The organism is Aliisedimentitalea scapharcae (assembly GCF_045277565.1).
GTDB lineage: Bacteria > Pseudomonadota > Alphaproteobacteria > Rhodobacterales > Rhodobacteraceae > Aliisedimentitalea > Aliisedimentitalea scapharcae.
Map to the genome: position 1 here is coordinate 4117672 of NZ_CP123584.1, position 115343 is coordinate 4233014.

General features: G+C 58.1%; 102 protein-coding genes (2 of these 102 only partly in view). 59 read left to right on the forward strand and 43 right to left on the reverse strand.

All coding sequences use genetic code 11. The features are described 5' to 3' along the window. From QEZ52_RS19140 to QEZ52_RS19170, 7 genes are all read right to left on the reverse strand, one after another. Positions 1–504, reverse strand: the 5' portion of a protein-coding gene (locus QEZ52_RS19140; RefSeq protein WP_406646175.1) for an XRE family transcriptional regulator. It extends 153 nt beyond the left edge of the window; the window shows 504 of its 657 coding nt (coding positions 1–504); it begins with the start codon at positions 502–504; its stop codon lies off the left edge, out of view. Positions 505–742: 238 nt separating this feature from the next. Then, a complete protein-coding gene (locus tag QEZ52_RS19145; RefSeq protein ID WP_406646176.1) occupies positions 743–1363 on the reverse strand; it encodes a tetratricopeptide repeat protein in 621 nt (206 codons plus the stop codon). Further along, positions 1314–2021 (reverse strand): ABC transporter ATP-binding protein, encoded by a 708-nt coding sequence (locus QEZ52_RS19150; protein WP_406646177.1) that lies wholly within the window; start codon positions 2019–2021, stop codon positions 1314–1316. Before QEZ52_RS19150 ends, QEZ52_RS19145 begins: the two co-directional genes overlap by 50 nt. Next, the gene (locus QEZ52_RS19155) at positions 2011–2778 is read right to left on the reverse strand and encodes an ABC transporter ATP-binding protein (RefSeq protein ID WP_406646178.1); all 768 of its coding nucleotides are present in this window, start codon (positions 2776–2778) and stop codon (positions 2011–2013) included. The genes QEZ52_RS19150 and QEZ52_RS19155 overlap by 11 nt, the downstream gene beginning before the upstream one ends. Continuing rightward, on the reverse strand, positions 2775–3755 hold the full coding sequence (locus tag QEZ52_RS19160) for a branched-chain amino acid ABC transporter permease (protein ID WP_406646179.1): 981 nt from the start codon (positions 3753–3755) through the stop codon (positions 2775–2777). The genes QEZ52_RS19155 and QEZ52_RS19160 overlap by 4 nt, the downstream gene beginning before the upstream one ends. Further along, positions 3748–4617, reverse strand: a complete 870-nt coding sequence (locus QEZ52_RS19165; protein WP_406646180.1) for a branched-chain amino acid ABC transporter permease — start codon at positions 4615–4617, stop codon at positions 3748–3750. The genes QEZ52_RS19160 and QEZ52_RS19165 overlap by 8 nt, the downstream gene beginning before the upstream one ends. 74 nt (positions 4618–4691) lie before the next feature. Next, positions 4692–5984, reverse strand: a complete 1293-nt coding sequence (locus tag QEZ52_RS19170; protein ID WP_406646181.1) for an ABC transporter substrate-binding protein — start codon at positions 5982–5984, stop codon at positions 4692–4694. A 495-nt stretch (positions 5985–6479) separates the two neighbouring features. On the opposite strand from QEZ52_RS19170, the gene QEZ52_RS19175 reads away from it, so the two are divergent. Next, positions 6480–7208, forward strand: coding sequence for a FadR/GntR family transcriptional regulator (locus QEZ52_RS19175; protein WP_406646182.1), 729 nt, complete (start codon positions 6480–6482; stop codon positions 7206–7208). On the opposite strand, the gene QEZ52_RS19180 is transcribed toward QEZ52_RS19175, so the two are convergent. Continuing rightward, positions 7196–8506 (reverse strand): ABC transporter substrate-binding protein, encoded by a 1311-nt coding sequence (locus QEZ52_RS19180; protein ID WP_406646183.1) that lies wholly within the window; start codon positions 8504–8506, stop codon positions 7196–7198. The two genes, QEZ52_RS19175 and QEZ52_RS19180, sit on opposite strands and share 13 nt — an antisense overlap. Before the next feature lie 163 nt (positions 8507–8669). Here QEZ52_RS19180 and QEZ52_RS19185 point away from each other — a divergent pair, with 163 nt between their 5' ends. The 3 genes from QEZ52_RS19185 to QEZ52_RS19195 all read left to right on the forward strand — a co-directional run bounded on the left by QEZ52_RS19185 (position 8670) and on the right by QEZ52_RS19195 (position 11746). Next, positions 8670–10016, forward strand: a complete 1347-nt coding sequence (locus QEZ52_RS19185) for an NAD(P)-binding domain-containing protein (protein WP_406646185.1) — start codon at positions 8670–8672, stop codon at positions 10014–10016. Between the two features lie 89 nt (positions 10017–10105). Then, positions 10106–11110, forward strand: a complete 1005-nt coding sequence (locus tag QEZ52_RS19190) for a GlxA family transcriptional regulator (protein ID WP_406646187.1) — start codon at positions 10106–10108, stop codon at positions 11108–11110. Positions 11111–11212: 102 nt separating this feature from the next. Next, positions 11213–11746 (forward strand): hypothetical protein, encoded by a 534-nt coding sequence (locus tag QEZ52_RS19195; protein WP_406646189.1) that lies wholly within the window; start codon positions 11213–11215, stop codon positions 11744–11746. A 9-nt stretch (positions 11747–11755) separates the two neighbouring features. Here QEZ52_RS19195 and QEZ52_RS19200 read toward each other — a convergent pair whose 3' ends face one another. Beyond that, complete coding sequence (locus QEZ52_RS19200; protein WP_406646191.1) at positions 11756–12736, reverse strand: sterol desaturase family protein; 981 nt, start codon at positions 12734–12736, stop codon at positions 11756–11758. Positions 12737–12834: 98 nt separating this feature from the next. On the opposite strand from QEZ52_RS19200, the gene QEZ52_RS19205 reads away from it, so the two are divergent. Then, positions 12835–13758, forward strand: coding sequence for a LysR family transcriptional regulator (locus tag QEZ52_RS19205; protein WP_406646194.1), 924 nt, complete (start codon positions 12835–12837; stop codon positions 13756–13758). Positions 13759–13820: 62 nt separating this feature from the next. On the opposite strand, the gene QEZ52_RS19210 is transcribed toward QEZ52_RS19205, so the two are convergent. The 5 genes from QEZ52_RS19210 to hpaR all read right to left on the reverse strand — a co-directional run bounded on the left by QEZ52_RS19210 (position 13821) and on the right by hpaR (position 19654). After that, positions 13821–14399, reverse strand: coding sequence for a sarcosine oxidase subunit gamma (locus QEZ52_RS19210; protein ID WP_406646196.1), 579 nt, complete (start codon positions 14397–14399; stop codon positions 13821–13823). Next, positions 14392–17349 (reverse strand): sarcosine oxidase subunit alpha family protein, encoded by a 2958-nt coding sequence (locus QEZ52_RS19215; RefSeq protein ID WP_406646198.1) that lies wholly within the window; start codon positions 17347–17349, stop codon positions 14392–14394. Before QEZ52_RS19215 ends, QEZ52_RS19210 begins: the two co-directional genes overlap by 8 nt. After that, positions 17346–17633 carry a sarcosine oxidase subunit delta gene (locus tag QEZ52_RS19220; protein WP_406646200.1) on the reverse strand — a complete coding sequence of 96 codons (288 nt, stop codon included), beginning with the start codon at positions 17631–17633 and terminating at the stop codon, positions 17346–17348. The genes QEZ52_RS19215 and QEZ52_RS19220 overlap by 4 nt, the downstream gene beginning before the upstream one ends. A gap of 14 nt (positions 17634–17647) precedes the next feature. Further along, a complete protein-coding gene (locus tag QEZ52_RS19225) occupies positions 17648–18898 on the reverse strand; it encodes a sarcosine oxidase subunit beta family protein (RefSeq protein ID WP_406646202.1) in 1251 nt (416 codons plus the stop codon). A gap of 312 nt (positions 18899–19210) precedes the next feature. After that, positions 19211–19654, reverse strand: coding sequence for a homoprotocatechuate degradation operon regulator HpaR (hpaR, locus tag QEZ52_RS19230; RefSeq protein ID WP_406646204.1), 444 nt, complete (start codon positions 19652–19654; stop codon positions 19211–19213). A gap of 117 nt (positions 19655–19771) precedes the next feature. Between hpaR and QEZ52_RS19235 the strand changes: the two genes are divergently transcribed. From QEZ52_RS19235 to QEZ52_RS19300, 14 genes are all read left to right on the forward strand, one after another. Then, positions 19772–20167 carry a 5-carboxymethyl-2-hydroxymuconate Delta-isomerase gene (locus QEZ52_RS19235; protein ID WP_406646206.1) on the forward strand — a complete coding sequence of 132 codons (396 nt, stop codon included), beginning with the start codon at positions 19772–19774 and terminating at the stop codon, positions 20165–20167. Then, the gene (gene hpaE, locus QEZ52_RS19240; protein WP_406646208.1) at positions 20164–21675 is read left to right on the forward strand and encodes a 5-carboxymethyl-2-hydroxymuconate semialdehyde dehydrogenase; all 1512 of its coding nucleotides are present in this window, start codon (positions 20164–20166) and stop codon (positions 21673–21675) included. Before QEZ52_RS19235 ends, hpaE begins: the two co-directional genes overlap by 4 nt. Positions 21676–21759: 84 nt before the next feature. Continuing rightward, positions 21760–22614, forward strand: coding sequence for a 3,4-dihydroxyphenylacetate 2,3-dioxygenase (gene hpaD, locus QEZ52_RS19245; protein WP_406646210.1), 855 nt, complete (start codon positions 21760–21762; stop codon positions 22612–22614). Positions 22615–22665: 51 nt separating this feature from the next. After that, positions 22666–23499 (forward strand): GNAT family N-acetyltransferase, encoded by an 834-nt coding sequence (locus QEZ52_RS19250; RefSeq protein ID WP_406646212.1) that lies wholly within the window; start codon positions 22666–22668, stop codon positions 23497–23499. An 18-nt stretch (positions 23500–23517) separates the two neighbouring features. Further along, complete coding sequence (gene hpaD / locus QEZ52_RS19255; RefSeq protein WP_406646214.1) at positions 23518–24498, forward strand: 3,4-dihydroxyphenylacetate 2,3-dioxygenase; 981 nt, start codon at positions 23518–23520, stop codon at positions 24496–24498. 35 nt (positions 24499–24533) lie between these two features. After that, positions 24534–25943, forward strand: a complete 1410-nt coding sequence (locus tag QEZ52_RS19260) for a pyridoxal phosphate-dependent decarboxylase family protein (protein WP_406646216.1) — start codon at positions 24534–24536, stop codon at positions 25941–25943. Further along, positions 25943–26815, forward strand: a complete 873-nt coding sequence (locus tag QEZ52_RS19265; protein ID WP_406646219.1) for a fumarylacetoacetate hydrolase family protein — start codon at positions 25943–25945, stop codon at positions 26813–26815. Before QEZ52_RS19260 ends, QEZ52_RS19265 begins: the two co-directional genes overlap by 1 nt. Continuing rightward, the gene (gene hpaH / locus QEZ52_RS19270; protein WP_406646221.1) at positions 26812–27612 is read left to right on the forward strand and encodes a 2-oxo-hept-4-ene-1,7-dioate hydratase; all 801 of its coding nucleotides are present in this window, start codon (positions 26812–26814) and stop codon (positions 27610–27612) included. The genes QEZ52_RS19265 and hpaH overlap by 4 nt, the downstream gene beginning before the upstream one ends. 11 nt (positions 27613–27623) lie before the next feature. Further along, positions 27624–28394 (forward strand): HpcH/HpaI aldolase family protein, encoded by a 771-nt coding sequence (locus tag QEZ52_RS19275; RefSeq protein ID WP_406646224.1) that lies wholly within the window; start codon positions 27624–27626, stop codon positions 28392–28394. Between the two features lie 148 nt (positions 28395–28542). Next, positions 28543–29718 (forward strand): substrate-binding domain-containing protein, encoded by a 1176-nt coding sequence (locus tag QEZ52_RS19280; RefSeq protein WP_406646226.1) that lies wholly within the window; start codon positions 28543–28545, stop codon positions 29716–29718. Positions 29719–29807: 89 nt separating this feature from the next. Beyond that, positions 29808–30584: an ABC transporter ATP-binding protein gene (locus QEZ52_RS19285; protein ID WP_406646228.1), complete on the forward strand. Its 777-nt coding sequence runs from the start codon at positions 29808–29810 to the stop codon at positions 30582–30584. Further along, the gene (locus QEZ52_RS19290) at positions 30577–31299 is read left to right on the forward strand and encodes an ABC transporter ATP-binding protein (protein WP_406646230.1); all 723 of its coding nucleotides are present in this window, start codon (positions 30577–30579) and stop codon (positions 31297–31299) included. Before QEZ52_RS19285 ends, QEZ52_RS19290 begins: the two co-directional genes overlap by 8 nt. Before the next feature lie 61 nt (positions 31300–31360). Continuing rightward, positions 31361–32392: a branched-chain amino acid ABC transporter permease gene (locus tag QEZ52_RS19295; protein WP_406646233.1), complete on the forward strand. Its 1032-nt coding sequence runs from the start codon at positions 31361–31363 to the stop codon at positions 32390–32392. Continuing rightward, the gene (locus tag QEZ52_RS19300; RefSeq protein WP_406646235.1) at positions 32389–33459 is read left to right on the forward strand and encodes a branched-chain amino acid ABC transporter permease; all 1071 of its coding nucleotides are present in this window, start codon (positions 32389–32391) and stop codon (positions 33457–33459) included. Before QEZ52_RS19295 ends, QEZ52_RS19300 begins: the two co-directional genes overlap by 4 nt. Positions 33460–33471: 12 nt before the next feature. On the opposite strand, the gene QEZ52_RS19305 is transcribed toward QEZ52_RS19300, so the two are convergent. Beyond that, a complete protein-coding gene (locus QEZ52_RS19305) occupies positions 33472–34602 on the reverse strand; it encodes a DUF3095 domain-containing protein (RefSeq protein ID WP_406646238.1) in 1131 nt (376 codons plus the stop codon). A gap of 136 nt (positions 34603–34738) precedes the next feature. Here QEZ52_RS19305 and QEZ52_RS19310 point away from each other — a divergent pair, with 136 nt between their 5' ends. From QEZ52_RS19310 to QEZ52_RS19320, 3 genes are all read left to right on the forward strand, one after another. Continuing rightward, the gene (locus tag QEZ52_RS19310; protein ID WP_406646240.1) at positions 34739–35911 is read left to right on the forward strand and encodes an MFS transporter; all 1173 of its coding nucleotides are present in this window, start codon (positions 34739–34741) and stop codon (positions 35909–35911) included. A gap of 82 nt (positions 35912–35993) precedes the next feature. Then, entirely contained in the window at positions 35994–37016 is a 1023-nt protein-coding gene (locus tag QEZ52_RS19315) for an aspartate-semialdehyde dehydrogenase (protein WP_406646242.1), read from the forward strand. A 118-nt stretch (positions 37017–37134) separates the two neighbouring features. Continuing rightward, complete coding sequence (locus QEZ52_RS19320; protein WP_406646244.1) at positions 37135–38778, forward strand: mucoidy inhibitor MuiA family protein; 1644 nt, start codon at positions 37135–37137, stop codon at positions 38776–38778. Positions 38779–38843: 65 nt separating this feature from the next. Here QEZ52_RS19320 and QEZ52_RS19325 read toward each other — a convergent pair whose 3' ends face one another. Further along, positions 38844–39494 (reverse strand): carbonic anhydrase, encoded by a 651-nt coding sequence (locus QEZ52_RS19325; RefSeq protein WP_406646247.1) that lies wholly within the window; start codon positions 39492–39494, stop codon positions 38844–38846. Between the two features lie 142 nt (positions 39495–39636). Between QEZ52_RS19325 and QEZ52_RS19330 the strand changes: the two genes are divergently transcribed. The 3 genes from QEZ52_RS19330 to QEZ52_RS19340 all read left to right on the forward strand — a co-directional run bounded on the left by QEZ52_RS19330 (position 39637) and on the right by QEZ52_RS19340 (position 42321). Further along, positions 39637–40026 (forward strand): hypothetical protein, encoded by a 390-nt coding sequence (locus tag QEZ52_RS19330; RefSeq protein ID WP_406646249.1) that lies wholly within the window; start codon positions 39637–39639, stop codon positions 40024–40026. Between the two features lie 85 nt (positions 40027–40111). Continuing rightward, on the forward strand, positions 40112–41494 hold the full coding sequence (locus QEZ52_RS19335; protein ID WP_406650571.1) for a leucyl aminopeptidase family protein: 1383 nt from the start codon (positions 40112–40114) through the stop codon (positions 41492–41494). Continuing rightward, the gene (locus QEZ52_RS19340) at positions 41491–42321 is read left to right on the forward strand and encodes a C40 family peptidase (RefSeq protein WP_406646251.1); all 831 of its coding nucleotides are present in this window, start codon (positions 41491–41493) and stop codon (positions 42319–42321) included. The genes QEZ52_RS19335 and QEZ52_RS19340 overlap by 4 nt, the downstream gene beginning before the upstream one ends. Positions 42322–42419: 98 nt before the next feature. On the opposite strand, the gene QEZ52_RS19345 is transcribed toward QEZ52_RS19340, so the two are convergent. The 4 genes from QEZ52_RS19345 to QEZ52_RS19360 all read right to left on the reverse strand — a co-directional run bounded on the left by QEZ52_RS19345 (position 42420) and on the right by QEZ52_RS19360 (position 45679). Continuing rightward, positions 42420–42764: a DUF2794 domain-containing protein gene (locus QEZ52_RS19345; RefSeq protein ID WP_406646254.1), complete on the reverse strand. Its 345-nt coding sequence runs from the start codon at positions 42762–42764 to the stop codon at positions 42420–42422. Positions 42765–42819: 55 nt separating this feature from the next. Continuing rightward, positions 42820–43263, reverse strand: a complete 444-nt coding sequence (locus QEZ52_RS19350; protein ID WP_406646256.1) for a hypothetical protein — start codon at positions 43261–43263, stop codon at positions 42820–42822. Beyond that, a complete protein-coding gene (locus QEZ52_RS19355) occupies positions 43251–43958 on the reverse strand; it encodes an ArsR/SmtB family transcription factor (protein WP_406646258.1) in 708 nt (235 codons plus the stop codon). The genes QEZ52_RS19350 and QEZ52_RS19355 overlap by 13 nt, the downstream gene beginning before the upstream one ends. Before the next feature lie 65 nt (positions 43959–44023). After that, on the reverse strand, positions 44024–45679 hold the full coding sequence (locus QEZ52_RS19360; RefSeq protein WP_406650574.1) for a Y-family DNA polymerase: 1656 nt from the start codon (positions 45677–45679) through the stop codon (positions 44024–44026). Positions 45680–45770: 91 nt separating this feature from the next. On the opposite strand from QEZ52_RS19360, the gene QEZ52_RS19365 reads away from it, so the two are divergent. Next, positions 45771–46229: a c-type cytochrome gene (locus QEZ52_RS19365; protein ID WP_406646260.1), complete on the forward strand. Its 459-nt coding sequence runs from the start codon at positions 45771–45773 to the stop codon at positions 46227–46229. A 205-nt stretch (positions 46230–46434) separates the two neighbouring features. After that, positions 46435–47112 carry a hypothetical protein gene (locus QEZ52_RS19370; protein WP_406646264.1) on the forward strand — a complete coding sequence of 226 codons (678 nt, stop codon included), beginning with the start codon at positions 46435–46437 and terminating at the stop codon, positions 47110–47112. Positions 47113–47157: 45 nt separating this feature from the next. Here the strand turns inward: QEZ52_RS19370 and QEZ52_RS19375 are convergent, their stop codons facing one another. Beyond that, a complete protein-coding gene (locus QEZ52_RS19375; RefSeq protein ID WP_406646266.1) occupies positions 47158–47775 on the reverse strand; it encodes a TetR/AcrR family transcriptional regulator in 618 nt (205 codons plus the stop codon). A 129-nt stretch (positions 47776–47904) separates the two neighbouring features. Between QEZ52_RS19375 and mbfA the strand changes: the two genes are divergently transcribed. The 8 genes from mbfA (at position 47905) to QEZ52_RS19415 (ending at position 56428) form a co-directional block, all read left to right on the forward strand. After that, positions 47905–48879, forward strand: a complete 975-nt coding sequence (gene mbfA / locus QEZ52_RS19380) for an iron exporter MbfA (RefSeq protein ID WP_406646269.1) — start codon at positions 47905–47907, stop codon at positions 48877–48879. Between the two features lie 1056 nt (positions 48880–49935). After that, positions 49936–50865 carry an AEC family transporter gene (locus tag QEZ52_RS19385; RefSeq protein ID WP_406646271.1) on the forward strand — a complete coding sequence of 310 codons (930 nt, stop codon included), beginning with the start codon at positions 49936–49938 and terminating at the stop codon, positions 50863–50865. A gap of 112 nt (positions 50866–50977) precedes the next feature. After that, positions 50978–51811 (forward strand): S-formylglutathione hydrolase, encoded by an 834-nt coding sequence (gene fghA / locus QEZ52_RS19390; protein WP_406646274.1) that lies wholly within the window; start codon positions 50978–50980, stop codon positions 51809–51811. 3 nt (positions 51812–51814) lie between these two features. Then, positions 51815–53296, forward strand: coding sequence for a Si-specific NAD(P)(+) transhydrogenase (gene sthA, locus QEZ52_RS19395; RefSeq protein ID WP_406646276.1), 1482 nt, complete (start codon positions 51815–51817; stop codon positions 53294–53296). After that, positions 53293–53751, forward strand: coding sequence for a YaiI/YqxD family protein (locus QEZ52_RS19400; protein ID WP_406650576.1), 459 nt, complete (start codon positions 53293–53295; stop codon positions 53749–53751). Before sthA ends, QEZ52_RS19400 begins: the two co-directional genes overlap by 4 nt. A gap of 219 nt (positions 53752–53970) precedes the next feature. Next, a complete protein-coding gene (locus QEZ52_RS19405; RefSeq protein WP_406646278.1) occupies positions 53971–54591 on the forward strand; it encodes an HAD family hydrolase in 621 nt (206 codons plus the stop codon). Further along, positions 54588–55505, forward strand: a complete 918-nt coding sequence (locus QEZ52_RS19410) for an ornithine cyclodeaminase family protein (RefSeq protein ID WP_406646280.1) — start codon at positions 54588–54590, stop codon at positions 55503–55505. The genes QEZ52_RS19405 and QEZ52_RS19410 overlap by 4 nt, the downstream gene beginning before the upstream one ends. Further along, complete coding sequence (locus tag QEZ52_RS19415) at positions 55502–56428, forward strand: alpha/beta fold hydrolase (protein WP_406646282.1); 927 nt, start codon at positions 55502–55504, stop codon at positions 56426–56428. Before QEZ52_RS19410 ends, QEZ52_RS19415 begins: the two co-directional genes overlap by 4 nt. Positions 56429–56455: 27 nt before the next feature. Here QEZ52_RS19415 and QEZ52_RS19420 read toward each other — a convergent pair whose 3' ends face one another. Beyond that, positions 56456–57700, reverse strand: coding sequence for an MFS transporter (locus QEZ52_RS19420; protein WP_406646285.1), 1245 nt, complete (start codon positions 57698–57700; stop codon positions 56456–56458). 161 nt (positions 57701–57861) lie between these two features. On the opposite strand from QEZ52_RS19420, the gene zapE reads away from it, so the two are divergent. Continuing rightward, a complete protein-coding gene (zapE, locus tag QEZ52_RS19425; RefSeq protein ID WP_406646288.1) occupies positions 57862–58938 on the forward strand; it encodes a cell division protein ZapE in 1077 nt (358 codons plus the stop codon). A 77-nt stretch (positions 58939–59015) separates the two neighbouring features. On the opposite strand, the gene QEZ52_RS19430 is transcribed toward zapE, so the two are convergent. The 4 genes from QEZ52_RS19430 to QEZ52_RS19445 are packed head-to-tail and all read right to left on the reverse strand — an operon-like array spanning position 59016 to position 65299. Beyond that, on the reverse strand, positions 59016–60290 hold the full coding sequence (locus tag QEZ52_RS19430) for a bifunctional folylpolyglutamate synthase/dihydrofolate synthase (protein ID WP_406646291.1): 1275 nt from the start codon (positions 60288–60290) through the stop codon (positions 59016–59018). Then, a complete protein-coding gene (accD, locus tag QEZ52_RS19435) occupies positions 60287–61231 on the reverse strand; it encodes an acetyl-CoA carboxylase carboxyltransferase subunit beta (protein ID WP_406646293.1) in 945 nt (314 codons plus the stop codon). Before accD ends, QEZ52_RS19430 begins: the two co-directional genes overlap by 4 nt. 59 nt (positions 61232–61290) lie before the next feature. After that, the gene (locus QEZ52_RS19440; RefSeq protein WP_406646295.1) at positions 61291–62181 is read right to left on the reverse strand and encodes a lysostaphin resistance A-like protein; all 891 of its coding nucleotides are present in this window, start codon (positions 62179–62181) and stop codon (positions 61291–61293) included. Then, the gene (locus QEZ52_RS19445; protein WP_406646297.1) at positions 62168–65299 is read right to left on the reverse strand and encodes an ABC transporter transmembrane domain-containing protein; all 3132 of its coding nucleotides are present in this window, start codon (positions 65297–65299) and stop codon (positions 62168–62170) included. The genes QEZ52_RS19440 and QEZ52_RS19445 overlap by 14 nt, the downstream gene beginning before the upstream one ends. A gap of 230 nt (positions 65300–65529) precedes the next feature. Between QEZ52_RS19445 and QEZ52_RS19450 the strand changes: the two genes are divergently transcribed. The 3 genes from QEZ52_RS19450 (at position 65530) to QEZ52_RS19460 (ending at position 67498) form a co-directional block, all read left to right on the forward strand. Continuing rightward, complete coding sequence (locus tag QEZ52_RS19450; protein WP_406646299.1) at positions 65530–66264, forward strand: hypothetical protein; 735 nt, start codon at positions 65530–65532, stop codon at positions 66262–66264. Positions 66265–66348: 84 nt separating this feature from the next. Then, entirely contained in the window at positions 66349–67110 is a 762-nt protein-coding gene (locus QEZ52_RS19455) for a DUF6478 family protein (protein WP_406646302.1), read from the forward strand. A gap of 10 nt (positions 67111–67120) precedes the next feature. Continuing rightward, on the forward strand, positions 67121–67498 hold the full coding sequence (locus QEZ52_RS19460; RefSeq protein ID WP_406646304.1) for a hypothetical protein: 378 nt from the start codon (positions 67121–67123) through the stop codon (positions 67496–67498). Positions 67499–67506: 8 nt separating this feature from the next. On the opposite strand, the gene QEZ52_RS19465 is transcribed toward QEZ52_RS19460, so the two are convergent. From QEZ52_RS19465 to QEZ52_RS19485, 5 genes are all read right to left on the reverse strand, one after another. Then, on the reverse strand, positions 67507–68571 hold the full coding sequence (locus QEZ52_RS19465; RefSeq protein ID WP_406646306.1) for a bifunctional transcriptional activator/DNA repair enzyme AdaA: 1065 nt from the start codon (positions 68569–68571) through the stop codon (positions 67507–67509). A 136-nt stretch (positions 68572–68707) separates the two neighbouring features. Then, positions 68708–70048, reverse strand: coding sequence for a S41 family peptidase (locus QEZ52_RS19470; RefSeq protein WP_406646308.1), 1341 nt, complete (start codon positions 70046–70048; stop codon positions 68708–68710). A gap of 6 nt (positions 70049–70054) precedes the next feature. Further along, positions 70055–71185, reverse strand: a complete 1131-nt coding sequence (locus QEZ52_RS19475) for a murein hydrolase activator EnvC (RefSeq protein ID WP_406646310.1) — start codon at positions 71183–71185, stop codon at positions 70055–70057. Further along, positions 71182–72699: a 2,3-bisphosphoglycerate-independent phosphoglycerate mutase gene (gene gpmI / locus QEZ52_RS19480; RefSeq protein ID WP_406646313.1), complete on the reverse strand. Its 1518-nt coding sequence runs from the start codon at positions 72697–72699 to the stop codon at positions 71182–71184. Before gpmI ends, QEZ52_RS19475 begins: the two co-directional genes overlap by 4 nt. 362 nt (positions 72700–73061) lie before the next feature. Then, positions 73062–75998, reverse strand: coding sequence for an error-prone DNA polymerase (locus tag QEZ52_RS19485; RefSeq protein WP_406650579.1), 2937 nt, complete (start codon positions 75996–75998; stop codon positions 73062–73064). A 132-nt stretch (positions 75999–76130) separates the two neighbouring features. Here QEZ52_RS19485 and QEZ52_RS19490 point away from each other — a divergent pair, with 132 nt between their 5' ends. Beyond that, positions 76131–76652: a DUF1203 domain-containing protein gene (locus tag QEZ52_RS19490; protein WP_406646315.1), complete on the forward strand. Its 522-nt coding sequence runs from the start codon at positions 76131–76133 to the stop codon at positions 76650–76652. 46 nt (positions 76653–76698) lie between these two features. Here QEZ52_RS19490 and QEZ52_RS19495 read toward each other — a convergent pair whose 3' ends face one another. Then, positions 76699–77628, reverse strand: a complete 930-nt coding sequence (locus QEZ52_RS19495; RefSeq protein WP_406646317.1) for an ABC transporter ATP-binding protein — start codon at positions 77626–77628, stop codon at positions 76699–76701. Between the two features lie 71 nt (positions 77629–77699). Between QEZ52_RS19495 and QEZ52_RS19500 the strand changes: the two genes are divergently transcribed. Continuing rightward, a complete protein-coding gene (locus QEZ52_RS19500) occupies positions 77700–77885 on the forward strand; it encodes a zinc-finger domain-containing protein (protein WP_406646319.1) in 186 nt (61 codons plus the stop codon). Positions 77886–78099: 214 nt separating this feature from the next. On the opposite strand, the gene QEZ52_RS19505 is transcribed toward QEZ52_RS19500, so the two are convergent. Further along, positions 78100–78591 (reverse strand): hypothetical protein, encoded by a 492-nt coding sequence (locus tag QEZ52_RS19505; RefSeq protein WP_406646321.1) that lies wholly within the window; start codon positions 78589–78591, stop codon positions 78100–78102. A 26-nt stretch (positions 78592–78617) separates the two neighbouring features. Here QEZ52_RS19505 and polA point away from each other — a divergent pair, with 26 nt between their 5' ends. Beyond that, complete coding sequence (polA, locus tag QEZ52_RS19510; protein WP_406646323.1) at positions 78618–81425, forward strand: DNA polymerase I; 2808 nt, start codon at positions 78618–78620, stop codon at positions 81423–81425. A gap of 153 nt (positions 81426–81578) precedes the next feature. On the opposite strand, the gene QEZ52_RS19515 is transcribed toward polA, so the two are convergent. After that, positions 81579–81827 (reverse strand): DUF2798 domain-containing protein, encoded by a 249-nt coding sequence (locus QEZ52_RS19515; protein WP_406646325.1) that lies wholly within the window; start codon positions 81825–81827, stop codon positions 81579–81581. Between the two features lie 51 nt (positions 81828–81878). Beyond that, complete coding sequence (locus QEZ52_RS19520) at positions 81879–82640, reverse strand: hydroxypyruvate isomerase family protein (protein WP_406646327.1); 762 nt, start codon at positions 82638–82640, stop codon at positions 81879–81881. A 230-nt stretch (positions 82641–82870) separates the two neighbouring features. On the opposite strand from QEZ52_RS19520, the gene QEZ52_RS19525 reads away from it, so the two are divergent. After that, complete coding sequence (locus QEZ52_RS19525) at positions 82871–83761, forward strand: DMT family transporter (protein ID WP_406646329.1); 891 nt, start codon at positions 82871–82873, stop codon at positions 83759–83761. 48 nt (positions 83762–83809) lie between these two features. On the opposite strand, the gene QEZ52_RS19530 is transcribed toward QEZ52_RS19525, so the two are convergent. Further along, the gene (locus QEZ52_RS19530) at positions 83810–84385 is read right to left on the reverse strand and encodes a DUF1285 domain-containing protein (protein ID WP_406646331.1); all 576 of its coding nucleotides are present in this window, start codon (positions 84383–84385) and stop codon (positions 83810–83812) included. Positions 84386–84449: 64 nt separating this feature from the next. On the opposite strand from QEZ52_RS19530, the gene QEZ52_RS19535 reads away from it, so the two are divergent. Genes QEZ52_RS19535 through QEZ52_RS19550 form a run of 4 tightly spaced genes read left to right on the forward strand, consistent with a single transcriptional unit; the run spans position 84450 to position 91136 of the window. Next, on the forward strand, positions 84450–85457 hold the full coding sequence (locus QEZ52_RS19535) for a MoxR family ATPase (RefSeq protein ID WP_406646333.1): 1008 nt from the start codon (positions 84450–84452) through the stop codon (positions 85455–85457). Beyond that, a complete protein-coding gene (locus QEZ52_RS19540) occupies positions 85454–86332 on the forward strand; it encodes a DUF58 domain-containing protein (protein ID WP_406646335.1) in 879 nt (292 codons plus the stop codon). Before QEZ52_RS19535 ends, QEZ52_RS19540 begins: the two co-directional genes overlap by 4 nt. Then, complete coding sequence (locus QEZ52_RS19545; protein WP_406646337.1) at positions 86329–89091, forward strand: DUF4159 domain-containing protein; 2763 nt, start codon at positions 86329–86331, stop codon at positions 89089–89091. The genes QEZ52_RS19540 and QEZ52_RS19545 overlap by 4 nt, the downstream gene beginning before the upstream one ends. Further along, entirely contained in the window at positions 89088–91136 is a 2049-nt protein-coding gene (locus QEZ52_RS19550; RefSeq protein WP_406646339.1) for a hypothetical protein, read from the forward strand. Before QEZ52_RS19545 ends, QEZ52_RS19550 begins: the two co-directional genes overlap by 4 nt. A 113-nt stretch (positions 91137–91249) precedes the next feature. On the opposite strand, the gene pbpC is transcribed toward QEZ52_RS19550, so the two are convergent. Next, positions 91250–93250: a penicillin-binding protein 1C gene (gene pbpC, locus QEZ52_RS19555; RefSeq protein ID WP_406650582.1), complete on the reverse strand. Its 2001-nt coding sequence runs from the start codon at positions 93248–93250 to the stop codon at positions 91250–91252. 35 nt (positions 93251–93285) lie between these two features. Continuing rightward, positions 93286–98721, reverse strand: coding sequence for an alpha-2-macroglobulin family protein (locus QEZ52_RS19560; RefSeq protein ID WP_406646341.1), 5436 nt, complete (start codon positions 98719–98721; stop codon positions 93286–93288). Positions 98722–98874: 153 nt separating this feature from the next. On the opposite strand from QEZ52_RS19560, the gene QEZ52_RS19565 reads away from it, so the two are divergent. Then, positions 98875–101073, forward strand: coding sequence for a response regulator (locus QEZ52_RS19565; protein ID WP_406646343.1), 2199 nt, complete (start codon positions 98875–98877; stop codon positions 101071–101073). Here the strand turns inward: QEZ52_RS19565 and yaaA are convergent, their stop codons facing one another. The 3 genes from yaaA to QEZ52_RS19580 all read right to left on the reverse strand — a co-directional run bounded on the left by yaaA (position 101074) and on the right by QEZ52_RS19580 (position 104299). Next, positions 101074–101847 carry a peroxide stress protein YaaA gene (gene yaaA / locus QEZ52_RS19570; RefSeq protein WP_406646346.1) on the reverse strand — a complete coding sequence of 258 codons (774 nt, stop codon included), beginning with the start codon at positions 101845–101847 and terminating at the stop codon, positions 101074–101076. A 32-nt stretch (positions 101848–101879) separates the two neighbouring features. Continuing rightward, positions 101880–103919, reverse strand: a complete 2040-nt coding sequence (recQ, locus tag QEZ52_RS19575; protein ID WP_406650584.1) for a DNA helicase RecQ — start codon at positions 103917–103919, stop codon at positions 101880–101882. A gap of 92 nt (positions 103920–104011) precedes the next feature. Further along, positions 104012–104299 (reverse strand): YggT family protein, encoded by a 288-nt coding sequence (locus QEZ52_RS19580; RefSeq protein ID WP_406646348.1) that lies wholly within the window; start codon positions 104297–104299, stop codon positions 104012–104014. 131 nt (positions 104300–104430) lie between these two features. On the opposite strand from QEZ52_RS19580, the gene QEZ52_RS19585 reads away from it, so the two are divergent. The 10 genes from QEZ52_RS19585 to idi all read left to right on the forward strand — a co-directional run bounded on the left by QEZ52_RS19585 (position 104431) and on the right by idi (position 112895). After that, positions 104431–104994, forward strand: a complete 564-nt coding sequence (locus QEZ52_RS19585; protein ID WP_406646350.1) for an acyl-CoA thioesterase — start codon at positions 104431–104433, stop codon at positions 104992–104994. Positions 104995–105045: 51 nt separating this feature from the next. Next, positions 105046–106410, forward strand: coding sequence for an MFS transporter (locus QEZ52_RS19590; RefSeq protein ID WP_406646352.1), 1365 nt, complete (start codon positions 105046–105048; stop codon positions 106408–106410). A gap of 1 nt (position 106411) precedes the next feature. Then, positions 106412–107287 (forward strand): penicillin-insensitive murein endopeptidase, encoded by an 876-nt coding sequence (gene mepA / locus QEZ52_RS19595; protein WP_406646354.1) that lies wholly within the window; start codon positions 106412–106414, stop codon positions 107285–107287. An 89-nt stretch (positions 107288–107376) separates the two neighbouring features. Continuing rightward, positions 107377–108180, forward strand: coding sequence for an esterase-like activity of phytase family protein (locus QEZ52_RS19600; RefSeq protein ID WP_406646356.1), 804 nt, complete (start codon positions 107377–107379; stop codon positions 108178–108180). Positions 108181–108303: 123 nt separating this feature from the next. Further along, the gene (locus tag QEZ52_RS19605; RefSeq protein ID WP_406646358.1) at positions 108304–108927 is read left to right on the forward strand and encodes a VUT family protein; all 624 of its coding nucleotides are present in this window, start codon (positions 108304–108306) and stop codon (positions 108925–108927) included. Positions 108928–109264: 337 nt separating this feature from the next. Beyond that, positions 109265–109684, forward strand: coding sequence for an aminoacyl-tRNA hydrolase (arfB, locus tag QEZ52_RS19610; RefSeq protein ID WP_406646360.1), 420 nt, complete (start codon positions 109265–109267; stop codon positions 109682–109684). A gap of 62 nt (positions 109685–109746) precedes the next feature. Continuing rightward, on the forward strand, positions 109747–110493 hold the full coding sequence (locus QEZ52_RS19615; RefSeq protein ID WP_406646362.1) for an SDR family oxidoreductase: 747 nt from the start codon (positions 109747–109749) through the stop codon (positions 110491–110493). Beyond that, positions 110490–111515 carry a P1 family peptidase gene (locus tag QEZ52_RS19620; protein WP_406646364.1) on the forward strand — a complete coding sequence of 342 codons (1026 nt, stop codon included), beginning with the start codon at positions 110490–110492 and terminating at the stop codon, positions 111513–111515. The genes QEZ52_RS19615 and QEZ52_RS19620 overlap by 4 nt, the downstream gene beginning before the upstream one ends. 201 nt (positions 111516–111716) lie before the next feature. Beyond that, the gene (locus QEZ52_RS19625; RefSeq protein WP_406646367.1) at positions 111717–112172 is read left to right on the forward strand and encodes a c-type cytochrome; all 456 of its coding nucleotides are present in this window, start codon (positions 111717–111719) and stop codon (positions 112170–112172) included. A 180-nt stretch (positions 112173–112352) separates the two neighbouring features. Beyond that, complete coding sequence (gene idi / locus QEZ52_RS19630) at positions 112353–112895, forward strand: isopentenyl-diphosphate delta-isomerase (RefSeq protein ID WP_406646369.1); 543 nt, start codon at positions 112353–112355, stop codon at positions 112893–112895. Here the strand turns inward: idi and QEZ52_RS19635 are convergent. Next, positions 112892–113326 carry a DUF4440 domain-containing protein gene (locus QEZ52_RS19635; protein ID WP_406646371.1) on the reverse strand — a complete coding sequence of 145 codons (435 nt, stop codon included), beginning with the start codon at positions 113324–113326 and terminating at the stop codon, positions 112892–112894. The genes idi and QEZ52_RS19635 overlap by 4 nt on opposite strands. Positions 113327–113504: 178 nt before the next feature. Here QEZ52_RS19635 and QEZ52_RS19640 point away from each other — a divergent pair, with 178 nt between their 5' ends. Then, positions 113505–114770, forward strand: coding sequence for a flavin-dependent oxidoreductase (locus tag QEZ52_RS19640; protein WP_406646373.1), 1266 nt, complete (start codon positions 113505–113507; stop codon positions 114768–114770). A 71-nt stretch (positions 114771–114841) separates the two neighbouring features. Here the strand turns inward: QEZ52_RS19640 and glpK are convergent, their stop codons facing one another. Beyond that, positions 114842–115343: the 3' end of a glycerol kinase GlpK gene (gene glpK / locus QEZ52_RS19645; RefSeq protein WP_406646375.1), read on the reverse strand. It continues 983 nt past the right edge of the window; 502 of the gene's 1485 nt are visible here — the last part of the coding sequence; its start codon lies off the right edge, out of view — the gene reads right to left on this strand; the stop codon is at positions 114842–114844.

The following is a 115343-nucleotide window of genomic DNA, read 5'->3' on the forward strand; positions in this document are numbered from 1 at the left end:
CTCCAACATGTAAAGCATCTCAATCCCTTCGTGTTGAAAGGTTGGAAAGACGTCGGATGTTTCAGACAGGGTGATCAGATAGGGTTCGACCACAACACCACTCGCATTGGCTCCAAGATGACCCAGGAGGTTGTATTGATGCCCGGCACGCGTACCCGCGCGTTCCATCTCGACACCAGCGCCTTCTTTTGTGTGTACCGCGTCCCGTTGCTCTTCAAAACGACGAAAAAAGGACGTTATTGGCACGCTCAGCGCATTGGCCAAAAGCTGCAAGGTTGTCAGAGACGGCGATGTGTTTCCGTTTTCGATCTTGGAAAGCATTCCAATCGACAGCCCAGTCAGATTGGCCAATTCCGCAACGGTAATCCCCTGCTGTCTGCGAAAGGCTCGAACTTCGCGCCCGATCGCGACTTCCAGAACTTTTTCCGACCCTTCGCGAACCCGATGTGGATCCTGGGACAGGTTTGCAGGTGCCGTTGATGACTCTTCTTTTGGTTTGGCCACTCTGAGTTTTCCTTGTATTTTGCTCCGCACTCGTTCGGGTGAGGGTGAAAGCTGAAAGTCTTTCTGCGCGGCACACTCTGTTGAAAATTATTTTACTGTCATTACTAGGATTGGAGAATTTCCATACAAACGCAACCTGTTTCTTTCCTGCCTCTTTCTTTGGCGTTTCTCCGGAGGAAAAAAGGCCGGGCACATACGTAGCCCGGCCAGTCTGGGATAAAGAGGAAAGCGATGCGCGTCATGCATCCAGGATCAACAAACAGGCCCCCAATATCTTGCGGGTGTCATCATAGACATTGGGACGTTCTCCCCGCCAACGAGACGCGTGGCGGTGCCCGGATGGGCGCCCGCTGGTCAATTCACGCAGTGTCATTTCAGTTTCATCAGCGATCAACCCAATGCGCGTCTTGAGATTATTGTGAAAGGTATCGCGGTGCAGGGCTTCCATTCGCAAATGGAACAGTGACGAACGACTGCGGGGCAACACCCGCATATTCTGAACCGCATGATGTGCCCCCTTCCAGATTTGGAGGGCCTGTTTCTGATACGTCTCGGATGCAGCGTGATTGCCCCTGGCCTGCTCCACAATCGCCAGATTTGCGACACTTGCAGCGCGCCGTACATCTGTCGCGTCAAACCGGTATCGCGCCACCAGGTCAGCCAGCTTGAACAGGCGTGCTGACCGTGACCGCGACGCCTTGCGCGGTGTCGCGTCCCAAGCAGCAAGCGCACGCTCCATCAGCCGCTCCCAGATCACATCGGATCGTGTCCAACCAGCCTCCAGCGCAACCTTCATATCGCTGTCAGGCTTAAATCCCCAGATAAGCGGCTCGAACGTGTTCGTTATCGTGAAGCTCATTTGCGGGTCCCTCCAAAGCTGCGTTTCCGGTTTCCAAAACATAGGCATAATCCGCCAGTTCCAGCGCCAATTCGGCGTTTTGTTCGACCAGCACCACAGACAGGCCCTGTTCGTTGATCTCTTCGACAATCTGGGCGATCTCTTCGACGATCACCGGTGCCAGCCCCATCGACGGTTCATCCATTAGCAAAAGACGAGGTTTAGACATCAAGGCCCGCCCGATCGCCAACATCTGTTGCTCCCCACCGGACATGGTTTTGGCCAGCTGGGTCCGACGCTCACGCAGGCGTGGAAAGCGGTGAAAGACACCCTCCAGGTCGGTCTCCACACCTTCCTTGTCATTCCGCAGAAATGCGCCGGTTCGCAGGTTTTCCTCAACCGTCATATCGGGAAAGACGCGCCGCCCTTCGGGCACGTGGGCGATACCGTTTGCCACGACCTTGTGTGCCGGCAAATGGTCAATACGTTTGCCTTCGAACAGGATCTCACCACTGGTTATCGGCATCATGCCCGACATCGCTCGCAATGTTGTGGTCTTGCCTGCTCCATTGCCTCCGATAATGGTCACGATCTTGCCTGTCGGAACCGAAATAGAAATGTCCCGAATGGCGTTGATCTTGCCATAGTTGACGGCGATGTTCTTCATCTCAAGCAACATGGCGTGCACCTCCCAGATAGGCTTCTATGACGGCAGGGTGGTTACGGATTTCCTTGGGACCACCTTCGGCCAGAAACTTCCCGAAACTCATGCAGGTGATATTGTCACACAGCCCCATGATCGCCTGCATGTCATGCTCGACGATCAGGATGGTGATACCATCCGCCTTGAGCCGCTCCATCAAATCCATCATCTGGCGTGTTTCTTCCGGGTTCATTCCGGTGAACGGTTCATCCAGCAGGATTACATCCGGGTGGCTGGCATATGCTACGGCCATGCCCAGCGCCCGCTGGTGCCCGTGGCTGAGGTCTCCGGCACGTTCGCTCAACAATCCATCCAGACCAAAGAACTCCAACGCCTCGCGGGCCCGGGCTTCGGCTCCGTGCCGATCCTCTGCATCCCAGCCGATGATGGCGGCAAAGATGTTGGGGCGGAACGGCATATGTGTCCCGACCAACGCGTTTTCCAACACCGTCAGCTCGGCAAACAGAGTCGAATGCTGGAACGTGCGCACAACACCGCGTCGGGCCACTTCGTGCATCTTCAGGCCCGAGATATCTTCACCCCGCAACAATACCTGTCCTTCGGTCGGCTTGTAGAACCCCGAAATCATGTTGAAGGTCGTGGTCTTGCCCGCTCCATTTGGACCGATCAAACCGTGGATTGTGCCATGTTCAACCTTGAACGACAGGTTATCCACCGCGGTCAGACCGCCAAACCGCATGGTCAGGTCTTTGACTTCCAGGAAATTGGTCATTCTGCCGGGCTCCTCTGTGCGGTACCGTTCGCGGCCTTTTTCTGGGTGATTTTCTGGACGATGCTTTCAAGGCCGTTGGGCAAAAACAGGATCGACAGGATCATGATCGCGCCATAAATCAGCGGCCGCATCTGTTCGAGGCCCAGTTCGCGCAGGACGATTTCGTTCAGAACAGTTAGCACCACACAGCCCAGGATCGGACCATAGAAAGTCGCGGTGCCCCCAACAATCGCCCAGGTCAGCACATAGACCATCAGGTCGATGTCAAAGGCGTTGGGATTGATCGTTCCAATGTAATGCGCCAGCAGCGCCCCCGAGATCCCCGCAAACCCTGATGCAATGGCAAAGGCCAACGTGCGGTACGCGCGAACATTAACCCCCGAAGCCTGGGCCAGTTTGTCCTGCCAATGAACCGCATGGAAGGTCAGGCCAACCGGCGACTTCTCAATCCGCCACAGTATCCACAGGCAGACAGCAACCACGACAGCGGCAAAGTAGTAATAGGAGGTGGGTTCAAAGAAATCGAACTGGTAGAAACCGACCGAGAAATCGGGCATCGGGTCGATCCCCTTGATCCCTTTGGCACCGCCAAACGGGTCGCGAAACCGCTTCCACAACAAACGAATGATTTCACCCGCTGCGAACGAGCCAATCAGAAAATAGAACCCTTTCATCCGGAACAATGGGAACGATAGAACCACCGCGATCAGAGCCGCAGAAATCCCCCCCAAAAGCATCGAAACCGGAACATAGACGCCAAACCTCTTGGTCAAGAGAGCCGAAGTATAAGCCCCCACGCCCATGATCACCACGTGTCCCAAAGACCACTCTCCGGTCAGCGTCAACAGACGGTACGAGGCAACCAGCAGCACGTTGATTGTCAAGAAGACCAGAATTTCCTGCTGCGAAAAGCTGAGCCCGTGCGGCAGGAGAACAAGCCCGACCAGCACCGCAATCCATATCAGTAACTTAGGCACGATCCGCACTCCCAAACAGGCCGGTCGGTTTCACGATCAGCACAATCAGCATCAGACACAGCCCGGTTATGTCGGCGAGCACACCATCATAAAAGGTGGTCACAAAGGTATGAACGAAGGCATACGCGACCGAGGCAATGATCGCCCCTTCGAGCGAGCCAACCCCGCCCACAATGATCACGATAAATGCGGTTACGATCACGGAATGCCCCATATGCGGGTTCACGGACACCAAGGGGGCAGTCAATGCACCCGCAATTCCCGCCAGACCGGCACCAATGAACATGGCAATCTTGGCAGTTTGGGTGATCGAAATCCCCTGCAGTGCGGCCGCTTCTGGGTCCTGGGCCGATGCGCGCAGCGCCCAGCCGAATTTGGTCCGTTTCAGGAAATACCAAAGGACGCTCAGCAGCGCGACGCTGGCGACGATCACATACAGCCGGGCAACCGGCAGACGTACCTTGTCCGAAAATTGAATCACTTCCTGTGTGACCGGTGGAATATGTTCCATCCGAACGCCGAACCCCATGACCGCAAGGGCCTGAAGGATCATCAGGAACCCGATCGAGGCCACCAACCCGCCCAGCGGATTGTCCTTGAGAGGTCGAAACAGCGCCCGCTCCATCAGCAGACCCAGACAGCCCACAAAGACAAGGCCGATTGCAACAGCGACGAAAAACGGCACATGCATTTTTGCATAGAGCGCCACAATTGCGTAGGCACCCGCCATGAAAAGCTCGCCATGGGCAAAGTTAACAACCCCCATGACACCAAAGATGAGCACAAGTCCCACGGCAACGAGAGAAATGTAGCTCGCAGCATACACGGCATTGAGGCCGGTCTGCGCCAGAAGTTCCAACATCGGAAAAGTCTCTATATGTAGTCGATACACGGTGCAGGTTGTCCTGCACCGCCTTGAGGCTTAGGCCGGGGTGATCAGCTGCGCTGATCCCACATCTGGTCGTATGCCTTCATGTGCTTGATCAGCAGATCGCCATGTTTGGCGTACCAATCGGGGATCGAACGAAATCCTTTGATCCGGGCTTTGCCACCTTCGATCGCAACAACTGGCCAGTCACCGACCAGCGCATTGTCGATCCCGAACAGTTCGGTACCCCACCATGCCGCATCGCCAAAGGCATGGGCACCCTTGCCGCCATCCTTCATTGCTGTTGTTACAGCATCCGGATCTGATGACCCTGCTTTTTCAGCCGCAGCCTTCCACAGGTCCATGATCGAGGCATATTCCCAACTTACCGCTCCCCATTGTCCGGGATGGCGTTTGTTGAATTCGGCATAGAACCCATTGGGATCGGTAAAGTTGATATTGTCCGCGTTCAGGGCCGGGTCATCGAAATCGGGGAACTGGAAGATGAATCCTTCCATGAACTCTTCCGAGGTCTTGGCAATCATCTGGTCATAGAAGTCGGCCGTACAGCTGATGATCTGTCCCTTGAAACCCTGCTGGTACAATTGTTCCGCGATTGGATGCACGTAATCCGAATAACAGGTATCCAAACAGACGATGTCCGGGTTCTTGCTGATCAAACGGGTCACGACTGGCGCAAAGTCGGTAGTTGCCGGGTCAAACAACAGCGGGTCGTCCAGCATTTCGATGCCCGCGGCCTCGAACGCGGCCAAATAGGTCGCAACCGATGGCAGACCCAGCGCGTCATCCTGGGCGCACATCACTGCGGTTTTCAGATCGGGTTTGTTTTCCGCCAACCATTCAACACCAGTCACATTATAGATCGGGTGCACTTCGGCAGGCGCAATCAGCGTGTTGGTGTCCGGTGACAGATCAGACGGCAACAGGGTCGAAAACAACATGCCGGTCTTGTCAGCAACCGGTTGCACGCCAGGCCAAGTATCTCCACCCAGCATCATGATAAAGCTGACACCATCTTCGCGGATCAGCTTGGTCGCGCCTGTGCGGGCCTTGGCTGGATCGTATTCGTTGTCATAGGACACGAATTCAACCTTGTGCATCCCATCGTCCAGCTTGATCCCGCCAGCCGCGTTAACGCGTTCGGCCCAGATTTCACACCCGTCCAGACCGGGTTTCCCCCATGCGGCGACCGCGCCGGTCAGTGGGGCCAGAAAGCCGATCTTGATTGTATCCCCCGCTGCAAGCGACATACCGGGCAAGCCAGCGCTCATCGCCGTGGCTGCCGTCGATTTGAGGAAGGTCCGCCTGGTCAATCCGGACTTCACGATCTTGGAAATCATTTCATTCTCCCGTGTTGGTACCGCCTGCGTTCCAAGCGGCCAGAAAAGATGTGAGACCTGTCGCCTTTTGGCGTCTCGTTTTTTCAATTTCACAGCTCACAGAACCAATAAGGCACCACTGAACCAGTTTGAGGAAATTGGTTTGGTCTCAGCTCGACGCTAGCAGAAGGTTCTTTCACCAACAAGAAATTTTATTTCTTTTTGGTACATCTTTTAGAACCAATTCAGGAACCAGATAACGTTCCGGGCAGGAACTATGGCAATACCTTCCTGTTATTACGCGATATTTTCCAACCACGCACAGTCGCGCAACAAGTACCAATTAAGAGACCAATTGCCCCTAGACACTTGCCAATTCAATGAGCGACGCCTATCGTTTAGGCACTGAACAAGGATCGTTAGCTTGCGAAAGCATCGAAACACCAGCTATGAGCAGCCACCATCGCCTGCGGCAAATCATTCAGATTCTCTGAGGCAACCCGCCGAGTACACACAATGCGAAATGAAGATACGGCCACGACAACTCAGATCCTGACCACCCATTCGGTCGGGGCAACGGTCCAAGTTGTGATCGACACGTTGTTTGCACGGATCAAGGCCGGAAATTACCCTGTAGATACGCGCCTCCCGTCGGAACGCACTCTAGCATCGGAATTGGGCGTTGCCCGCAATACTGTCCGCGAGGCGTTGGATGTCCTGGAAAGCCGCGATGTCATTCATCGCAGGCCGGGATCAGGCAGTTTCGTCAAATTCCATTCAGACCCAAAACCAGAGAGCCCCTATTCCTCACTGGCCAAGGAGACCTCTCCTCTGGACCTGCTGGTCGTGCGCGGCATTTTAGAGCCCGAAATGGTGCGCTTGGCTGTGATCAACATGAACCCACGCCAGATCGACGAGCTGGATCAGGTGCTGTCACGTATCGAAACCGTGCGAACCGATGCCGCCGAATTCATCGAACAGGAAGAGAACCTGTATCGCAAGATTGCCGAAGGGACTGGCAACCCGTTGCTGGCGTCCTGTTATGAACTGTCAATCGAAGCCTGCCGCCTGAGCTATCGCACGGCGTTGCGCCGTCGCCACCTGACCCCGCAACGGATCCAGGAATATCAAAAACGATACAATACCTTGTTCAACGCCATCGCATCGCGTGATGTGGAATCAGCTGTGGAATTTATCAAGCTGCACCTGATCGAAGAACAAAAGCTGCTGCTTCAGGAAACCTGATCAACAATCGACCGTCGTGTCAGCCCAGGGCGTGGCACTTCGGTCTCCAATCGTTGATGCCATAGCTGTCCCAAGCTGCTCATTTCGCGTTTCAGAACCCCACCATTCTGTTTTAACCATTCGGGAATCGATCCAAAATCAACGATCTTGGCCTTGCCGCCAGAGATGGTCACGATCGGCCAATCTCCGATCAAAGCATTTGATATTCCAAACATATCTTCGCCCCACCACTGGGCAGGTCCGAACGCATGCGTGACATGTCCCAGCTGTTTCATAGCTGCCAGAACCGACATGGGGTGTACCGAACCGGCCTTTTCAACAGCGGCGTGCCAAATATCCAGGATCGCCGCATATTCCCAACTCACAGCGGACCAGCTGTCAGGGAAACGGCGATTGTACTCTTCGAAAAAGACGTGCGGTCGATTGAAAAAGAACGCTTTTTCACGCAACATCGGGTCGTCGAAATCCGGGAATTGAAACACGGCCCCTTCCATGAATTCCTGCGACGTCCGTTCGACCAGACGATCATAATTGTCAAAAGTACAGGACAACAGCTGTCCTGCGAACCCTTTGGCATAGGCATATTCCGTCATGGCATGAACCATCGGCGCGAATGACGAACACCAGCACAGAATGTCTGCACCAGAGGCCAGCATTGGATCAACGATAGGTGCCGGGTCTGTCGAATCCGGCGCGTATTGCACCTCTTTAACCAGCTCTATCCCGGCAGCCTTGAACGCCGCACGATACGTGGCCAACGAGGGCATCCCCATCTCATCCGTCTGGCTGCAAATGGCCGCAGTTTTCAACTCGGGTCGGTTCTTGGCCAGCCATTCCACTCCGGTAACGTTGAAAATTGGGTGCAATTCCGACGGCGCGATCAGATAAGGCGTATCCGGTGACAAGTCAGATGGCAGCAAAGTCGAGGTCAGCACCTTTTGGCGTGTCAGGAAATCCCGCACTGGTGTGAATGTATCCCCGCCCAACATCATCAACAGCTTGATGTCGTATTTCTGAACCAACTCAACGGCACCTTCCAACGCCCGTTCGGGCTCATACCCACAGTCATAGGCATGGATTTTGATCGGGTAACGGCGCCCACCGATCAGCAGACCACCGGCCTTGTTCAGCCAGTCTTCCCAGATGCGGCATCCGTTCAATCCGGGCAGGCCCCAGCTCTCGACCGGGCCGGTCAACGGGCCCAGAAACCCGATGTTGACTGATTCTGACATCCCCACCGAAAGGCGTGGCATTGTGGCCCGAGTGGCCAGAAGGTTTGCGAAACTTGATGAACTCATACCCCGAAACTAGCAACAAAATCGGCGCTTGCCAGCTTATTTAGCAGAAATTCTTATTCCTATCGTGAAAATTGGTTGACTTACAGGTTCAAATTTGGACTGATTTGGATCAGACCAAAGGAACCAAACTAAAATATTGGTCCATACCAATAGGGAGAAGACAATGTCCAAACTACGTGTTGCCATCATCGGTGCTGGCCCATCTGGCCTGGCACAGCTGCGTGCGTTCCAATCTGCAGCCCAAAATGGCGAAGAGATTCCAGAGATTGTCTGCTTTGAAAAGCAAGATGATTGGGGCGGCCTGTGGAACTACACTTGGCGCACCGGCCTGGATGAAAACGGTGAACCTGTCCACTGTTCGATGTATCGCTATCTGTGGTCCAACGGCCCCAAGGAAGGGTTGGAATTCGCCGATTATTCATTTGAAGAACATTTCGGCAAGCAGATCGCGTCCTACCCGCCTCGCGCCGTATTGATGGATTACATCGAAGGTCGTGTAAAAAAGGCCAATGTTCGCGATTGGATCCGGTTCAACAGTGCCATTCGCTGGGTTGAATACAACGAAGACGCCAGCAATTTCACCATTACCGTGCATGACCACGCCACGGACAGCACGTACAAAGAAGACTTTGACCACGTGATCTGTGCCTCGGGCCACTTCTCGACCCCGAACGTACCCTTCTACGAAGGTTTCGACACCTTCAACGGCCGCGTCCTGCACGCCCACGATTTCCGCGATGCCCGCGAATTCGCCGGCAAGGACATCCTGGTCATGGGGTCGTCCTATTCGGCCGAAGACATCGGCTCGCAGTGCTGGAAATACGGCGCCAAGTCGATCACCAGCTGCTATCGCTCGGCGCCCATGGGCTTTAAATGGCCGGACAACTGGGAAGAAAAGCCCGCCCTGGAAAAGGTCGACGGCAACACCGCCTTCTTCAGCGACGGCACCCAAAAGGAAATCGACTCGATCATCCTGTGCACCGGCTACAAGCACTACTTCAACTTCCTGCCCGATGATCTGCGCCTGAAAACCGCCAACCGTCTGGCCAGCGCCGACCTCTACAAAGGCGTGGTCTATGCTCATAACCCCAAGATGTTCTATCTGGGCATGCAGGACCAGTGGTTCACCTTCAACATGTTCGACGCACAGGCCTGGTGGGTTCGTGACGCCATCATGGGCAAGCTGGACATCCCCGCCAGCAAGGACGCCCTGCTGGCAGACGTCAAAGAACGCGAAGAGCGCGAAGAAGCATCCGATGATGTGAAATACGCGATCAAATATCAGGCCGAATACGTCAAGGAACTGGTCGCGGAAACCGACTATCCCAGCTTTGACATCGACGGCGCCTGCCAGGCGTTCTTTGAATGGAAGGGCCACAAGGCCGAAGACATCATGGCCTTCCGCAACAACAGCTACACATCGGTCATTACCGGCACCCTTGCCCCTGTGCACCATACACCATGGAAAGACGCGCTGGACGACTCGCTGGAATCCTATCTCCAGAATTGACCGATGTGGTGCGCACTGTCCCTGCGGTGCGCACCACCTTATGTTTCTAGCCGTTGTGCTACCGGGACAAGGCGCGATACACTGCGCGCATGAAACAACATGACACCATGACACTGGGCTTTCTCCTCTTTCCGGGCTTTCCCATGGCCTGCCTGACGTCGGCGATCGAACCGCTGCGGGCCGCGAATGAAATCGCGGGCAAGGATGTCTTTCGCTGGAAATTGGTGTCCGAAGATGGGCGCGGAGTGAACGCTTCGGCCAATGTTATCTTCCAACCGGACTGTTCCCTGGAAGAGGTCGAAGACCTGAATGTCCTGTTCTTGATGTCCAGCCCGCAGGGCAAATTCAGCGACCCCAAGGCGTCCAACGGCAAGCTGCGTCACTTGGCCCGCCATGGGGTGATCATGGGGTCTGCTTCGGGCGGGTTGTTTCCTTTGGCCCGCTCCGGGCTGATCGAAGGACACACCTGTTCCGTCCATTGGTGTTACAAGGCCGCGTTTCAGGCGGAATTCCCGTCACTGGAAACTGTGGACGACGTGATCGTTCTGGACCGGCGCCGGTTCACTGCTAGCGGCGCGGCTGCGATGTTCGATCTGTCGCTGAAGTTGATTGAACAGACGATGGGCGACGCGGTGATGACCGAAGTCGCCTGTTGGTTTCAGCACCCGCTGGTTCGGGCCGAAGGGGTTCGCCAAAAGATCCCCGCGTTCAAGACCGACAGCACCGCCGACAGCCTGCCGCCCCCGGTGGCCAAAGCAGTCGAAATCTTCGCCGACAATCTGGAGCATCCGGTGTCTATCCGCGATATCGCCAGTGAAATCGGGGTCTCTCCGCGCCAACTGGAACGCAGCTTCAAATCCGCCACCGGGCAAAGCCCGGCATTGTATTACCGGACCCTTCGCATGAACGCAGCGCGCCAATTGGTCATGTATTCCCGCGACTCGATCACGTCGATTGCGAATGCAGTGGGCTATGCCACGTCGTCGACACTGTCCCAGCATTACCGCGACAGTTTCGGCGTCACCCCGCAAGAGGAACGCCGGAACGTGAACCTGTTCCGGGTGCAGGACAACCGGCCGATCCCGTCAGTCTGAGCTGACGCAAACCCGGCGGATCCGCCGCATATCGGCTGGGAGGCTCTGGCTCCCAAAGATACATTCATCTCATTGATGTATTCGTTTAAAGTGGAGCCGAATGTGCTGACCGCAATTGCTACCTATTTGATCCGCAGCAGCGAACGCCGGATCGGTGTTTCTCTAGACTACGTTCACCAGATTGCGCAAACTAAGTTCTCCCTGCTCATGCGCTATAACCGCATTTTCGGATTTCTCGATCCGAACCGGAACGTGCCACCTGACGCCTATCACACAGCCCGACTTTGCGGGGCCCTAGCCGCAGATTGTGGGACATGTGTCGAGGCCGAGATCAATCTTGCGGTGGCAGCCGACGTGCCGCATTCAACAATCGACGCGGTGCTTGGTTCAGATGAGGCCGCTTTGTCCGACAACCTGTGCGCCGTTTTGCGTCTGGCCACCGCGATCACCGCCGAGCGTCAGGACGACCCGGACGCCCGCGCGGCGGTGGTCCGGGCATATGGCGAAGCTGGCCTGATCGAGCTGTCTTTTGCCATGAACGGAGCCGCGATGCTCCCTGGGATCAAACGCGCCATGGGCCATGCTACGCAGTGCGACCTGTCTCTTATGCGCAAACTCGCAAGGCCCAAAACATAGAACTGAGCATCACCCGTTCCCAATCCTTTTGCGACGGATCTTGATCTTCTCGTCATCCTCGACAGTACCGTCATGGAAAGACCCGAACGCCTTGTCCCAGGGGGCTTCGAGAGACCCATAGTTACACTCGAAATACCGGTGGTGCATCTGATGGTGGAATGTCCCCAGCCGTAGTCGGTTCTGATCCTTGATCAGCAGCCCTTCGAACCCGGTATGCGTGGTAGCCGCGGTCAGCGAATTGAACTGCAAATGGAACAGAATGTGCACCGGGCTGGACGGCACAATGAAATGGATCAGGGACGAGCCCAGAAAAATCAGATGTTCGACCGGATGCATAGACATGCCCGACCAGGGGCCAACATTGATATTGCGGTGATGCAGGGCGTGCACGTGTTTGTACAGAAACGGCACATGCAACAGCCGGTGAATCCAGTAGAACCAAAAGCTCTCCCAGATCGGGATCAGCCAGAACAGCGCGATAAACCAGATCGGGTTGTCAGCCCACAACAGAACCGGCGCATACCCATTCCCCATGGCCCAGAACAACAACACCTCATACGCAGTCCAGAAAAACACACCGCTCCCCAGCGTCCAGAACATATTGTCCCGGATCTGCCCGCCCAGCGTGAATTGGCGGCCATTCTTCATCAACGGGCGCGGGTCATATTTCAGCCGCTTGCCCTGTGCCGTGAATGTGTAAAAGAACAGATGCAACGCACCAGCGACGCTGGCCATCAGCACCATATTCCGCAGGTACATCGGCAGGATCCACTCCCACGACAGCGTCGCGGTTTGTTCCAGGGGCGGCTGGAACCAGGTCCAACAGACAAACGCAATCCCGACAATGATCAGCTTTTCCGAAATCAGAAACCAGCCGCCCAGCCACCATTTAATCGCCGCAATGGGGCGCGGTGGCCATTGCATCAAGGGCGAAGTCTGGATCGGCACATCGGGCAGATGGTTCCACCCTTTCAATTCTGCATTGCTCATTGCGATGTCCTTTTGGTGTTTCCCAAAAGGTGACCCAACAGATATCATTTGAAAAACGGAAAATGATGATGAACTTCATCTGATTTTCAGAGGTATAGATGCAGATCACACTTAAGGCCATGCGCTATTTCGCGACTGCGCTGACACATGGCAATATTTCCCGCGCGGCTGAGACCCTGCATGTGGCCCCCTCGGCCGTGGCCGCAGCATTGGACCAGATCGAAGCACATTTTCAGCTGCAACTGGTGACCCGGCACCGGGCCCGTGGGATTGAGCCCACCCGCGCGGGCCGTGAAATGCTGCATAAATTCACCCATCTTCTGGAAGAATATGACGCTGTTCTGGCCGAAGGTCGGGATTTGAAACAGGGGCTCGGCGGGACTTTGCGGTTGGGGTATTATGCGCCTGTTGCGCCCGCGTTTCTGCCCAGCATTCTGTCGGGATTGGTACCACCCGCCGGCGACGTGTCGCTGATCCTGACAGAATGCGACAATGACGCCGCCCAATCCGGCCTGATCGAAGGGCGGTTCGATGCGATCCTGTTTGTGCCGGACGGCACCCACCCGCACATAGAATTTGAACCGCTGCTACACCCTCCGGCTTATGCGCTGCTGCCTGCAGGTCATCCCCTTTGTGCCAAACCCACAGTCAGCCTGTCCGACCTGGCCGGTCTGGCAATGGTGGCGTTGAATCGCCCGATGGTCACCGACTATTACCGCCACCTGTTTGCCACGTTGGGGTGCCAACCCAACACCGTCATTCAGGCCAACACAACAGAAATGGTGCGCTCGCTGGTTGGGGCCGGTATGGGATATGCGGTTCTACACATGCGTCCAGCCACTGATATCAGCTATGCTGGTGATCCGTTGGACGCACGCCCGATCAGCGACGCGGGCGCACCGTTGACCGTGGCCGTCGGGTACAACAAATCAAACCCACGCCGCGTGGTCAGCACCTTTGTCGAGCGATGCCAGACATGGGCCGCCTCAGGCGAAGCCGAGGCTTTTACCGTTCAACCATGACTACAAACGAAAAACCCCGCCAGCATAAACTGGCGGGGCCCCAACGCGTTACGCGTAGACGATCAAATCACCGATTTCGCCATTGCCACTAGCGCGTGATGCAGCGATCCGGCAGATGATCGCGGCCCAATGACGGCAAATGTCTTGCCTGCGTCGAGACACAGAACAAACACTCCCAGATGCTCCATCGACGCGCGGGTCGCTGCGCCGGTTTCTGCGTCCCGCAGATTTGCGTTGCACAAACGTTCGAACACTTCGACCGCTCGGCTTCCATCCACGTCGAACCGGCACCAGCCATCGGTCTGTTCAACCACCGAAGCGGCATCGCCGGTTACACCTTTGATCATGCCAGCCAGATTTTCATGGCTGTCATGGGGAGCATCGACCATCCACAGATCCGGCCCCATCCACCAGGCCATATAATCGCCTGCCATGCTCCAGCGTGCTGCCTCGGGCAACGCCATGCCCAACAGCCCCTGCGCGGCAGAGGCTGCTGCAGCCTCCTGCCCCTGACGCCCGGCCAGTGAAGCCAGCGCCCGATCGACACGTTCGGTGATGATCAACCCGGGAAAGGCGTCAACCTTCGGCTCAGCGCCCCCCAGCGGCGTGATTGGTTTCAATGTATGCCCTGAATTACCCACGAAGACGCTCCCCTTCCGGATCCACAAAATGCGCGCTGACGACTTCGACCTGGATGTCCTTGCCTTCCAGCGGGTTTACCGCGCGAATGACTTCACCCTTGCGCTCTCCACCGTTTTTCAGGAACCCGATGCCGATCGATGACCCCAGGATCGGAGAATGCGCTGCCGAAGTGATATAGCCTTGGTCGGTCTTTGCGTTGACCTCGCCTGTGGCGTTCATCAGATGCGCCCCCGCCAATACCTTGTCGGTGCTGTTGACCGGTTTGAAGCCCACCAACATCAACGCGCCTTCTTGATTCATACCTTCGCGTTCGCTCAGGGTATTGCCGATACAGTCTTTTTTCTTGCTGACCATACGACCCATACCAAGGTTCAGCGCCGATGTGGTGCCATTCAGCTCGTTTCCTGCTGCGTGGCCCTTTTCGATCCGCATGACGCCCAGCGCTTCGGTTCCGTATGGAACCGCGTCGAATTCCTCGCCCGCTTCCATCAGCTTCTCCATCATGGCGTTGCCATAACGGGTCGGAACCGCGATCTCATAGGCCAATTCACCCGAGAAGGAGATCCGGAACAGGCGCGCCCGCAGACCGCCACAGACCGTGACCTCGCCACAGGCCATAAAGGGGAACCCTTCGTTGGACAGATCGTGGTCCTGGTCCACCACCTTTTGCAGCAACTTGCGCGCATTGGGGCCGGCCACGGCAAACTGGGCCCAGGCCTCGGTCGTGGAAATCAATTGAACATCCATGTCCGGGTACAGACACTGGCGCGCGAATTCCATGTTGCGATAGACCACAACCGCATTGGCCGTTGTCGTGGTCACCACAAAATGATCCTCGGCGAACCGTGCGGCGGTGCCATCGTCATAGGCAATGCCGTCTTCGCGCAGCATCAGACCATACCGGACCTTGCCCACGGCCAGTTTGCCGAACGCATTGGCGTAGATCTTGTTCAGGAATTCAGCAGCGTCTTTGCCTTGCACGTCGATCTTGCCCAACGTGGTTACGTCGCAGATGCCGACCGATTTCCGGGTTTGCATAACTTCGCGGTCTACCGACTGGCGCCAATGGGTTTCACCGGGTTTGGTGAACCACTGGGCGCGCAACCACATGCCGACCTCGACGAATGTCGCACCATTCTCCAGCGCCCATTTGTGGCTGGGTGTCTTACGGGTCGGACGGAAATCCGCACCGACCGCGCGACCAGCCAAGGCACCGAACGACACTGGTGTATAGGGTGGGCGGAAAATGGTGGTGCCAACCTCGGGGATCTGTTTCCCTGCCAGTTCGGCCATGATCGCCAGACCACCCATGTTCGATGTCTTGCCCTGGTCGGTCGCCATCCCCAGTGTGGTGTACCGCTTGAGGTGTTCGACCGATTTGAAGTTCTCCTGATGCGCCAGTTTGACGTCCTTGACAGTGACGTCGTTCTGCTGATCCAACCAGGCCCGGCCCTTGCCTTCCTTGACGAACCAGAAGGGCGTCACATTGGTCGGGGCATCTTCTGCCTGGGGCAGATCGGCAGCGGTGGCCGCAATCCCCAGATCCGACAGCGCAGTGACAGCGCCATCGGCACCAGTTTTCAACGCGGATGCGGTGGAGAAATCACCATTGGCCGCGCCAACGACGCTCATACCTGTGGGGATGTCGCCTGCCGGAATAAAGGCCGCGATGTCTTCACGCCACGCCGGTTTGCCGCGCTGGTGGCAGGTCAGATGCACGTTGGGATTCCAACCGCCCGACACCGCCAACACATCACAACGCACATCTCGGGTCGTGCCATTGGCCAAACGAACCGTGGCCCATTCCAGCCCCAGACGCCCTTTGGTATCGATCACTTGTGCCCCGGCCAAAACTTCGGCCCCGGACATCGACGGCGCATCGGCGCGGGTGTCGATCACGGCCGTGATCTTGACCCCTTTGGCCATCAGGTCGGCCGCGGTGCGGTGGCCGTCGTCATTATTGGTAAAGACAGCCGCGTATTCCCCAGGCGCAGCCGCCCAGCGATTGGCATAAGCACGCACAGCACCGGCCAGCATGATGCCAGGACGGTCGTTGTTTTCGAACGCAATCGGGCGTTCGGTGGCACCGGCGCTCAGGATCGCGCGTTTGCTATAGATGCGCCACAGGATCTGACGGGCTTTGCCGGTTTCTGGTGCGATCACGTGGTCGGATACTTTTTCCAGCGCACTATAGACCCCATGATCATACGCCCCCACAATCGTGGTCCGCGGCATGATCCGAACATTGTCCAATCCGGCCAGCTCGGCCTGCGCGCTGGCGACCCATTCGGCCCCGGACATGTCGCCCAGACCCTGGGTTTCAGCATTCAGACGCCCCCCTAGGATAAAATCTTCCTCGGCCAGAATCACCTGCGCGCCTGTCCGACCAGCAGTCAATGCCGCAGCCAGACCGGATGGGCCTGCACCGATGATCAAGAGATCGCAATGCAGGAAACCCTTGTCATAGCTATCCGGGTCGTCTTCGCGACTGACCGACCCCAGGCCAGCGGCCTTGCGGATAATCGGCTCGTACACGCGCTCCCAAAAAGCGGCGGGCCACATGAAGGTCTTGTAATAAAACCCTGCGGTCAGAAAATTCGAGAACCGGTCGTTGATCGACATGAAGTCGCGTTCCAGAGACGGCCAGCGGTTCTGCGAATTGGCTTCCATCCCGTCATACAGCTCGGCCACGGTGGCACGTGTGTTCGGCTCCTGCCGTCCGCCATTGCGCAACTCAACCAAAGCGTTGGGTTCTTCGGACCCCGAAGTCAGCGGGCCACGCGGACGGTGATATTTGAACGACCGCCCCATCAGGCGCACGTTGTTGGCCAACAGGGCCGACGCCAATGTGTCGCCCTCGAAGCCCTGGAATTTCTTGCCATCAAAGGTGAAATTCATCACCTTGCTGCGGTCGATCAGACCACCAGACAAACGATTGGATTGGGTCATTTGCTCCGCCCCCGTGCGCGGGCCACATCACGGGCCAATTCGACTTTGGAAATCTCGTGGGTCAGCGTATTGCGCGTCACCACCAACCAGGACCGGTCGCCCTGTTCATGGAACCACAATTCGCGGTGGATGCCCGCCGGGTTGTCACGCAGATAGACATAGTCATGGAACTGGTCCGCCGCGTCATCGGCCTGCCAATCGGGCCGGTCGATCAGGCTGGCGTCGCCCAGATAGGTGAATTCCTGTGCATCGCGGGGGCCCAGGATCGGATGGTTGATGATCATCTGTTATCCCTCCTTCAGTGCAGGTTCGGATTGGGGCCAACGCCCTTTTCGTCAATCATGCGGCCCGAACGGAACCGGTCGAGTCGGTAAGCCGTTGCCACTTCGTGCGGGGTGTCGGTCGCCAAAAGATGCGCATAGCACCAACCTGACGCCGGGGTCGCCTTGAACCCGCCATAACACCACCCACCGTTGAAATAGAGCCCGTCGATATGGGTCTTGTCGATAAAGGGAGACCCATCCATCGACATGTCCATAACGCCGCCCCACGAGCGTAGCAACCGCACCCGTCCCAGCGCCGGGATCAGCGCCATGCCGCCTTCGACGACATCTTCGACCACCGGCAGGTTGCCGCGTTGAGCATAAGAATTGTACATGTCCAGGTCACCGCCGAACACCAAACCGCCTTTGTCTGACTGGCTACAATAAAAATGACCTGCGCCAAAGGTGATGACCCCGTCGATCAACGGCTTCAGACCCTCTGAAACAAAGGCCTGCAAAACGTGGGTTTCGATTGGCAGACGCATACCTGCCTGCGCCATCACCCGGCTGGAAGATCCCGCGACACAAGAGGCCACTTTCTTGGCGCCAATGAACCCTTTGGAGGTTTCCACGCCGAGACATTTGCCGTTCTCGATCTTGAAACCCGTAACTTCGCAGTTCTGAATGATATCGACGCCACGCATGTCGGCGCCTCGGGCATAACCCCAGGCCACCGCATCGTGGCGCACCGTGCCACCGCGACGGTGCAGCAGACCGCCCTTGATCGGGAACCGTGCATTGTCGAAATTCAGGAACGGGTACATCGACCTTACACCGTTGGCGTCCAGCAGCTCGGCGTCCGATCCGTTCAGAATCATCGCATTTCCGCGCCGCCGCGCCGCGTCCCGTTGTGCATCCGTATGCACCAGGTTCAAAATACCGCGCTGGCTGACCATGGCGTTATAGTTGAAGTCCTGCTCCAACCCTTCCCATAGCTTCAGCGACAGCTCGTAAAAAGGCTCGTTGCCATCCAGCAAATAGTTCGAGCGGATAATCGTGGTATTCCGACCGACGTTGCCGCCGCCGATATAACCCTTTTCGATCACCGCGACATTGGTGATGCCATGGACCTTTGACAGGTAATAGGCCGTAGCCAACCCGTGGCCACCGCCACCAATGATGATTACATCATAGCTTTTTTTGGGTTCCGGATCGCGCCAGGCCGGGCGCCATCCCTTGTGGCCCGTCAGGGCCTCCTTGATCACTTTCAGACCGGAATACCGCATGGTGTCCTCTCTCAATTCTCCACCAGAGTTGGAGAGAACCGGGAGAAATCACAGGGCGATTTCGGTCACGGACTGCCCTGTTTGCGACTATTTCACAGTATGTTGCGAACAGTCACGACCAGGGGAACCAAGCCTCTGCAATCGGGATCGTCGGTGGTTTCGTCATAAAAACAGTGAGATAACACAATTTCACCCTCCAATATCAGGTGGTTTCAAGCGTTATCTGGAACACACAACGCTCTACGCCGTTCGCGTCATCAACCTATCGACCTGCGCCAGAAACCGCATCCGAAACATCGCCAATCATCTACTTTACACGTCCGAGTCGCCGATTTGGTCCAACTCGTTCAACAGATCCAACAACGCCTCATATCGGTCCTGCCCCATACGGTGACGGACGTTGTCCATCAGCGCGACGCTGGCCTCCAGATTTGTCGCAATCAGTGCCGATCCGGCTTCTGAAATCCGAACCACCTGTTTGCGGCGATCCACGGTGTCGCGCTCGCGGCTGATCAACTGCTTTTCTTCCAGCTTCTGAAGGATACGGGTCAGGCTGGGCAACAACAAACACGCCAGTTCGGCAATGCGCGTCGGCTCCATCGGCCCGTCTTCCTCCAAAACCCGCAGGACCCGCCACTGTTGTTCGGTCACATCGGATTCGCTCAACATCGCGCGTATGGGTCCCATCACCTGCTCGCGCGCGCGGAGCAAAGCGATCGGCAAAGATCGGGACGTTGAAGGCAGTCGTGTGTTCATACGCAATTATCACCCCCCTCGCTCGCAAAGGCAATCGGCAGCGGTATTTTTTCCGAGTTTGACAGGTCGATTCCAAACTGCTACACATGTTAACAATATATCAAGCCGGAGATTCTCATGCCCCACCTCAGCATCGACTATTCCGCCAATATGGAGGACCGGATCGACATGCCCGCGCTCTGCGATACCCTGCGCAACGCAATGATCGAAACCGGTGTATTTCCGCTGGCCGGCATCCGGGTGCGCGCCTTTCGGGCTGATCACGTGTCAATCGCCGACGGCAACCCGGATCACGGCTACATCGATATTTCAGTAAGGCTGCGCGCCGGGCGCGATCTAGAAACCCGCAAACGCGCCAGCGCCCAGATCTTTGCCGCGGCGAAAACCTTTCTGACGCCGACCATGCAAACCCATTCCATCGCGCTGTCCTTTGAGATGCGCGACATCGACGCCGAGCTGTCCCCCAAGACCGGCTCCATCCGCGACCATCTCAAGAAAGGCACCTCTCAATGACTGCCCTGCCCGCCAATATCGACAAACTCTCCGCTTATCTGGAACGGTTCCGCACCGATGGAATCCTGAACCTGATTAATGGCACCAGCCAACCAGCCCTTTCCGGGGCATTCTTCGAAAACGCCTCGCCCGTGGATGAAAGCCTGATCTGCCAGGTCGCACGCGGCAACAACGATGACATCGACGCCGCAGCCAGGGCTGCGCGCGATGCCTTTCCTGCCTGGCGTGATATGCCTGCGCTCGAGCGCAAGAAAATCCTGAACCGGATTGCAGACCTGATTGTGGAACGCGCTGAAGAAATCGCTATGTGCGAATGTTGGGACACGGGACAAGCCCTGCGCTTCATGTCCAAAGCTGCGCTGCGCGGTGCCGAAAATTTCCGCTTCTTTGCCGACAAGGTCACCGCCGCGCGGGATGGCCAGCAACTGCAGTCACCTACCCTGATGAATGTGACCACCCGCGTGCCGATCGGCCCCGTGGGGGTGATCACCCCGTGGAATACGCCCTTCATGTTGTCGACGTGGAAGATTGCCCCGGCACTGGCAGCCGGCTGCACCGTCGTGCACAAACCCGCAGAATTCAGCCCCCTGACCGCGCGCATACTGGCCGAAATCGCCCATGAATCCGGCCTGCCGGCAGGCGTCTGGAACCTTGTGAACGGATTTGGCGAAGAAGCCGGAAAACGACTGACGGAACATCCGGACATCAAGGCCATTGCCTTTGTCGGGGAATCCAGCACCGGATCAATGATCATGAAACAGGGTGCCGACACTCTGAAACGCGTACATTTCGAACTTGGCGGCAAGAATCCGGTGGTGGTGTTTGATGATGCCGACCTGGACCGCGCATTGGATGCGGCGATCTTCATGATCTATTCGCTGAACGGCGAACGCTGCACCTCGTCGTCACGCCTGTTGGTACAGGACAGCATCGCAGATACATTCGAAGCCAAGTTGATCGAACGGGTCAACAACATCCGCGTCGGCCACCCGCTGGATCCGCAAACCGAAGTCGGCCCACTGATCCACAAGGTGCATTTCGACAAGGTGACCTCCTATTTCGATATTGCCCGCAAAAACGGTGCCACCGTCGCCGCCGGGGGCGAACGGGTTGGCGATCAGGGGTGGTTCGTCCGCCCCACCCTGTTCACCAACGCCACCAACGACATGACCATCGCCCAGGAAGAAATCTTTGGCCCGGTCCTGACCGCCATCCGCTTTTCTGACGAAGACCACGCCTTGCAAATGGCCAATGACACTCAATATGGCCTCACTGCCTATGTCTGGACCAATGACCTGTCCCGCGCCCTGCGGGTCACCGATCGCCTCGAGGCCGGGATGATCTGGGTAAACAGTGAAAACGTGCGCCACCTGCCCACCCCGTTTGGCGGCGTCAAAGCCAGCGGCATCGGACGCGATGGCGGAGACTGGTCGTTCGATTTTTACATGGAACAGAAACACATCGGCTTTGCACTGGGGCAACACACCATCCCACGTCTGGGGGCCTGATCGCCCCGATCCCTTTCATCTGGCCGTAAATATCCCGGGGAGTGTGAGGGGCTGGCCCCTCACCCCAACCAACTGGAGGAACCAATGGGAGAAATCGTTCTCGCCGCCAAATGCACCCATGTGCCAACCATGTTGATGTCCGAACAGGACGGCCCCGTGAAGGGCAAACGCCAGCCTGCCATAGATGGTCAGTACGAAATTGCACGGCGAGCCAAGCATCTGGGGGCCGACACAGTGGTGATCTGTGACACCCATTGGGTGATCAACGCAGGGTTTCACATCAACGCCAACCATCGGTTCAAAGGGCTGTTCACCTCGAACGAATTCCCGCAGTTCATTCAGGATATGCCCTATGAATATGCGGGCAACCCGGACCTGGGCGACGCGATAGCCCAGATTGCATCTGACAAGGGTGCCTACACTCTGGCGCATCATCTGGACAGTTTGGAACTTGAATACGGCACCCTGGTTCCCATGCGGTTCATGTCGCGTCAGCATTCAATGAAAGTTGTCTCGGTCGCCGCCTGGGCCACCGTACATGATCACCAGGAAAGCCGCCTGGTCGGCCAGGCCATCCGAGAGGCGGTCGAGGCCAGCGACAGCAAAGTCCTTCTGGTGGCATCCGGCTCGCTCTCTCACAAGATCTGGGCGAACAAGGATTACGCCGCCAACAACGGCACCTTTACCATCAGCAGCGAATTCAATCGCCAGGTGGATCTGCGGGTGCTGGAGCTGTGGCAAAATGGCGATCACGCCACCTTCCTCAAGATGCTTGGCGAATATGCTGAATTCTGCTGCGGAGAAGGATCCATGCATGACACTGCCATGCTGTATGGGGCGCTCGGCTGGGACGCGTACGATGGCAAATGCGAAGTCGTTACTGACTATTTCCCCAGTTCGGGCACAGGCCAGACCAATGTGATCTTTCCCGTGACTTGAAACCCTGCGCCCTTAATCTGTGCAAGCAGAGACCCCAAAGGAAGCCCGCCCGTGATCGCTGAGACTTCAACAGATGACATCCTGTATGGGACACCTGAACAAATTGCCGTCGTGCGTCGGGCACGGGCCCTGTACAGGTTGGTGGGGCACAACCCCAGTTTCACGTTTCAGGGGCGGACTGTGTCCTATGTCGGCTGTCCGGGTGAATCCCGGGCACAGATCGCAGATCGGGTCATCGACCTGTGCCGCCTTCAGGGCTATGCCAGTGCCCAGTTCACCAACAGATCGCACCGTGACTCCTATACCCAGGCCTATTCGGATGCCCGGCTGGCCCCAGTGGTGTGGGAGCAATATTGGGGCCGCGGTTCTGCGCTGACATCCAGCATCGCATTTCTGGAAGCATTCACCCCCCCCGCAGGTTTGCAGCTATGCGCTGTCACAGCTGACACGCCTGATCAGACGATCCATGACATCTGCCAAATGTCGGTCGATGCCGGTGTTCTGCCACCGTCCGGGTCGGTCATGCGGGGACAGGGGCCCAAAGGTGTCATGCTTTTTGTCAAAACCGGCGACGGCCAGGTCGTTGCCTCGGGCGGCGGCTACATGTCGTATCACCCAGACAGCACCCGTCACGACGAAGCCTTTTGGGGGATGCTTGCCACCCATGCAGATTGGCGCGGTCAGCGCCTGGCATGCTGGGTTGGCGCCAAGACCATTCAGATCCTCGCCAACCAATTTGGTGCTCGCGGGTTTTCCAGCGGCGTCAAGGCCGACAACCCGTCATCACAGGCGATGTGCGCCCGTCTGGGAATCTACCAGTCCGATTATCTCTATGTCGGTGCAACTGATCCTATCCTCATGGGCACCACAGCCATAACCCGTTGATCCAAGGAAAGAACACGCATGCCAGTCCCCGCGCCAAACCTGTACCCGCCATTCAACATCGTTCGCCTGTCCCATGTGGAATACCGCGTCACTGATCTGGCTGCCTCACGTGCCTTTTACGTCGACATTCTAGGCCTTCAGGTCACACAGGAAGACGACCACCGCATCTATTTGCGTGCGATGGAAGAACGCGGGCATCATTGTATTGTTCTGGTACAGGCTGATACGGCCGAAGTAGGCGTGCTGGGGTTCAAATTGTATGACGAACCGGATCTGGACAAGGCTGCCGAGTTTTTTGCCAACCGCGACCTGCCGGTCGAATGGGTCAAACGCCCGCATATGGGCCGCGTCTTGCGCACCCGAGACCCTTGGGGCATCCCGCTGGAATTCTATGTCACAATGGACCGGTTGGAGCCGATTCACCAAAAGTACAAGCTTTACAACGGGGTCAAACCCCTGCGAATTGATCACTTCAACATGTTCTCTGCCAACGTTGATGCATCGGTTGCCTTCTATAACGACATCGGTTTTCGGGTCACGGAATACACCGAAGATGACGAAAGCGGCCGGGTCTGGGCCGCCTGGATGCACCGCAAGGGCGGTGTGCACGATGTGGCCTTTACCAATGGTCTCGGCCCCCGCTTGCACCACACTGCATTCTGGGTGCCGACACCGCTGAACATCATTGATCTGCTCGATCTGATGTCGACCACCGGCTATGTCGCCAATATCGAACGCGGCCCTGGACGGCACGGAATTTCAAACGCGTTTTTCCTGTATGTTCTGGACCCGGATGGCCACCGGATTGAGATCTATTGTTCAGACTATCAGACTGTTGACCCGGATCTGGAGGCGATCCGCTGGTCGCTCACCGATCCGCAGCGCCAGACCCTGTGGGGCGCACCGGCCCCTCGCAGCTGGTTCGAAGAAGGCTCGACCTTTGAAGGTGCCACGCCAATGGCCAGCGACCTCAAGGCCCAGCCGATCATCGCACCCTGACCACATAAACCTATTCGGAACCGGAGAGAACACAGATGAAATGGGATGAATTTGCCGGATGGGGCCACAAGGTTTCGGATTGGGCGCAGGAATATCACCAGACAATTGGCGAACGCCCAGTCCGTGCGCAGACCCAACCAGGAGATATTCTGAACGCACTGCCGGTCAACCCGCCGGATGCCCCCGAAGCCATGGAAGACATCTTTCAGGATTTTGAGGACATCGTGATGCCGGGCATGACCCATTGGCAGCACCCCAGGTTCTTTGCGTATTTCCCCACCAATGCGACGCCACCGTCAGTGTTGGCCGAATATCTCGTCGCCACGCTGACCGCGCAATGCATGTTGTGGCAGACATCGCCGGCCGCGACCGAAATGGAAACAAGGGTGCTGGACTGGTTGCGTCAGGGCATGGGGCTGCCGGATGCGTTTTCCGGGGTCATTCAGGACAGCGCCAGCGGGGCCACTTTGGCCGCGGTGCTGACCATGCGCGAACGCGCCCTGAACTGGCAGGGCAATACCAAAGGGCTGAGCGCGCATTCCGCCGTCCGGGTCTATGCCTCGAACGAAGTGCATACCTCAATCGACCGCGCCATCTGGATTGCCGGTATTGGCGAAGACAATCTGGTGCGCATTCCGATCCAGGGGCCAAACCGCGCCATGGATACCGAGGCACTGCGTCAGGCCATTCAGGCCGATCGCGCCGCCGGGCTGCAACCTGCAGGGATCATTGCCTGTGTCGGCGGCACCGGCGTGGGGGCCACAGATGACATCGCCGCCGTGGCGCAGGTGGCACAGGACGAGGGACTGTATCTCCACGTCGATGCCGCCTGGGCTGGCAATGCTATGGTTTGTCCTGAATTCCGCCCGATGTGGGCCGGGGTCGAACAGGCGGACTCTATCGTCTTTAACCCCTACAAATGGATCGGAGGCCAATTCGACGGCTCAGTGCATTTCGTCCGCTCTCCCGAAGACTTGACCCGCACGCTGGCGATCAGCCCCGAATACCTGAAGACCCACGGGCAGGATGGCATCATCAACTATTCCGAATGGTCTGTGCCACTGGGCCGTCGGTTCCGTGCACTGAAACTGTGGTTCCTGATCCGTGCCTATGGGTTGGACGGTCTGCGTGAACGGATCCGAAATCACGTGGCATGGTCGCGCAAGCTGCACGACAAACTGGCCGCCACGCAGGGGTTCGAGATCGTCACTTCGCCGATGTGGTCGCTGTGGTCGTTCCGCCTGATCCGTAAAGACGTTGATCTGGACGCGTTGAATCTACGGTTGGTCAACGCCATCAACAATGACGGTCGGATTTATCTGACCCAAACCCGCGTCGACGGCAAACTGGCAATCCGCTTTCAATGCGGCCAATTCGACACCACCGAACAGGACGTCATGATGGCCCATGACGTCATCACCGAAATCGCAGAAAGGCTGAGCTGATGCGTATTGCGTCCTACACCTCCAACGACACATCGTTTTTTGGCGCTGTCTCTGATGCGGGCATGATCGCCCTTTCACCTGATTTCCCCCAATGGGCAACCCTGCGAGATGTCATCGAAGCAGGGGCCCTGCATGATCTGGCCGTTGCCGCACAGGACAAACCTGTCACCCATCCAAACGGCACGTTTGATTATCAGATCCCGATCCCCAATCCGGAAAAGATCATCTGTGTTGGTGTGAACTTTCCGGACCGCAACGCCGAATACAAGGATGGGCAGGACGCCCCACCCAATATGTCCCTTTTCATCCGGTTTCCCCGTTCGTTCACAGGCGCGGGGCAACCGCTGATCCGCCCGCCGGAAACCTCCCAGCTGGATTACGAAGGCGAGATTGCCATTGTCATCGGCAAATGTGGGCGCCGCATCCCACAGGATCGGGCCTATGACCATATCGCCGCCATTTCCGTCTGTAACGAAGGCACACTGCGTGATTGGGTGCGTCATGCCAAATTCAACGTGACCCAAGGTAAAAACTGGGACAACTCGGGGGCCATCGGCCCCTGGTTGGTGCCGTTTACCGCCGCTGCCCAGCTGGATGACGTGCGCCTGACAACCAAGGTCAACGGCGAACTGCGTCAGGATGATCGCACCAGCCGCATGTTGTTCCCGATCAAACGGCAGATCGAATATATTTCGACCTTTACCACGCTGGTACCGGGCGATGTGATCATCACAGGCACACCCACTGGTGCCGGAGCGCGGTTCGATCCGCCGAAATTTCTGAAACCCGGTGACGTGATCGAGGTCGAGGCCGAAGGCATCGGCAAACTGGTCAACACCGTCGCGGATGAATTTGAAGAGGGGACAGCATGACCCCCGAACAACATGTCCAGGCCGCAGAAACCCTGTTTCGCGCCGATCAGTCAGGGCAGCAATGCGGACTGCTTTCGCTGCAATACCCGGGAATGACGCTGGATGATGCCTATGAAGTACAAAACCAGTTGATCGCTCTCAAATTGGCATCAGGACGACATAAAATTGGCTGGAAAATCGGCCTGACCAGCCGCGCCATGCAGGATGCGCTGAAAATTGACACACCTGACAGCGGCGTGTTGCTGGATGACATGGCGTTCGCCAATGATGCCACAGTGCCCGCGGGTCGTTTCATCCAACCCCGAATCGAAGCAGAGATTGCCTTTGTCATGAAGGCACCGCTGGCTGGGGCCGATTGCACCCGCGATGACGTGATCGCCGCCACCGATTATGTGGCCCCGTCACTGGAGATTCTTGACACGCGCATCCTGCGTGCCGACCCGGAAACCGGGCAAGCGCGAATTGTCACCGACACGATCAGCGATAATGCCGCCAACGCAGGTGTGGTCCTGGGCGATCAGCGCCATGCTATCGACGCCCATGACCTGCGGTGGGCCGGGGCGATTGTGTCCCGCAACGGTGTCGTCGAAGAAACCGGCCTTGGCGCAGGCGTTCTGAACGACCCGGTGACTTCGGTCCTGTGGTTGGCCCGGCGCATGGCCGAATATGGACAACAGATCGACGCCGGGGATATCGTGCTGTCAGGATCCTTCATTCGCCCAATTGAATGCCCTCCGGGGTCCGAAATTTCTGCCGACTTCGGCGACTTCGGAGCCGTCAACATTTCCTTCGCCTGAAAGGTTCGCTCATGCCCGCCCCCACAAACACCTTCAAACAGGCCCTGGCCGATGGCGACCGCCAGATCGGCTGCTGGATGAGCTTTGCCGAAGGCAGCATCGCCGAGATCATGGGCACCGCCGGGTTTGACTGGCTGGTGATTGATGGTGAACACGCCCCCAATGACATCCGTTCGATCCGCGACCAGCTGATGGCGCTGCAGGCCAGCCCCTCGCACCCTGTCGTGCGGGTGCCGATTGGCGAAACCTGGATGATCAAACAAGTTCTGGATGCTGGTGCCCAGACAGTTTTGGTACCGATGGTTGAAACCGCCGATCAGGCCCGCGAGATGGTCCGCGCCTGTACCTATCCTCCGTTGGGGACCCGAGGCGTCGGCGCGACAGCCGCGCGCGCCACCATGTTCGGCTCTGTCAGCGAATACATTCAGACCGCCGATGACGAAATCTGCCTGCTGGTCCAAGTGGAGAACCGCGCCGGGATCGACGCGCTCGACGATATTCTGGCCGTCGAAGGCGTGGATGGAGTCTTTATCGGCCCTGCCGATCTGTGCACCGACATGGGATACGCCGGCAACGCAGCTGCCCCCGAGGTGCGCGACGTCATCGCCGACGCGATCGAACGGATTGCAGCTGCTGGTAAGGCCCCAGGCATTCTGGGGGTCACCGAAGAGGCCACCCAGACGTATTTCGACATGGGTGCCCAGTTCCTGGCCGTCGGCATCGATGTACTGATCCTGGCCCGCACAGCGAGCAACCTCGCAACCTATTGGAAAGGGAAATAGCACCGGGCGCGGGCATACGTATTTACGCATAATTGACCGTTTCACCCCCGCGCCAGTACCTTGAAACAATCAAAGGGAGAGTGCGCCCGGTGCCTGATCCGGAACCATCAGGTCAGGACGGCAGGCGCACCATCAGGGAGAACACATTGTGAAACGTCTAATTGCTGCAAGCATGGTGTCGGCTCTGGCGCTGGCCTCGGCTGCCACAGCCGACATCAAGATCGCCCATATCTATGGCAAGACCGGCCCATTCGAAGCCTATGCCAAACAATCCCATGATGGGCTGATGTTGGGGCTGGAATATGCAACGGGCGGGACCATGGAGATCAATGGTGAAAAAATCATCATGATCGAAAAGGACACCCAACTGAAACCCGAAAACGGCAAGGCGCTGTTGGAAGAGGCCTATGGCGACGACGAAGTCGACCTGGCCATCGGCCCGGTCAGCTCAGGCGTGGCGCTGGCGATGCTGCCGGTGGCCGAAGAATATGAAAAGATTCTGTTGGTAGAACCGGCTGTGGCCGACAGCATCACCGGTGCCAACTGGAACCGCTACATCTTCCGCACCTCACGCAACTCATCCCAGGACGCAGTGGCCAGCGCGATTGCTCTGGCCGGTGACAACGTGCATATCGCAACGCTGGCGCAGGACTATGCCTTTGGCCGCGACGGCATCGCCGCTTTCCGAGAAGCTTTGGCAACCAAGGGCATCAGCCTGGTGCACGAAGAATACGCCCCCACGGACACCACCGATTTCACCGCGCCGGCGGAACGGATATTCAACGCCATGAAGGATCTGGACGGCACCAAGAAGCTGTTTGTGATCTGGGCCGGAGGCGGCAACCCGCTGAGCAAGATCAATGCCATGGATCCGGGTCGGTTCGGCATCGAATTTGCCGGGGTTGGCAATATCCTGGCGGCGCTGAAATCCTACAAGGAATTCCCCGGAATGGTCGGGGCCACCTATTATTACTATGAACTGCCCGACAATCCGGTGAACGACTGGTTGGTCAAGGAACATTTTGACCGTTTTGGCACGCCGCCTGATTTCTTCACTGCCGGGGGCATGGCCGCAGGTATCGCCGCAGTCGAAGCGATCAAGAAGGCTGGTAGCACCGACACCGAGGCGTTGATCACCGCGATGGAAGGCATGGAGTGGGAAACCCCCAAGGGCACCATGCAGTTCCGCCCCGAAGACCATCAGGCGATGCAGACCATGTACCACTTCAAAATCCGCGTGGATGACGATGTGGAATGGGCAATCCCGGAACTGGTTCGTGAACTGACGATCGACGAAATGCCAATCCCCATTCGTAACCAGTAATTGCTTTTCCTGCTGGCCCAGCGTTCAATTTGCTCTGGGCCAGCATGGCGATGCCGGTCCTCGTAGATGGACCCGAGCAAGAGTTTCAAATGACTTCTCCCCTTCTAAGCACCACGGACCTTACGGTTCGGTTCGGCGGTCATGTCGCGGTTGATGCCGTGACCTGTGACTTTCACCCTGGCCAACTGACCGCCATTGTCGGCCCCAATGGCGCAGGCAAAACCACCTATTTCAACCTGATCTCCGGGCAGATCCCCGCCTCATCGGGGCGGGTCGAGCTGCGCGGCCAGAACATCAGCGGTCAATCCGTATCTCAACGCACCCGCGCCGGGATCGGACGGGCGTTCCAATTGACCAGCCTCTTCCCAAATCTATCGGTTCTGGAAAACATACGTCTGGTCGTGCAGTCCAAGGCTGGACAGGGGTTCAACCTGTTTTCCATGGCCAGTCGCCACGCCGAACTGACCGATGCCGCCGAAGCCATCCTGAAACGTGTGCGCATGATCGACAGCCGGGATCAGATCGTATCTGAGCTGAGCCACGGGGATCAACGCAAATTGGAAGTGGCGTTGTTGATTGCACTGGATCCGGCGGTGTTCATGTTTGACGAACCCACGGCAGGAATGAGCGTGGATGAAGCCCCCGTGGTGCTGGACCTGATTGCCGAGCTCAAGGATCAAAGCGACCGCACGGTTTTGCTGGTGGAACACAAGATGGACGTGATCCGCACTCTGGCCGACCGGATCATCGTGCTTCATAACGGAGCGCTGGCCGCCGATGGTGCTCCTGCTGAGGTCATGGCATCCGATGTGGTCCAAGAGGCCTATATGGGCCGCGGGTTGGAAGGGATCCTGGAAGATGTCTGATCCGATCCTGAAACTCGAAGGTGTGTTCACGAACATCGCCCAGTATCACATTCTGCAAGGTGTCGATCTGGAGGTGCCACGCGGTGCTGTGACCATGCTGCTTGGGCGCAATGGCGTGGGCAAGACCACGACCCTGCGCACCATCATTGGCCATTGGCGGGCCCATCAGGGGCGGGTGATGTTCAACGGCGAAGACATCACCTCAACGCCAACCCCGACAATTGCCCGGATGGGAATAGGGTTTGTACCCGAAGATATGGGCATCTTCTCGGACCTTACCGTCGAAGAGAACATGGTACTGGCCGCAGTTGGCGGGCCTATCAATTCTGCACGGCTGGATTGGATTTTCACCGCCTTTCCTCCGCTCAAGACCTTTTGGAAGTCCGAAGCCGGAAACCTGTCTGGTGGGCAGAAACAGATGTTGTCCATTGCCCGCGCCATGGTCGAAGAACGCCAGCTGTATCTGATCGACGAACCAACCAAGGGACTGGCACCCGCAATCATTTCCACCATGGCGCGCGCTTTGAAGGACCTGAAGGATCAGGGCGCTTCCATCTTGTTGGTTGAGCAGAACTTTGCAGTGGCACGCGCCCTGGGCGACAGCGCCAATGTGATGGACGACGGACGGATGGTCTGGTCAGGGGACATGGCCCAATTGGGAAGCGATGCAGAGTTGCAGGAACGGCTGATGGGCCTGAGCATGGAGACCCACTGATGCACATGTGGCACGATCCGAGTTCAGGTATTTTTGACCAGAAAGAAACAGGAGTGCGGTCATGACGACAGCCCCCGAACATGCTCCCAAGATGGCACAGGCCGGTTTGGCAGAGCGGCTGGGCCCCTACATCCCCATGCTGCTGGTTCCGATCCTTGTGGTTCTGGGATTTTGGGCCATTCCCAATACGTCCAGCTGGTTGACGTTGACCGTGTCAGGGTTGGCGATGGGGATGATGATCTTTCTCATGGCTTCGGGCCTGACACTGGTATTCGGTCTGATGGATGTGATCAATTTCGGTCATGGTGCCTTTGTGTCCGTTGGAGCTTTTGTCGGTATTTCGGTCATGTTGATGATGGGCCATATGGTCGAGTCACCGTCGCTGATGCTGAACCTTCTGGCAGTTTTGATCGCGGTGGTTGGTGCCATGGTCGCCACGGGTGCCATGGGGTGGGCCTTTGAAAAAGTCATCGTCGAACCGGTTTATGGTCATCATCTCAAACAGATTTTGGTGACTATGGGCGGGCTGATCGTGGTCGAACAATTGCTGATCGTGCTGTGGGGGCCTGAAGAGATCTATTTCACCCGCCCCGAGGCGCTGAAAGGCGCGATTACCTTTGCCGGTGCAGCGCTAGAGAAATTCCGGCTGGTAGCCGTGGTTGTCGGCCTGGTGGTGTTTCTGACAATGCGCTGGGTGCTGCGAGGCACCAAGATCGGGCTGATCGTGCGCGCCGGCGTACAGAACGGCGAGATGGTGCAGGCGCTTGGCTATCACCTGCGGCTGGTGTTTGTCGGCGTCTTTGTTGCGGGTTCCGCGCTGGCCGGTCTGGGCGGGGTGATGTGGGGGCTGTATCAGGAGGTTATCACTGCGCATATGGGCAACCAGGCGATGATCCTGATCTTTATCGTGGTCATCATTGGCGGGTTGGGCAGCGTCGAGGGCTGCTTCATCGGTGCCTTGCTGGTGGGCTTGATGCAGAATTATGTCGCGTTCCTTGAGCCAAAAGCGGCGTTAATTTCCAATATCGGCCTGATGGTCGCAATCCTGATGTGGCGCCCGATGGGCATGATTCCGGTGGTAAAGGCGAAATGATACACTCCGTTCTGTCCGGCGACCTGCCCCGGTCGCGTATCTTGTCCATTGTCCTTCTGGGCATCCTGGTCTGCCTGGCCTTGGCTCCATTCCTGTTTCCCGGCGTGCGTACCGTCGATACCGCCGCACGGATCTGTGTGTTCATCGTTCTGGTGGCCAGTTATGACCTGTTGCTGGGCTATGGCGGCATCGTCAGTTTTGCCCATACCATGTTCTTCGGCATCGGTGCCTATGGGGTGGCTTTGGCCTCGACCCATATGGGGCGCGGGTTTGACGCCATTGCCGTTGGCGCGGTCTCAGGCGCGATGATTGCCGCATTGCTGGCACTGGTCATCGGGTTGTTTTCGCTGCGCGTGCGGGCCATTTTCTTTGCGATGATAACGCTCGCAGTGGCATCGGCCGTAGCAGTTCTGGTCAGCCAGCTTTCGGGGTTGACCGGCGGCGAGGATGGGCTGACCTTCAAGACCCCCCGCGCGTTGGGTCCAGCATTCAAATTCGGCAAGGAGACATTTGACGGCACCCTGTTCGGGGTCAAACTGAACGGCAAGCTGTTGGCCTATTATTTTGTCTTTGTTGGGACGCTGGTGTTGTTCCTGTTCATGTTGCGGGTGGTGAATTCCCCGTTTGGGCGCGTGTTGCAAGCCATCCGCGAAAATGACTTTCGCGCGGAATCCATTGGCTACCGCGTGGTTAAATACCGGGTGGCGGCGACCTGCCTGTCAGCAGCCATCGCGGCGCTGGCCGGATCGCTCTATGCTGTTTGGCTGCGTTACGTAGGTCCGGACACAACCCTGTCGATGGAGATCATGATCGACATCCTGTTGATGGTCGTGATTGGCGGCATGGGTACCATGTATGGTGCCATACTGGGTGCAACGCTGTTTGTGCTGGCCCAGAATTATTTGCAGACCCTGATGGGCGCGGCATCAGGGTTGGTCGAGGGTATTCCCATCCTACCCGAACTGCTCAGCGCGGACCGCTGGCTGTTGTGGTTGGGGGTACTCTTCATCCTCAGCGTCTATTTCTTTCCGACCGGGATCGTCGGACGGCTGCGCAACCAGGGCTGATCGCCGAGGTCCTCAGGATTTCAACTGGGCCGCCGCCATGGTATATCCGCCGGCGGACCCATCCACAAAATGCACGTGGTCTTCGCGCACGGCCGAGGGCACGATGCAGGTTACCATCGCTTGATCCTGTTCATGCAGCCCATACCGGATCACACCGTCCTGTCGGGCCTGCTCCAGTGTCTCAACCAATCGATCCCGCGTGATATGATCACAATCCAGGGTCATCTTCAGCCCGTCGTCATATTTGCGAAAATCAGCGTTACGGCTGATCCCTGCACGATAGTGCGCGGGATCGAAGGAACCCATGCGAATACCCAGCGCAAAAATCAGCCAGGATACAAAAGTCCGTCCCGCCAAAACCACCTTACGCAGGGCCAATGGCCACCGGGTTTGCATCGTATGTGCCTCGAGCGTGAACCCGGGAGGTGGGTATTGCAGGCCTGGTCCTTCCTGCGGCACGGGATGCCCCCCGCGATCCAATTGTTCAGCCAAACGAACAATCTGGTCAGCGACTTGAACGAACTCTGCCTCATTTCCAGTTGGCTCGACCAGCAACGAGAGGATCAAATCTCGCTGGGCCGGTATGTTGGACCACCGGCAGGACAACCCGGTCAAATCAGGGGAAGTAAGCACAGCAGCAGGAGCCACTTCTATCATTCCAGATTTCATTTGCTGTTCCGCCCAGGACACCCCTCCTCCGGAAAACATGGCATAATCCACGCCTTCAGAAGCCGCATAGCGCGCAACACGCACATCATGCCCTGCCTCACGAATGTCGCGCACAGGAACCAAGGCCGCGCGCAGCTCCATATCGAATTCAACCGGGACCCATCGGCGCAAGGTTGCCAAAATCCTATTGGCAGTCTCGCGATCCGATGGTGCCACCGCAAAAGATGCCCCATCCCCGCCAAAAACATAGGGAAAAGCCCGCCCGTTCAGACCGTTCATCATCGATGAAATGACCGCCGCACCGACCATGTTCACCGCCTTGTAGCGACCGGCGGCAATCTGCCCGGTCGAATTCACGATGTCCGTAACTCCGACGACCCAGTCATCCGGCAAGGCCGTGAACCTGTCGGCACGGCTGAAACCAGCAAATTCAGGATCTGGGAGCAGGGTTGAATAAAACCCATCGTTTTCCATGTTTTTCTTTCCAATCAGATTGCAGAAAACCCTAGCGCCCGCTTTCCGACAATCCAATGATGTGCCTTGCGATACACAGGCTTGTGTCTGCCCGTGTAACGTGCAACGCATGTCCGTCTGGACAAAAGAGGCAATCATGCAGGCTGGTTTAATCACGTTGTGTCTGGCGTATGTACTCAGCCAGTTCTTTCGCGCCTTTCTGGCCGTTCTTAGCCAGGTTCTGAAACAGGATCTGGGCACAGGGCCTGAAGATCTCGCCTTTGCGTCGGGTATGTGGTTCCTGTCCTTTGCGGCCATGCAATTGCCGGTGGGCTGGGCGTTGGATCAGATCGGACCGCGTCGCACGGCTTCGGTGTTGTTGATACTGGGCGGTGCGGGCGGAGCGGCCCTGTTTGCCGTTGCGACCACACCGCTGCACGTCAGCATCGCAATGTTCCTGATCGGTATTGGATGTTCGCCGGTCCTGATGGCGTCCTATTATATCTTTGCCCGCCAATATCCTCCAGCGCGGTTTGCAACGCTGGCGGCGCTGATGCTGGGCGTGGGCAGCGCTGGCAATCTGGTCGCCTCCTATCCAACGGCGCTGGCTGCTGAATTGATCGGATGGCGCGGTACGCTTGCCGGTTTGTCGGTGATCTCGGCAGCAGTTGCGGTTGGGATCTGGTTCAGTGTGAAAGATCCCGGCAAAGCGGAAACCGATCAGAAAGGGTCCGTTCTGGATCTCCTGAAAATGCCGGTCATGTGGGCCATCCTGCCGCTGATGTTCGTGGTCTATGCCCCGTCCGGTGCCGTTCGGGGCCTGTGGATCGGTCCTTATCTAAGCGACGTCTACGGGTTGGACACCGCCCAGATAGGCACCGCGACGCTGATCATGGGGGCCGCGATGATTGCAGGCACCCTCTGCTATGGCCCGTTGGACCGGATGCTGGGCACCCGCAAATGGGTGATCTTTGGTGGCAATGTGCTGGCCGTTGTTCTGTTGGCCCTGCTGATCGTTACCATTGATCAGTCAGTGACCCTATCGGTGGCGCTGATCGCCGGAATTGGATTTCTGGGTGGATCGTTTCCGGTCATCATCGCCCATGGCCGGGCCTTTGTGCCGCCTCATCTGACCGGACGCGGTGTGACATTGCTGAACCTGTTTGGAATCGGTGGTGTGGGAATCATGCAGTTCGCCAGTGGGCGCATTCATGAAACCACGTCGGGCGTTGACCCTTCCGCACCTTATCTGGCCATTTTTGCCTTCTTCACGGCCGCTTTGGCGGCAGGATGCGTGATATATATGTTCAGTCGCGACAGTATGGACTGATCAAACACTTTAAATACAGGTCCAATCGCTATATGGAACCGCAGCCGGTCATATCGACCGGCGGTATCTGGAGATAAAGAATATGGGTTATCGCGTCGCCGTCGTCGGCGCCACGGGTAACGTGGGCCGTGAAATGCTGAACATCCTGGCCGAGCGCCAGTTTCCGGTGGATGAACTTGCCGCGCTGGCAAGCCGTCGTTCGCTGGGATCTGAGGTGAGCTTTGGCGAAAAGACACTCACGACCCAGGATCTCGATACCTTTGATTTCACGGGATGGGACATGGCATTGTTTGCCGTGGGCTCCGAAGCAACCAAGGTTTACGCCCCCAAGGCAGCAGCAGCTGGCTGTGTCGTCATCGATAACAGCTCGCTCTATCGCTATGATCCGGCCATTCCGCTGATCGTGCCCGAGTGCAACCCCCAGGCGATCCACGAATATGCCAACAAGAACATCATCGCCAACCCCAACTGCTCGACCGCGCAGATGGTTGTGGCGCTGAAGCCGTTGCATGATCGGGCCAAGATCAAACGCGTTGTCGTGTCCACCTATCAGTCGGTTTCCGGCGCGGGCAAAGAAGGCATCGACGAGCTGTGGGATCAGACCAAATCGATCTACAATCCGACCGATGACAAACCGGCCAAGAAGTTCACCAAACAGATCGCATTCAACGTCATTCCCCACATCGACGTCTTCATGGAAGACGGCACGACCAAGGAAGAGTGGAAGATGGTCGCCGAAACCAAAAAGATCATTGATCCTGCGATCAAAGTTACGGCCACCTGCGTGCGCGTTCCCGTGTTTGTCGGCCATTCCGAAGCCGTGAACATCGAATTCGAAGACTTCCTGGATGAAGATGAAGCCCGCGATATCCTGCGCGAAAGCCCCGGTATCATGGTGATCGACAAACGCGAAGACGGTGGCTACGTGTCTCCGGTGGAATGCGTTGGCGATTTTGCGACTTTCATCAGCCGCATCCGTCAGGACAGCACCGTTGAAAACGGTTTGAATCTGTGGTGCGTGTCGGACAACCTGCGCAAGGGTGCGGCGCTGAACGCCGTTCAGATCGCCGAACTGCTTGGCCGCGAAGTTTTGAAAAAGGGCTAAACCCCGGCCGGACATCATCGGCACAAACTGACCAATAGCAGGGCACCCAATCGGGTGCCCTTGTCATTTGATCTATCGCTTGTCACGCTTGCCCCGTATTCAATTTGAGGCAAGTTCCATGCGCTTTTCCCTATCCCTGATCGCCCTTGTGGCTGCTTGTCCGTCTTGGGCTGACACCATCCCGGTCCTCACCAAGGTGACAGAGGTGACGATGCACCCCGACAGCGCCGCGGTATCACGGATTGCCTCTGTTCAGGTTCCTGCTGGCAAACATCGGTTGGTCTTTCAGGGTGTCCCAAACAGTGCGCATGAACAAAGCCTGCGGATCGACCTGACCGGTGCCCGGCAAGTCGGCACCATATTCCGCAACGAATATACCCCGCCGCGTGACACCAGCTCTCCCGAAGTGGATGCTGCGAAAGCACGTCTGGAGGACATCAAGGAGCGTATTCAATCGGTCCGAGATGACGCCGACCGGGTCAGGTTGGCCGCCAACGCCGCGGATGTATCTTTGGGCTTTCTGAAGCAATTGGGCGAAAACGAAGGCCTGGCAGACGCTTCGCCGGAGACATTGCGCCAAATTGCGCAGATGATCCAGGGCGAAGCAATGACTGCGTCTGTCACGGCATTGGACGCCCGGATTGCAGCCCGTCGGGTAGAAACCCGCCTGAAGGAGCTGAATGAGGAACTGGCCGATGCAGACCAGGCGCTAGCGGCATTGGATCTCGAAGACGACGACCGCCTGTATATCGCAGTCGAAATCGACGCCGCCGCTGCGGGAGAGGTTCAAGTAGACCTGTCCTATCTGGTCTTTGGTGGCACCGAATGGGTGCCGGTCTATGATCTCAACCTGACGACTGGCGACACACCGCGGCTGGATATTCAGCGAGATGCCTTTGTCAGTCAAAACACAGGCGAAAACTGGTCTGATGTCACGCTGCGCCTTTCGACCACCGAAGCGATCGGTGCCACCGATCCCTCTTATCTGGACACCACCCAACGGTACATCGTCGATCCACAGCAACCGGTGCGCAAGGCCGCGTCCTCTGCATTGCTGGCAGACAGCTATGCAGGCGCGCCAGAACCCAGCGTCGAGGCCTTGGTCACGGCAAACGAAGAAACCCCCATCTGGAGCAAGGTAAACGGTCCGGGTGTAACCTATACCTACCACGAAAAAGTCTCTGTCGCCTCGGGGGCCGATGTGTTGCGATTGGAATTGGACAGCCTGTCCGAAAACGTCACGGTTACCGCCCACGCAGTGCCGCTGCGCGATGTCACAGCGTTTCGCATGGCCAGCTTAACCAATACCTCCGGTGAAGAATGGCTGTCTTCCCCCTATGCCGCCCGGTATGTGGACGGGTTTCTGGTGGGGGATGACAGCTTCCAGGGATTGGCACCTGGGCAAGAGACCCACATTGGTTTTGGTCCCATCGACGGATTGCGCCTGACGCGGGACATTCTGAATCGGAACCAGGGCGACCGTGGCATTCTTTCCAAATCCAACCAAAAGGCCGAACAGGTCGAAATCAAAATCGAAAACCTGACGGGCAGAACATGGCCCATGCAGGTGGTAGACCGGGTGCCTTTTTCAGAACAGGAGGATCTGGAGATCAGCTGGACCGCCGTCCCGCGACCCAGCGAAGAAAACTGGGAAAACCGTCGCGGAATTCTAGCCTGGTCATGGGAGATCAAACCGGGAGAAATACGGAAAATCAAACTCAATACGTCCATAAACTGGCCAGATGGGATGGTATTGCGTTGATGCCGGATGGATGCAAAAGGTCGAAAAATCAAGCCGCCCAGAAGGCGGCTTGAGGATCGAATATCTTAAACTGGATGGAACATCTGGGCGGTGGGGTCATAGCATTCCAACCCACCTTCGCCGATGTCGGTCCACAACCCATGCAGGCTGAGCGAACCTTCTTTGACCGCATCCGCGACAAACGGAAAGGTCATCAGGTTTTCCAGCGATGCCACAACGGCCTGACGTTCGAACTGGCGGGCCTGAGCGTCGGCATCTTCGATGTCGCGTACCAGATCGAACTTTGGTTTGAGAATGTCCATCCAGCGACCGACAAAGCTTTCGCCCGATTCCAACTGGGGCGCGTGCCCTTTGCACATGTCGATACACCCTTGGACGCCGCCGCATTGCGAATGCCCCAACACGATCAGATTTGCCACTTTGAGCGCGGTAACTGCATATTCGATTGTTGCGGACGTGCCGTGGTGATCCCCATCCGGCTGATAGGGCGGCACCAGATTGGCGATATTGCGGTGAATAAAGAATTCGCCCTGATCCGCCCCGAAAATCGACGTGACGTGCACGCGGCTATCACAGCAAGAGATCACCATCGCGCGCGGGTGCTGACCTTCTCGGGCCAGTGTTTTGTACCACGCTTGATTGTCCTTGTAAGAAGTCGCTTTCCACCCGTGGTAACGGGTCACAAGATACTTTGGCAAAGGTTTAGCAAACTGCATGTCAGGTTCCGTTCGTTTCATCCCGAGAGTAATTAGCCTGTATTGATACAAAATTCGAGCGATTTGATCACCTGCTTGGAAACCTTTTGAAAACTTGTCGCCCCCAAAACTGAAGACGCCGTGGGGGCATTGAATACTTGGGGTGAACGTGGTGCCAACAATTCTAGCACTTTTGCAAAACGAACCTGTCCGTCTGGATTCTGACCAACTGGGGGTTCTCTATCGACAATTAGGCGAAACCGGCGCGCAAGATGTGATTTGCCGCGCAATCGAGGAACTGGCCGTGCGTCTGTCGCACTGTGAACGCCTGTGGCGGCAACATGATGTGCTGCAACTGCGCAAAAGTGCACGGTCCCTGGTTGCGATTTCGGAACAAATCGGGATGAGCGCGCTTGCTCGGGTCGCAACCGATGTAACCCGGGCGATTGACGCCGAGGATGAAGCGGCCGTTGGCGCGACCCTGTTTCGCCTGCTGCGGATCGGCGAACGCTCGCTAACTGCAGTCTGGGATCTACAGGATTTGTCAGTCTGATGCCTCCCTGACACGAGGGGGCTTGCAGGTGACACCGTGAAGACTACTCTGGGTATCGAGTTGCAATAAACAGAGATCTTTCATGATGCCGAATACATTTGCTCCCTCGTCGGAACAGGCCATTCCACTGCATGTTCTGGAATGCTCTGCAGTTGAAGCCTTTGTGTCTCGGCAGGACGATTCAGTCGCCAGCTGGGTGACAAGCAACGGGTTCACCGGTGCACAGGGTCAGGCCCTGTTGATCCCCGGACCTGATGCGCGTCCGATCATGGCCTTGGCCGGATATGGCACAGCGACACAGCGCAATCGCAATCGCTTTGTCCTGTCCGCAGCGGTTTCGAACCTGCCAGAGGGAATTTTTGAAATCGCGTCGGGCCTTGCCGACGAGGACCTGATTGCGGAATGTTATGGTTGGTTGATAAATTCCTATACCTTTGACCGCTACAAGCCCCAGTCCGGTTCCAAGGCGCAATTGGTTGCGCCCCCGGGAGTCGATACGGCCAGGGCCGAGGCCATGGTTTCAGCGGAGTGCCTGGTCAGGGATCTGATCAACACACCAGCGTCCGACATGGGGCCTGAAGAGCTCGCAGCCGCGGCGCAATCTCTGGCCACCGAACATGGGGCCGATATTGATATCGTCACGGGTGATGACCTTCTGAACCAGAACTTCCCAATGATTCACGCCGTCGGGCGGGCCTCACCCCGCGCTCCACGTCTGATCGACATGCGGTGGGGCAGCAGTGGACCAAAGCTGACGCTGGTCGGCAAGGGTGTCTGCTTTGACACTGGAGGGTTGAACCTGAAACCCGGCGCAAGCATGGGGTTGATGAAGAAAGACATGGGTGGAGCCGCCAATGTTCTGGGTCTGGCACACATGATCATGAGCCTCAACTTGCCGGTTCGGCTCAGGGTCTTGATTCCCGCAGTTGAAAATTCGGTTTCTGGCAATGCTATTCGGCCAGGCGATATTCTGACATCGCGCAAGGGTCTGACTGTCGAAATCAACAACACCGACGCCGAAGGGCGTCTGGTTCTGGCAGATGCGCTGACGCTGGCTGACGAGGACAATCCAGATCTGCTGATTTCCATGGCGACCCTGACAGGGGCTGCCCGTGTCGCCGTCGGGCCCGACCTGGCCCCTTATTTCACCGATGATGAAACGGCCTCCACTGCGCTGATGTCGGCGGCTGGACGGGTGGCGGATCCGATGTGGCGGCTGCCGTTTCACGACGCGTATGAAACGATGGTAGAGCCCGCTCTGGCCGATCTGGACAATGCCCCCAGCGGTGGCTTTGCCGGGGCAATCACTGCCGCGCTGTTTTTGCGCCGTTTTGCAGGTGACAGCCGCTACATCCACTTTGATGTTTACGGCTGGACTTCAAACCCAGGCCCCGCGCGCCCCAAGGGCGGGGTAGGCCAGGGTCCACGCGCTATACTTGAGGCCCTGCCCGAGATCCTGAAGCTGTGAAAGATCCAAGACGCACCCCCGCGAATGACCGCATTGTTGCGATGCATCTTGCGCAGGATCCCATCGGCACACAAAAGCCAACCACAGGAATTGAGGCACAGATTGCGGTGCCTGTGGTCGATCTGTTGCGGCGCGTTGGTGGTCCAAGGGATCGCCAGTTGCTGATGGGCGATGCGATCACGGTCTATGAGGAACGGGACGGCTGGGCCTTTGTTCAGGCAGCCAAGGACGATTATGTCGGATACATCCCGACGTCGGCTTTCGGAGCTACCGAAACCGTTACCCATTGGGTGTCAGCCCCCGCAACGCATCTGTACGAACAGGCGGATTTCAAGTCGCAGGATTTGTGCGGGCTGAGCCTGGGCAGCCGAGTTCGGGTGCTGGGTCAGTCGGGCCGGTTTTACAGAACGCCACATGGGTTTGTCCCGATGACCCATATTTCATTGTTAGAGAAAACCAGCCGTGATCCGGTTGAGCTGGCCCAGACCTACTTGGGTACGCCTTACTTGTGGGGCGGGAACAGTCGCTGGGGGATTGATTGTTCCGGGCTTGTACAGATGGCCTGTCTGGCCAGTGGGATTCCCTGTCCCGGCGACAGTGATCAGCAGGAAACTGAGCTGGGGTATCTTCTCGCGCCGGACACGCCACCAGAGCCGGGAGATCTGTTGTTCTGGAAAGGGCATGTCGCCTGGGTCAGCGATGCCGACACTCTGTTGCACGCCAATGCCCATCATATGGCGGTGACCTTGGAACCCTTGACAGCCGCCATCGCCCGGATCGCGGCTCAGGGGGATGGGCCAGTGACTGCTCACAAACGGCTGAAGTGAGCATTTGGATGCCATACCGAGCAATTTGAAGTGTAACATATTCCGGGCGACCAGAAAGCTATGCTATTCCGGCCCCCCGAACTGCGTCGGTTGCCGTCTCAGTCCACGGCGCGGATCAACTTGCGCTCGAGCACCCTCAGGACGGTTTTCAGGTCATGACCTCGTTTGAGGATCTGACCATCCATACCGACAACCGAATACTGCCCTTGGCGATTTCTCAGCTTGGGGTGTTTTTCAATGCGGTACAGGGGGAATTCGGCCGTGCGCCGAAAAACCGAGAATACGGCCATATCCCGCAGACAGGAAATGCCATAGTCGCGCCATTCACCGGCAGCAACCATACGTCCATACAGTGACAGGATCACAGCCATTTCACGGCGGTCAAAAGCAACCTGAAAGGGGATGGAGGGAGACGAAACAGGCGTTATCTGTTGAAAGCTCATACCCCAAGGGTTGCCGCAATCGCCTTGCAAATCAAGTCTTTTGACGGAAACTCTCCTATTTTCCGCGATGTGGTGCAGGAACCCACTCCTGGGGATCACCGTTCCAGAAGCGGTTCGGGTTGTCCTCATCCATACCCCGGTTGTGCCGGGTTCGGGTCGCATCAATCAGCTGGATGACCGGTTCTTCATAGGGGTGCACGTCATAGATCGCCCGCAGGATCGGCTCTAGATTGGCTCCACGCGCGCAGGTGAACACCTGCAGCTCGACGCAGGCCACCTTTATCGCGTGATCGGTCGGAGCATTTACCCCTTTGGGCAGAGACCGGAACTGCTGTTGCCCTGGCTGGGTGGTAAAGCTCACCTGATCATAATCGCCCCAAGGCAGGATATCACGGGACAGGATAGCCTGCAGCACCCGGTCGGCTGCCTCTTGCGGGACCTGAACCAGAATGTGAGTGCCGGTTTCGACGGTAAACCGCTCGGATTTCAAATCATGCATGACGCACTGCTTTCTTTTGGTGGGTCGGGATCAAGTCCCATAATCTGTGCCAGCGCCTGTGTGCCGGCGCGGGTCATCAGCAAGCCACGCTTGTAGGGTTGGTGTTTGTACCATCCGACCTTCAACCCATGGGTCATGAGTTGCCCCCCCAATGGGCCCGCAATATGTGGTTTGCGTTCCGTCCAATCCAGACAGGGGCGGGCAAAGGGCTGCCGCGCCGGCCCGTCGGGCAGGCACACCCCCAGTTTCGTCCACTGTTCAGAGGGAACGGCCCTGTATCCGCCGCTGTCAGGTATCAGCATACCTTGGGTCAGAAACGCCTGTGCCAGCGCCACGGCCACCGACCCGGCCAGATGATCGTAGCAGCTGCGCAAAGGCGCAAGCGCCCCGGCCTTGCGCAGCTGTGCCCGGTGCAAACTGTCCATCGGAGTAACTGTGGCCAGTTGTTCGAGCGCCCGGGCCACTTCGGGTCCGGCAATCCGGTTATAGACACAGCGACCGCTCTTTTCCGCGATCACCAACCCGGCCTGTTGCAACAGGCGCAGATGCGCAGTGGCCGTCTGGGCGGTGATCCCTGCGGCGCTGGCCAGCTCCTTGTTGGTGTAGGCCCGCCCCTGCATCAGCTCACACAGCATCCGGTTGCGGCTGCTATCGCCCAGGGCCTGTCCCATGATATCAAAGCGTGGTGTTGTCATGGGAACAGGGTAACCTGCGTGACGTCGGATGCCCAAGGGAAACGCTTCGCCCTCGGACGAAGCGTTCAGGCAAACCGGCCCTGGCAGAACCACCCTGACGACACCGCCCCACCATGGGCGTAAAACAACCACAGCCGTTCGTGGCACGCGGTCAACACCACCCAGTAGTCCCGCACCCCGCTGCGCCAGTTGGGGTCCTCCAGCCACCATTCCGGCGCAATTCGTTCCGGCCCCTGCGCTTCGGCCAGATTCCAATCGCGTCCCCGCCAGCGAAACCGGGGCGGGATCGTGCGGATGTCTGGGGCCTGAACGACCTCGGGCGTCCACAGCAACAATGGGCGCGGACGCGGAGCTGTTGGCCAATTGGCAGAGGGCACCGACCAGGCCGCGGCCATCACCTTGGCCGTTTTTTCGGGGATATGGGTATCGACCGGGTGCAGCCGGGTGATCGCCTCGAGCCCGACCCGTGCCCCCATCCGTCCGATCAGATCATCAAGCAATGTATTGCCTTCCAGGCGTTCCCTGACGGCCTGACCCGCCTGCAGATGCCCGACCTGGGTGCGTTCGTGAATCGGTTCCACCTGCACCGCGATCAGACGCAGCATGTCTATGCCGTATCCGGCATCAATCTGCTCCAGCTTCATCTCCAACAGCGGGCGGATTCGATGCGGGTCGCGCAGCGGGCGGGCCAGGCCCACCTCGACCCTCTCGGCCACTTGATCGGTACGATGCGCCTCGAGCCGCAACAGCCGCGCGCCCTTGCCCTTGTCTTCGAGCAGGGCACACAGCCGGGGCAGAAGCCGGTCGATCCCGGCCATCAGATCCTCGACCAAGCCGATCGGCTCGGGCAGGGTCAGCCGCACCGCAAAAACATCCGGCGCGCGGGCCGGAGAGACCGGTTCAGGCGCGCTGCCCATCGCCTGATCCAAACGCTGCACCAATCCGCGCCCGAACCGGCGGGCCAGGGTTGCACGTGGCTGTCCCAGCAGGTCTCCGACCCGGCGCAACCCCAGCCGGTTGAGCTGGGCCACGGCCGTGGCCTCCAATCGCAGCGCCGCCACCGGCAGCGGGCTGAGCGCGCCATAGGTTTGCCCCTGCCCCGCAATCCGCGCCATCCCCTGTGACAGGGGCACCGTCTGTGGCGCGGCACCGCCCCGGGTCCAGTGTTTGCGCTTGACCGCGCGCGACCGGGTGGCACGGGCCTCCTGCTGGATGGCATCGCCAGAACGGTCTGATCCGGCCCCCACCCCGGCATAACGGGCCAGGGCCCATGCGGCACCCAACGTATCGGCAATGCCCATCTGCACGCTCAGCCCCATATCGGCGCAATCCTGTTCGATCTGCGCCAACAGCGTCTCTTCCCCTCCGAACAGATGCGCACAACCGGTCAGATCCACCACCAACCCATCCGGTGCCTCATCAGCCACCCAAGGTGAATATTTGCCCGCCCAGCGCCGCAAGATCCCCAGAAATGCGGTTTCCGCCGGGCCGTTGCGATTGCGCGTCAACAGGTGAGCACACATGGCATGGGCGTCGCGCAACGGCTGACCAACCTGCAAACCTGCGGCTTCGGCTGCGGTATTTAACGCGGTGATAACCTGAGTGTTGGATTGTTCTTCGACCACAGCCAAAGGGCCGGCAAGCCCACCACGTTCGGCACGCATTACCCGCTCCGCTCCCAACCGGGGAAACCATAATGACAAAATACGGCGGCGCGACATCGGAGACCCACATGTGCTTTTGTAAATGTTCACATTCTGTTCTTATACCTGACTCGCCCTGCCAGAGTCGAGCCAAACCGGGTTCGCACCCATGCGCCTGATACCGCGACTAATCATTCTGGCCCTGATTCTGGTGGCATCAATCGCGCCAGCCCAAAACCGCGTGGAAAATCGCCACGTCGCGCAACGGATGCAGCTCATGCAGACAGGGCGGGCCGCTGTGGATGTGCTGACTGGAATGATGAGCAACCGAATCCGATTCGACAAACCCCGCGCACGGGCCGCGCGCAAATCCCTGATCAAGATGACCGACGCGATTCCCAAACATTTTCGAAAACGCCGAACTGACCCGCTGTCGAACGCCAAAATCACGCTGTGGATCAACTGGACCGATTTCAAATATCGGGCCAAGGGTGCCAACAACGCGGCCCGCGCATTGAACGCAAGATCTTTGAACGGATTGCGCGCGACATTGCCGGATCTGATGCAAACCTGCCTGTCGTGCCACCGGGCCTATCGCAAGGACCGCAAGATGGTCAAAACCCACTAATCTGGGGGCACCCATCACAGTATAAGAACAACCAACACCGCACGCGCGACCTGCCAGCAGGCATTCGGCACGCAGTGTAAACGAAGCCAAGCAATTTACATTGTCTCTGCATAGAGTAAACGGGGCAATCATTGGTTGAGTAATTGTGCACATGCCCCCGAAAAACTGCGAACTCTCGCCGCTCCTGTCATCGAGAAGCGTCAGGATGGTACTCCTGTTCTTTATGCTTTTTGGTTTTATTGCCAACACAAAGGCCATGTGGGCGGACGAAAGCCCCTATTGTCACGACACCGAACCGCTCGCACCAAATGGCGTCGTTCTTCGTATGGGGGAGCGATACTACCGGACCTGTGGGTTGTGGAGTGACAACATGCCCTGGAGGCAATTCCGATTGGATATGAACCCGAATCTGATCCCGGATCTGTATTCGCGCTACTCTCCGACAAACCTTAGCGTGTATGAAAATGTTGACGGAATTGACCGCATGGTAAACCAGACGTCCTATTTGATGGCCACAGGAACGCGGGTTTTTGGAGGCATCGAATACCAAAGCCATGAATCCAAAGTGATTGGCCCAAACGGGAAACGAAGCAGCGGCATCTACATTTTCTTTCCAAAGGAAGGGGACCACCGCGACATCCCCGAACATTGGGTAACCTGTGCCGGTTGGGGACGTATTCGATCCGACACCCTAACCTGTCATGTTCACGTAAATGTTGGTGCTGTTGTTGGAACTCTATTGTTTATCGGGTCGGATCAGCGCGGGTTTGACTTCGTCGAACATTTTCCCGGGTTCGCCCAGGACATCGCTCGCGTCCTTGAGGTTGCTGACGTGACCGACGAACTGGATGATCTGGAAAGAGAAATCGATATTGTTGAGTGAAGGTGCCTTCCGACCCTAGGGTCAATTGCGGGCAGGCAGCCCCCTTCAAACCCCGTAACGCGCCATAAAGGTATCGACAGCCCCCTGCGCAAAGCGGTTTTTCTCTTCCTGCGAGAAATCGCGCTCATGCATGAATATCGCGCGCAGCATCCACCCGGCCTTGCACAGCTCGGCAAACTGGTCGGCCGCCAGCGATATATCGTTGATCTTCAATTCACCCCGGTCCCTCGCTCCCTCGAGGTATTCCTCCAGATGCGCCTTGAGCACCAACGGGCCGCTTTCATAGAACTCTTGTCCCAACTCCGGGAACCGCTCAGATTCAGCCACACAAATCCGGAACATCTGGACGCTGAATTCGGACAGGATGATCGCCATGATCCGGTGTGCCGTCTCAAACAACACCTTTTCGGGCGAACAGGTGGTTTCCACCAATTCATCCGCCTCACAGGCCTGACGTTCACATTCGGTACGCACCACTTCGCGAAACAACAGCCGCTTGTCCGAGAAATAGCTGTAAAGCGTTGCCTTGCTGACACCAGCGGCCCGCGCGATATCATCGACGCTGGCCCCTTCGAACCCGTCGGCCATGAATACGCTGCGCGCCCCCTCCAGCACCTGATCGTACTTTCGGCCCGTTTTCACGATGCGCGTTTGCTGATTCATGCGACCCCCTTTGTCACTGACCCATTGAACTTAAACCGGAGTGGTAACCTTCAACAACAAGAATACTTGGGCTTGCCTCTACCAGCTGCAATGCTAATCTTAGAACAGTTCTAAAGAGGCAGGATACATATGCGTTTTTTCTCGCACCGCAAGCGGTTTCGCGACCTGAGTGAACAGGAAGTCATCGCACTGGCCATCTCATCCGAAGAAGATGATGCGCGCATCTATCGCGGTTACGCCGAAACGCTGCGCCAGGACTTTCCTTCCACGGCCAAGATTTTTGACGGTATGGCTGTCGAAGAGGACAGCCACCGCGCCCAGCTGATTGCCCTACACGAGGCCCGGTTTGGCCCGACCATTCCATTGATCCGGCGTGAACATGTGGCAGGTTACTATGCACGGCGACCCGTCTGGTTGGTGGAGAATCTGGGGTTGGATCGGATCCGCGAAGAAGCGGTGACCATGGAAAAAGACGCCGAACGATTTTACACAACTGCCGCAGCCCACAGCAAGGACGCGCAAACCCGCAAGCTTCTGGGTGATCTGGCTGCAGCCGAAGCCGGCCACCAATCGACTGCCGATAACCTTGCCCACACCCATCTGACCGAAGAAGGCGTGGACGAAGAGAATGCCACTGCACGGCGCCAGTTCATCCTGACCTGGGTGCAGCCCGGGCTGGCCGGGCTCATGGATGGATCGGTTTCGACACTGGCACCTATTTTTGCCACGGCCTTTGCTACGCAAGATACATGGACCACCTTTCTGGTCGGCATTGCGGCATCGGTTGGAGCCGGAATCTCCATGGGGTTCACCGAAGCCGCATCAGACGACGGCGAACTGTCGGGACGCGGATCGCCCGTCAAACGCGGCTTTGCCTCGGGGATAATGACAACGGTCGGGGGGTTGGGCCACGCCCTGCCCTATCTCATCACAGACTTCTGGACCGCGACGACCCTGGCCGGGATTATCGTGTTCATCGAACTTTGGGCCATTGCCTGGATTCAGAACAAATTCATGGAAACCCCGTTCTTCAAGGCCGTGTTCCAAGTGGTTCTGGGAGGGGCGTTGGTTCTGGCGGCCGGGATCCTGATCGGCAGCGGTTAGGTTCTCAACCCCGCCATCCGGGTGATCACGAAAAGGATCGGGCCTCGTCAACCCGTCCTCTATCCCAGCCTCCCCGGATCAATGGCAAAGAATGCCCGCCGGGAGAGCGATTGTGTGGATGTGATATGGCACGGTCCCGGACGGGTGCCCCAAAGGATCTCCCCCACACGGGCCTGTGACTACCCAGATCGTCAAACGCAGTCGCGGCGTATTTCCCAGACCGATCAATGCCCGCCCAGCAATAGAACCGCTGCTAGACAATCTGGGCTTTGCCAATGATGATATGGGCAAAGCCGGTCGGTTGACGATTGATCTAAAGACGTATTGGCGCGTGTCCATCCATGTGTTGAAGCCGAGATGGACCAAGGCGCTGAAGACACCGATGCGGCCCTGATCGCGAAAAAATTCGGAACCGGCAGCTCCGACAGCTGGAGAGTCCGGAGACATTCATGCGACGACAGCATCACACCTCCCCAGAATGTGACGACCATGCCACCCCACCGATGTACTGAGGCCGATTGAGCGGAGCACGTTCGGCCCATTTTGCGGCCTGCAGCCGCCTCTCGATATGTCCCCCTTTTAACGGCCATTGGGTTGACCCCGAATACCGTGCTCAGCTCGTCGCCCACAGCGGCTGCATATCGGGGCTATGTTGCGCATTGCTTTTGCCGGTCAGGGTTTCGCTTTGCCCCCACTCGGGCGGCTTGCGTGGTTAGGGCGTTCCCGTGACGAAGCTGTCCCAGAATGCGCCCGCCCATGGCTGCGAGAACAGCGCCTATCACCCCCTGGGATCGAACACCCGGACCGGCAAATCGCGACAGGACACGAACGGAAGAACTCCCGTGTCCAAACAGACCGCCGGCACTCCCTTGGACATGGGCGTGGCACCGCGCTTTGCGCGGTGCCACGCCCAACGGGAGGAGACTTCCGACAGGAAGGCGACAACAGGCGGGAGCGCGACGAAGACAGCAACGTTTTGTTCCACCCAAGACAGCCTGTCGCCACGTTCCCAACAGTGGACATTGCAATTTGGTCAACACATGTTACCAATCTGCCATGATCGACATTTTCATGAGAACCCTGCCGTTTTTTGCCATCATCGGTCTGGGGTACTGGGCCGGACGCAGCCGATTTTTCAGCGAAGACGCCACGGTCTATCTCACCAAATTTGTGTTCTACTTTGCCCTATCCGCGATGATCTTCCGATTTTCTGCCAGCCTGTCCTTTGCCGAAATCTTTAACGGGCGACTTGTGCTTGCCTATCTGCTCGGAACGGCGGCAACCTACCTGGTTGCCACACTTGTTGCGCGTCTGCGCGGTGTGGATATCCCAACCACGGCCGTTGAATCGCAGTGCGCGGCCATAGGCAACGTAGGTTTTCTAGGATTGCCAATGTTGGCCGCCTTGTTCGGCACGGCGGCGATTGGGGTTGTTATGTTGGTTCTTGCGGTCGATCTGGTGGTATTTTCCTCTCTGATCGTCGTTTTGATCAATGTGGGCCGCGGACAGGGGCTTGGCTTGAAAACTCTGCGCCAGGTTGGCATGGGGCTCTTGCGCAATCCCATGATCGTTTCCATTACCTTGGGGTTGTCCTGGGCCGCTCTTGCGCTTCCATTGCCCGACCCTTTCGACGAATTCCTGTCCATCCTCGGCGGTGCTGCCACTCCCGGGGCTCTGTTCGCCATCGGGGCCTCCCTGGCCAGCAAGTCTGCAGAACGGATGCAGATTGCGATTTGGCTCAGCAGCGCCAAATTGATCCTGCATCCGGCGCTGGTCGCCCTATGTGTGCTGGTCCTATTGCCCGTCGATCCCTACTCAGCAGCGGTCACCATATCGGCCGCGGCCCTGCCCGTGGCAGGCAATGTCTATATGCTGGCGCAACATTATGGAATTGCACCGCACCGCGTTTCGGCTTCGATCCTGTTTTCGACCGTGGCCAGCATAGCGACCATTCCCCTTGTCATCGCCTGGGTCGGCACCTTCTGAGCGCAAATCGACAGTATTTTGTCGCAAACCGCGCGACCTGGGACGGGCCTGTACTGGACGCGCCTCTCCCATGGCGTTAGCGATAAGCCAACAGCAAATAAGGAGTCGATTCATGGAAACCGTTGCAGAGAACAGGGCCTTTGGGGGCATTCAGGGTGTTTACAAGCACGCCAGTAGCGCCACCAAATGTGACATGACGTTTGGCCTGTTTCTGCCCGAAGAAGCCCAAGACGGCCCGGTGCCGGTGTTGTGGTATCTGTCGGGCCTGACCTGCACCCATGAAAACGCGATGGTCAAGGCCGGTGCCCAGTCCTGGGCCGCTGAACAGGGCATCGCACTGGTATTTCCTGACACCTCGCCGCGCGGCGAAGGGGTTGCCAATGATGACGCCTATGACCTCGGCCAAGGCGCTGGGTTTTATGTCAATGCCACCCAAGCCCCCTGGGCATCGCATTTTCAAATGTGGGACTATGTCGCCGAAGAGCTGCCTGCTCTGCTGGGTGAAAACTTTGCCATTGATCTGAACCGCCAGGGAATCACCGGCCATTCGATGGGCGGCCACGGCGCGCTGACCCTGGCGATGAACCTGCCCGGCCGGTTCAAATCGGTTTCAGCGTTTGCACCCATTTCGAACCCAACCGCCAGCGATTGGGGCCGCAAGCAGCTGAGCGCCTATCTGGGCGACGATGAAAGCGCCTGGGTCAAACATGACGCCACGCTTTTGATGAAGGCAAAGGGGTTTGACGGGCCGATTCTGATCGACACCGGCACCTCGGACCAGTTCATCGACCTGTTGAAGCCAGAAGCCTTGGCCCATGCAGTCGCGGAACGCCGTCAGCAGGCCACCCTGCGGATGCAGCCAGGTTATGATCACAGCTATTTCTTTGTATCGACCTTCATGGAAGAGCATGTGAGCTTTCACGCAGACGCCCTGTATCGGGACTAAGCCATGAGTGACTTCGACTATGACCTGATCATCATTGGATCCGGCCCCTCGGGCCGGTCCGCCGCCATTCAGGCGGGCAAACTGAAACGCCGGGTTCTGGTCATCGACCGCAAGGACCGGCTGGGCGGCGTGTCGGTACATACCGGCACCATCCCGTCCAAAACCCTGCGTGAAACCGTGCTGAACCTGTCAGGCTGGCGGGAACGCAGCTTTTACGGGCGCTCGTACCGCGTCAAGGACCAGATCGAAGCCGAGGACCTAAAGGCGCGGCTGCATATGACGCTGGACCATGAGGTCGATGTTCTGGAACATCAGTTCAACCGCAACCATGTGGACACGTTGAACGGGCTGGCCAAATTCATAGGCCCGCATGAGATCGAAGTCGCCACCGAAGCGGGCGACACGACCCGTCTGACAGCATCAAAGTTCCTGATTGCCACGGGCACCCGGACCTATCGCCCGGATTACGTCCCCTTCAACGGCAAGACCGTGGTCGATGGGGACGAATTCCTTGAGATGGAAGAAATTCCACGCTCTCTGGTGGTCATTGGTGCCGGTGTGATCGGGGTAGAATATGCCACGATGTTCTCGGCGCTGGATGTGCGGGTGTCGCTGATCGAGCCGCGCGACAGTTTCCTGGATTTTATCGACCGCACCCTGATTCAGGATTTCACCCATCAGATCCGTGAAAACGGTGTTGACCTGCGGTTGGGGTCGGCCGTTGAAAAGATCGAAGATGCCGGTGACCATGTCGAAGTCAGCCTGGCCAATGGTCGTCACGTTCGGGGTGAAATGTTGCTGTTCGCCGCCGGGCGCATGGGCGCAACTGCCTCGCTCAACCTCGACTCGCTGGGGGTGGAAACCGATCACCGGGGCCGGGTCAGCGTCGATCGCAAGACCTATCAGACCAATGTGCCGCACATCTATGCCACGGGCGACGTGATCGGTCACCCGTCTTTGGCGTCAACGTCACTGCAACAGGGCCGTGTTGCCGCCTGTCACGCACTGGAAACCCCGTCGCTGCCGGAAAGCCCCTGGTACCCCTATGGCATCTATTCGGTGCCGGAAATGTCCACCTGCGGCATGTCCGAAGAGGAACTGCACGAACGCGGCATCCCTTATGAAGTCGGTGTCGCGCGGTTCCGCGAAACATCGCGTGGGCACATCATGGGGCTGGAACACGGCATGTTGAAAATGCTGCTGAGCCTGAAAACCCGCCGAGTGTTGGGTGTGCAGATCGTTGGCGAAGGCGCGACCGAGCTGATTCACATTGGCCAGGCGGTGATGAACCTGAAGGGGACGGTGGATTATTTTGTCCAGAACACCTTCAACTATCCGACCCTGGCTGAAGCCTATAAGATCGCCGGCCTGGATGCGTTTAACCGGATGCCGATCCCGGATGAATTCAAGGTCAAGAAAGCAGCTAAAGTTGCTGAAAAAGTGACAGCTCCCAAGGCTGAAAAGCCTGACAAGGCCGCGGAATAGTGGTGCTGTACATTGATGCGGATGCCTGTCCTGTCAAACAGGAGGCCGAGCGGGTCGCAACCCGCCACGGACTGAAGATGTTCGTCGTTTCGAACGGTGGGTTGCGACCGTCACAAAACCCACTGGTCGAAAACGTGATCGTATCCGAAGGTGCCGATGTGGCCGACATGTGGATTGCCGAGCGCTGCGGCCCCGGTGACGTCGTGGTGACCGGTGACATCCCGCTTGCCGCCAAGTGTATCGAGGCGGGCGCTCAGGTGCTGCGCCACAATGGCGAGCGATTCACGCAGGCAAATATCGGCCAACAACTGGCCATGCGCGATCTGATGGCCGATTTACGCGCTGCCAACCCGCTGGGCGCAGGTGGCGGCGGCAAGCCGTTTTCCAAAGCGGATCGCTCTCGGTTTCTGGATGCCCTGGAACGCGAATTGCGGGCCGCCAAACGCCCAGGTTGATCATCTGGACCAAGGGCTCCCGCCCGCTGTCATTGTTCCTGGAACAATAACAGCCGTTGGGCGTGGCAGCGTCCGGGGCAAGCCCCGCCCCCTGCCATGGCTCATGATCTGTTGAATTCCGTTTGATCGCGAGCGTTTTGCTTGATCCTGCGAGCCTGGCTTGTATCTGTCGGGTGAGAGACACGCTCCTGTAATGACCAAATTGGAAAGGACACGCCCATGCCCGTCGAAGCCGTCGTGTTTGATATCGGTAATGTGCTGATCGAATGGAAACCGGAACGCTTCTATGACGCCGAAATCGGAGAGGCGCGCCGGCGGGCCATGTTTGACGAAGTTGACCTGCATGGCATGAACGATCTGGTGGATCGTGGCCATCATTTCACAGACACCGTTTATGACTGGGCTGACAAATACCCAGGTTGGCGCAATGAAATTCGAATGTGGCATGACAATTGGCTGGATCTGGCGACCCCTGCGCTCCCACATTCTGTACGTCTGATGCGGGCGTTGCGGGCCAAAGGTGTACCCACATTCATTCTGTCCAACATCGGGGTTCAAAACTGGGACATCGCAAAGGCGGAATACCCGTTCCTCGGAGAATTCGATCGGGCCTATGTCTCGGGTCATATGAAAACCGCAAAACCCGAGCCGGTGATCTATGAAATGGTCGAACAGGATTGCGGTATCGCGCCGGCTCGCCTTATCTTTGCCGATGACCGTCAGGACAATATCGACGCCGCAGCCGCGCGTGGGTGGCAGACCCATTTATTTACGCACCCCCAGCTTTGGGCGGATCGGCTGATGGCAGAAGGTCTATTGAGCACGGAGGACGCCGCATGAGTGCCCCATTCATCACATTTGACGACGGCGATGCGCTGCTCGATTGGGTTGAATACACGCGTGCTCTGGTGTCCGGTCACAGCCTGCCCAAGGCCGAAATCGACGACACGTTTTTGTATCGGGACCCTGACACTCTCCTAAGCCGCTCGGCCTGGATCGACGGCATGGGGATTGCGGTAAAATCAGCGACAATCTTCCCGCGCAATCCCGACAAAGGAGCACCCATGATCAACGGTGCGGTCTCCTTGTTTGATGACGCCAATGGCACATTGTCGGCGCTGCTTGATTTTCACCTGGTAACCAAATGGAAAACCGCCGGGGATAGCTTGTTGGGCGCCCTGAAACTGGCCAACCCGGAAAGCCGTGAGATTCTGATCGTGGGTGCCGGGACCGTGGGTGGATCTCTGATAGACGCCTTTTCGGCCGGTTTTCCGAACGCACAAATCCGGGTTTGGAACCGAACGCTGCCCAAGGCGCAGGATCTGGTGGACAGCCGCCCAGGGACGCTGGTTGCGCCCCAACTGGAGGCTGCAGTGCGCGCCGCCGACATCGTCGTCACCGCCACCATGTCATCTACGCCAGTGGTTTTAGGCGATTGGCTGCGCCCCGGACAACATCTGAACATGATCGGTGCCTATCGCCCCGACATGCGGGAAACCGACGACACCGCGCTACTGCGCAGCAAGGTCTATGCCGACAGTCTGGATACCACGTTGGATCATATCGGCGAGTTCAAGATCCCGTTGGAACAAGGCGTGATTTCACGTGACCACGTTCTGGCCGACTTTTATAGCCTTGACCGTTTCCCCAGCTATAATGCCGATGACATCACGATCTTCAAAAATGGCGGCGGGGCGCATCTGGACCTGATGACCAGCCACCACATCCTGCAGAAGTGGAAGGAACAGCAATGATCTGGGTTCTTGGTGTTCTGATTGTTGTGGCAGCCATCCCTGTCGTGATCGAACGCCGACGGTCCAGAATGTCGACCCAGATCCGCCAGAACGCTCCGGGACAGTTTGCAACCCTGTCCCTCGGTCTGACGCATTACCAGTGGATTGGCCCGATCCGAGGGCCGGTTGCGGTATGTGTTCACGGTCTGACCACGCCATCCTTTGTCTGGCAAGGATTGGCAAGCGGGCTGTCTGCGATGGGGTACCGGGTTCTGGTGTATGATCTGTACGGGCGCGGATACTCGGATCGGCCAACCGGAGAACAGAACCAGGACTTCTTTGTCAATCAACTCGAAGAGCTGTTGGCCGATCAGAATGTTGACGATGACTTCACCTTGATCGGCTATTCGATGGGCGGCGCGATCGCGACCGCCTTTGCTTCCCAATACCCCAACAGAGTTCGCCAGCTGGTCCTATTGGCTTCGGCGGGGCTGAACACCGACTTTGGTCGCCTGACTGAGATCATACAAAAGGTGCCGCTGATTGGAGACTGGTTGATGCTGGCCTGTTTTCCCGTTCTCCATCGACGCACCGCCCGCGCAGAAATCGGCCAGCCCAGTTCGGTGCCGGATATCAGCAATCTTATGCAGAACGAACTGCGGTACCAAGGTTATGTTCCGGCCGTGCTCGCCGCATTGCGTGGCATCCTGACCAAAGACATGAGCCAGGATCTGCAGAAGGTTCACCGCGCGGGCGTGCCGCTGTTGGCGGTTTGGGCCCGCCACGACACGACCATCCCCCTGTCGTCATTGGGTCGACTGACCACTGTCAGTCGATCCGCCAAACAGGAGGTCATCGATGACGCGGGGCATGGCCTGGTCTATACACATACCGACGCGGTTTTGGATGCGCTGCGCGAAACATTGCAAGACGGGCTCAACTGAACATCCACCTGTTGTCATACCGCCTACTCAGACGGCAACAACCGCGGATTTGGGACGGTTTTCACGGATCGGAAGGTGAACAATGGCGCTGAACGCACCAATGCCAACGCCGATCCACCAGACCAACGTGTAATCGCCATAGATGTCGTACATCCGTCCACCCAGCCAGACCCCCAGAAAGCTGCCCAGCTGGTGGCTGAAGAAGATGATCCCGTACAGCGTTCCCATATAGCGAACCCCGTAAAGATGCGCGACCAATCCAGACGTCAACGGAACCGTAGCCAACCACATCGATCCCATCGCAACCGAAAACAGCACAACCGTCGTCGGGGTGATCGGGAGCAGAATGAACAGGCTCGCCGCAAGTGTCCTGCCTGTGTAAATACCCGCCAGCAAGTACTTCTTGGAAAACCGGTTGCCAGCCCACCCTGCAGTCAGCGTCCCCACGACATTCGCCGCTCCGATCAGAGAAATCGCCACCGCTCCCAGCAAAGAGGTCGATGAAACCCCAACATTGTCCAACATACCTCCGGGCAGAATCGGTCCGCACATTTCGGTGACAAAGGCCGGGAAATGCGCTGTGATAAAACCCAACTGATACCCACAGCTAAAGAAGCCGACAAAGATCAAAGTATAGGACGGGTCCTTGAACGCCTTGATCAGGATCTGCCCCATGCTTTCCTGCAGTTCCTGTTTGGATGCAACAATCGGGGCCCGCATGAATGGGAGCGACAGGATGGTTGCAAGAACCGCACCTGCAAACACAACAAAGACCTGCTGCCACGGCAGAAATGTCAGCAACCATTCCGCAGCCGGGGCACCCAGGATTTGCCCCACCGATCCGGCCACCGTCACGATTGCCAGCGACATCGACCTATTTTCATCCGAACTGGCGCGTCCGACAACGGCCAACACGACCCCGAACCCGGTCCCAGCAATGCCGAACCCCACCAACCACGCATATATTTGATGCTCGAACGGGGTGCTCGACCCGGCCGTCAACACAAGGCCCGCTGCATAGGTCAAAGCCCCCAGGATGATCGCCTTGCGATCCCCTATCTTTTCTGCCAGTGCCCCGAATATCGGCTGGCCGATCCCCCAGGCCAGGTTTTGAACGGCGATTGCCATCGAAAATTCGGTACGCAACCACCCGAATTCAGTCGCAACAGGGATCTGGAACACGCCAAACGACGCGCGCACTGCAAAATTGATCGTGACGATCAGACACCCCACGATCAAAACCGGGGTGAATAAGGAGTGACCTTTGTCCATCGCGCGTCTTTCCGAAAAACTGAAGAACCAACTTAACGGGTCTGGCAATTGGATCAAATCAGAATTTTTGACGGCCGGGGAAACGAAATTTGAACTGACGCGACGTATCAGGATAACATCGGGCGCTTTTCTTCATTTGTGGCGCGCGGTATGGCTGGGTCATGTCAAATGTGAATGCGCTTTATCAACAACGAATTGCGGCGGGCGACCTGCGCCCGGACCCTGTGCAGCAGGACGTCATGCCACAGTTTCAACGGATTGCCGACGGGTTGACCGCTGATCCTGTCAAACGCGGTTTATTCCGCCGCGCTGCGCCACCACCGGCTCCAAAAGGGTTGTACCTGTGGGGCGGGGTTGGCCGCGGCAAGTCCATGTTGATGGATCTGTTTGTGGACAGCCTGGGCGACATCCCGGTACGCCGGGTGCATTTTCACGCCTTTATGCAGGAGATCCACAGCGCCATGCACGAGGCCCGTCAACGTGGGGTCGACGATGCCATTGCGCCAGTAGCAGCAGACGTCGCGTCCAGCGTCCGCCTGTTGGCTTTTGACGAAATGCAGATCACCGATATCACCGATGCGATGATTGTCGGACGCCTCTTCGAAGCCCTGTTTGCAGCGGATGTCGTTGTCGTGACCACGTCCAACCGGGTGCCAGATGATCTGTATAAGAACGGATTGAATCGGCAGTTGTTCCTGCCGTTTATTGAGCTGATCAAGGGCAAGATGGAAATCCATGAACTGGCCAGTCCGACGGATTATCGACAGGACCGCCTGCAGGGTTCACAGGTCTATTTCGCGCCCAACGACGCCAGCGCCCGAGCGCAGATTTCCGCAGTTTGGACAGATCTGTCAGGAGGCGAGGCCAGCCCGCTGACCCTGGAAGTCAAAGGACGCGAAGTCGTTCTGCCCGCTTTTCGCAACGGCGTGGGACGAGCCAGCTTTTACGATCTGTGCGGCAAGATGCTGGGACCGGGGGATTACCTGTCCATTGCCCAAGAGGTAAAGGTTCTGGTGCTAGAGGACATCCCGCGCCTGAGCCGGAACAATTTCAACGAGGCCAAACGCTTTGTCACTCTGATTGATGCACTGTACGAGGCACGGGTACGGCTGATCTGTTCCGCGGCGGCGCAGCCCGAGATGCTGTACGTCGAAGGCGAGGGCACCTTTGAATTCGAACGTACAGCGTCGCGTCTGCGCGAGATGCAGGACAAGGACTGGGGGCAATCCGACACCTAAGAGAGGGGGCGCTGCCCCCTCGGCCTTGCGGCCTCACCCCCGAGGTATTTGGGACCAGAAAGAAGCGAAACCGGGGGTTAACCGTTTTCGCGCAGGATATGCCCGGCCAGATACAGCGACCCGCAAATCAGAACCCGGGCCTGCGGATCCTGTGCCAGAATGGCGGCAAGCGCGTCGGCTGTGCTGTCAGCCGTTGCGGTTTGCAAGCCAACCTCGGTTGCGGCGGCGCTGGTTTCTTCGGCGCTGAGCGTATTGATCTCATCCGGGATCGAGATCGCGGCAAGGCTGGTCGCATGGGCCGCCAGCGGACGCATGTAGCCGGTCACATCCTTGGTATTGAGCATCCCGCAGATCAGATGGGTCGGGCGTGCAGGCAAGTTGCTCAGAACATCGGCCAGCGCAATGCCTGCGGCGGCGTTGTGGCCACCATCCAGCCAGAGTTCGGCCTCAGGTGCCATATCGACCAACGGGCCGGTCTTGAGGCGCTGCATTCGGGCAGGCCAGACGGCGTTGACCATCGCAGCCTCGCAGGCGGCATCGTCCGCGCCAAGGTGGCGCAGGGCCGCGATTGCCGCTCCGGCGTTCTGAATCTGATGCGCGCCCAAAAGGGTAGGAAGCGGCAGATCCAGCAAACCGGTTTCGTCCTGATAAATCAGGCGACCACGTTCCTGGCTGACATGCCAGTCCTGTCCGTGGATCAAAAGCGGCGCACCAAGACGGGTTGCCACGTCTTCGATAACCGCGAGCGCTTCGTCGGGTTGGGGACCGACCACGCAAGGGACACCGCGTTTGATGATCCCGGCCTTCTCTGCCGCGATTTTGGCGAGTGTATTACCCAGAAATTGCTCGTGATCGATCGAGATGGGGGTGATCACAGTCAACGCGGGCGCGTCCAGAACATTTGTTGCATCCAGGCGCCCACCCAGACCGACCTCGAGCAGAGTGTAATCGGCAGGTGTTCGGGCAAAAGCCAACAGAGCCGCGCAGGTTGTGATTTCGAAATAGGTGATGTCGATGCCACCGTTGCTGGCATAACATTCATTCAGAATTTCGGTCAGGTGGTCCTCGCTGATCAGTTCGCCCGCCAGCCGGATGCGTTCGTGAAACCGTGCCAGATGCGGGGAGGTATAGGCGTGGGCAGATTTGCCCATACCTTCCACCCCTGCGCGGATCATCGCCTGGGTCGACCCCTTGCCATTGGTTCCAGCCAGGTGAATCACAGGAGGCAGATCGTTCTGCGGGTTCCCCAATGCATCCAGAAGGCGCCAGACACGGTCCAGTGTCAGGTCAATGATTTTCGGGTGCAGCGCCATCATCCGGGCGAGAATGGCATCCGATGTCTGTGTGGTCATTCGGGTTTGGCCTCGGCGGGCTGTTCGTTGGATGGCTGCGGTATTGCCATTTCGGTTTCATCGGGGGCGGGCAAGTCGCCCTTGATCGCGGGCGGTTGATTCAGCAACATCCGGGTGATGGTGATCAGCTCTTCCCGCATTTGCGTGCGTGGCGTTACCCGATCCAACATCCCGTGATCCAGCAGGTATTCAGCGCGCTGGAACCCTTCGGGCAGCTTTTCCCGGATGGTCTGTTCAATCACCCGCGGGCCGGCAAAACAGATCAACGCATTGGGTTCCGCGATCTGCACATCCCCCAGCATCGCATAAGAGGCCGTCACCCCGCCGGTGGTTGGGTGGGTCAGAACCACAATATAAGGCAGGCCTGCTTCCTTGAGCATCTGAATAGCCACAGTGGTGCGTGGCATCTGCATCAAGGACAGGATGCCCTCCTGCATGCGCGCGCCACCTGCAGCCGAAAACAGGATCAAGGGGCGACCGAGCTCCACGGCCCTTTCGGCGGCGGCAATAATCGCGTTGCCCACATACATGCCCATCGACCCACCCATGAAGGAAAAGTCCTGGGCCGCAGCGACGATCGGAGTGCGTCCGATTTCACCGGTGGCAACCAGCATCGCCTCTTTTTCACCCGTGGATTTCTGTGCCGCCTTCATCCGATCAGGATATTTTTTCTGATCCTTGAATTTCAGAGGATCAGCAGTGGGTTCAGGCACATCGACCTCGGTGAAGATACCGCCATCAAACAGCGCATCAAACCGGGCACGCGGTGTGATGCCCATATGATGGCCACAGCTGGTGCAGACGTTCTGGTTGTCGCTGAGTTCGCGGTGGAACAGCATGGTCCCGCATTCATCGCATTTCTGCCACAGGTTTTCGGGGACTTCGCGACGCGAAAAGATCGAGTTGATCCGGGGGCGAACGTAATTTGTGATCCAGTTCATGGCGGGCCTCTGCTGGGGCGGTTCTGCGCTCAAATAAGCGTCTGTGACAACAATTGCAATCAGCGGCGAATGGCAAGACGCGCAACAAGCCAGCTGACACCGATGATTGCAAGGTCGACGATCAGCCAGGGACGCACGGCCTGGGTGTCCGTGAGTTCGTATGGAAACAGATAAAGCGACAGGCCGCTCAGCTCTCCTGGGGTAGAGACGATCAGAACCGCTGTGGTATTATTGAAGAAATGCATGGCGATGGCCGGTCCCAGGGTTCCAGAGCGGGCGGTCAAATCCGCAGCAACCAACCCAAAAACACCGGCCCAAACAGCCACCAAAAGGGCATTGTCGCCCGCCTGCGCCGGGATGTAGTGCCCCAAGGCAAACAGAAGAGACGGGATCAGCAGGAACACCCATTTCGAGCGGAACCGCGCCGCAAGTGATTGCTGGGCGAAACCGCGAAACAGGATTTCTTCGGCACCGGTCTGGATCAACAAGGCCGCAAGCGACAGAGGCAGAAGCGCCAACCATCGATCAATCGGCAGATTGGGAACCAGCGGTTCGCCGACCGAATAGGGCGGCAACATGCCCAGGACAAATGTCAGGGCCAAAAGGTACAGCAAAACCCGACCAAATTGCCGCCAGAACACCCCCATCGGACCAATCAGATCAAACACGGATCGGTGCTGTACCAGACGAACGCCCAGGTGCACGCCAATGATGCTGAACCCAAAACTACCCAATAACACCAGCAACGCTCCGGGTGTTGCGCCCAGCGCCAGATCCGAACTCCATTGCGGTGGCGTCAGCTGTTTGATCACAGCGCTGAAAGCCAGACTAAGACCAACGGTCGTCACCGCAATGACAGCCAACGTTACTCCGGTCCGCCACAGTTCCGCCCGCCCCCGCAAAGCGGCAATCCGTGCTTCCTGTGGCTGATACGCGCTAGGTCCCGACATCCTGTCCACTCACACTGTCTTGGGCATCTTCGGTCTTGATGTCCCACCCTTTGCGGATCACGCTCGCCAAATCAATATCCATCGACTCCAACGCGCGGCCAACTGTTTCCAGATGGCCTGCCACGGTCTCCAACATGGCCACTGCAACATTGGCATCGTTTTCGATGACCGCCCTGAATTCTTCGGCCCCCAAACGCAAGAAGCAACTCTCTGTAGTGGACGTCAGATCCATGCGCCGGACCCCACCTGTCAGGATCGTCAAATCTCCAATCAGACGCCCGGGTTCAATGACGGTCAATGCAGGGTCATCAGGTCTGCTCCCCGGCCACCGCAATTCCGCAGCGCCCGAAACACACAAATAGGCAGAATCGGCAACTTCATTTGCTCTGAACAACCGGTGCCCGGCTGAAACGTTAACCCACTGCCCCGAAAAAGCGAGAAGTCTTTGGTTGCGCTCATCGAGACGGGCAAACAGATCGTTCGACGTGATCGCCGCGATCTTGCGTTGAAGATCCGCAGTTGCAGTATCCGCACCCATCGCCTGTTGCGTTCGCTTCACACCGTCCACACGACCGTTCTTGATTTCCACAAACAGATCATATCTTTCGGGATGAGCGAATTGCTCTTCGAGAAAGATCATGATCGAACGTGGCAGCAACTCACGCAGCTGGTGACGGGTCTGCAGGCGGCTTTCGGCGTCATGACTGGCCAGAACCGTATCCATGACCAGTATGTCCGGGCGTTTGATTCCCGCCCGCGAAAACGCCGCGCGTTCCTGGAACACTGTGGGCAGGTTGGAGCCACCCAAGCCGGTCTTGAGGTCAAACAGAACGGCAGCAATCGGCTGGCGCAGCCCATGCGCGTTCAGGACTTCGGCGGCGATGTCTTCTATCATCTGAGCCCGTGCACCTGCCCGCAACGAAATCCGACCGTACAGCAGGTTTTCCAGAACCGTCAGCCGCGGCACATAAGTATCGGGCGCGACCCGGCGGAACATGTCCCCGGTGGACGCCAGAATGCGCGGGCCGCTGCTGGCACGGATATCCAAGATCTTCTGTTTGTATTCTTCCGGGAAAGCAGCACCGATCTGTTCAGCCGTCAACAGGAAGGGGACCGTCATCAACAAAGCGCGATCATCCCGGCTCAGCTTGCTTTCGCCGACTTCCTTGCGACGGTTCACGATATCGCTGAGCCGCCGATACATTTCAGGTTCCAGCCCCAACCGGCGAAACAACGGGTGGTCGGTGTCTTCCTGGCCAAAGGTATGCTGCAGGGTTTCCATCACGCCCAACGAAATTTCCATACCTTCGCGCGCCATACCCAGTTCTTGCATCAGCTCGTAAAAGCCGGTCTCCATCGCCAATGCTTCCTGGGAAATCTCACGCGTGGGTGATGCAAACAGCAGGTTGCCGCCCAATGGAACAGCGGGGTTGAACTGTTCAGGATCAAAGCGAAACACCAAATCATCCAGCCCGGCCTGTTTCAGTTTTTCATGCACCACTGGCCGCAGGGCAATGATTTCACGAACCAGATCCCGATGCTTGGCCTCATCAAGACGTGACAAAAGAGTGCGGCGGAAATGCTGTTCATCAATGCCCATCGCCTGAACCAGTTGGAACCACCAATCACAAATGGATTCGCGGTCGCTGAGTTCGGCCAGATCCGGGTTGATCCAATCCGAATCCAGCAGATATTCGCTGTTCCCGGATCGTTTTGCTTCGTTCAGCCTGCGTTCTTCTTCGCGTGTTAGAGGCAATCCCGTGTGCGGGTGTGTCTTTAGCGACATCATCAGGTTATCGCCCAACGTGCCGTCAAACAGATAAGGGCGCGAATGCGCATATCCAACACGCGCAGCAATCACTGCCTGATGCAGATCGTTCAACTTGTGCCCGGAGAGGGTAACCGTCCCGTGTGACGGGACGACCTCACGGGTCAACAACTGCGCAAAGGCTGCCCGTTCAGCCGGCACAGGGCTTTTGATGGCCACCCTCGCCCCCGGCGGAATCTTCAGCGAGATGTCTTCGAGGATGGTATTCCCGTCTGCATCCCGCACGGTCACATCGTCCAGCACCACGGACCCCGTCAGATGCGGAATACTGTCCGGCTCCCCCTGGAACAGCTTTTCAGGCACCATGTTGCGGGGGGCGAACCGTTCCGTCACAACCGTCCAGCGCAACGACATGTCCTGGATCTGGTTGTAAAAAGTCAGCAATTCCTTCCAAGGGGCGCTAAGATCCTTGTAAGCCCCTAACGCCGCGACCAACGCCCCCACGGTGATCTCACCCTTGATCACCAGATAACCACCGACCGAATAAAACAGAAACGGTGTCAGCTGAGTGATCAGGTTGTTCAAGAACTTCATAAAGAACTTCTTGCGGTAAATCTTGAACCGGATGTCGAACAGCCGCCCCAACCGATCCGAGATCAACGCCAGCCGAAACCGCCATCCGCCGTTCGAACGCAAATCGCTGATGCCTGCAGCGCTTTCGCCGATTTCCGAAGCCAGATGACGGACTTCCTGAATGCGTTCCTTGTTCAAAAGATTGATCTGGCGCTGCAGGCGCGGGATCACCCAGGCCTGCAGAGGGATCAGCATCACCGATGCCAATCCGAACCAGACACTTTGCATGAACAGAAACGTCACAATGGTCAGCATCTGTCCGGCCTGGAACACGGGCTGGGCCACGGCATCCCCCATCAACCCCCCCATGGGTTCGGCTTCGGAGGTGATCATCGATACCAGTTCGCCCTGCGACGTTTTCTGAAAATAGGGTTTGGGAAACCGCATCATGCGGGCGATCAGCGAATACCGCAGCCGCCGCAACATCCGTTCGGCCAGAACACCTTTCATGGTGTTCAGCCGCATCTTGAGCATCCCGGCTGCCAGCACGGCACCCAGAAATGCCACACACAGCAACATCAGATACTGTGTCTGACCCAATTCAAATCCGAGCACATCATAGGATGCCGCCTGCATCCCGATAGCATCGTTGATAATACGTTTGGGTAATTCCAGCGTCGCATAAATAAAGGGAAACGTGAGAATCGTTAGCCCCAGCAATACCAGCTGTTGCCGTTTTGAGTATTTCCAAATGAATGAAAACAGGGTGGGTTCCATACCCGATCCTTGCCTGATTTGCAGATTAACATCCCGAATATGCGCCTGTTGACCGGTGCCGTCGGAACCCTAAGACGGTAAGCATTGGGCCGGTGTTTTACAAGGTTGTCACATTCAGATTTCCTCAACACTCTTGTGTGGTTAACGCACCACGGTTAAGTCTTTGGAGGTTGATTTATCCCGAATGGCCTTCTGGTCTGGTTCCACGTTCCATAGCAAAGGCACAGGGTTTGAATACCGGTTCCGTCATCAAAACTTTGTGTTGGCTTGCGTTCATCGCCACACTTGCCGCGTGTTCGGCTCCGGCCAAACGTTCCTTTGTCTCGGACCGCCCCCCTTCCGGATCAGTATCCAATAGTGAATTGCGCCAAGCCAGCCTGGCCAAAGGACGCGTCGTCATCTCGGCACCACGAGGGTATTGCATTGCCCCGGATACCATCCGGTTTTCCAGCGAAGACGACTTTGTCTTGATTGCACGCTGCGATATGGTGGGTGCCAACGGCTTTTTTGCCTCCCGCGAACCCGCTCTGATTTCGGTCATGGTCGGGCGACGGCCGGACGCCAGTCAACCCACGCTTGCTGATCTGGAGCGACTGGCCACCACCGAAGATATCCTGGACCGTCGACCGGACAGCGATCCACCGATGATCCGATTGCGCAGCGCCGAACCCGGCATTGATGGAGCCAGCCCGCAACATTGGCGCGCGGCCTTTTCGGTGAATGGACATTTGGTGGCACTGGCGCTTTATGCTCCCGAAGGCAGCTCGACCCAGGCATCACGCGGAGCCCGCCTGTTGACCGAATTGACCCGCGAGACCCGCGCCTCCAGCCAACTTCCGACACAGCCGGTTCCGCCTGCATTGCGGGGCTCAAAAAAGGCCTCCAGCCTGCGCCCTTTGCTGCGGCCACATTCCGCTGGCAATCGCGCCGCAACGGGCGGAAAGATCATCGCGTTGTTTGACTGAAAGCCTTTGGTCACTTAGTCACTGTATAAAACTGTTTGCTTCGACCACACCGAATGGCGGGCCAGCGGATAACTCGGGGATGATATGGGCAAGATTCTGGATCTGTTGTTTCATCAGCGCGCGCTGAAGCGATGGCGCAATGCTGCGAAGAATTCCAATGTGACTGACCTGGCTATGCTCCGGACGCAGCGCAACCATGCCCGGGCACTTCGGACACAGCTGGATCGGTTGCTACATGTTGCCGAAGGGCGGCTGGCGCTTCCGATGATCGGCACCTCGTATTTCTCGAAACCACATGGCACCGATTGGTCATGGCGCCCTGAGTTGTGGCGCGGACCACTGCCGACACCGGGTTTGTCGTCGGCACCGACCAAATCCAGCCTCGGCGGCGAAGTCACCCTATTTCACGATTGCGAATTCTCGGAGCTGACCCTGCGCCAGCTGCGCAACACCCGCGAAGAAGACCTGGCGGCCTACGGGCTGCGGATGGATGTTTTCAAATTCGATGGATCGTTTCTGTCATTGGTGATTGATGTCCCGGACGATGCCACACGCGGTATGACCCGCGCGCATCTGTTTCGCATCGACACGATCATCGAGACCGAAAAACCATTGGAAATCTTTGCCCGGTTGAACATCAAACATGGTCCCAATACCGAACAGTTGGTGCGCGAACTGCCGCTGAACGAAAAGGACGTTATGGTCGAATTCGACCTCGCCTATTCCCGGCTGAATGAAAAGAGAATCGACAAGATATGGTTGGACCTGATCTTTGAAGCTCCCGATATGAACCAGGTGGTCCTGCGTGACTTGACCTTTGCCCGCCACCGCCGCGCCGCTATCTGAGGATTTTGAAATGACTGACCTGACACTGACCAAAATCCGCTTTCGCAACGGGAAATGGGAAGGTCGCCTGGAAGGGACCCAGGACACCGGCGTCAAGCCAAGCGTTCGGGTAACCTGCCTGGACCGTCCTGTGGAAACGGTAACGCTGGAAGACGGGGAAACTGGCAAAACCTGGAAACTGACGATCACGATCCCCTCCGAGGCAATCGCCGATGGGGTTCAGACCTTTCTGATCTTTGACACAGATACCGATACCAAGCTGGGCACTTTCAACCTGATCGGTGGCGATCCGGCGGCGGATGATCTGTTGGCCGAAATATCGCTTCTGCGCGCCGAATTGGACATGCTGAAACGCGCGTTCCGCCGTCATTGCCTGGAAACCATGTAAGTTCCCGGTCACGACCGTCGCGCAACAGCAAAGCCGGACTCGATTTCGATCATACGCTGTTTGCGCCATACCCCGCCGCCATAGCCGGTCAATGCCCCGTCTGCACCCAACACACGGTGACAGGGCACGATGATGGCCAGTTGATTGACCCCATTGGCCCGCGCCACGGCACGTGTCGCGGTGGGGCGGCCGATGTCATGGGCCAGTTGCGAATAGCTGCGGGTCTCACCGGCCGGAATCTGCATCAGGGCCCGCCAGACTTCGCGTTCGAACGCCGTGCCGTGCAACTGCACCGGTGTCGCAAAACGTGCAGCGTTTCCGCTGAAGTAGGAGGCCAGCTCTGACGCAATCTGATCAGTGGGACCCAATCGTCCCAAACCGACTCCACCAGGCACAGCCTTTTCCAGTTTGCTCAGCTCACGCGGCAAAGCTTTGCGGTCAATAAATTCCAAAAGGTGCAGCCTGTGGGTGCAACTGACGCCGATCATCGCCCCCAAAGGAGTCTCGATCCAGTCCGCCTTAAGCAGTGCGGTGGTGCTGAAGGCCGACGGTGCCCGCCCCAGCAGACGCGCAAACGCCGCCCGAAAAGCGCTGGGAGATTCAAACCCGGCCGTCACCTGGGCGTCGACCACCCGCCCCCCTTCTCCCAACGTCGTGAACCCTTCGCGCAGGCGGCGGTGTCGCGCCATGTCCAGAAACGTCATGCCAAAGTGACGCTTGAACACCCGGCGCACAGTCGAGAGATCCAATCCCAGCCGAACAATGTCCTGTTCGCTCCACCGGTACGCCGGGCTCTTGTCCAATGCGTCCAGCAACCGGGCCACAATGGGGTCTTTCTGCGCCATCGGGGCCAGGGGGTGACAGCGTTTGCACGGGCGAAACCCGGATTCGATACATTCGGAAGGCGTTGCATAGAACCGGCAGTTTTCAGGTTTGGGATGTCGGGCCGGACAACTGAGGCGACAGAAAATTCCGGTACTGGTCACGCATACATACGCCACCCCGTCATACGCGGGATCACGGGCAACCAGAGCTGAATACAGGGTTTGGGGATCAGGCAGGTCAAACAACATGCCCCCTCATACCCCAAGCCATTTCCTCTTGGCGTCGAAAATCGGGCAGCACTGTTAAATTTTCGCTTCAGGCGTACATGAAAAAGGGCCACGCATATGAATATGCATGGCCCCAATTCAAACACTCAGGTGTAAATTACTCTTTGGGGCCCAACGCAGACAGGCCCTTGAGGATGTCGATCGCATAGGCAAGCTGGTAATCGTCCTCGCGCAGCTTGGCGGCGGCTTCGGCCTTGGCCCGATCCTCTTCGATCTGACGGATTTCATCTTCGCTGAGGCTATCATTGTTCAGACGTCCCCGCAGATCCGCCTCGGACCGGGTACGGCGCTTCGACGTTGCGTCCTCTCCCTCCTCGGTGGTGTCGGCGCGGCGCGGCTGTTCGACCACGATGTCCGGGCTGACACCCAATGCCTGGATCGAGCGGCCCGATGGGGTGTAATAGCGCGCTGTGGTCAGACGCATGGCACCATCGCCACGCAGCGGCATGACTGTCTGGACCGATCCTTTGCCAAAGCTTTTGGTACCGACCACGATAGCCCGGCGGTGATCCTGCAAGGCACCAGCAACGATTTCCGAAGCCGAAGCCGACCCACCGTTGATCAGAACCACCATTGGCAGTCCCTGGGCCAAATCGCCATCGGTCGCATTGAACCGTTCACCATCTTCGGGGTTGCGACCCCGGGTCGAAACGATTTCGCCGCTGTTCAGGAAACCATCGGACACCTTGATTGCCTGGGTCAGCAGGCCGCCGGGGTTGTTGCGCAGATCCAGAACAATGCCGTTCAGGTTTTCAATGCCCCCGGCCTCTTCGATCTGTTCTTCCAGCCCGCTTTGCAGGTTGGGATAGGTCTGATCGTTAAAGGTGGTCACACGTACAACTGCTGTCTTGCCTTCTGTCCTGGCCCGCACAGCGGTCAGCTTGATCGTGTCGCGGATGATCGACACATCAAAGGGTTCGTCTTCCCCTTCGCGCACCACGGTGATCACGATTTCCGACCCAACCGGCCCGCGCATCAGGTCCACAGCTTCGTCCAGAGACAGGCCCAGAACGCTTTCGCTGTCCACATGGGTGATAAAGTCGCCGGCTTCTATCCCGGCTTCATCTGCTGGGGTGCCATCAATCGGTGACACCACTTTGACAAAACCTTCTTCCTGGGTGACTTCGATCCCCAGACCACCGAACTCGCCACGCGTTTGCACCCGCATCTGTGCGGCGTCATCAGGCGACAAATAGCTGGAATGCGGGTCGAGCGATGCCAGCATGCCGCCAATGGCTGCTTCGATCAGCTCGGATTCGTCGACTTCTTCGACATATTGAACGCGGATCCGTTCAAAGATGTCGCCAAACAGATCCAGTTGTTCATATACGGTGGAATTGCGCGCATTCTCTTGCGCCAGCAATGGGCCTGCCACCTGTGTCGAGGCAATCACCCCTGCCAGCGTGCCGCCCAAAGCAGCCATCACGAATTTCTTCATACTCGCCTATCCATTGTTTTTGGTACGGAACCACGTTTCCGGGTCCACAGGGCGATTGCCCTCTCTGACCTCTATATAGAGCGTTTCTGAGCGGTCAGTACCAGAGGCTTCACCGCTTAGTGACAGAATTGCGCCGATTTCCGGAATTTGTCCGCCCATCAGGCCAATCGGTGTCCCCGCCGGAATAACCTGACCGGGTTCGCCATAGACCTCGGACAATCCTGAAAGAACAAATAGCGTATCGGACTGAGGTTCCAGAATCATTACATTGCCAAGATCCAGCAAAGGGCCGCGATATCGGATGGTTGCAGCCGTAGGGCTGCTGACCAGCGCCCGCGGGCGTGCGGCAACCACGACGCCATCCCGTTTGACCCCGGCGGCGTCGGCCTGACCGAACCTGCGCAAAACCACGCCTTGGACGGGCAAGGGCAAACTGCCCTTTTGCGACATAACGCTGGCATTGCTTTCGGCGATCTCTCCGTCGGAAATCTCTGAAAGGCCGCTGGCGAATCCGTCCAATGTTTCGGTTGACGAAATCAGAATCGCCGTGCGCACCGGATCGTGGGTGAACCGTCGCGGCAGGTCGGTGCGGTCGGCAATGGCCTTGGACAGATCCGAGCGGGCCTGTTGCACACCAGCCAAACCGGTTTCCAGTGTTTGCGCAGCATTCTGCTGAAGCAGGCGCAGGGTCTGCACTTCTTGCAAGTCATTGCGCAGCACCCGCGCGCGTGCATTCAACCCCGGCGTGACCTCGGCCAGGATCATGGCGGACCGGGCCGACCCCAGCGGTCCCGAGGGGTGCAGCATCAGAACTGGCGGTGCCGAAGTCTCAATGGTCTGCAATACCCCCAGCAACTCGGCCACTTCGCCCTCGCGGGCCTTGAGCGCCTGAGTCAACTCTCCTTCGCGCCGCGCGGCCCGGCGCAGCCCATCGCGCATGGCCCCCAGACCGGCCTCGAATGCCCGCACGGTTTCTGTCAGCGCCTTGACCCGATCCCGCGCGGTTTGCGCCCCCTGCAATTGCAGCGTCGCCTCTTCGAGTTGGGCCGACGCATTACGCGCGGCTGTCGCCGGATTGTCCTGCGCCAAAGCGGGTCCAGCCAGGACCAGACCCAATAAGGCAGCGCGCAACATCATGCGATCAGACTCTTCCCCGTCATTTCATTCGGCATCGGCAGATCCATCAATTCCAGCAGGGTTGGTGCCAGATCGGCCAATCGTCCGTGACGCAGCTTGGCACCTTCGGGTCCCCCCACCAGAACCACGGGTACCGGGTTCAATGTGTGCGCAGTATGGGGCCCTCCGGTCACCGGGTCCACCATGGTTTCACAATTGCCGTGATCTGCGGTGACAATCATCGCCCCGCCGACCTGTTCCAACGCAGCGATCACCCGCTCCAGCCCCTGATCCACGGCTTCGCAGGCCTGGATCGCGGCTTTGAGATCGCCGGTATGACCGACCATATCGGGGTTCGCATAATTGGTGACAATCAGATCATAACCTTCCTCGATCGCTTCGACGAATTTGTCCGTCACTTCGCAGGAGGACATTTCAGGCTGCAGATCATAGGTCGCCACTTTGGGCGATTTTGGCATGAAGCGGTCTTCGCCCTCTGCCGGATCTTCCTCACCGCCATTCAGAAAGAACGTCACATGGGGATATTTTTCGGTTTCAGCCAGCCGGAACTGGCGCAGCCCCTGTTTGGCCACCCATTCACCCAACGTATTGACGATCTCGCGTGATGGAAAAACCGTCGTCATATACGTGTTATGCTGATCCGAATATTCGACCATCCCCAAGAACCCGGCCAAATGTGGCCGCTTGCCGGTATCAAAGCCGCTGAAACCGGGCTGGCCAATGGCGGCCAGGATCTCGCGCGCACGATCGGCGCGGAAATTCAGGCAGAACACGCCATCATCATCCTGCACCCCGGCATAGTCACCAATCACCGTGGCGCTGATGAATTCATCGGTTTCAGACCGGTTATAGGCCTGGGTGATCGCAGCATGCGCATTCTCGGCGGATTTGCCCTGACCGTTGATCATCGCCTCATAGGCTTCGCCGACTCGCTCCCACCGGTTGTCGCGATCCATTGCGAAATAGCGTCCCGTCACGGTGCCGATGCATGCCCCTTCGGGCAGTTGCCCTTCGAGTGTGCGAAAGTAGCCGTAGGCCGATTTTGGAGCAACATCACGCCCGTCGGTAATCGCGTGCAGCACCACCGGAACACCTGCACCCGCTATGGCCCGGATTGCCGCCAGTATATGGCTCATATGGCCATGCACTCCGCCATCCGATACCATCCCCATCAGATGCGCGGTGCCCCCGGTGTCGCGCATCTTGGCGATGAATGCGCCCAGCGCTGCGTTCTCGAAAAACGTCCCATCTTCAATCGCCAGGTCGATCTGACCCAGATCCATTGCCACCACACGACCAGCACCGATATTGGTGTGGCCGACCTCTGAATTGCCCATCTGCCCACTGGGAAGCCCCACGTCCGGCCCATAGGTGATCAGCGTCGCATTCGGGCTGTTCCGCATCAGGCTGTCGAATGTGGGGGTCTGCGCCAGATAAGGGGCGTTGGCCGCCGTATCCTCGGACAATCCCCAACCATCAAGGATACACAGGACAACGGGCTTGGGCGTGGGCATTCAAACTCTCCGGGCAATCGAATTTGCAGCCTTCTATCTTTTGCCTGCACAAGGGTGAACCGCCTTTAGCGCAACCAGTGGCGACTTGTCATCAAAAAGCGATCAATTCCCACATTTCCCGGAAGTTACACCAAAGACGGCTGCTCCAAATGCAGCAAGGTGCCCTGCCTTTGCAAATTAGTTGTCGTGGGCCTCTGACGGGGCCGAAGGATCAGAACTGGTTCCGTCCTCACCTGCGTCTGCTGCTGCCAACGCATGCTGGAAACGCTTCGTTCCTGTGTTCGCTTGTCGGTGGTGGGGTCATTGTCCTGCGCCCCCAAGAGAACAAAACGCACCAAGTTCAACCCAGACAAAGTCTGTGATCAAGGATCTTCTTGTACCGTTGCGGCACCCTGCGGTGCCCTGTTCATTCCAGGTGTCAACCGCGCTCTGAGCAAGGCCATTGGGTGTGCCTTGAGGCTGAGCCGGGTAGCGACATAATCTTCGACCACCTGTTCCCCCAATGTCATGCGCGGCAGGTGGGCGGCAGGTTCGTCGATGGCCTCGCCTTCCAGAGTTTGGGCAAACAGCGGCAATGGCTTGGCCGAGGCAATCGCCTTGGCCGCCCACAGGGCCTCGCGCCGGGTCATGTTCAGGCTGGCAAAAGCGTCCGCTTCGGCCAGTCGCTCCAGGATTTTCGGCCCCAAGCCGGCCTTGCGCCAGACATCTTCGAGTTCATGATAGCCATTGCCGCGCGCCGCGGTGAGCCAGGCAGCATCCTCTTCGGCCAATCCCTTGATCTGGCGAAACCCCAACCGCAGCGCCAAACCACCGCGCCCATCCGGCTCCATCACATTGTCCCAAAAGCTGGCATTGACGCAAATCGGACGCACCACGACCCCATGTTCGCGCGCATCCCGCACGATCTGGGCCGGGGCATAGAATCCCATCGGTTGCGAGTTCAGCAGCGCACAGGCAAAGATCCCCGGATAATGGCATTTGATCCAGGCGCTGGCATACACCAACAGCGCAAATGACGCCGCGTGGCTTTCGGGAAAGCCATACGACCCAAACCCCTCGATCTGGGAGAAACACCGCTCGGCGAAATCATCATCATAGCCGTTACGTTTCATTCCGCGCAAAAACAGCGCGCGGAATTCGCTGACACTGCCGTGTTTCTTGAAGGTCGCCAGTGACCGGCGCAACCGGTCCGCCTGCTCCGGCGTGAACCCGGCCCCCACCATGGCAATCTGCATCGCCTGCTCCTGAAACAGGGGCACCCCAAGCGTTTTCCCCAGGACCTGCCCCAATGCGTCCGAGGGAAAGGACACCTCCTCCTCACCATTGCGGCGCCTGATATAGGGATGCACCATATCACCCTGAATAGGGCCGGGACGGATGATCGCCACTTCGATCACCAGATCATAGAAATTGCGCGGTCGCATACGGGGCAGAAAGTTCATCTGGGCCCGGGATTCCACTTGGAACACCCCGATGCTGTCGGCCTCGCACAGCATGTCATAGACCCGCAGATCTTCCTGCGGCAGCGTGGCCAGCGAGTGGCGCTGTCGGTGATGCTGCTCGATCAGATCAAACGCCTTGCGGATGCAGGTCAACATGCCCAGGGACAGGACATCGACCTTGAGAATGCCCAGCGCGTCGATGTCGTCCTTGTCCCAGCAGATTACCGTGCGTCCCTCCATTGTGGCGTTTTCAATGGGCACCAGTTCGTCCAGCCGCCCATCTGTGATGATGAAGCCCCCCACATGCTGGGACAGATGTCGGGGAAAGCCGATGATCTGGCGCACCAGATCCATGGTCTGGCACAGGCGGCGGTCGGTCGGGTCCAGGCCGATCTCGCGCATACGCTGCGCCTCGACACCATCGGCACTGAAGAACCCCCATAGCTGCGAGCTGATCGCCGAAATCGTATCTTCGGTCAGCCCCATGGCGCGGCCGACCTCGCGAATGGCGCGTTTGCCGCGATAGTGGATCACCGTGGCGCACAGCCCCGCCCGTTCACGGCCATAGCGTTCATAGATGTGCTGGATCACCTCTTCGCGGCGTTCATGTTCGAAATCCACATCAATATCCGGCGGCTCATCGCGCGCCTCGGACACAAAGCGTTCAAACACCATGGTGCCCATTTCCGGGCTGACCGAGGTCACACCGAGACAATAGCACACCACCGAATTGGCCGCCGACCCGCGCCCCTGACACAGGATGTCCCGGCTTCGGGCAAACTGCACGATGTCATGCACGGTTAGAAAATAAGGTTCGTAACGTAGCTTGCCGATCAAGGTCAGCTCGTGCTCCAGCATTGCGCGCACCTTGTCCGATGCCCCATCCGGATAGCGCCACCTGAGCCCTTTTTCGGCCAAGCGACGCAGGTGCCGTGTCGGAGAAACACCGTCCTCGGTCTCGGACGGGTAGTCATAACGCAGCTCGTCCAGCGAAAACGTCAGGCTGTCCGCCAATGCACCGGCCCGGTCCACCGCCTCTTTGAACCCGGCAAAGATACGGGTCATTTCCGCCCGGGATCGCATCCGCTGTTCGCCATTGGCCAGTGCGGCCCGACCCAGGGCTTCGACCTTGCATCGCAAACGGATGGCGCTGAGCACATCGACCAGTCGTCGACGCCCGCCGTGATGCATGCGCGGCGCGGCGCTGGCCAGGGTCGGGATGCCAAGCGTTACGGCCTGTTCCGTGAGACGGGCAAACCGGGGTGTATCATTGCCATCATAGACAGGTGTCATCAGCAAATGCATCCGCCCGCTAAAGCGGCGCGTCAGCTGTTGCACCTGTGGCTCCCATCCGCCCGCGCCGCCCGGCCCCGAATCCGCCTGTGGCCAGACCAGCACGTGGAGGCCCTCCGAAAAATCCATCAGGTCGGACAGCTGGAGATCACAACTGCCCTTGTCCGTCCGCAACCGCCCAACCGACAGCAGTCGACACAGATTGCTCCAACCCCGCCGGTTCTGCGGCAAGGCAATCACACAGGGGGCATCGGTGAACACCAGCCGCGCGGCCGGGATCAAACGGGGCACATCATAGATCGGGAACGACACCGAGATGGGGCAATCATCCGGTCGCGGGGGGCCAATCGGAGAGTTGTCACAATCCCACGCCTGACGCTCCTGCACCCGGCGGGCAATATCGCGTGCCTCAAGATGAGCGCGCACAATCCCCCCGACCGAATTTTCATCCGCAATTGCCAGCGCCGGAAGCCCCAGGAACAACGCGCGCTGGACGTATTCTTCGGGGTGCGACGCCCCGGTAAGGAAGGTGAAGTTGGAGAGATTCGCGAATTCGACAAACATGATAGGCAGCAAGATATTCCCCTTTTGTTCTAATCGCGAGTCCTTGCTGGAGATTACATGGCGTTTGCGCAGGTTTCGGGTCGCGTACGGGCCCTACGCTCGCGATGCTGAGGGAAACAAGGAGAAGACCTCATGCCCAGAATTACCGCCATGCCCACCCACATTGTCCGCGCTCTGCAGGCCGGAGGCACCGACGCCAATGGGCAAGCTCCGGAACAGGCCATCTCAACAGGACCAGGCAACCCATGCCGCCACTGTCTGGCTCATGTCCCTGACGGGGATCCCATGTTGATCCTGTCGCACCGCCCCTTTCCCACTCTCCACCCCTACGCAGAGAGCGGCCCAATCTTTTTGTGTGCCAAGGCCTGCGACAGGTTTGAGGAGGACGCCATCCCCGAGATCCTCCGGTCGTCCCCTGATTATCTGGTCAAAGGCTACGATGCCACGGACCGCATTATCTATGGCACCGGAGCAGTGGTGGCAGCCCACCGAATTATGGCATATTCGGACCAGCTGTTGGCCCGCAGCGACGTGTCCTACGTGCACATCAGATCGTCGCGCAACAATTGTTACCAGGCGCGGGTAGACCGTGACAACATCAACCAGCTCACCCCGCGAATGGATCCGACGGGCGCCTCCGGCGGAGGTATTTAGGACCAGAAAGAAGCAGCAGTGGCACCCAGCCAGTCGACTATGTGAATCAAGTCGAGGCGGTCAGAGCCAGAAAAACATCCTGTAGGTCCGCTTCTTCGGTTTTGACATCTCGTATGGTGATCCCCGCGCCATGAATCGCCGCCAGAACCTGTTCGGCGCGGGTGACACGGCTTTGGTAGCGCAGCAAGAGGGCACCATCGCTGCGCAATTCTGCTTCGATTCCCGGTGCCTGCGGCAAAACCGTCACCGGGCTGTCCGGATGCACCACCATGGTTTTGGCATCCAGACGTCCGAGCAGGTTGTTCTTGGTATCGCGCGCCACAACAGATCCCTGGTTGATGATCGCGATCTCGTCGCACATCTCTTCGGCTTCTTCGAGATAGTGGGTTGTCAAGATGATGGTCATGCCCTGATCATTCAGCTTGCGGATGTTTTCCCAAAGCATCTGGCGCAATTCGATATCGACGCCAGCAGTGGGTTCGTCCAGCACCAGGATATGCGGATGATGCACCAGCGCCTTGCCCAGCAAAAGCCGTCGGCGCATTCCGCCCGACAGGGTACGGGCATAGGCGTTGGCCTTGTCGCTCAGCCCCACCATCTCGAGGATCTCGTCGCTGCGGCGTTCGGTTTTGGGTACGCCGTACAGGCCCGCCTGAACCTCGAGCGCACCGCGGGGGGAGAAAAAGGGATCCAGGTTCAATTCCTGAGGCATCACCCCGATGGCAGCGCGGGACTGGCGTGGATTGGCGTCCTGGTCAAATCCCCAGATTGTCACCTTGCCCGACGTTTTCAGCACCAGACCGGCCAGGATGTTGATCAGCGTCGATTTGCCTGCTCCATTCGGTCCCAACAGGCCAAAGACCGATCCCCGTGGCACATGCAGGTCCACGCCTTTGAGCGCGTGTTTTTCGGGCTGGCCACGTTTTCCGATGTAGGTTTTGCGCAGCGCCTGGAGGTGGATTGCGTCCTGTGTCATCGCGGCTCTTGCTCCCGGTTTTGTCCTGCCTCATAAAAGCGCCTAACGTATTATCAGAAGGACTGCCAGCGATGACCACCCATGCGCCGGAAACCAAGATCGTCGAAAGCTATCGCGTCGCCTGCGACGGTGGCGAAGGCGCGTTGGGACACCCCCGTGTCTATCTGCAAATCCCCGAGGGCGACGGTTGGGTCGAATGCCCCTATTGCGATTGCAAATATGTGCACAAGGCACATCAGGACACCACGGCCAACTAAAGCGAACGTGAAAACTGCTGTCGCCGACCGCTCTGGCAGTTGCCGGTTCGGAGGCGGCAGAGAGCCGCACCCCGTTTGAATCCTGTATACCCTGTTTCAGGTGGCATTGCCTGTAGGTCGACGACATTCGTCGCTAGCACATCAACGATGCAACCGGTCAGGCATTGACGACCAATTTTGAGCCGAACAGGACCTGTTTGCCCACGTCACCAACTCAGCTGATCGGAACCTCGACATCATTGCACAGCAAACGTGGGTTAACCTCCTCTGATTCATTTCTTAGGAACTGGCGAATATTGTGTCCTGACCACATGTGAATCGTTTCCCCATTGCTGAGCCTGCCCAAACCGCTGGCGGTTCCGGTTTCAGGGTCATGCGAGGTGAAATACACAATCCCGGTTAGCGCATTGTCGCATTCGATTGTTGCCTCGCCCAAACCCAAAAACCCATTAAGTCGCCACTGCCCAAAGCATGTAAAACCAGCGTTGGTATCCCCTGCAAAGACCCCGGAGTTCCACCCCATGGCGCGCCCGGTGAAATAGATCCCTGTCTGTCCCAAACAGGCAACCAAAGGCGAACAGAGCTCGGCTCCATCAAAGGTCTGGTCACAGTCGAGGTCAACTTTTGGTGCCGACAGCGCCGGACTGGCCATAAGGGCGATTGCGGTCAGAGGCGGGATGGCGGATAAAATGCGTAAATCAAACATGCATTCACATTACGGGGCACCGCGTCATGAGCAAGACCGAATTCGGCAAGGGTTGCCATCTGCATCTGATTGATGGATCGGCCTTTATCTTTCGCGCCTATCACGCGTTGCCGCCGCTAACCCGTAAATCCGACGGGCTGCCTGTTGGTGCCGTATCGGGGTTCTGCAATATGCTGCAACGCTATGTCGAGGATAACAACGGTCCCGACGCACCCACCCATGCGGCGGTGATCTTTGATCATTCGGGCAAGAGTTTCCGCAATGAGATGTATGATCTCTACAAGGCCAACCGTCCGCCTGCCCCCGAAGATCTGGTGCCACAGTTTCCGCTGACCCGCGACGCCACCCGTGCCTTTAATATCGCCTGCAAGGAGGTCGAAGGATTCGAGGCCGACGACATTATCGCCACATTGGCCTGTCGCGCGCGCGAGGCTGGCGGTCGGGTGACCATCATCAGTTCTGACAAGGACCTGATGCAGCTGGTTGGCGGCGGCGTTGAAATGCTGGACGCGATGAAGAACAAGCGCATTGACCGCGACGGGGTGCTGGAGAAATTCGGTGTCGGTCCGGAACGCGTGGTGGACGTTCAGGCGCTGGCCGGGGACAGTGTTGACAATGTGCCAGGTGCACCGGGAATCGGTATCAAGACCGCCGCGTTGTTGATCAACGAATATGGTTCGCTCGAAGATCTGCTGAACCGCGCAACAGAAATCAAGCAGCCCAAGCGGCGACAGACATTGATCGACAATCGCGATCAGATCGAGTTGTCCAAACAGCTGGTTCAGCTGGACTGCGAGATGACGCTCGACTTCTCGCTCGAGGAGTTGGAAGTTCAGGATCCCGACCCCGAAGCCCTGCTGACATTCCTCTCCGAAATGGAGTTCCGCACGCTTTCCAAACGTCTGGCCGAGCGAATGGGTGTGGAAACTCCGGACATCCCAGAGAAACTCCTGGAAGGCAGCGGCGAGGCGTCGATGCCCGAATCCGTACCCTTTAACCCCGAGACATACACCTGTGTGCGGGATGCAGCTGCGTTGCAGGGGTGGATAGATCAGGCAATAGAACGCGGCTGGGTCGCCGTGGATACCGAAACCACCGGTTTGGACGAAATGGTTGTCGATCTGGTTGGCGTTTCCCTGTGTGTCGAAGCCGGACAGGCCTGTTACATCCCGTTGACCCACAAGGCCGGAGCCTCGGACGACTTGTTTGGATCGGATGAATTGGCCGAGGGGCAGATGCCGCTAAAGACGGCGCTGGATATGCTGAAACCGCTGCTCGAAGATCCGTCAGTGATCAAGATCGGGCAGAACATGAAATACGACGCCAAGATCTTTGCCCGCCAGGGTATCACCGTGGCACCGATCGACGATACCATGTTGATGTCCTATGCGCTGCACGGCGGTGAACACAACCACGGAATGGATACGCTTTCGGATCGCTATCTGGATCACACTCCAATCCCAATCAAACCGCTTCTGGGCACCGGAAAATCCGCGATCACCTTCGACCGCGTGCCAATTGACGATGCCATCGCCTATGCCGCCGAGGACGCGGATATCACGCTGCGCCTGTGGCAGACGTTCAAACCACAGCTGCACCAACGGCAGGTCACCACCGTCTATGAAACCCTGGAACGGCCGCTGATCCCAGTTCTGGCCAAGATGGAAATGGACGGCATCAAGGTTGACCGGGACACCCTGAGCAGGATGTCCAATGCCTTTGCCCAAAAGATGGCCGCCCTGGAAGCCGAAATTCACGAACTGGCCGGTGAGAGCTTCAATGTCGGCAGCCCCAAGCAGTTGGGCGAGATCCTGTTCGACAAAATGGGAATCGAGGGTGGCAAAAAGGGCAAGACCGGTGCCTATGCGACGGGTGCGGATATTCTGGAAGATTTGGCAACAGAGCATGAACTGCCTGGCCGGGTGTTGGACTGGCGTCAGCTGTCCAAACTGAAGTCGACCTATACGGATGCCCTACAGGACCATATCAACCCGGACACCGGCCGGGTGCACACCTCCTATTCCATCGCCGGTGCATCAACGGGGCGATTGGCGTCGACGGATCCGAACCTGCAAAACATCCCGGTGCGTTCCGAGGAAGGGCGCCGCATCCGAGAGGCCTTTATCGCCGAACCAGGAAATGTGCTTCTGTCGCTCGACTATTCCCAGATTGAACTGCGGATCCTGGCCCATGTCGCCGGGATTGATGCGCTGAAACAGGCGTTTGCTGATGGTTTGGACATTCACGCCATGACCGCATCCGAAATGTTCGACGTTCCGCTGGACGAGATGACGTCGGATATCCGACGTCAAGCCAAGGCAATCAACTTTGGCGTCATCTACGGAATTTCCGGATTCGGACTGGCGCGCAACCTTCGTATCCCGCGCAAGGATGCCCAAGGCTTTATTGACCGCTATTTTGAACGATTCCCCGGGATCCGAAAATATATGGACAGCACCGTCGATTTCGCCAAGGAGCACGGGTATGTGCAGACTTTGTTCGGACGCAAGATCCACACGCCCGAAATCGGTGCCAAAGGCCCCAAGGCCGGTTTCGCCAAACGCGCGGCGATCAACGCGCCGATCCAGGGCACGGCCGCAGATGTCATCCGCCGCGCAATGATCCGGATGCCCGACGCTATTGCCCACCTGCCCGCACGGATGTTGCTGCAGGTTCACGATGAACTGCTGTTTGAAGTCCCCGAGGCAGATGTCGAGGAAACCATTGCCGTAGCGCGTCACGTCATGGAAACCGCGGCGGATCCGGCTGTACATCTGGAAATCAAATTGAGCGTTGATGCTGGCCAGGGAGCCAATTGGTCTGAAGCCCATTAGAGGGTTACATGACACACAGGGTCACTGATCTGGTGCCAAAACGGGAGTGCTCCCGCCCGCGGGAGCCGCATCAAAGATGCGTCACCCCCCGTTGGGCCAGGCAGCGTGTGCAAGCACACGCTGCAGTTGCCCGGCGTGGTTTGCGAAACAGGCTCACCCCTGGCGGGGCTGTTGCTGGGGTTGCTGCACCAGTTTGGACACAAGCTTGCGCACATGCGGCGCGGCCAGAAACGCCACGAGAAAAGCGATTGGCCAACTCACCGACCAAGCCCCCATCCAGCTGGAAAACAACTGCGCTCCGAATCCCATGTTCGTGAATGTCGCCACACCAGTAACGATAAAGGACATCAATCCCGACAGAATCAGGCTGAACACCAATTGAGAATAACGCGCAGGGATCATTTCCGGCTCCTGTGTGGTTTTTCAATCATATGCAATTTTTGGAATAATAATTCAAGCCAATCCTCGCATCCAGCCCAGGGACTCTTGGGTTGTTCTGGTGCTGGGGGTATATTCCGCACTGACCCAGCCTGAATATCCACTGGCATCAATGGCGGCAAACAAGGTCAGGAAATCCACCGGACCGCGCCCGGGTTCAGATCTGTCCGGTGCGGCGCCAATTTGCACATGCCGAACCACAGGTGCAAACCGGTCCCAAATTCCGGCTGCATCGCCGTGTATGACCTCGGCATGGTAGGCATCATATTGCAAGCCCACATTGGGACGGTCCACAGCATCCAACACATCGGCGGCCAGCGCATAGTCGTTCAAAAAATAGCCGGGCTGATCGTGTTCATTCAGCGGTTCGATCGTGAATTGTTGGCGTGGATATGTCTCGGTAACCCAGCGCAGGTTTTTCTCGAACACCTGCTGCGCGGCAGCGCCTGACTGATAGCCGGCCATGATGTGAATTAGTCCGGGGTTCAGCATATCTGCATAGCGCATCACCCGGCGCATATCGCTTTGGAACCGGGCCTCGCCACCAGGAACTGCTGCAAATCCGGGCGCACCACCGGTATAGTTGGGCGGTGGTGCATTGATCAGAACAAGTTCGAGACCGTTGGCCAACAAGGCCCGCAATGTGTCCTTGGCCGCGATTTCATACGGAAACAGGATTTCGACGGCATCAAAGCCTGCATCAGCGGCAGCTGAAAATCGGTCGAGATACGGAAGCTCGGCAAACAACAGGGAAATATTGGCTGCAAATCGTGGCATGTCTTTCAATCCTGCTGACTCTAGCTTTTGACATACCCTGACCTGCCCCATTCAGCCAAGAGACTGAAAACGACCAAATGTCGGTTTCCCTTCAGACACTGGTGCGAATCTTCTCTTCGCTACACGAATTGCCCCAAACGCAGAAGTTCAGCATGAATTTGCAGTCAAACAGATCCGCACAGCCTAATCTAGCTCCCTCTCTTTCGCGAACAGCCGTTGCGGGAAACCTGATGGCGGGTCTGTCCATGATGACTTGGGCGATCGGGTTTCCTGTCGCCGAGTTGTTGCTGCAAGATTGGTCGCCGTTGTTTCTGATCACCGTGCGGATGACGCTGGCCATCGCTTTGATGATCCCGGTCTGGATGATCATCGAAGGATTGCCCCTGTTGAGCTCGAAACAGATCATCAAGGGGTTGATCACAGGCGGGATTGGATTCGGGGTCGGCGCGCATATGATGTTGGTCGCACAGGATCTGACCGATCCGGTAACCGTTGCCCTGATATCGGCCACAGCCCCGGTGGCGGGTGCTCTGCTGGAAGTACGCGCGGGCACCCGACGTATATCGATTCGGTTCATGATTGGTCTGGGCGCGACCGTCGCCGGAGGGTTCATCGCCACAAATGGCCTGCCCTCCGGGCAATTGGGACTGGGTGCCGCCTATGCGGTTGGGGCAGTATTTTTGTGGACTTGGGCCAGTATGGCGGTCAATCGCGACCTGCCGATGCTGGGTCCCATTGGGCGATCTACCCTGACATTCACCGGAGGTGCAGTCGCCTTGTGGATTATGGCAGCCGGCACTTTTCTCAGTGGATCGCTGGTGTTGCCGAGCGAACCAATCAGTTGGGAACAAATCCAACTGTTGTTGATCTATACCGTCATCGCGATGGCCATCAGTCAGGTGCTGTGGATTGCATCAGTGGGCAAGCTGGGCGTGGCCCTGGCCTGCTTCCACATGAACCTAACGCCTTTCTTTGTCATGCTGATCATGGTTGGCTTGGGTGCTGGCTGGTATTGGCCCCAGGCCTATGGAGCCGCTCTGGTCGGGATCGGTGTTTTGATCGCGCAGAAAAAACGACGCCAAGCCCCGCCCGAGACCGAAGTCATTTCACACACTCCGTAGGGCCCCAGAGACAGAACGGGACAGCACCAATACCAGAAAGATCAAAAATCAGCCAAGTTCCTCTGACGGGATGATCGCAAAGAACTGGCCCGACGACCAAACCCCGAACCACCCGTCGTGATGCGCGCCCAGATCGACAAGACGGTAAAAACTCTTGCGATCAATCAGCGCCTCCAGCCCATCCCGTATGTGCACATAGGGCGATGGTTCCCCGGTCTCCGGATCACGAACAACCCGAATTTGATGGTCCGGTCCCGCCACGGCAGTGTCGCCCACATGGGTGGAAAAGGTCAGAACCTGCGCGGTTCCGTGCCCCTCGGGTTCAAAATCAACCGCCACAAATGGGGCGTCATCAACTGTGATTCCCACCTTTTCAACCGGGGTAACCAGAAAGTATTTGCCATCTTCCAGCTTGAGAATCGACGAAAACAGTTTGACCAGCTCAAACCGTCCTATTGGGGTGCCCAGATAGAACCACGTCCCATCCCGGGCGATCCGCATGTCCAGATCTCCGCAAAACGGTGGGTTCCACAGATGCACCGGCGGAAGTCCGCGGCCCTTGGACGCCTTTATTGACGCCGCTATGCCATCTGCGGAGGGAGTAACAGCTTTTTGTCCACTCATTGTTTTTGCCATTTCGTCTGAGCGAGTTAGAGTTACAGCATATATCTCCTGCCGAGGAAAAGTCATGTCCCAACCCGACAATCTTGTTGAAGAAATCGAAACGCTTGAAGCGAAACTGGCCGAAGCCAAGTCCAGCATCACCAAGCGGTTCATTGGACAGGAGCGGGTGGTAGACCTGACACTGGCCTCTTTGTTGTGCGGTGGGCACGCGTTGTTGATCGGTTTGCCGGGGCTGGGCAAGACACGGTTGGTTGAAACCCTGTCGACAGTGATGGGCCTGGACGGCAACCGGATTCAGTTCACTCCCGACCTGATGCCTGCCGATATTCTTGGGTCCGAAGTGCTGGATACAGGCACTGACGGCAGCCGGTCCTTCCGGTTTGTCCCCGGACCTGTGTTCTGCCAACTGCTGATGGCCGATGAAATCAACCGCGCCAGCCCCCGAACGCAATCGGCACTGTTGCAGGCCATGCAGGAGCGCACAGTTACTGTTGCCGGGCAGGATCGCCCCCTGGGAATGCCGTTTCACGTGCTGGCAACCCAAAACCCGATCGAACAGGAAGGCACCTACCCCCTGCCCGAAGCCCAGCTGGACCGGTTTCTGGTGCAAATCGACGTCGATTACCCCGACCGCGATACCGAACGCGACATCCTCCTGGCCACAACCGGTGTGACCGAGGCCGAGGCCAGCGCAGTTTTCACCTCGCAGGAATTGCTGGCAGCCCAAACTCTGCTGCGCCGGATGCCAGTAGGAGAGTCCGTCGTGGACCTGATCCTGGATCTGGTACGCGCATTCCGCCCGGACGAGCCGGGCGTATCAGACCGTGTCGCTGAGACCGTGGCCTGGGGCCCCGGCCCACGCGCCGCACAGGCATTGATGCTGACGGTGCGCGCCCGTGCGTTGTTGCAAGGGCGCCTGGCCCCCAACGCCGAAGACGTCATCGACATGGCCCGCCCGGTGCTGAGCCATCGGATGGCATTGAACTTTGCCGCCCGCGCCCGCGGCGACAGCTTGGCCGATCTGATCGAAACCACCGCCGCCAGCCTGTCCCGGACCGAGGTCGCGGCGTGACCCAATCCGCGCCATCCCTGCGTCAGCGCGCCGAATCCGAAGCCAGCCGACTGCCACCCCTTTTGGCGCGGGCCGAACGGTTGGCCGGATCGGTTTTATTGGGCGAACATGGGCGTCGACGTGCAGGATTGGGGGATGATTTCTGGCAATATCGCCCGGCGCAGCCCGGCGATAGCCGCCGTTTGATCGACCATCGCAGATCAGCACGAGGCGATGTTCAATATGTACGCGAACGCGAATGGCAGATCGCCCAGTCGGTAATGCTGTGGGTCGATCAGGGAGCCTCGATGCGGTTTTCATCATCCGGGAACCTGCCGGACAAGATGGACCGTGCAAGACTGTTGGCGTTGGCCACAGCCATCATTCTGATCCGCAATGGAGAACGCGTGGGGCTGACCGGCACCACTTTGCCGCCGCGCCGGGGCAATGCCCAAATCCTGCGACTGGCCGAACATTTCGCCACCGCCGAAGACACGGACTATGCCTCTCCTGAACATCGCGCAATGATTCCGCATGCGCGCGCCGTGTTCCTGTCAGATTTTCTGGGTGATTTTGGTGAAATCCAATTGGCGTTGACCAAGGCGGCAGACCGCGGGGTCCACGGCGTCCTGTTGCAGGTTCTGGATCCTGACGAAGAGAGCTTCCCGTATCAAGGGCGCACAGTCTTTCAAAGCATCGCAGGCTCTGTTCAGCATGAGACCCTGATGGCGGCGGGTCTGCGTGATCGGTACCTGGACCGGCTGGAGCAGCGCCGCGATGCGCTGGAGCAATTGTGCCGTGCCACGGGATGGCGGTTGGGCAGACATCATACCGGCGATACCGCCCAAACCGCATTGCTATGGCTGCATCAGGCCCTGGGAGGGAGCACGCGATGACCACCATTGCCGGCCTCGGGTTCACATCACCCTGGTTGCTGCTTGCGCTCTTGGCGCTTCCTATTCTGTGGCTGCTGTTGCGTGCGACCCCACCCGCCCCGATCCGGCGGGCGTTTCCAGCTGTTACCATGCTGGTTGGGTTGCAAGACGATGAATCAGTATCGGACCGCACCCCGTGGTGGTTGCTGTTGCTGCGCATGGCAGCAATCGCTTTGGCAATCATCGGTCTGGCTGGGCCGATCCTGAACCCTGCGAGCCGCGACCAGGGCAGCGGACCATTGCTGGTTTTGATGGACGCAACCTGGGCCGGAGCCGACGGATGGGACACACAAATCGAACGGCTGGAAACACTGATGACTGATGCCGGTCGCGCCAACCGACCGGTCGCCATTCTACAAACCACAGCACCCAATGCGGCCGAGTTTCTGTCTGCCAATGTTTGGCGTTCACGCCTGCCGGGACTGTTCCCTGCCGCCTGGCAACCCGATGCGGATCAAATCACTCAAATTCGAACCCATCTGGAGAATATCGAAGACAGCTTTGATACCTTTTGGGTCAGCGATGGGCTGGCGTACTCAGGACGTCAGGATCTGATCGAAATTGTGCGTGCCAAGGGCAATCTGCGGGTCTTGCAAACCGGCACACCGGTGATGGCCTTGCGTCCTGCCCAATTTGTCGACGGTCAGGTTTCGCTAACAGCTCTGCGGGCCACTCCGGGATCTGCTTACAGCACGTCTGTTCTGGCGCAGGGAACGGATCCGAATGGAACGGCGCGGCTGTTGGCATCTGCAACGGTAAACTTCGCCGCAGGCGAAACCCTGGCCACAGCCACTTTGTCGTTGCCACCGGAGTTGCGCGCCCGGATCACTCGGTTCGAACTTCAGAACCGTCGCAGCGCGGGTGCCGTTGCTCTGACCGACGACAATTTGCGCCGCCGTGAAGTCGCATTGATTGCCGGGCGCGAACAACGGGAAGGTTTGGAGCTATTGTCGCCTTTGCACTATCTGCGTCAGGCGCTGATCCCCACGACGGATCTGTTGGATGGCACCATAGCCGAACTGATCCCGGCCAATCCCGATGTCATCGTGTTGGCCGATGTCGCGCGGGTTTCGCCGACCGAAGCTTCGCTCTTGATCGACTGGATCAACACAGGCGGCACGCTCCTGCGCTTTGCCGGACCCCGGCTGGCCGCCTCAGAAGTGTCCCGACAGGAGGAAGACCCGCTGTTACCCGTGCGCCTGCGCAGCGGCGGTCGCAGCGTCGGTGGTTCGATGAGCTGGGGCGAGCCCAAAACGCTGGCTCCATTTGCGCCAGAGTCACCCTTTTTCGGCCTTACCGTCCCGGCCGAAGTGTCGGTTTCCTCGCAGGTGGTCGCACAGCCTGATCCGTCGCTGGCTGACCGGGTTCTGGCCGAACTCAGCGACGGGACTCCGCTGGTAACACGCAAGATATCGGGACAGGGGCAAATTGTTCTGTTTCATGTCACCGCCAATGCAGAATGGTCAAACCTGCCCATTTCTGGACTGTTTGTAGACATGTTGGAACGTTTGGCCGTATCCAATTCCAACCAACAGCCAACAGCCGAGGATCTGGACGGAACCACCTGGACACCATCGCAGATTCTGAACGGTTTTGGACAATTGCGCGATGCCAGCGCGCGGCCCGGCGTAGCGGGTCCTGATCTGGTCAGCAATTCTTTGGGACCTGATATTCACCCCGGTCTCTATGAAACCAACAAACGCAAACTGGCGCGCAATGTGATGTCGTCGGACAGCCAACTGACTCAGGCGCAATGGCCAGCCGATACCGTGATCGAAGGCACCACACAGTCTAGCGAACGGCCCTTGGGCGGTCCGGTTCTAGCTGCGGCGCTGGTTTTATTGGCTTTGGATGTCGTTGCAGCCCTGGCGCTGTCGGGCAAACTGGCGCTGGCACGGGTGGCACTGATCCTGCCCTTGATACTTCCTCTGGCGTTCCCCCCAACACAAGCAAAAGCCCAAACGGATCTCACGGACACTGCCGCTGCAAGCGAGTTGATCCTGGCCCATGTCCTGACCGGCAATCGCGACGTGGACCGGGTTGCGCAGGCTGGGTTGATGGGGTTGTCGGATACCCTGTTCTTTCGCACATCCATCGAACCGGCCACCCCTGTAGGTGTGGACCTGGAAAAGGACGAACTGTCCTTTTATCCGCTGCTCTATTGGCCGGTCACCCCGGATCAGACCACACCTTCGGATGAAACCTATGCCCGTCTCAATACGTATCTGCGCGCTGGCGGGATGATCGTCTTTGACACGCGCGACGCCAATGTCGCCCGCTTTGGTGCCTCCAGCCCAAACGGACGCAAGCTTCAACAACTGGCGCGCCCGCTGGATATTCCACCGCTGGAACCCCTGCCCAGCGATCACGTACTGACCCGAACCTTTTATCTGCTTCAGGATTTTCCGGGGCGATACAACGGATTGGATGTCTGGGTCGAAGCCGCCCCCCCTGATGCGGAACAGGTCGAAGGCATGCCATTTCGCAATCTCAACGACGGAGTAACACCGGTGGTGATCGGCGGGAATGATTGGGCTGCGGCCTGGGCGGTTGCCAATGACGGGCGCGCGCTTTTGCCGGTCGGGCGCGGCTATGCCGGCGAACAGCAGCGCGAACTGGCCTTTCGGTTCGGCGTCAATCTGGTCATGCACGTGCTGACTGGCAACTATAAATCGGATCAGGTTCATGTCCCTGCTCTGTTGGACAGGTTGGGCCAATGACATACGGAACGATCCTGTTTGCCCCATTGTTGCCCTGGCCAGTTTTGATCGCTCTGGGGCTCCTGTCCGCGGCTGCCGTTGCATTGGCCGCCTGGCGCGGATTGACCGGCTGGGCGCTTCGGGCGCTGGGGGCGGGTGTGCTGCTGGCCGCGTTGGCTGGGCCAGTTTATCAGACCGAAGATCGTGCTCTGCTGGATGATATTGTCGTCATGGTAGAAGACCAGAGTGCCTCGCAGACACTGTCAGATCGCGCCCAACAGACCCAAACAGCCGCGGATGCGCTGGCCGCCGACATCGAGGCCCGCGCTCGGACCCAGCTGCGGCGCGTTGTGGTAAAGGACAGCGCTGATGACGCGGGAACCACTTTGATGACCACCTTGGCCGAAACCCTGGCCCAGGAACCTAGGGGCCGCATCGCAGGGGTGGTTGTCCTGTCGGATGGGCGGGTTCACGACATGGCCCAGATGCCGGACCTGCCCGCCCCACTTCACTTGTTGCAAAGCGGTCGCGCCACGGACTGGGATCGCCGCCTTGTGGTACGAAATGCCCCCGGCTTTGCCATTATTGACGAAGCGTTTTCCCTGACCTTGCGTATTGAAGATCAGGGCAATACCCCAAATCCCGCCCCTGTGGCAAAATTACAGATGTCCATGGACGGCGGTCCGCCGCAGATCCTCGACATGCCAATCGGGCAAGACGTCGAACTGCCCGTCACGCTGCCGCACGGCGGGCGCAACGTATTGCAGTTTACGGTGCTGCCCACCGAAACAGAGCTGACGGATCGCAATAACACCGCCCTGGTGCAGATCAACGGCGTGCGGGACAGGCTGCGGGTGCTGCTGGTATCGGGCGAGCCCCATGCAGGCGGTCGGACCTGGCGCAACTTGCTGAAATCCGACAGCTCGGTCGACTTGGTGCATTTCACCATCTTGCGCCCACCGGAAAAACAGGACGGTGTGCCCGTGGACGAGCTGTCTTTGATCGCGTTTCCGACCCGCGAGCTGTTCCTCGAAAAGATCGACGATTTTGATCTGATCATCTTTGATAGATACAAACGCCGGGGGATCCTTCCCGCAATCTATCTGGGCAATGTTGCAGAATATGTCGAAGCGGGTGGCGCAGTATTGGTGGCGGCCGGGCCAGATTTTGCCACCGCAGACAGCATCTATCGCTCTCCGTTGGCACCGGTTGTACCGGCCCGTCCAACCGCGCGGGTGATTGAACAGCGCTATACGCCACAGGTTACCGATTTGGGCAAACGCCATCCGGTGACCGCCGACCTGGGCGTATCCGAAGATTGGGGGCCGTGGTTGCGTCACATCGAAGTTGACGAACCCGTCGGACATGTCGTTATGACCGGGGTCGACGATCTGCCACTGTTGGTTCTGGATCGCGTCGGTGAAGGGCGAGTGGCGCTGTTGGCGTCGGACCATGCCTGGCTCTGGACACGGGGCTATCAGGGCGGCGGGCCACAGCTCGATCTCTTGCGGCGTCTGGCGCATTGGATGATGAAGGAACCCGAGTTGGAGGAAGACGCCTTGTGGGCTGAAGCGACCGGCCACCGCATGAGGATCATCCGAAGAACTCTGGACGACAAGGTGGGCCCGGTGCAGATCACCCGGCCAGACGGTGAAATTGAAACTCTGGACCTAGCTCCCACGGCTCCGGGGCGTTTCGAAGCCCCCTATGAAGGCTCAATGATCGGTCTGTATCGCCTGGATCAAGACGGACAATCCGCCGTCATCGGTCTCGGCCCCGCGGCCCCACGCGAATTCGAAGAAACTATTGCGACATCTTCTATGATGGCACCTGCAGTTTCCTTGCACCGCGGCGGCGCGGTGGCGCTCGAGGACACCCCCCGCCCTCGCCTCAGGTCCGTTCGCCTGGGCCGGCCTGCTGCCGGTCGCGGCTGGATCGGCCTGACGCCGCGCAATGCTTATGAAACCCGCAACATTCGTCAGACAACTCTATTGCCTGCTTGGCTGGTCCTGCTGTTGATGTCGGGATTTATCCTGCTTGGCTGGCTGCGCGAAGGACGTCGCTGAGCTGTGCGATGAACACCGCTGTACGGGTTTACCCGGGCAGCGCTCGGACCAACTGGCAGACAGGTCTCGCCAGGGGCATGGACGCCGGACGGGAGCCTTTCGGTCTTTCTCACTTATCTGATTTGCACCCGGACCCGGTCCGTCCGCCCCGCCCGGTCAACAATGACCAATGTCGAAAACCCCTGACCCGGGGTCGGAACTTCGAACGCATGGCTGCGCTGATTGGTCATCACCGGCACGCCATCCGCCATCACCAGAAACGGTGTCTGACCGCCTTGCACCTTGAGAACCAGGCCAGTTTCACCAACAGCCAGAATGGCTCCATCGGGCGGGAATACCAGCTTTGGTCCCTCATCGTCCGTATCCGAAAAAGCAGCATTGCGAGACCTGAAACGCCGCAACGGTTGCGGCAGCTCCGCTGATCCCAAAATGAGTGTGGCAGGTGGCGGCGGTGCAAACGGCTCCAGATCAGGTTTCAATCTGGAAAAAGCCTCGAACAAAACCGGCGCTGCCAATTCAGCGCCAAAAGCACCAGGAACAGGCGTCCCGTCTGCGCGCCCCATCCACACGCCAATAACATGACGCCCATCCCATCCAATTGCCCATGTGTCGCGATGGCCATAGGACGTCCCGGTCTTGTAGGCCAAAACCCCGGCACGTCCCCCTGGCGGCGGCGAGAGATCACGCAGGATATCGCCCAGATGCCAGGCGGCCTCGGGTGACATCAGACGTCCCCGGGTGACCGGCCTGGCCAATTGATCAACCCACAGACCTGGTCCCTGCCCGCCTCTGGCAATTCCTGCATATAGCTGCACCAGATCCTGCAGGCTGACCCCGACTCCGCCCAGCGCGATGGCCAACCCTGGCGCTCCACCGGGCAAATGCGGGTCTGCCCCAGCCCGGCGCAATGATGCCATGATCCGCGGTGCGCCCAATTCATGTGTCAGTTTCACAACCGGGATATTCAGCGACAATTGCAACGCCTCGCGCACACGCAAGTCGCCGCGAAACACCCCATCGAAGTTGCGCGGAGCATACCCATCAAAGTCTACCGGCCCATCGTGGATCAGCGTTTCCGGGTGTACCAGCCCCTGATCAAAGGCCAGCCCGTAAATCAACGGTTTGAGCGTCGATCCGGGCGAGCGTACAGCCTGGGTCATATCGACAAATCCCTGGCGCTTACGATCCACATAGTCGGGGGATCCGACCGAAGCCAGGACCTCTCCGGTCTGGTGGTCTGCGACCAAAATCGCCGTGGACACCCGGCGCCCGGCGTGATGCGCAGCCGATCTGGCCACCTGCTCCACCTGCGCCTGAACAGCAACGTCGATTGTCAAATCAACCCGCTGGGCCTCGGGATTGTGTTGTCGCAAGCGGTCCGCCAAATGCGGTGCAAACATGGGAAAGCGGCGCATTTTTGCAGGCATTGCTTCGCGAACCGCGACAGCATGCTCGGCCTGATCCAGCACCCCGTATGTTTCCATCCGGGCCAAAACCCGGTTGCGTGCATCGGCAGCAACCCTGGGAAAGCGATCAGGACGGCGGCGCTCCGGAGATTGCGGCAGCGCCACCAGCAGCCCCGCCTGTGCCGCCGTCAAACGCCCGGGTTCCTTGCCAAACCATGCCAGCGTCGCAGCGCGTATTCCTTCGAGATTGCCGCCATAGGGCGCATGGGTCAGATACAACGTCAGGATCTGTGCCTTGCTCAACCGCCGCTCCAGCGCCAGAGCCACCCTCATCTGGCGAAGCTTGCCATTCCAGCGTCCGGTTGATCCGTTCTCCAGCAGGCGCGCCACCTGCATGGTCAGGGTCGACCCCCCAGACACCGCCCGCCGATTCCACACGGCCTGTCCCACCGCACGCACAAGCGCCAACAAATCGACACCGGGGTGATCATGGAACCGCTTATCCTCATATCGGATCAGCATAGCGACAAACCCCGGATCGACCCTTTCCGGACGCACGGCCAGACGCATGATCCCGGTCTCGATGGGATAGGCGCGCAGCAGCTTTCCGTCCCGGTCGCGCACCTCGACGGATGTCTCGGACAAGGTCACAGGCAATTGCGTCACCTCAACCCAGCGATCCAGCCCCAAAATGGCGCACCACACCATCACCGAAACTGCGGACACTATGGCAATGCGGCGTTTCACCGAACGATCACCCGTCCGGTGCCTGTGTGCGCCCGGTAGACGGGGCGGTACATATCTTCGACCGACGCCGCGGGGTGATGAAACGCCCCCGGCGTGACAGCCCGAGCCACATAGCCCAACGTCACAACATCGCTGCCACGCCAATCCACAGCAGCCAGAAACCGATCAGACCGGAATTCTACGTGGGTGGCCTCGGACAAATTCAACCAATCCAGGTCACGCAGGTCGCCGGACCGCAGCAGGTTGGGATTGTCGATTTCAATTCCCGCCGGAAGCGGATCATTGATCATCAATCGTGCCCCAACGCTTTCATGTGGGGTGACCCGCAGAACCGTGACAAGTCGTTCTCCCACGGCAAAATCGCGGCGGTCAATCGGAACCCCCTCGAGGGTAAAATACAGCCGTTCCAACGTATACCCAGTGCCACCGGCATCCAGCCCGGTTTCAGACACACCCAGGGTTGTCAGGGTAATGTCGGTTGCCTGCCCGGATGCGGCCGAAATCAGCACCCCCTGCCCCGGGGCCTGTCCGTCCATCACCTGCACAAAGGGGCCATCGACCTTCTTTCCATCAACCAGCACACCGGATTCCTCGGGAGTGTCGATCAGCGACTGTGCCGCCAAAAGAGACCACGCCGCCTCCTGCGTGGACAGTGGTCCTGATGCACGGGTGACCCGGTTGATCAGAAAATCGCGATTTACCGCAGCGCTGCCAGCATCAACGGCCAATGAGAGAACCCCAGCGGTGTCTCGCAAACGCGTGCCATAGTCGACCCGCCAGATCGGTTTGCCACTGACCGCGCGGTTCAGCAGAATGGCAGCATGGGAAAACATGCGATCTGCGCGGGTCTGATCTCCGTAAAACGCCAACGCCGCCCCCAGCTGAGCCGCAGCCAGCGGTGTGTCAAACCCTTCGGCCTTGACGTCCACGTAGTAGCGTAGATCTCCCATTGACGCGGCACCTTCACGCGCCAGAACCATCAGCGCATAGGCGATATCTTCGCCACCCGTGTCAAAATCCGGGGCATAGTTTACCCGGTTCCGCAGATTGTCCATCGCCTGCGCAAACGCGCGTTCGGGCACCTGATGCCCCTGCGCACGGGCACGGCTCAGGAAGTCGCTAACATAAGCGTCCAGCCAGAAATCGCCGCTTTCAGCGCGCCACAATCCAAAACTCCCGTTGCTGGCCTGGCGGGTCAGCACACGGTTGATGGCATCCCGAATACGTCCATCAACCTTGGGACCATCGCCCAACCCGCTCGCCTGTGCTAGCGAGGAAAGATAGAGCAGAGGCATCGCTTTGGATGTCACCTGTTCGGTACAGCCATATGGATAGCGGTCCAATGTGCTCAACAGGCCCGGTGCATCAAATTTGGCCAGCGGCCCTGCCGAAATCACGGCCCACGCGCTTCCTGGGCGCAACCCGGCGAATACGTCTTGGGTAAAGGCAAAGCTGTCACCAGATGCGAGCGTAAACCGGCGCGTCTGGGCCACCTCAGGGTCATTGGCCCGCACTGGTAACCGCAGAGTCTGACGGAACGCCTGACCATCCGGCGTGACCAAAGTTACCAACACTTCGGGATCACCGACGGACTGGGCAGCGACCGGCAGCTCCAGATTGACTTTGCCGCCCGAATCCAGTGTTACAACTGATGGCACAGGGCCAAGCAACAGTTCGTCGCCAGCACTGACCACCAATTGCATATCCCCGGTGGGTCCATCCGCATGGACGATCTCCAGCAAAGCGCGGCTTTGATCTCCAGGAGCGAGAAACCTGGGCAGGCTGGCCGTGACGACCACGGGATCGCGCACCAGCATATCGGCTTCGGCCTGACCAACAGCCAACCCGGACCAGGCGACCGCCATCAACCGCACCGTGCCGTTGAATGCGGGCAGATCGAGCGGTATTTCAACAATGCCGTCAGCATCAACCTGAACCGCACCGCTGAACACCGCCATCAGATCCTGTGTTGGCGGCGGTGATTGCATCCGCATGGCGTTGTCCTGATCCCCACCTGACCGAACCAGCCCCAACGCACCATTGCTGGTGTCGATCAATCGGCCATAGACATCACGCAGCTCCATGCCCAGACGCCTCTGGCCAAAGTAATAGGCGGATGGATCCGGGCTTTGGAACCCCGTCAGGTTCAGAATGCCCAGGTCCACAGCCGAAACGGTCATCCAGACCTCGTCCCCTGGATCTGCACCGGAAACGGACACCCGCGCCATCTGTTTCTGTCGTGGGCGTGCCACCTCAGGCACATCAATGGAGACTGTCAGGCTTTGCCCCTGTTGGGTCACCGCGGCATGGGCCAGACCCAGCGTTCGCACCGGCGTCTGCCCTGTGGCCTGATCACCCGGGCGAACCACCAACGCTGACACATAAGCGCCTGCGCCCCAGTCCTCGGTCACTTCCAACGGGATTTCCGACGCGCCCTCCGGTACCTCAATCGCCTGACGGGAGATCAATCGGTCCGACATGACCGAGATCAACGCCGTCCCTGCCGACCGCGACACGATCCGCAAACGCGCAGTATCGCCGGGCACATAGCTGTCGCTGTTCAATGACAGTTCCAACTGATCTGGAGTTGCTGAACTGTCGCCTGGCGCATACCAGCCCGCGTAGAAATCGACAGATCCCACCACATGCGGACCATCGGTACGTTCCACCACCAGTTCGTATTGCCCCCACTCTACCGGATGCGACACGCGCAAAGGCCCAGCGTCCAGAACGCCCTGTCCCGTTGCGATCCGTGTACGACGGGTGATCGGTTCCCAATTCCAATTGCCGTGCAGCTGGTACCACTGATACCGGGTCTCGATGCGATTCAATGTCCAGACCACCTGTATCGGCATCGGCTCCAGCGTGGGAGAGAGAGCAATCACTTCAAATCCGGCCTCGGTGCCTTCGGAAACAACATCGTCAAACAAAGGCTTGATCCCGATCACTGGGGCCGAGGAGCGCACCGGGGCCTCTATCATCCGCTCGACAGGGCGGGCAGATCCATCTGCGACGCGGGTGATCACGCGGGCCGTCAGCGGCTTGCCTTCGGCGGCCCCTTGCGGGATCTCTACCGGCAGGATCGCAACGCCATCAGCATCGGTTTCAAAGCTGCCAAAATAACTGCTCTGGGTGGTTGATGGCCCATCATGGCGACCAAACCGATACCCAGGCCATCCCTGGACCGTTTCGGCCGCGCGCAATGACACCTGCCCCTCGACCTTGAGCCCGGCACCCGGCGCACCGAACAAATACCGTGCCTGGACTCTCAGATCCACAGCGTCCCCTTCGGTCAACTCCTGCGACGCCAGCGATTGGTCAAAATCAATCCGTTCCGGCAGGAAATCTTCGACGAGGATCTGCCGGCTGGCCAATGCCGGCGCTTTTGGGTCGGTTTTGAGATCCAGCCGCCACGTTCCACGCGGCGCAGTGACGCCGACAGGAAGATCAAACACATGACCGCCCATCCGCCCCCCATCGGACACAACACGGCTGTATTCCACACCATCCGGGCGGCTGAGAATCGCAATCAGCGGCAACCCTTCGATAGCGCGAGCGCGCCCATCCCGGGTCAGCGCGGTGACATGAATCACCTCCCCCGCCCGATAAGCACCGCGATCCGTTGTCATGAAGACATCCACCGGCCCAGCAGGGTTGCGCCCTTCGACCCCGCGGTCAGACAGATCAAATGCCGGGTCGATCAGCGACAGGAAACCCAGGTCGCTATCGCCCAGCTGCGCGATCACCATCGCTGGTTCCGATCCGCCCGTACCCCGGATCAAACCGGGATCAAACCGGACCGACCCGGCGGCATCCGTCTGTGCCGTGGCCAGCACGGCATTGGTCCGGCTGATCAGAGAGACCTTGACGTCTGGCCGAGCCGCCGCATCGCCAAGCCCCAGCACCTGGACATGCAAACCATCGGTGCCCGACATTGAGCTTATTCCCAGATCGGACAGCACGAACCATTGGGTGGCTCCCGGTTGATCATACGGATCTGCACCCGGAATTGTCGCGGTCAGCGCGTATATTCCCGCGGGTTGCCCGGCAATCGCCTCGGCCATAGGGAGACGCGTGGTCAGATCCCGGTTCAACTCGGTCTGAACTTTGGCCGTACCGCTCCAAACGTCTTCGGCAATGGTGTTGGTGAATTCTTCTTCTTGCCAATAGGACAACGGTCGCCCGAAATACCCCTCCTGCATGGCCCGCAACAGGTTGCGATCACTGACCCGGCGCAATTTCAAATCCAGGTCCGTCAGGTTCACGGTTTCGACTGGCAGCGCTGCCTGGGCGGATTTCGCCAATACATAGGACCGCCCCGGAAACCGCACTGCCGGAGAGCGGTCGCGCACATATTGGGTCAGATCGACATCTTTAAAGAGTGTTTCACCGCTTTCTGCAGGCAGTCCCGAGCGCAACGTCAACCGATACCGGTTGCCATGTTTCACACCTTCGACACACAGCTGTCGCCCATCTGCCTGCACGACCAGATCAGGTTGTGGCAATCGAACGAAGGGGTCATAATCAACGCCAGCCTGCGCCAATTTCTCTGAAAACTCGATACAGATCCTGGGCGTCCGGGAATCGCTTTCGACCGAGCTGCTGGTTACGCGGAACCCATATTTGCGCACCGCCCGATCCAATGCTTCGCGCACATCCACACGCGGCTGAATACGCTCTGCAACGCGTAACACCGCCAACATGTCCCGCCCACGACCAGAGCGTTCCAACCCTTCGGCCAACATCATCAAGGCAGAGATCTGCCCCCCAGCTGCGGGCGCGCGCAGATACCCGTTGATCGCCGCTCCGACGGCACGGGTGTGATACTCGCGACGCAGAGATGAATTGTCGGTTCGCAACGACAACAGGAGCCGCGCATAATCCACCCATAAATCGGCACGGTCAGAAATCGCGATAGCCCGCCCCGTCAGGCGAATGGCTGCAATCCTGTCATTGGACGCCTCACGTATGCGCGCCGCGTCGATGATTTCTTCGATGTCTAACCCGCCCTGCTGGTGACGGATTCCCAGCTCTATTGCCTGGGTACGGGCAAATGAAATATCGTCCGGGCGCAACATGGGCATCGCCGCACGACGTTGTGTACCCGTCTGGACAACGGCACCAACAGTGGCAAGTTTGACAGCCGAAACAGCCCCGACATATTCGGTTTCGTCCTTGACCGCCGATTTGGGGAAGCACGCATTCGACCGCGTGTTAAAGGTAAATCCAACACATTGGGAATTGCCGGCGCAGGCCTGAATGCAGGATTTTAGATTCGTGTCGAACAGCGCCTGTAAATCCGAGCCGTAGTAATCGGTATCGGGCGACGAAAGATAGCGGAAATCAGGGACCGGATTTTCTTGGGCTCTGACCGCTCCCCCGCCCGCCATCACCATAAATAGACACGATAAAATCCAAAAAAAACGCTGCATTTTAGCCTCCGAGCAGATGGGGACAGGCTGACACGACGCCCGCCAATTGGCAACGATTCCCGATTTCAATGGCTTTTAAGCTCTTGTTCACCGGATCAGCCCATGTTGGGGCAGTAATTTGTATCCAAGCGTACCAACACCGGAGCAGCAGGGATGAGCCTTGCCAATAAACTGGCCGACGAACGGCGGGCGCGTCTGGCCGCCGAGCGACTATTAGAATTGAAGCAGGCCGAATTGTCCGCAGCCAATCGTAAACTTGGGCGCCATGCTTTGGCATTGACCAAACAGATTGGGATGACGCAGGCCGAAGTTGCCAACGTACGCGATGAAAATGAACGGGTGAAATCCGACCTTCATCAAGCGAATGAAAAGATCGAGATCGCCGAACGCCGTCTGTGGCATTCCATTCAGACCATTCAGGACGGATTCGCCTTTTTTGATGCGGACAGTATGCTGATCGGTGCCAATACCGCCTATATCGGCTTCTTTGACGGGCTTGAAGAAGTCACACCAGGCATTTCCTATATGCGCATTCTGCAATTGATGACCGACGAGGGGCTGGTCAATACAGGGGAGCTGTCGCCCGGCGATTGGCGCGCCATGATGACCGAGCGGTGGTTGGAGCCGACACCGCCTCCGGTGGTTATTCAGATGTGGAACAATCAATACATCAAACTGATTGATCAACGGGGGTACGGCGGTGATGTGGTCAGCTTGGCGCTGAATATTACCTCGACAGTCCGATACGAAGCACAGCTACGGGCCGAACGCGAACGGGCCGAGTCAGCCAATCGGGCCAAGTCCGCATTCCTTGCCAACATGAGCCACGAGATTCGCACACCCATGAATGGCGTCGTCGGTATGGCCGATCTGCTCAGCGATACGCAGTTAACCGAAGAACAGCGCCTGTATGCAAGCACAATCAAAAACTCGGGCGAAGCTCTGTTGGTCATCATCAACGACGTTCTCGATTACTCAAAAATCGAGGCCGACAAGCTGGTTTTGCACCCCGAAAGCTTTGATCTGGAGCGCTGCATCCACGAGGTCGTGATGTTGCTGCAACCTACGGCACGGGACAAAGACATTGCCATGTTGCTGGATTATGACCTGTTCTTCCCGACACATTTTGTTGGGGATCCAGGGCGCATTCGCCAGATACTTACCAATATTGTCGGCAACGCCGTCAAATTCACTCACGAAGGTCATGTATTGATCCGCGTGACCGGCATCCCTGGAACTGAAAACAGCGACAGTGCCATCCACGTGTCGATCGAAGACACCGGGATCGGCATTCCAGAGAACAAGATCGGCGACATTTTTGGCGAATTCAATCAGGTCGAAGACGATCGGAATCGCAACTTTGAGGGAACTGGTCTGGGGTTGGCTATCACCCAGCGCTTGATCGAACTGATGGGTGGTGCGGTCTGGGTCGAAAGCGAGGCAGGAAAAGGCAGCTGCTTTGGGTTCCGAATTCCGTTGCCCATGGCCGAGGGCCCCGAACCCGGGCCTCCCGTCTTGCCAGAAGAGCTGAGACATGTGCTGATCGTGGATGACCTGACCGTGAATCGGGAAATCCTAGAAAAACAGATGGCGCAGCTTGGGGTGCAAACCACATCCTGTTCGTCCGGTGCTGACGCCCTTGCCTTGATGCATGACGGGATTGATCTGGTCTTGAGCGATCACAACATGCCCGACATGGACGGGTTGGAATTGGTGGAAGCCTTGCGCAAAGGGGAGTGGTCAGATGTCCCGTTTTTGTTGCTCAGCTCCAATCCTTCGTTTGCCCAAAACGATCCAGCCCGCGCACTGATCCAAGGGATCATGCAAAAACCCATCCCCCGAGACGAGCTTTATTCCAAGCTGAAAGAGTTGCGCACTGGTACGGGGCAACCCCATTCAAATCACGACCAACAGGTTTCGAATGCCGGCGATTTTACGGAGCAGGCCAAGCCGGTAGATCAGCGAATGCGGGTGTTGGCCGCCGAAGACAATCGCACAAATCAGCTCGTGTTCCGCAAGATGGTCAAGGATCTCGACATTGACTTGAAGTTTGCCAACAACGGGATTGAAGCTGTGCAATTGTATTCGGAGTTCGACCCACACGTCATCTTTATGGACATTTCAATGCCCAAAATGGATGGCAAGGAAGCGACGCGTGAAATTCGCGCCCTTGAAAATGGGGATGACAGACATGTGCCCATCATTGCCGTCACCGCCCACGCCATGAACGGTGATCAGGCCGACATTCTGGCGGCAGGCCTGGATCACTATTTGACAAAACCATTGCGCAAGGCCGTCATTCACAACTGGATCAGGGAATTCGACCCGAACACCCCGGAACCAGATTCTTGATCACCCCACGTCGGCAGGTCGAACAAAAACTGGTTTGTCCTCTGCGGACAGATCCGGACGATAGGCGTAGCCACCGGTGTCGAAATCCAACAAGGATGCCGGATCGGTCAACCGGTTTTGCACGATGTAACGCGCCATCGCTCCGCGTGCCCGTTTTGCAAAGAAACTGACAATCTTGGGGGAACCAGCTTTGTCTTCCATGAAGACCGGCGTCACCACCCGCAGTTTCAGAGAGTTGGGCGCAACAGCCCCGAAATATTCCTGGCTGGCACAATTGACCAGAACATCAGTTCCAACCGCGTCCCCTTGGGCATTCAGCGCTTTGCTCAACTGATCACGCCAATAGTCATACAAATTCTTGCCGCGCCGGGTTTTTAACCGGCTGCCCATCTCCAAACGATAGGCCTGAATGGCATCCAGCGGGCGCAAAACTCCATAAAGTCCGGACAGGATCCGCAAATGCTCTTGCGCCCACTCCATCTCATCCGGCTCCAGCGACCCGGCTTCGAGCCCCATATAGGTGTCCCCGGCAAAGGCAAGCGCGGCCGGGCGCAGGTCCTCAGAACCGGGTTGATCGGTAAATGCACGAAACCGGTCCCGGTTCAATCGGGCCAGATCGTCGCTCAGGTCCATCAGTTTCTTGAGTTCACCAAGAGTGAGATTGCGGGCCGTTTTTGCCAGCCGCAGGGCATCATCCTGAAAGTCCGGTTCGGTGGCGGTCACAGCCCGCTCGGCCCAATCCAATCGTTTCGCCGGGGAAATCACTACCAGCATCGTGCACTCCTGATTTACAGTCTGACAGAGACTTAGCCCGCCTCTCGCAACACGTCCAGAAAGGCCGCACCGAATCTTTCGGTCCGACGCTCTCCCAACAGGCGTTCCATGCCTTGTTCATCATCTGGGCGCAGTTTTGCAACCTTGGCCAATTGTGCCGCCGAACAGCTGAGCGGTTTGTCGATTCCACCGTCACCACGCGCCAGATCGGCCTGTGCTTCGAGCAATTGATCATAGACTGATCCGGCAGTCCGCCCTGCCAACTTGCGCCGGGCCGGATGCAAGTCCTGCACAGCGCCAACAATCACCTCAAGAAACAAGGACCCATAGCGTTCCAGCTTTTTCGCCCCCACACCGCTGATCCGCGCCATCGCATCCATGCCATCGGGGCGACGCTCTGCCATCTCGATCAGCGTGCGGTCAGGAAAGATGACATAGGCGGGCACCCGAGCGGATTCGGCCAATGCCCGGCGCTTGGCCTTGAGTGCCGACAGAAGCGGCGCGTCCTCATCCGAAACCAACGCTTTGACGGCCGGGCGGCGGGCGGCCTTGCGGATCGTGTCGCGGCGCAGTTCGATGGAACCTTCTCCCCGCAGGATCGGCAGGGCGGCTTCGGTCATGCGCAGCGCGCCGTGGCGTTCCGGGTCCGGCCGCACCAGATCGTGCCCCATCATCTGCCGGAAAATCGCCTGCCATTGGGGCCGAGTATACGCCTTGCCCACGCCATAGGTCCGCAATTGGTCATGTCGACGCGCGCGGATCTTGTCAGTTTCATTGGCTGTGAGAATATCAATCAGGTGCCCCGCGCCGAACCACTCTTCGGTCCGTAAAATTGCCGACAGCGCCATACGCACCGGTGTGGTCCCGTCAAAGACCTCGGCCGGAGTATCACACAGGTCACATTTGCCGCAGGGCTCGGAGGTCTCGCCAAAATACCCCAACAGGGTCTGCCGGCGACAGCTCAACGCCTCGGCAAGCCCCAACAACGCGTTCAATCGGGCATGATCGGCCGCACGGCGTTCGGGCGGGGCCAACCCTTCGTCAATTTGCGATCGACGCAGGCGAATATCGTCGGGTCCAAACAGGGTCAGTGTTTCTGCAGGGGCACCATCACGCCCAGCGCGTCCGATCTCCTGGTAATAGGCCTCAATGGATTTGGGCAGATCCGCATGGGCAACCCAACGGATATCGGGTTTGTCGATTCCCATACCAAAGGCAACCGTGGCCACCACGATCAACCCATCCTCGCGGGCGAACCGGGTTTCGACGATGCGGCGGTCTTCAGCCTCCATTCCGCCGTGATAGTGACAGGCGCTGTGGCCATCGTCGCGCAGGGCGGCGGCAAGCGCCTCGGTCTTGTTGCGGGTGCCACAATAGACGATTCCGGATTGGCCGCGGCGGGCTTCGGCAAAATCAAGGATCTGCTTGCGCGGTCCATCCTTGGCCCCAAAGGCCAAATGAATATTTGGTCGGTCAAATCCTCGCAGAAACTTGCGCGGGGCCGCGCCATCGAACAGCTTCTGGACAATTTCGTCTTGGGTTTCGGCGTCTGCCGTGGCGGTAAAGGCAGCCAAAGGCACATCCAATGCCCGTCGCAATTCACCAATCCGCAGGTAATCAGGGCGGAAATCATGTCCCCACTGGCTGACACAATGGGCTTCGTCCACGGCGATCAGGCTGACACCGATCCGGCGCAGCATTCCCATCGCAGACCCGGCCGCCAACCTTTCGGGTGCCATGTACAGCAGCTTGAGTCGTCCGGCCTCCAAGGCCTCCCAAACAGCATCGGTTTCTTCGGGTGTATTGCCGGACGTCAGCGCTCCGGCAGCCACACCTGCCTCTTGCAGACCGCGTACCTGATCCCGCATCAGCGCGATCAGCGGCGAAATCACAATTGTTACCCCGTCACGCAGCAAGGCCGGCAGCTGGAAGCAGAGGGATTTCCCACCCCCGGTGGGCATGATGGCCAGAACGTTCTGACCATCTGCAACCGCATCAACGATGTCCTCCTGCCCGGGGCGGAAGGCATCGAATCCGAACACGTCACGCAAAAGCGGGGCGGCGTCTAACATCATCAAAGGGCCCGTTTGAGTAAGATTTTTTCTATCTGCTCTTATACAGGCACCCTCTCACACTAAGAATCAGGGAACAAGAGGTGGATGGATCAATAGAAGGCGGCGATATTGTTCACCAGGATGATCCGCAGCGCATAAACGCCAAGCAGAACCGCCAAAGGTGCCAGGTCAATCCCGTTCACCTGCGGCAGAACCCGGCGAACCGGCGCATACATCGGCTCAAGTATCCGGTTCAGGCCATACCAGACCTGGGCTACGAATTGCTGACGAAGGTTCAGCACCTGAAAATTGATCAGCCAGCTCATGATTACATGCGCAATGATGAAAAACCAGACAACGTCCAGAATCAGCATCAGAATTTGAAACAGCGACATCATGAGCGTTCTTCCTCTTTCACGTGAACGACCAAGACCTAAGCAGCGTTTCGACAAAGCGCAACCCTTCCGCAAGGTTGGGGTTGACCCGCACTGAACCGGCAGCAAGGAAGACGAAACAAGGAGACCCCGTGATGTTCCCCATTGTCCGCCTGATCAAGGATCTTCTGGTGGCGCGCCGGATGCCGCCGCTAGAGTTGACCGATACGCATGTGTCCCGGCATATCTGTTGGCCCTGGGATCTGGATATCTGGCTGGAGCTGAACAACGGGCGGGCCATGACCCTGTATGATCTTGGGCGCAGTATGAACGCCCAGCGGGTCGGGTTGATAGGTGCAATCAGCCGCCGCCGCTGGGGAATGACCATGGCCGGATCCACGGTGCGGTTCCGACGCCGAATTCGCGGGTTCGAGCGGTTTGAAATGCGGTCGCGCGCGGTGTGCTGGGATGACAAATTCATCTATTTGGAACAATCCATGTGGAAGAAGAACGGCGAATGCGCGAGCCACGTTATGTTTCGCAGTGCCGTCACCAATTCGAAAGGGATCGTACCACCTGTCAAAGTCCTGGCCGAAATGGGGCACCCGGATGCGATTTCGCCGCCGATGCCGGGCTGGATCGCCGCCTGGGTCCAGGCTGATGCCGCACGCCCCTGGCCCCCGATGCAGCACGGGATGGCGCAGGAGAGGCTTGCCTAATCGCCCACCGCCCTGCCATACCTTGGGAAACAAGCATGAGGCGGGCAGGTTATGGCGGATGTTTCCACGCGCAAGCGCATTTGGGGCTGGTGGTTTTTCGACTGGGCCAGCCAGCCGTATCACACTGTATTGGTCACCTTTGTATTCAGCCCGTTCTTTGCGGCCGTCGCCGCGGATTATTTTCTGGGCCAGGGCATGGATGGCGAAGCCGCCAAGGCGCAGGCGCAATCCATCTGGTCACTGTGCCTGACCATAACAGGGCTGTTGATCGGGTTTGGTGCCCCATTTCTGGGAGCATTGGCTGACGTATCGGGACGGCGCATGCCGTGGATCGTATTTTTCTCTGCCCTCTATGTTATCGGCGCGGCCGGGCTTTGGTTTATGGACCCGGGCGGGTCAAATTTGTGGTGGATGCTCATCAGTTTCGGCATCGGCTTTATCGGCGCGGAATTCGCGTTGGTGTTTACCAATTCGCAACTGCCATCGCTGGGCAACAATGACAACGTGGGGAATATCTCAGGATCCGGCTTTGCCTTTGGGTATTTGGGCGGGGTAATCGCGCTGTTTATCATGTTGCTTTTGTTGGTTGAGCAGAGCAATGGCAAAACCCTGATCGGGCTCGATCCGATATTCGGACTGGACGCGTCTCAGCGTGAAGGGACCCGATCCGCCGGACCCATCGTGGCAATCTGGTATGTCGTGTTCATGATCCCCTATTTTCTGTGGGTGCGTGAAACACCGCAACAGGGGAAACGTGGCACGGTCAAATCCGCGATTTCTCTGGTCATCACCTCGGTCAGAAACCTGCGCCACCGGCGCAGTCTGGCAGGTTTTCTTGGGTCGTCGATGCTGTACCGTGACGCCTTGAACGGGCTTTATGGATTTGGCGGCGTTTACGCGCGGTTGGTATTGGGTTGGGAAATTACCCAAATCGGAATCTTTGGTGTCGTCGCTGCCATTTCGGCCGCGATTTTCAGCTGGGTTGGCGGTCTTCTGGACAGTCGGCTGGGCCCCAAGCCCGTGGTGATTACGTCAATCTGGGTGTTGATTGTCGTCTGCGCCACGATTGTGGGAATGGATCGTGAACAGGTCTTTGGCTTTGCCTTTGAACCCGGCTCCAATTTGCCGGATCGGATTTTCTTTGGTTGCGGCGTGCTGATCGGCGGGTTTGGCGGCATATTGCAAGCCGCCAGTCGCACCCTGATGGTGCGCCACACCGACCCCAAGTTCCCAACAGAGAGCTTTGGATTGTATGGTTTGTCAGGCCGCGCCACTGCATTTGTCGCGCCTGCGCTGATCGGAATTGTGACATTGGCGACCGGAAGCGCCCGGTTGGGGGTTTCTCCGATTGTGGGGCTATTCGTCCTGGGGCTCATTCTGCTACGATGGGTTCAGGCAGAAGGGGACCAGACCTGACATGCGTAAATTGCTAGCTATTTTCTCAATTCTATTATTGGCCACCACCCTGACATCAGCCAGCGCCGAACCCCTGGCAAAGCAGCTGTTTGGTGCAAAAACGAACGGATCCAGCCAACGATCGGCTTCTTTTGGCTCCTACGCCAAAGGATGTGTAGCTGGCGCTGTGCGGCTGCCCGAAACCGGGCCGAGCTGGCAGGCCATGCGTCTGTCGCGCAATCGCAATTGGGGCCATCCCGATACTATTGACTATATTAACAAGCTCAGCGCATTTGCCGCGACCCAAAGGGGGTGGAACGGCCTATATATCGGAGACATTAGCCAACCCCGTGGCGGCCCGATGCTGTCAGGCCACCGCAGCCATCAAATCGGGTTGGACATAGACATCTGGATGCGCCCGGCCGACAAGCTGAACCTATCACGCAAGGCGCGTGAAAATATCTCGTCTATTTCGATGCGCAGATCCAACGGGGCCTTTGTCAATTCAAACTGGACTGCCCAGCACCACGCGATCCTTCGCGCAGCCGCCAAGGACCGCCGCGTGGCACGCATCTTTGTCTTTCCCGGTGCCAAGGTGCAAATGTGCAAGGACGAAAAAGGCGACCGCACCTGGCTGCGCAAGATACGGCCGTGGTGGGGGCATCATTATCATTTCCACGTTCGTCTGAAATGCCCCAGGGGTGCACGCGGATGTCAAAACCAGGACGCGCCCCCTCGGGGCGACGGCTGTGCCGATGCGCAACGTTGGGTGAATGATATTTTGAACCCTCCGCCACCAAAACCGGTTGACCCCAACGCCCCCAAGCCAAAGAAACGGCGTGAATATGTGCTAGCGGATCTGCCCAATCAATGCGCCTCAGTTCTACGCTCCGAATAATCGCTGGCCTCGGGGTCGGGTTGTGTGTCGCAGTCGCAGCTTTTGCGGCGTCCCGTGCCCCTGCTCCAACTGGAGGACCCGCCCGTCTATTGGGCAGCTACGAATGGACGGACAACGGTCAACCTGATTGGTTTGGTGGGTTTTCGGCCCTCGAGGTCGGCGCAAAGGGCCGCACAGTTACGCTGCTCAATGACCGTTCCCATCTCATGCAGGCCACAATCGAACGGCGCGGCGACGCCATTGTCGGGATTACGCCCATCGCCACCACCTTTTTGAGTTCGTCAAAAGGCGAGCCATTGACCCGACGTGTTCTGGACAGCGAAGGTCTGGCCCAGACCAGTAATGGCACATTGTATATCTCGTTCGAAGGCGTTGCGCGCGTGGCGCGCTATTCCCAAGCGGCGGCCCGAGCCCAGGTTTTGCCACGCCCGGATGCGTTCAGGCAACTGCCCCTGAACAAGGCCCTCGAGGCATTGGCCATAGACGAACAGGGATATCTGTACACAATCCCCGAACGACATCCCGTCAAAGGCCAGGGCATTGCGGTCTATCGTTGGGATGGGACAAAATGGAGTCGACCTTTTGACCTGAAACCGCGCGGCAAATTCCGTGCTGTCGGGGCAGATTTTGGACCTGATGGCCGATTTTACCTGCTGGAACGCGACTTTTCAGTCTTTGGCTTCCGGTCCCGTCTACGTCGGTGGACCCTGTCACCAATCGGACCTTTGCACGAAGAAACCCTGTTGCAGACTGATTTTGGTGAACACGACAATCTGGAGGGGGTGGCGGTCTGGCGAGATGAGAAACAGCGACTGCGGGCAGTTTTGGTTTCCGATGACAATTTCAATCGGTTTCAACGCACTGAATTCGTCGAGTACCTGCTGCCCGATTAGCGATTTCTGGAGGCGGGCAAGCCCGCGCCGGATTGACACAGGACCCAGGATTCGATTAAAGGCCCGGTCCCCGCTCATCTGCGGGCAAGTCGCCGCTACCTTGTAAAAACGGAAATGAAATCGATGAACCGTACTCACCTTCCTGGCATTCTTGCCATGGCGGCCATTGTTGTCGCCTCTAACATCCTGGTGCAATTCCTGTTCGGCCAATGGCTGACCTGGGGTGCCTTTACATACCCATTTGCCTTTCTCGTGACAGATGTCATGAACCGCGTCTATGGAGCCGGTCCCGCACGCAAGGTCGTGCTGGCAGGTTTTGTCGTCGGCGTGATCTGTTCGCTGATCGGCACTCAGATCATGGGCGAATTTGGCCCGTTGGTAACCTTGCGGATCGCCGTTGGATCCGGGTTGGCCTTTTTGACCGCTCAGATGCTGGACGTCACCGTGTTCTCGGCCCTGCGCGAAGGGAAATGGTGGCGGGCACCACTGGCATCAACGTTGATCGGGTCGTCTGTGGACACCGCATTGTTCTTCTCCATCGCCTTCTCGGCATCGCTCAGCTGGATCGAACCGGCCAACGACGTCTCCTGGGCCGGCGAAGTCCTGCCCCTGCTGGGAGTGGGTCCTCTGGTGCCGCTGTGGGTGTCCCTGGCAACCGCTGATTGGATGGTGAAATTGGGGCTTGCACTGCTGGCCCTTGTGCCATTCCGCATCATCGTGGGGAAACTCTCTGTTTCGACCACATGATTTTGTTTTGACATCTCCGAAAACTGTGGCACGCTACAGTTAGGCGTAACAACTGAAAGGAGGTGCTCTAGTGTCCATTGAGAACTTGGAGATTAATGTCGGGACAGTTCGGGAGATGCGTATCTAGGGCAGTCCTTAGGTAATGTCTGAACCCCAATTGGTGCCCGCCTAACCGGCGCACCTCCGAAACTCAAGAAGGGTTGTCCGTTACGCTTTCGGACAACCCTTTTGCATTGAATGCACACATTGATTACCCTCGGTCCGGGGGTAAAATTCTTACCCCAAGAATTTTACCAAGAAAATTATCTAATTTTCTTGGTCCCGCGAAAGAGGTCCGATGCTACGGATTACAGATGACATTGCATTGCAAGACTGGGAATTGACCGAGCATTTTGTGCGCGCGTCCGGACCGGGTGGGCAAAACGTCAACAAGGTGGCGACCGCTGTCGAACTCAGGTTCGAAGCGGAACGCTCTCCCTCTCTTCCCGCTCAAGTCAAAAGCCGGCTCAGGCGGCTGGCCGGGCGTCGCTGGACCAAAGAAGGCGCGTTGATCCTGCAATGCGATGAAACCCGATCCCAGATCCGAAACCGTGAAATCATTCGCGAAAGGCTGGTCGCCTTGATCCGCCAGGCGTTGGTGGCTCCCAAACGGCGGATCGCAACCAAACCAACCCGCGGGTCCGTCAGACGACGCCTGGACGCCAAGAAACAACGCGCCACGCTCAAGGCGACGCGGGGTAAGATCGACGACGCTTAACAGCCCGATTGCGCCCGCCCGCTGCGCTGCTAACCTGACGTCAAAATGTCGTGGAGGGTTTCATGAAACTGAAAGGCAAGAGTGCAATCGTGACTGGGGGTGCATCGGGCTTTGGTGCCGGTATCGTTCACAAATTCCTGGCCGAAGGCGCACATGTGATGATTGCCGACATCAATAGCGATGCCGCGCACGATATGGCCGCCGCATGCGGGGATGTTGCGATCGCCCAAACCGTCGATGTATCCGACCGAGCCTCGGTTGAGACCATGGCGCGGACCGCACTGGAGCATTTTGGTCAGGTGGACATTCTGATCAACAACGCGGGCATTACCCACTTGCCTGCCCCTTTGGAGGCCGTTTCAGAGGACGACTTTGATCGTGTGTTCAACGTAAACATGAAATCGGTCTATTTGACCGCACAGGCGTTGGTCCCACATATGAAAAGCCGTAAATCCGGAGCGATCCTGAATGTCGCATCGACGGCAGGTGTCTCGCCCCGACCAAACCTGAACTGGTACAACGCATCCAAAGGTTGGATGATCACCGCCACCCGCACAATGGCGGTCGAGCTCGCCCCATACGGCGTACGGGTCAACGCAATCAATCCAGTGGCAGGGGAAACCCCTTTGTTGAAATCATTCATGGGCGAAGACACACCGGAAATCCGGGCCAAATTCCTGTCGACGATCCCTTTGGGTCGGTTTTCCCAACCCGAAGACATGGGCAATGCCGCTGCATTTCTGTGTTCCGACGAGGCCAGCATGATCACCGGTGTCGCAATGGAAGTGGACGGAGGCCGCTGCATATGAAGCCCGGCCCCCACAATCTGATCACCGATGTCCCCGGTTTTCTAGTTGGCAATGCACAGGACGACCGATTGAAGTCCGGGGCAACGGTTCTGACCGCAGCAGCGCCGTTCACCGCGTCGGTCCATGTCATGGGAGGGGCTCCGGGCACCCGCGAAACCGATCTTTTGGCCCCTGACAAATCCGTCGCCCAAATTGACGCACTCACGCTGTCGGGGGGGTCGGCCTATGGGCTGGATGCATGTTCGGGTGTGGTTTCAGGGCTTCGTGCGCAGGGGCGCGGATTTCGCGTCGCCGACGCGGTGATCCCGATCGTCCCCGGCGCGATTCTCTTTGACCTGCTCAACGGTGGCGACAAGCGCTGGGATGATAACCCCTATGCCCGTTTGGGCCGCGAGGCATTTGAAGCGGCGTCCAAAAGGTTCGAAATTGGCAGCGTCGGCGCTGGGACCGGGGCCCTGACGGCGATGCTGAAAGGCGGGCTGGGGTCGGCGTCTTTTGTGCTGGACAATGGGATCACCGTCGGCGCCCTTGTCGCGGCGAACCCCATGGGCGCTGTGACAACACCCGGAGAGCGCCATTTCTGGGCCGCTCCTTTCGAGGTAGACGGTGAATTTGGCGGGCTGGGACCGGACCCGAATGCGGGATTGGGCCGCAATCCAACCAGCCGCAAGATGCAACATATGGCCAACCAAGCGTCCGGCTCAGAGCTCCCCGCCGAGCGGGCAAATACCACGATTGCAATCGTCGCTACTGACGCAGAAATGACCAAGGCACAATGCCAGCGCATGGCAACCGCTGCGCATGATGGGATCGGACGGGCCACTGTACCGGCCCATGCCCCTGGGGATGGTGATCTGGTTTTCGCAGCGTCGACAAACGCCCAGACATTGCACAATCCTGAACGCGATTTGGCGCTTGTAGGACACGCCGCCGCACTGTGCCTGAGCCGCGCCATTGCTCGGGCCATCTATTTTGCGCGCCCTTCACCGGGAGATGTTCTTCCTTGCTGGAGCGATAGCTAACCTGCGCAAACAGCGTCCCCCAGCCCCAACGATTATTGGTAAACATGACTGATATTCACTTGTTTCCTTGGGCAATTCGGACGTGAAGCAGACACATTTCCGCGAGATTCAGCCGAGGAATCCGCGACGCGGCAATCTGCCGGTTGACTCCCTGCGCAAAGCAAATGCGTATGTCACCAGCCACAAATTATGGAGCACAACATGAAAAAAGTGATCGCAACCGCATTGCTGGGCCTGCTGGCCGCCCCGGTTTACGCCGAAGGCGACGCCGCCAAAGGTGAGAAGGGCTTCAAGAAGTGCAAGTCCTGCCACATGATCGTTTCGGACGATGGTGAAGTCATTCTCAAAGGCGGTAAAACCGGTCCGAACCTATATGGTGTCGCTGGACGTACAGCCGGGACCACCGAAGGATTCAAATATGGGGCTGACATAGTTGCGGCAGGCGAAGGTGGTCTGGTCTGGACCGCAGAAAACTTTGTCGCCTTCACCATGAGCCCCAAGGACTTCCTGAAAGAAGCCACAGGCAACGACAAAGCCAAGTCCAAAATGACCTTCAAGCTGAAAAAGGGTGGCGAAGACATTTACGCCTTCCTGGCTTCGGTCGGCCCTGCTGTCGAAGCTGCAGAAGAGTCCGAAGAAACCTCTGAATCCAACTAAGCGATCAGAACCGAAGACTTAGCAAAGGCCGCGCTCACGCCCGCGGCCTTTCGCGTAATTGCACTGATATAGCCCGGAATGCTAATCAGGTGACAATAAGAGCGACCAACGGGTAAACCCGGTCAAATGGTCGTGGGGAGCGAGGCCCGAAACAGGGTCCAGAACAACAGCGAGTCCATCATGAGCGTCATGATCCCGGCCTGGGTTAACGGAGAATTGGCTCCAACCAATAAGCTCGTCGCCCATGAACAGGGGCTAAAGCACAAAGCCGTTTCGGTTTTTGTGGTCAAAGGCATGGAAATCCTGATGCAGCGGCGCGCGTTGGGAAAATACCACACGCCGGGCCTCTGGGCGAACACCTGCTGCACGCATCCTCATTGGGACGAACAGCCGATCGTTTGTGCTGTACGTCGGCTGAACGAAGAATTGGGTGTTACCGGTCTGTATCCCCAATTTCGCCACCATCTGGAATATCGTGCGGATGTTGGGAACGGTATGGTCGAACACGAAGCTGTGGATGTGTTTCTCGCACATGCCCATCGTGATCTGAATATCAGTTTGGACCCCAATGAAGTGATGGAAACCCGTTGGGTTGATTACCATGATCTTTTGGCCGAAGTCCGCCGCCACCCGGAACGGTTTACGCCGTGGCTCAAGATTTACCTGCAAAACTATGCCGATGTGATTTTTGGCCCTGATTTGATCATCGCATCAAAACGTTAGACAAAATCTGTCGTGTGCGGTTGGCGCACGCTGTTTCTCATTGGAGTGCCTTGATGAAACACCATCTGCCAGTTTTGCCCCGACAAACGCCACAATGAGCTCCGTAACACTTTGGTTTCGGCGATCTGGTAAGTTGCCAATACCAAACCTGGCCCAACGGATCTGGTTTCAAAATCCACGATACTGACGGATTGTGGGTTTGCAGACGCAGCCGCCAACATGCGTATCACCGCAGATTTGTCACAGTTGCGACCAAACTGTCCGATTTCTACAAAGTCATCGGCCAATAATCTGTCCATTTTGACCGGGTCGGCCCGTACCACGGGATCCAGCAATTCACATTCCAAACTTTTCAAATCGCTTACTAATGACATCACGAAACTCCAATGTTCGTACCGTATCGTTGCGACAACAAAAGAGGTAACGCCCATTGCCGCTCCCCAAATATGTGCTCCATAAATCTAAATGCCTACATCTGACCGCCCCACAGCCCCTTTGCGGCAATGACCAGGCCCCAATTCGCCAAAATTCGCCGCTGCGCGCAATGTCACCTTGCCCTGGGCTGCACCTACTGGTTGAGTTACCCCCAAGGGAACAGGAGGCATCTTTATGACCATTCTCATTGCAGGTGGCGGCATCGCGGGATTGACGCTGGGGCTGACGTTACATCAAATTGGGGTGCCGTTTCATATCTATGAATCCACCAATGAAATCAAACCGCTGGGTGTTGGCATCAATTTGCAGCCAAATGCCGTGCGGGAATTGATCGACTTGGGTCTGGAGACCGAAATCGACGCGATCGGCGTCAAGACCCGGCAATATGGATTCTATTCGAAATTGGGCAAAACCATCTGGGAAGAGCCCCGCGGTCGCTGGGCCGGTTATGCCTGGCCACAATATTCCGTACATCGCGGCCACCTGCAGGTCATGCTGTATAACGCCTTGATCGCCCGTGCCGGTCCCGAATGCATCACCACCGGGACGCGGGCCGTTGGATTTGAAAACAACGGCAACAGCGCAGTTCTCGCCCTGGAAAACGGCGAACGCGTCTCTGGCTCTCTGATCGTGGCCGCCGATGGTATCCATTCGGCACTACGCGCTCAGATGGTGCCGGACGAAGGTGCCCCAATCTGGAACGGGCGCATCCTGTGGCGTGCGACAACGCGCGCCAAAGCATTCTTTGGCGGTGGTGCCATGGTGATGATCGGGCACGACCATTTGCGTCTGGTTGCCTACCCGATCTCGAACCCGGATCCTGAAACCGGCATAGCGACGATCAACTGGATCGCAGAAAAAAGCTTTGACCCCTCCGTATCGTGGAGACGCGAAGATTGGAACAGGGCCGCCGACATCAACGATTTCCTACCTGATTTTCAACCTTGGAAATTTGACTGGGTCGACGTGCCCGCTCTGATCACCGGAGCGGAGGTTGTCTATGAATACCCGATGGTTGATCGCGATCCGCTGGACAAGTGGACCCAGGACCGCGTGACTTTGATGGGTGACGCGGCCCATCCGACTTATCCGGTCGGTTCGAACGGGGCCAGCCAGGCGATCGTCGACGCGCGGGTGATTGGTGCCAAACTCCTCGAGCACGACATCACACCCACCGCTTTGCAGGCCTACGAGGACGACATTCGCCCGGTCGCGACCGCCGTGGGACGCGCCAACCGTTCCTCCGGGGGCCCCGACGCAGTGCTACAACAAGTCGAGGACCTTTGTGGAGGCGATTTCAACACCATTAACGATGTGATTCCGGTGGACAGGCTGGCTGAACACGCCGAACGCTATAAAACCATTGCTGGTTTCTCGATCTCCGATTTGAATGCTCGCCCTCGCACCATTGCACAAAATGCCCGGTTCTCAGTCTCCTGAGCGGCCGTTTCACACGCCCCGCTGACGGCAAGCAGACGGCACGCGGCGGCGGGCGCAAACGGGGGAAAGGATCACACCGCCATGATCGCCGCAACGGCCCGTTTCCAGCGGGCATAGGACGCGTCCCGTACATCTGAGCTGATCTGGCTGGTGAATTGCCGATCCAAAGCCCAGGTCTGCGCAAACCCGGTTTGGTCCGGGTAGATCCCAGCCCTCATCCCTGCCAGCCACGCAACACCCAATGCGGTTGTTTCCTGCATCACCGGACGATCCACCGATGCCCCCAGAATATCCGCAAGACCCTGCATCGCCCAATCGCTGGCCGTCATTCCGCCATCAACTCTCAGAGTAACCGAGGCCTCTTGCCCCCAATCGGCGCGCATGGCCTCCCACAGATCCCGGGTCTGATACCCGACCGACTGTAACGCCGCCCGAGCAAACTCCGCAGGCCCGGAATTGCGCACCAATCCGAACACACCGCCGCGGCACTCGGGTTGCCAATACGGTGCCCCCAGTCCGGTAAACGCCGGAACCAGAATGACATCTTGTGTCGGATCAGCCGAGGCGGCCAGC

What these genes read in the sequence shown, in the direction of transcription:
- QEZ52_RS19145 (WP_406646176.1), bottom strand. Translation starts at nt 1,363, where the DNA reads ATGAGCTTCACGATAACGAACACGTTCGAGCCGCTTATCTGGGGATTT.
- QEZ52_RS19150 (WP_406646177.1), bottom strand. Translation starts at nt 2,021, where the DNA reads ATGTTGCTTGAGATGAAGAACATCGCCGTCAACTATGGCAAGATCAAC.
- QEZ52_RS19155 (WP_406646178.1), bottom strand. Translation starts at nt 2,778, where the DNA reads ATGACCAATTTCCTGGAAGTCAAAGACCTGACCATGCGGTTTGGCGGT.
- QEZ52_RS19165 (WP_406646180.1), bottom strand. Translation starts at nt 4,617, where the DNA reads ATGTTGGAACTTCTGGCGCAGACCGGCCTCAATGCCGTGTATGCTGCG.
- QEZ52_RS19170 (WP_406646181.1), bottom strand. Translation starts at nt 5,984, where the DNA reads ATGATTTCCAAGATCGTGAAGTCCGGATTGACCAGGCGGACCTTCCTC.
- QEZ52_RS19175 (WP_406646182.1), top strand. Translation starts at nt 6,480, where the DNA reads ATGCGAAATGAAGATACGGCCACGACAACTCAGATCCTGACCACCCAT.
- QEZ52_RS19180 (WP_406646183.1), bottom strand. Translation starts at nt 8,506, where the DNA reads ATGAGTTCATCAAGTTTCGCAAACCTTCTGGCCACTCGGGCCACAATG.
- QEZ52_RS19185 (WP_406646185.1), top strand. Translation starts at nt 8,670, where the DNA reads ATGTCCAAACTACGTGTTGCCATCATCGGTGCTGGCCCATCTGGCCTG.
- QEZ52_RS19190 (WP_406646187.1), top strand. Translation starts at nt 10,106, where the DNA reads ATGAAACAACATGACACCATGACACTGGGCTTTCTCCTCTTTCCGGGC.
- QEZ52_RS19200 (WP_406646191.1), bottom strand. Translation starts at nt 12,736, where the DNA reads ATGAGCAATGCAGAATTGAAAGGGTGGAACCATCTGCCCGATGTGCCG.
- QEZ52_RS19205 (WP_406646194.1), top strand. Translation starts at nt 12,835, where the DNA reads ATGCAGATCACACTTAAGGCCATGCGCTATTTCGCGACTGCGCTGACA.
- QEZ52_RS19215 (WP_406646198.1), bottom strand. Translation starts at nt 17,349, where the DNA reads ATGACCCAATCCAATCGTTTGTCTGGTGGTCTGATCGACCGCAGCAAG.
- QEZ52_RS19220 (WP_406646200.1), bottom strand. Translation starts at nt 17,633, where the DNA reads ATGATCATCAACCATCCGATCCTGGGCCCCCGCGATGCACAGGAATTC.
- QEZ52_RS19225 (WP_406646202.1), bottom strand. Translation starts at nt 18,898, where the DNA reads ATGCGGTATTCCGGTCTGAAAGTGATCAAGGAGGCCCTGACGGGCCAC.
- hpaR (WP_406646204.1), bottom strand. Translation starts at nt 19,654, where the DNA reads ATGAACACACGACTGCCTTCAACGTCCCGATCTTTGCCGATCGCTTTG.
- QEZ52_RS19235 (WP_406646206.1), top strand. Translation starts at nt 19,772, where the DNA reads ATGCCCCACCTCAGCATCGACTATTCCGCCAATATGGAGGACCGGATC.
- hpaE (WP_406646208.1), top strand. Translation starts at nt 20,164, where the DNA reads ATGACTGCCCTGCCCGCCAATATCGACAAACTCTCCGCTTATCTGGAA.
- hpaD (WP_406646210.1), top strand. Translation starts at nt 21,760, where the DNA reads ATGGGAGAAATCGTTCTCGCCGCCAAATGCACCCATGTGCCAACCATG.
- hpaD (WP_406646214.1), top strand. Translation starts at nt 23,518, where the DNA reads ATGCCAGTCCCCGCGCCAAACCTGTACCCGCCATTCAACATCGTTCGC.
- QEZ52_RS19260 (WP_406646216.1), top strand. Translation starts at nt 24,534, where the DNA reads ATGAAATGGGATGAATTTGCCGGATGGGGCCACAAGGTTTCGGATTGG.
- QEZ52_RS19265 (WP_406646219.1), top strand. Translation starts at nt 25,943, where the DNA reads ATGCGTATTGCGTCCTACACCTCCAACGACACATCGTTTTTTGGCGCT.
- hpaH (WP_406646221.1), top strand. Translation starts at nt 26,812, where the DNA reads ATGACCCCCGAACAACATGTCCAGGCCGCAGAAACCCTGTTTCGCGCC.
- QEZ52_RS19275 (WP_406646224.1), top strand. Translation starts at nt 27,624, where the DNA reads ATGCCCGCCCCCACAAACACCTTCAAACAGGCCCTGGCCGATGGCGAC.
- QEZ52_RS19285 (WP_406646228.1), top strand. Translation starts at nt 29,808, where the DNA reads ATGACTTCTCCCCTTCTAAGCACCACGGACCTTACGGTTCGGTTCGGC.
- QEZ52_RS19290 (WP_406646230.1), top strand. Translation starts at nt 30,577, where the DNA reads ATGTCTGATCCGATCCTGAAACTCGAAGGTGTGTTCACGAACATCGCC.
- QEZ52_RS19295 (WP_406646233.1), top strand. Translation starts at nt 31,361, where the DNA reads ATGACGACAGCCCCCGAACATGCTCCCAAGATGGCACAGGCCGGTTTG.
- QEZ52_RS19300 (WP_406646235.1), top strand. Translation starts at nt 32,389, where the DNA reads ATGATACACTCCGTTCTGTCCGGCGACCTGCCCCGGTCGCGTATCTTG.
- QEZ52_RS19305 (WP_406646238.1), bottom strand. Translation starts at nt 34,602, where the DNA reads ATGGAAAACGATGGGTTTTATTCAACCCTGCTCCCAGATCCTGAATTT.
- QEZ52_RS19310 (WP_406646240.1), top strand. Translation starts at nt 34,739, where the DNA reads ATGCAGGCTGGTTTAATCACGTTGTGTCTGGCGTATGTACTCAGCCAG.
- QEZ52_RS19315 (WP_406646242.1), top strand. Translation starts at nt 35,994, where the DNA reads ATGGGTTATCGCGTCGCCGTCGTCGGCGCCACGGGTAACGTGGGCCGT.
- QEZ52_RS19320 (WP_406646244.1), top strand. Translation starts at nt 37,135, where the DNA reads ATGCGCTTTTCCCTATCCCTGATCGCCCTTGTGGCTGCTTGTCCGTCT.
- QEZ52_RS19325 (WP_406646247.1), bottom strand. Translation starts at nt 39,494, where the DNA reads ATGCAGTTTGCTAAACCTTTGCCAAAGTATCTTGTGACCCGTTACCAC.
- QEZ52_RS19335 (WP_406650571.1), top strand. Translation starts at nt 40,112, where the DNA reads ATGCCGAATACATTTGCTCCCTCGTCGGAACAGGCCATTCCACTGCAT.
- QEZ52_RS19345 (WP_406646254.1), bottom strand. Translation starts at nt 42,764, where the DNA reads ATGAGCTTTCAACAGATAACGCCTGTTTCGTCTCCCTCCATCCCCTTT.
- QEZ52_RS19350 (WP_406646256.1), bottom strand. Translation starts at nt 43,263, where the DNA reads ATGCATGATTTGAAATCCGAGCGGTTTACCGTCGAAACCGGCACTCAC.
- QEZ52_RS19355 (WP_406646258.1), bottom strand. Translation starts at nt 43,958, where the DNA reads ATGACAACACCACGCTTTGATATCATGGGACAGGCCCTGGGCGATAGC.
- QEZ52_RS19360 (WP_406650574.1), bottom strand. Translation starts at nt 45,679, where the DNA reads ATGTCGCGCCGCCGTATTTTGTCATTATGGTTTCCCCGGTTGGGAGCG.
- QEZ52_RS19365 (WP_406646260.1), top strand. Translation starts at nt 45,771, where the DNA reads ATGCGCCTGATACCGCGACTAATCATTCTGGCCCTGATTCTGGTGGCA.
- QEZ52_RS19370 (WP_406646264.1), top strand. Translation starts at nt 46,435, where the DNA reads ATGGTACTCCTGTTCTTTATGCTTTTTGGTTTTATTGCCAACACAAAG.
- QEZ52_RS19375 (WP_406646266.1), bottom strand. Translation starts at nt 47,775, where the DNA reads ATGAATCAGCAAACGCGCATCGTGAAAACGGGCCGAAAGTACGATCAG.
- mbfA (WP_406646269.1), top strand. Translation starts at nt 47,905, where the DNA reads ATGCGTTTTTTCTCGCACCGCAAGCGGTTTCGCGACCTGAGTGAACAG.
- QEZ52_RS19385 (WP_406646271.1), top strand. Translation starts at nt 49,936, where the DNA reads ATGATCGACATTTTCATGAGAACCCTGCCGTTTTTTGCCATCATCGGT.
- fghA (WP_406646274.1), top strand. Translation starts at nt 50,978, where the DNA reads ATGGAAACCGTTGCAGAGAACAGGGCCTTTGGGGGCATTCAGGGTGTT.
- sthA (WP_406646276.1), top strand. Translation starts at nt 51,815, where the DNA reads ATGAGTGACTTCGACTATGACCTGATCATCATTGGATCCGGCCCCTCG.
- QEZ52_RS19405 (WP_406646278.1), top strand. Translation starts at nt 53,971, where the DNA reads ATGCCCGTCGAAGCCGTCGTGTTTGATATCGGTAATGTGCTGATCGAA.
- QEZ52_RS19410 (WP_406646280.1), top strand. Translation starts at nt 54,588, where the DNA reads ATGAGTGCCCCATTCATCACATTTGACGACGGCGATGCGCTGCTCGAT.
- QEZ52_RS19415 (WP_406646282.1), top strand. Translation starts at nt 55,502, where the DNA reads ATGATCTGGGTTCTTGGTGTTCTGATTGTTGTGGCAGCCATCCCTGTC.
- QEZ52_RS19420 (WP_406646285.1), bottom strand. Translation starts at nt 57,700, where the DNA reads ATGGACAAAGGTCACTCCTTATTCACCCCGGTTTTGATCGTGGGGTGT.
- zapE (WP_406646288.1), top strand. Translation starts at nt 57,862, where the DNA reads ATGTCAAATGTGAATGCGCTTTATCAACAACGAATTGCGGCGGGCGAC.
- QEZ52_RS19430 (WP_406646291.1), bottom strand. Translation starts at nt 60,290, where the DNA reads ATGACCACACAGACATCGGATGCCATTCTCGCCCGGATGATGGCGCTG.
- accD (WP_406646293.1), bottom strand. Translation starts at nt 61,231, where the DNA reads ATGAACTGGATCACAAATTACGTTCGCCCCCGGATCAACTCGATCTTT.
- QEZ52_RS19440 (WP_406646295.1), bottom strand. Translation starts at nt 62,181, where the DNA reads ATGTCGGGACCTAGCGCGTATCAGCCACAGGAAGCACGGATTGCCGCT.
- QEZ52_RS19445 (WP_406646297.1), bottom strand. Translation starts at nt 65,299, where the DNA reads ATGGAACCCACCCTGTTTTCATTCATTTGGAAATACTCAAAACGGCAA.
- QEZ52_RS19455 (WP_406646302.1), top strand. Translation starts at nt 66,349, where the DNA reads ATGGGCAAGATTCTGGATCTGTTGTTTCATCAGCGCGCGCTGAAGCGA.
- QEZ52_RS19460 (WP_406646304.1), top strand. Translation starts at nt 67,121, where the DNA reads ATGACTGACCTGACACTGACCAAAATCCGCTTTCGCAACGGGAAATGG.
- QEZ52_RS19465 (WP_406646306.1), bottom strand. Translation starts at nt 68,571, where the DNA reads ATGTTGTTTGACCTGCCTGATCCCCAAACCCTGTATTCAGCTCTGGTT.
- QEZ52_RS19470 (WP_406646308.1), bottom strand. Translation starts at nt 70,048, where the DNA reads ATGAAGAAATTCGTGATGGCTGCTTTGGGCGGCACGCTGGCAGGGGTG.
- QEZ52_RS19475 (WP_406646310.1), bottom strand. Translation starts at nt 71,185, where the DNA reads ATGATGTTGCGCGCTGCCTTATTGGGTCTGGTCCTGGCTGGACCCGCT.
- gpmI (WP_406646313.1), bottom strand. Translation starts at nt 72,699, where the DNA reads ATGCCCACGCCCAAGCCCGTTGTCCTGTGTATCCTTGATGGTTGGGGA.
- QEZ52_RS19485 (WP_406650579.1), bottom strand. Translation starts at nt 75,998, where the DNA reads ATGTTTGTCGAATTCGCGAATCTCTCCAACTTCACCTTCCTTACCGGG.
- QEZ52_RS19490 (WP_406646315.1), top strand. Translation starts at nt 76,131, where the DNA reads ATGCCCAGAATTACCGCCATGCCCACCCACATTGTCCGCGCTCTGCAG.
- QEZ52_RS19495 (WP_406646317.1), bottom strand. Translation starts at nt 77,628, where the DNA reads ATGACACAGGACGCAATCCACCTCCAGGCGCTGCGCAAAACCTACATC.
- QEZ52_RS19500 (WP_406646319.1), top strand. Translation starts at nt 77,700, where the DNA reads ATGACCACCCATGCGCCGGAAACCAAGATCGTCGAAAGCTATCGCGTC.
- QEZ52_RS19505 (WP_406646321.1), bottom strand. Translation starts at nt 78,591, where the DNA reads ATGTTTGATTTACGCATTTTATCCGCCATCCCGCCTCTGACCGCAATC.
- polA (WP_406646323.1), top strand. Translation starts at nt 78,618, where the DNA reads ATGAGCAAGACCGAATTCGGCAAGGGTTGCCATCTGCATCTGATTGAT.
- QEZ52_RS19515 (WP_406646325.1), bottom strand. Translation starts at nt 81,827, where the DNA reads ATGATCCCTGCGCGTTATTCTCAATTGGTGTTCAGCCTGATTCTGTCG.
- QEZ52_RS19520 (WP_406646327.1), bottom strand. Translation starts at nt 82,640, where the DNA reads ATGCCACGATTTGCAGCCAATATTTCCCTGTTGTTTGCCGAGCTTCCG.
- QEZ52_RS19525 (WP_406646329.1), top strand. Translation starts at nt 82,871, where the DNA reads ATGGCGGGTCTGTCCATGATGACTTGGGCGATCGGGTTTCCTGTCGCC.
- QEZ52_RS19530 (WP_406646331.1), bottom strand. Translation starts at nt 84,385, where the DNA reads ATGAGTGGACAAAAAGCTGTTACTCCCTCCGCAGATGGCATAGCGGCG.
- QEZ52_RS19535 (WP_406646333.1), top strand. Translation starts at nt 84,450, where the DNA reads ATGTCCCAACCCGACAATCTTGTTGAAGAAATCGAAACGCTTGAAGCG.
- QEZ52_RS19545 (WP_406646337.1), top strand. Translation starts at nt 86,329, where the DNA reads ATGACCACCATTGCCGGCCTCGGGTTCACATCACCCTGGTTGCTGCTT.
- QEZ52_RS19550 (WP_406646339.1), top strand. Translation starts at nt 89,088, where the DNA reads ATGACATACGGAACGATCCTGTTTGCCCCATTGTTGCCCTGGCCAGTT.
- pbpC (WP_406650582.1), bottom strand. Translation starts at nt 93,250, where the DNA reads ATGGTGTGGTGCGCCATTTTGGGGCTGGATCGCTGGGTTGAGGTGACG.
- QEZ52_RS19560 (WP_406646341.1), bottom strand. Translation starts at nt 98,721, where the DNA reads ATGCAGCGTTTTTTTTGGATTTTATCGTGTCTATTTATGGTGATGGCG.
- QEZ52_RS19565 (WP_406646343.1), top strand. Translation starts at nt 98,875, where the DNA reads ATGAGCCTTGCCAATAAACTGGCCGACGAACGGCGGGCGCGTCTGGCC.
- yaaA (WP_406646346.1), bottom strand. Translation starts at nt 101,847, where the DNA reads ATGCTGGTAGTGATTTCCCCGGCGAAACGATTGGATTGGGCCGAGCGG.
- recQ (WP_406650584.1), bottom strand. Translation starts at nt 103,919, where the DNA reads ATGTTAGACGCCGCCCCGCTTTTGCGTGACGTGTTCGGATTCGATGCC.
- QEZ52_RS19580 (WP_406646348.1), bottom strand. Translation starts at nt 104,299, where the DNA reads ATGATGTCGCTGTTTCAAATTCTGATGCTGATTCTGGACGTTGTCTGG.
- QEZ52_RS19585 (WP_406646350.1), top strand. Translation starts at nt 104,431, where the DNA reads ATGTTCCCCATTGTCCGCCTGATCAAGGATCTTCTGGTGGCGCGCCGG.
- QEZ52_RS19590 (WP_406646352.1), top strand. Translation starts at nt 105,046, where the DNA reads ATGGCGGATGTTTCCACGCGCAAGCGCATTTGGGGCTGGTGGTTTTTC.
- mepA (WP_406646354.1), top strand. Translation starts at nt 106,412, where the DNA reads ATGCGTAAATTGCTAGCTATTTTCTCAATTCTATTATTGGCCACCACC.
- QEZ52_RS19605 (WP_406646358.1), top strand. Translation starts at nt 108,304, where the DNA reads ATGAACCGTACTCACCTTCCTGGCATTCTTGCCATGGCGGCCATTGTT.
- arfB (WP_406646360.1), top strand. Translation starts at nt 109,265, where the DNA reads ATGCTACGGATTACAGATGACATTGCATTGCAAGACTGGGAATTGACC.
- QEZ52_RS19615 (WP_406646362.1), top strand. Translation starts at nt 109,747, where the DNA reads ATGAAACTGAAAGGCAAGAGTGCAATCGTGACTGGGGGTGCATCGGGC.
- QEZ52_RS19620 (WP_406646364.1), top strand. Translation starts at nt 110,490, where the DNA reads ATGAAGCCCGGCCCCCACAATCTGATCACCGATGTCCCCGGTTTTCTA.
- QEZ52_RS19625 (WP_406646367.1), top strand. Translation starts at nt 111,717, where the DNA reads ATGAAAAAAGTGATCGCAACCGCATTGCTGGGCCTGCTGGCCGCCCCG.
- idi (WP_406646369.1), top strand. Translation starts at nt 112,353, where the DNA reads ATGAGCGTCATGATCCCGGCCTGGGTTAACGGAGAATTGGCTCCAACC.
- QEZ52_RS19635 (WP_406646371.1), bottom strand. Translation starts at nt 113,326, where the DNA reads ATGGGCGTTACCTCTTTTGTTGTCGCAACGATACGGTACGAACATTGG.
- QEZ52_RS19640 (WP_406646373.1), top strand. Translation starts at nt 113,505, where the DNA reads ATGACCATTCTCATTGCAGGTGGCGGCATCGCGGGATTGACGCTGGGG.